This is a genomic window from Exiguobacterium sp. 17-1 (assembly GCF_023096305.1).
In the GTDB taxonomy this organism is placed as follows: Bacteria; Bacillota; Bacilli; order Exiguobacteriales; family Exiguobacteriaceae; genus Exiguobacterium_A; species Exiguobacterium_A sibiricum_A.
The window spans coordinates 115,111-221,158 of the sequence record NZ_JALIGJ010000006.1 but is presented as its reverse complement, the minus strand read 5'-3'; the positions used below and the strand labels follow the sequence as shown (position 1 = coordinate 221,158).

The 106,048-nt window shown below is 46.1% G+C and carries 102 protein-coding genes, 1 tRNA gene, 1 rRNA gene and 1 other annotated feature (1 of these 105 cut by a window edge); of the genes, 44 read left to right on the top strand and 60 right to left on the bottom strand.

Annotated elements, in window-relative coordinates:
• Positions 1 to 109, bottom strand: a 16S ribosomal RNA gene (locus MUN34_RS15020); the annotation flags it as partial.
• Between the two features lie 343 nt (positions 110 to 452).
• Positions 453 to 1,322 carry a nucleotidyltransferase-like protein gene (locus MUN34_RS15015; protein ID WP_247858212.1) on the bottom strand — a complete coding sequence of 290 codons (870 nt, stop codon included), beginning with the start codon at positions 1,320 to 1,322 and terminating at the stop codon, positions 453 to 455.
• A 134-nt stretch (positions 1,323 to 1,456) separates the two neighbouring features.
• Between MUN34_RS15015 and MUN34_RS15010 the strand changes: the two genes are divergently transcribed.
• Complete coding sequence (locus MUN34_RS15010; protein WP_012369565.1) at positions 1,457 to 1,819, top strand: DUF2614 family zinc ribbon-containing protein; 363 nt, start codon at positions 1,457 to 1,459, stop codon at positions 1,817 to 1,819.
• Between the two features lie 16 nt (positions 1,820 to 1,835).
• Here MUN34_RS15010 and perR read toward each other — a convergent pair whose 3' ends face one another.
• The gene (gene perR / locus MUN34_RS15005) at positions 1,836 to 2,258 is read right to left on the bottom strand and encodes a peroxide-responsive transcriptional repressor PerR (protein WP_251138800.1); all 423 of its coding nucleotides are present in this window, start codon (positions 2,256 to 2,258) and stop codon (positions 1,836 to 1,838) included.
• A 174-nt stretch (positions 2,259 to 2,432) separates the two neighbouring features.
• Here perR and MUN34_RS15000 point away from each other — a divergent pair, with 174 nt between their 5' ends.
• Positions 2,433 to 3,731, top strand: coding sequence for a glutamate-1-semialdehyde 2,1-aminomutase (locus tag MUN34_RS15000; protein ID WP_247858211.1), 1,299 nt, complete (start codon positions 2,433 to 2,435; stop codon positions 3,729 to 3,731).
• A gap of 54 nt (positions 3,732 to 3,785) precedes the next feature.
• Here MUN34_RS15000 and MUN34_RS14995 read toward each other — a convergent pair whose 3' ends face one another.
• The 4 genes from MUN34_RS14995 to mutY form a co-directional block, all read right to left on the bottom strand.
• Positions 3,786 to 5,576, bottom strand: a complete 1,791-nt coding sequence (locus MUN34_RS14995; protein ID WP_247858209.1) for an ABC transporter ATP-binding protein — start codon at positions 5,574 to 5,576, stop codon at positions 3,786 to 3,788.
• 42 nt (positions 5,577 to 5,618) lie between these two features.
• Positions 5,619 to 6,161: a nucleoside tri-diphosphate phosphatase gene (ntdP, locus tag MUN34_RS14990; RefSeq protein ID WP_012369561.1), complete on the bottom strand. Its 543-nt coding sequence runs from the start codon at positions 6,159 to 6,161 to the stop codon at positions 5,619 to 5,621.
• Positions 6,162 to 6,278: 117 nt separating this feature from the next.
• Positions 6,279 to 6,704 carry an SRPBCC family protein gene (locus MUN34_RS14985; protein WP_026829122.1) on the bottom strand — a complete coding sequence of 142 codons (426 nt, stop codon included), beginning with the start codon at positions 6,702 to 6,704 and terminating at the stop codon, positions 6,279 to 6,281.
• Complete coding sequence (gene mutY, locus MUN34_RS14980) at positions 6,704 to 7,720, bottom strand: A/G-specific adenine glycosylase (RefSeq protein WP_026829123.1); 1,017 nt, start codon at positions 7,718 to 7,720, stop codon at positions 6,704 to 6,706. Before mutY ends, MUN34_RS14985 begins: the two co-directional genes overlap by 1 nt.
• A 106-nt stretch (positions 7,721 to 7,826) precedes the next feature.
• Between mutY and MUN34_RS14975 the strand changes: the two genes are divergently transcribed.
• On the top strand, positions 7,827 to 8,810 hold the full coding sequence (locus MUN34_RS14975) for a metal-dependent hydrolase (RefSeq protein WP_247858207.1): 984 nt from the start codon (positions 7,827 to 7,829) through the stop codon (positions 8,808 to 8,810).
• A gap of 52 nt (positions 8,811 to 8,862) precedes the next feature.
• On the opposite strand, the gene MUN34_RS14970 is transcribed toward MUN34_RS14975, so the two are convergent.
• The 5 genes from MUN34_RS14970 to MUN34_RS14950 form a co-directional block, all read right to left on the bottom strand.
• Positions 8,863 to 9,147 (bottom strand): YfhJ family protein, encoded by a 285-nt coding sequence (locus MUN34_RS14970; protein ID WP_026829125.1) that lies wholly within the window; start codon positions 9,145 to 9,147, stop codon positions 8,863 to 8,865.
• A gap of 2 nt (positions 9,148 to 9,149) precedes the next feature.
• A complete protein-coding gene (locus MUN34_RS14965) occupies positions 9,150 to 9,464 on the bottom strand; it encodes a DUF1811 family protein (RefSeq protein ID WP_026829126.1) in 315 nt (104 codons plus the stop codon).
• A 59-nt stretch (positions 9,465 to 9,523) separates the two neighbouring features.
• On the bottom strand, positions 9,524 to 11,584 hold the full coding sequence (locus tag MUN34_RS14960; protein WP_247858206.1) for an ABC transporter ATP-binding protein: 2,061 nt from the start codon (positions 11,582 to 11,584) through the stop codon (positions 9,524 to 9,526).
• 17 nt (positions 11,585 to 11,601) lie between these two features.
• A complete protein-coding gene (locus tag MUN34_RS14955; protein WP_026829128.1) occupies positions 11,602 to 13,329 on the bottom strand; it encodes an ABC transporter ATP-binding protein in 1,728 nt (575 codons plus the stop codon).
• Positions 13,330 to 13,675: 346 nt separating this feature from the next.
• Complete coding sequence (locus tag MUN34_RS14950; RefSeq protein ID WP_247858205.1) at positions 13,676 to 14,497, bottom strand: RecX family transcriptional regulator; 822 nt, start codon at positions 14,495 to 14,497, stop codon at positions 13,676 to 13,678.
• Between the two features lie 116 nt (positions 14,498 to 14,613).
• Here MUN34_RS14950 and MUN34_RS14945 point away from each other — a divergent pair, with 116 nt between their 5' ends.
• From MUN34_RS14945 to MUN34_RS14915, 7 genes are all read left to right on the top strand, one after another.
• Positions 14,614 to 15,522: a TIGR01777 family oxidoreductase gene (locus MUN34_RS14945; protein ID WP_247858204.1), complete on the top strand. Its 909-nt coding sequence runs from the start codon at positions 14,614 to 14,616 to the stop codon at positions 15,520 to 15,522.
• A 15-nt stretch (positions 15,523 to 15,537) separates the two neighbouring features.
• Positions 15,538 to 16,683 carry an amidohydrolase gene (locus MUN34_RS14940; RefSeq protein ID WP_026829131.1) on the top strand — a complete coding sequence of 382 codons (1,146 nt, stop codon included), beginning with the start codon at positions 15,538 to 15,540 and terminating at the stop codon, positions 16,681 to 16,683.
• A gap of 258 nt (positions 16,684 to 16,941) precedes the next feature.
• The gene (locus tag MUN34_RS14935) at positions 16,942 to 17,499 is read left to right on the top strand and encodes a GNAT family N-acetyltransferase (protein WP_114596802.1); all 558 of its coding nucleotides are present in this window, start codon (positions 16,942 to 16,944) and stop codon (positions 17,497 to 17,499) included.
• A gap of 135 nt (positions 17,500 to 17,634) precedes the next feature.
• A complete protein-coding gene (locus tag MUN34_RS14930; RefSeq protein ID WP_026829133.1) occupies positions 17,635 to 18,321 on the top strand; it encodes a response regulator transcription factor in 687 nt (228 codons plus the stop codon).
• The gene (locus tag MUN34_RS14925; protein WP_051525166.1) at positions 18,318 to 19,712 is read left to right on the top strand and encodes a sensor histidine kinase; all 1,395 of its coding nucleotides are present in this window, start codon (positions 18,318 to 18,320) and stop codon (positions 19,710 to 19,712) included. The genes MUN34_RS14930 and MUN34_RS14925 overlap by 4 nt, the downstream gene beginning before the upstream one ends.
• On the top strand, positions 19,693 to 20,358 hold the full coding sequence (locus MUN34_RS14920; RefSeq protein WP_247858203.1) for a TVP38/TMEM64 family protein: 666 nt from the start codon (positions 19,693 to 19,695) through the stop codon (positions 20,356 to 20,358). Before MUN34_RS14925 ends, MUN34_RS14920 begins: the two co-directional genes overlap by 20 nt.
• Positions 20,359 to 20,411: 53 nt before the next feature.
• Entirely contained in the window at positions 20,412 to 21,293 is an 882-nt protein-coding gene (locus MUN34_RS14915) for an aldo/keto reductase (protein WP_247858202.1), read from the top strand.
• Positions 21,294 to 21,387: 94 nt separating this feature from the next.
• Here MUN34_RS14915 and rlmD read toward each other — a convergent pair whose 3' ends face one another.
• Both rlmD and MUN34_RS14905 read right to left on the bottom strand, forming a co-directional pair.
• Positions 21,388 to 22,773, bottom strand: coding sequence for a 23S rRNA (uracil(1939)-C(5))-methyltransferase RlmD (gene rlmD, locus MUN34_RS14910; RefSeq protein WP_026829137.1), 1,386 nt, complete (start codon positions 22,771 to 22,773; stop codon positions 21,388 to 21,390).
• A 37-nt stretch (positions 22,774 to 22,810) separates the two neighbouring features.
• The gene (locus MUN34_RS14905; protein ID WP_012369544.1) at positions 22,811 to 23,023 is read right to left on the bottom strand and encodes an SE1561 family protein; all 213 of its coding nucleotides are present in this window, start codon (positions 23,021 to 23,023) and stop codon (positions 22,811 to 22,813) included.
• An 87-nt stretch (positions 23,024 to 23,110) separates the two neighbouring features.
• On the opposite strand from MUN34_RS14905, the gene yfkAB reads away from it, so the two are divergent.
• The 3 genes from yfkAB to MUN34_RS14890 all read left to right on the top strand — a co-directional run bounded on the left by yfkAB (position 23,111) and on the right by MUN34_RS14890 (position 25,720).
• Positions 23,111 to 24,223 carry a radical SAM/CxCxxxxC motif protein YfkAB gene (gene yfkAB / locus MUN34_RS14900; protein WP_247858201.1) on the top strand — a complete coding sequence of 371 codons (1,113 nt, stop codon included), beginning with the start codon at positions 23,111 to 23,113 and terminating at the stop codon, positions 24,221 to 24,223.
• A gap of 80 nt (positions 24,224 to 24,303) precedes the next feature.
• Positions 24,304 to 24,495, top strand: a complete 192-nt coding sequence (locus tag MUN34_RS14895) for a hypothetical protein (RefSeq protein WP_247858200.1) — start codon at positions 24,304 to 24,306, stop codon at positions 24,493 to 24,495.
• Positions 24,404 to 25,720 carry an MFS transporter gene (locus MUN34_RS14890; RefSeq protein WP_348772924.1) on the top strand — a complete coding sequence of 439 codons (1,317 nt, stop codon included), beginning with the start codon at positions 24,404 to 24,406 and terminating at the stop codon, positions 25,718 to 25,720. Before MUN34_RS14895 ends, MUN34_RS14890 begins: the two co-directional genes overlap by 92 nt.
• 39 nt (positions 25,721 to 25,759) lie before the next feature.
• On the opposite strand, the gene MUN34_RS14885 is transcribed toward MUN34_RS14890, so the two are convergent.
• Together MUN34_RS14885 and MUN34_RS14880 are read right to left on the bottom strand one after the other, a co-directional pair.
• A complete protein-coding gene (locus tag MUN34_RS14885) occupies positions 25,760 to 26,056 on the bottom strand; it encodes a hypothetical protein (RefSeq protein ID WP_247858199.1) in 297 nt (98 codons plus the stop codon).
• 153 nt (positions 26,057 to 26,209) lie between these two features.
• On the bottom strand, positions 26,210 to 27,139 hold the full coding sequence (locus MUN34_RS14880) for a DMT family transporter (protein ID WP_247858198.1): 930 nt from the start codon (positions 27,137 to 27,139) through the stop codon (positions 26,210 to 26,212).
• A gap of 187 nt (positions 27,140 to 27,326) precedes the next feature.
• On the opposite strand from MUN34_RS14880, the gene MUN34_RS14875 reads away from it, so the two are divergent.
• On the top strand, positions 27,327 to 29,276 hold the full coding sequence (locus MUN34_RS14875) for a heavy metal translocating P-type ATPase (protein ID WP_026829143.1): 1,950 nt from the start codon (positions 27,327 to 27,329) through the stop codon (positions 29,274 to 29,276).
• 83 nt (positions 29,277 to 29,359) lie between these two features.
• On the opposite strand, the gene MUN34_RS14870 is transcribed toward MUN34_RS14875, so the two are convergent.
• The 4 genes from MUN34_RS14870 to MUN34_RS14855 all read right to left on the bottom strand — a co-directional run bounded on the left by MUN34_RS14870 (position 29,360) and on the right by MUN34_RS14855 (position 32,819).
• Positions 29,360 to 30,268, bottom strand: a complete 909-nt coding sequence (locus tag MUN34_RS14870) for a YihY/virulence factor BrkB family protein (RefSeq protein WP_026829144.1) — start codon at positions 30,266 to 30,268, stop codon at positions 29,360 to 29,362.
• Positions 30,269 to 30,355: 87 nt separating this feature from the next.
• On the bottom strand, positions 30,356 to 30,781 hold the full coding sequence (locus MUN34_RS14865; RefSeq protein WP_034770017.1) for an NUDIX hydrolase: 426 nt from the start codon (positions 30,779 to 30,781) through the stop codon (positions 30,356 to 30,358).
• A 31-nt stretch (positions 30,782 to 30,812) separates the two neighbouring features.
• On the bottom strand, positions 30,813 to 31,724 hold the full coding sequence (locus MUN34_RS14860; protein ID WP_026829145.1) for a guanosine-inosine kinase: 912 nt from the start codon (positions 31,722 to 31,724) through the stop codon (positions 30,813 to 30,815).
• Positions 31,725 to 31,925: 201 nt separating this feature from the next.
• Positions 31,926 to 32,819, bottom strand: a complete 894-nt coding sequence (locus tag MUN34_RS14855) for a 1,4-dihydroxy-2-naphthoate polyprenyltransferase (RefSeq protein WP_034770019.1) — start codon at positions 32,817 to 32,819, stop codon at positions 31,926 to 31,928.
• Positions 32,820 to 32,979: 160 nt separating this feature from the next.
• On the opposite strand from MUN34_RS14855, the gene MUN34_RS14850 reads away from it, so the two are divergent.
• The 6 genes from MUN34_RS14850 to menC all read left to right on the top strand — a co-directional run bounded on the left by MUN34_RS14850 (position 32,980) and on the right by menC (position 40,133).
• Positions 32,980 to 34,359 carry an isochorismate synthase gene (locus MUN34_RS14850; RefSeq protein ID WP_247858197.1) on the top strand — a complete coding sequence of 460 codons (1,380 nt, stop codon included), beginning with the start codon at positions 32,980 to 32,982 and terminating at the stop codon, positions 34,357 to 34,359.
• A complete protein-coding gene (gene menD, locus MUN34_RS14845; protein WP_247858196.1) occupies positions 34,349 to 35,995 on the top strand; it encodes a 2-succinyl-5-enolpyruvyl-6-hydroxy-3-cyclohexene-1-carboxylic-acid synthase in 1,647 nt (548 codons plus the stop codon). Before MUN34_RS14850 ends, menD begins: the two co-directional genes overlap by 11 nt.
• Positions 35,992 to 36,771 (top strand): 2-succinyl-6-hydroxy-2,4-cyclohexadiene-1-carboxylate synthase, encoded by a 780-nt coding sequence (gene menH, locus MUN34_RS14840; protein WP_247858195.1) that lies wholly within the window; start codon positions 35,992 to 35,994, stop codon positions 36,769 to 36,771. Before menD ends, menH begins: the two co-directional genes overlap by 4 nt.
• 14 nt (positions 36,772 to 36,785) lie before the next feature.
• Entirely contained in the window at positions 36,786 to 37,610 is an 825-nt protein-coding gene (gene menB / locus MUN34_RS14835) for a 1,4-dihydroxy-2-naphthoyl-CoA synthase (RefSeq protein ID WP_247858194.1), read from the top strand.
• A gap of 73 nt (positions 37,611 to 37,683) precedes the next feature.
• Positions 37,684 to 39,057: an o-succinylbenzoate--CoA ligase gene (gene menE / locus MUN34_RS14830; protein WP_247858193.1), complete on the top strand. Its 1,374-nt coding sequence runs from the start codon at positions 37,684 to 37,686 to the stop codon at positions 39,055 to 39,057.
• Positions 39,054 to 40,133 carry an o-succinylbenzoate synthase gene (gene menC, locus MUN34_RS14825; RefSeq protein ID WP_247858192.1) on the top strand — a complete coding sequence of 360 codons (1,080 nt, stop codon included), beginning with the start codon at positions 39,054 to 39,056 and terminating at the stop codon, positions 40,131 to 40,133. Before menE ends, menC begins: the two co-directional genes overlap by 4 nt.
• 78 nt (positions 40,134 to 40,211) lie before the next feature.
• Here menC and map read toward each other — a convergent pair whose 3' ends face one another.
• From map to MUN34_RS14800, 5 genes are all read right to left on the bottom strand, one after another.
• Positions 40,212 to 40,958: a type I methionyl aminopeptidase gene (gene map, locus MUN34_RS14820; RefSeq protein WP_200868741.1), complete on the bottom strand. Its 747-nt coding sequence runs from the start codon at positions 40,956 to 40,958 to the stop codon at positions 40,212 to 40,214.
• Positions 40,959 to 40,972: 14 nt separating this feature from the next.
• The gene (locus MUN34_RS14815; RefSeq protein ID WP_026829154.1) at positions 40,973 to 42,163 is read right to left on the bottom strand and encodes an EAL-associated domain-containing protein; all 1,191 of its coding nucleotides are present in this window, start codon (positions 42,161 to 42,163) and stop codon (positions 40,973 to 40,975) included.
• A 73-nt stretch (positions 42,164 to 42,236) separates the two neighbouring features.
• Positions 42,237 to 42,503: a hypothetical protein gene (locus tag MUN34_RS14810; protein WP_026829155.1), complete on the bottom strand. Its 267-nt coding sequence runs from the start codon at positions 42,501 to 42,503 to the stop codon at positions 42,237 to 42,239.
• Positions 42,504 to 42,591: 88 nt separating this feature from the next.
• On the bottom strand, positions 42,592 to 44,193 hold the full coding sequence (gene cshA / locus MUN34_RS14805; protein WP_026829156.1) for a degradosome RNA helicase CshA: 1,602 nt from the start codon (positions 44,191 to 44,193) through the stop codon (positions 42,592 to 42,594).
• Between the two features lie 338 nt (positions 44,194 to 44,531).
• Positions 44,532 to 45,386: a S1-like domain-containing RNA-binding protein gene (locus MUN34_RS14800; RefSeq protein ID WP_026829157.1), complete on the bottom strand. Its 855-nt coding sequence runs from the start codon at positions 45,384 to 45,386 to the stop codon at positions 44,532 to 44,534.
• Between the two features lie 222 nt (positions 45,387 to 45,608).
• Here MUN34_RS14800 and MUN34_RS14795 point away from each other — a divergent pair, with 222 nt between their 5' ends.
• The 6 genes from MUN34_RS14795 (at position 45,609) to MUN34_RS14770 (ending at position 51,112) form a co-directional block, all read left to right on the top strand.
• On the top strand, positions 45,609 to 45,776 hold the full coding sequence (locus MUN34_RS14795) for a hypothetical protein (protein WP_012369521.1): 168 nt from the start codon (positions 45,609 to 45,611) through the stop codon (positions 45,774 to 45,776).
• 122 nt (positions 45,777 to 45,898) lie between these two features.
• Positions 45,899 to 46,204: a hypothetical protein gene (locus MUN34_RS14790; protein WP_247858191.1), complete on the top strand. Its 306-nt coding sequence runs from the start codon at positions 45,899 to 45,901 to the stop codon at positions 46,202 to 46,204.
• Positions 46,205 to 46,247: 43 nt separating this feature from the next.
• Positions 46,248 to 46,505: a hypothetical protein gene (locus MUN34_RS14785; RefSeq protein WP_012369519.1), complete on the top strand. Its 258-nt coding sequence runs from the start codon at positions 46,248 to 46,250 to the stop codon at positions 46,503 to 46,505.
• A gap of 76 nt (positions 46,506 to 46,581) precedes the next feature.
• On the top strand, positions 46,582 to 47,280 hold the full coding sequence (locus MUN34_RS14780) for a lysophospholipid acyltransferase family protein (protein WP_247858190.1): 699 nt from the start codon (positions 46,582 to 46,584) through the stop codon (positions 47,278 to 47,280).
• A 1-nt stretch (position 47,281) separates the two neighbouring features.
• Positions 47,282 to 49,183, top strand: coding sequence for an ABC-F family ATP-binding cassette domain-containing protein (locus MUN34_RS14775; protein WP_026829160.1), 1,902 nt, complete (start codon positions 47,282 to 47,284; stop codon positions 49,181 to 49,183).
• A 135-nt stretch (positions 49,184 to 49,318) separates the two neighbouring features.
• Positions 49,319 to 51,112 (top strand): GGDEF domain-containing protein, encoded by a 1,794-nt coding sequence (locus MUN34_RS14770; protein ID WP_247858189.1) that lies wholly within the window; start codon positions 49,319 to 49,321, stop codon positions 51,110 to 51,112.
• A 57-nt stretch (positions 51,113 to 51,169) separates the two neighbouring features.
• Here MUN34_RS14770 and MUN34_RS14765 read toward each other — a convergent pair whose 3' ends face one another.
• From MUN34_RS14765 to MUN34_RS14755, 3 genes are read right to left on the bottom strand one after another with little or no spacing between them, the layout of a single operon-like run.
• Positions 51,170 to 51,811 (bottom strand): hypothetical protein, encoded by a 642-nt coding sequence (locus tag MUN34_RS14765; RefSeq protein ID WP_026829162.1) that lies wholly within the window; start codon positions 51,809 to 51,811, stop codon positions 51,170 to 51,172.
• A complete protein-coding gene (locus tag MUN34_RS14760; RefSeq protein ID WP_131504209.1) occupies positions 51,808 to 52,983 on the bottom strand; it encodes a DEAD/DEAH box helicase in 1,176 nt (391 codons plus the stop codon). Before MUN34_RS14760 ends, MUN34_RS14765 begins: the two co-directional genes overlap by 4 nt.
• 28 nt (positions 52,984 to 53,011) lie before the next feature.
• On the bottom strand, positions 53,012 to 53,443 hold the full coding sequence (locus MUN34_RS14755) for a hypothetical protein (protein ID WP_026829164.1): 432 nt from the start codon (positions 53,441 to 53,443) through the stop codon (positions 53,012 to 53,014).
• A 347-nt stretch (positions 53,444 to 53,790) separates the two neighbouring features.
• On the opposite strand from MUN34_RS14755, the gene pflB reads away from it, so the two are divergent.
• From pflB to abc-f, 3 genes are all read left to right on the top strand, one after another.
• Positions 53,791 to 56,040, top strand: coding sequence for a formate C-acetyltransferase (gene pflB / locus MUN34_RS14750; RefSeq protein ID WP_247858188.1), 2,250 nt, complete (start codon positions 53,791 to 53,793; stop codon positions 56,038 to 56,040).
• A gap of 24 nt (positions 56,041 to 56,064) precedes the next feature.
• Entirely contained in the window at positions 56,065 to 56,787 is a 723-nt protein-coding gene (gene pflA, locus MUN34_RS14745; protein ID WP_247858213.1) for a pyruvate formate-lyase-activating protein, read from the top strand.
• A gap of 270 nt (positions 56,788 to 57,057) precedes the next feature.
• Positions 57,058 to 58,734 carry a ribosomal protection-like ABC-F family protein gene (abc-f, locus tag MUN34_RS14740; protein ID WP_247858187.1) on the top strand — a complete coding sequence of 559 codons (1,677 nt, stop codon included), beginning with the start codon at positions 57,058 to 57,060 and terminating at the stop codon, positions 58,732 to 58,734.
• 84 nt (positions 58,735 to 58,818) lie between these two features.
• On the opposite strand, the gene rsgA is transcribed toward abc-f, so the two are convergent.
• Complete coding sequence (rsgA, locus tag MUN34_RS14735) at positions 58,819 to 59,868, bottom strand: ribosome small subunit-dependent GTPase A (RefSeq protein ID WP_247858186.1); 1,050 nt, start codon at positions 59,866 to 59,868, stop codon at positions 58,819 to 58,821.
• A 272-nt stretch (positions 59,869 to 60,140) separates the two neighbouring features.
• On the opposite strand from rsgA, the gene MUN34_RS14730 reads away from it, so the two are divergent.
• The 5 genes from MUN34_RS14730 (at position 60,141) to MUN34_RS14710 (ending at position 63,631) form a co-directional block, all read left to right on the top strand.
• Positions 60,141 to 60,518, top strand: a complete 378-nt coding sequence (locus MUN34_RS14730) for a lmo0954 family membrane protein (protein WP_247858185.1) — start codon at positions 60,141 to 60,143, stop codon at positions 60,516 to 60,518.
• A gap of 62 nt (positions 60,519 to 60,580) precedes the next feature.
• Positions 60,581 to 61,204 (top strand): PspA/IM30 family protein, encoded by a 624-nt coding sequence (locus MUN34_RS14725; protein WP_247858184.1) that lies wholly within the window; start codon positions 60,581 to 60,583, stop codon positions 61,202 to 61,204.
• A 59-nt stretch (positions 61,205 to 61,263) separates the two neighbouring features.
• Positions 61,264 to 61,983: a cell wall-active antibiotics response protein LiaF gene (liaF, locus tag MUN34_RS14720; protein ID WP_012369506.1), complete on the top strand. Its 720-nt coding sequence runs from the start codon at positions 61,264 to 61,266 to the stop codon at positions 61,981 to 61,983.
• Entirely contained in the window at positions 61,980 to 63,005 is a 1,026-nt protein-coding gene (locus tag MUN34_RS14715; protein WP_026829171.1) for a sensor histidine kinase, read from the top strand. The genes liaF and MUN34_RS14715 overlap by 4 nt, the downstream gene beginning before the upstream one ends.
• Complete coding sequence (locus MUN34_RS14710; protein WP_026829172.1) at positions 63,002 to 63,631, top strand: response regulator transcription factor; 630 nt, start codon at positions 63,002 to 63,004, stop codon at positions 63,629 to 63,631. The genes MUN34_RS14715 and MUN34_RS14710 overlap by 4 nt, the downstream gene beginning before the upstream one ends.
• 93 nt (positions 63,632 to 63,724) lie before the next feature.
• On the opposite strand, the gene MUN34_RS14705 is transcribed toward MUN34_RS14710, so the two are convergent.
• From MUN34_RS14705 to MUN34_RS14655, 10 genes are all read right to left on the bottom strand, one after another.
• Positions 63,725 to 65,416, bottom strand: coding sequence for a b(o/a)3-type cytochrome-c oxidase subunit 1 (locus MUN34_RS14705; protein ID WP_034770022.1), 1,692 nt, complete (start codon positions 65,414 to 65,416; stop codon positions 63,725 to 63,727).
• On the bottom strand, positions 65,417 to 65,887 hold the full coding sequence (locus MUN34_RS14700) for a cytochrome c oxidase subunit II (RefSeq protein ID WP_131973613.1): 471 nt from the start codon (positions 65,885 to 65,887) through the stop codon (positions 65,417 to 65,419).
• Positions 65,888 to 66,213: 326 nt separating this feature from the next.
• A complete protein-coding gene (locus MUN34_RS14690; protein ID WP_247858183.1) occupies positions 66,214 to 66,921 on the bottom strand; it encodes a Crp/Fnr family transcriptional regulator in 708 nt (235 codons plus the stop codon).
• Between the two features lie 164 nt (positions 66,922 to 67,085).
• A complete protein-coding gene (locus MUN34_RS14685) occupies positions 67,086 to 68,228 on the bottom strand; it encodes a CDP-glycerol glycerophosphotransferase family protein (protein WP_026829176.1) in 1,143 nt (380 codons plus the stop codon).
• A gap of 54 nt (positions 68,229 to 68,282) precedes the next feature.
• Positions 68,283 to 68,675 carry a glycerol-3-phosphate cytidylyltransferase gene (gene tagD, locus MUN34_RS14680; protein ID WP_026829177.1) on the bottom strand — a complete coding sequence of 131 codons (393 nt, stop codon included), beginning with the start codon at positions 68,673 to 68,675 and terminating at the stop codon, positions 68,283 to 68,285.
• Entirely contained in the window at positions 68,672 to 69,889 is a 1,218-nt protein-coding gene (locus MUN34_RS14675; protein ID WP_247858182.1) for a CDP-glycerol glycerophosphotransferase family protein, read from the bottom strand. The genes tagD and MUN34_RS14675 overlap by 4 nt, the downstream gene beginning before the upstream one ends.
• A 68-nt stretch (positions 69,890 to 69,957) precedes the next feature.
• Entirely contained in the window at positions 69,958 to 71,340 is a 1,383-nt protein-coding gene (locus MUN34_RS14670; protein ID WP_026829179.1) for an aldehyde dehydrogenase, read from the bottom strand.
• Between the two features lie 101 nt (positions 71,341 to 71,441).
• Entirely contained in the window at positions 71,442 to 72,149 is a 708-nt protein-coding gene (deoD, locus tag MUN34_RS14665) for a purine-nucleoside phosphorylase (protein ID WP_026829180.1), read from the bottom strand.
• 26 nt (positions 72,150 to 72,175) lie between these two features.
• Positions 72,176 to 72,880, bottom strand: a complete 705-nt coding sequence (locus MUN34_RS14660; protein ID WP_026829181.1) for a response regulator transcription factor — start codon at positions 72,878 to 72,880, stop codon at positions 72,176 to 72,178.
• On the bottom strand, positions 72,880 to 74,637 hold the full coding sequence (locus MUN34_RS14655; protein WP_026829182.1) for a sensor histidine kinase: 1,758 nt from the start codon (positions 74,635 to 74,637) through the stop codon (positions 72,880 to 72,882). Before MUN34_RS14655 ends, MUN34_RS14660 begins: the two co-directional genes overlap by 1 nt.
• Before the next feature lie 208 nt (positions 74,638 to 74,845).
• Here MUN34_RS14655 and MUN34_RS14650 point away from each other — a divergent pair, with 208 nt between their 5' ends.
• Positions 74,846 to 76,138, top strand: a complete 1,293-nt coding sequence (locus tag MUN34_RS14650) for an NCS2 family permease (protein ID WP_026829183.1) — start codon at positions 74,846 to 74,848, stop codon at positions 76,136 to 76,138.
• 48 nt (positions 76,139 to 76,186) lie between these two features.
• Here MUN34_RS14650 and MUN34_RS14645 read toward each other — a convergent pair whose 3' ends face one another.
• On the bottom strand, positions 76,187 to 77,473 hold the full coding sequence (locus MUN34_RS14645) for an ABC transporter substrate-binding protein (RefSeq protein ID WP_114596851.1): 1,287 nt from the start codon (positions 77,471 to 77,473) through the stop codon (positions 76,187 to 76,189).
• Positions 77,474 to 77,661: 188 nt separating this feature from the next.
• On the opposite strand from MUN34_RS14645, the gene MUN34_RS14640 reads away from it, so the two are divergent.
• Positions 77,662 to 79,140, top strand: coding sequence for a potassium/proton antiporter (locus tag MUN34_RS14640; protein WP_026829185.1), 1,479 nt, complete (start codon positions 77,662 to 77,664; stop codon positions 79,138 to 79,140).
• Positions 79,141 to 79,171: 31 nt separating this feature from the next.
• Here the strand turns inward: MUN34_RS14640 and MUN34_RS14635 are convergent, their stop codons facing one another.
• The 5 genes from MUN34_RS14635 to MUN34_RS14615 all read right to left on the bottom strand — a co-directional run bounded on the left by MUN34_RS14635 (position 79,172) and on the right by MUN34_RS14615 (position 83,395).
• On the bottom strand, positions 79,172 to 79,765 hold the full coding sequence (locus MUN34_RS14635) for a DedA family protein (RefSeq protein ID WP_026829186.1): 594 nt from the start codon (positions 79,763 to 79,765) through the stop codon (positions 79,172 to 79,174).
• 17 nt (positions 79,766 to 79,782) lie between these two features.
• Positions 79,783 to 80,004, bottom strand: a complete 222-nt coding sequence (locus tag MUN34_RS14630; RefSeq protein ID WP_026829187.1) for a hypothetical protein — start codon at positions 80,002 to 80,004, stop codon at positions 79,783 to 79,785.
• 172 nt (positions 80,005 to 80,176) lie between these two features.
• Positions 80,177 to 81,151: an aspartate--ammonia ligase gene (gene asnA / locus MUN34_RS14625; protein WP_026829188.1), complete on the bottom strand. Its 975-nt coding sequence runs from the start codon at positions 81,149 to 81,151 to the stop codon at positions 80,177 to 80,179.
• Between the two features lie 67 nt (positions 81,152 to 81,218).
• Positions 81,219 to 81,478 (bottom strand) — a binding site (T-box leader).
• A gap of 142 nt (positions 81,479 to 81,620) precedes the next feature.
• Positions 81,621 to 82,508: a carbohydrate ABC transporter permease gene (locus MUN34_RS14620; RefSeq protein ID WP_034770025.1), complete on the bottom strand. Its 888-nt coding sequence runs from the start codon at positions 82,506 to 82,508 to the stop codon at positions 81,621 to 81,623.
• The gene (locus MUN34_RS14615) at positions 82,505 to 83,395 is read right to left on the bottom strand and encodes a carbohydrate ABC transporter permease (protein ID WP_026829190.1); all 891 of its coding nucleotides are present in this window, start codon (positions 83,393 to 83,395) and stop codon (positions 82,505 to 82,507) included. The genes MUN34_RS14620 and MUN34_RS14615 overlap by 4 nt, the downstream gene beginning before the upstream one ends.
• A gap of 167 nt (positions 83,396 to 83,562) precedes the next feature.
• Between MUN34_RS14615 and MUN34_RS14610 the strand changes: the two genes are divergently transcribed.
• Both MUN34_RS14610 and MUN34_RS14605 read left to right on the top strand, forming a co-directional pair.
• Positions 83,563 to 85,242, top strand: coding sequence for a formate--tetrahydrofolate ligase (locus MUN34_RS14610; protein ID WP_247858181.1), 1,680 nt, complete (start codon positions 83,563 to 83,565; stop codon positions 85,240 to 85,242).
• A gap of 10 nt (positions 85,243 to 85,252) precedes the next feature.
• The gene (locus tag MUN34_RS14605; RefSeq protein ID WP_247858180.1) at positions 85,253 to 86,224 is read left to right on the top strand and encodes an alpha/beta fold hydrolase; all 972 of its coding nucleotides are present in this window, start codon (positions 85,253 to 85,255) and stop codon (positions 86,222 to 86,224) included.
• Positions 86,225 to 86,342: 118 nt separating this feature from the next.
• Here MUN34_RS14605 and MUN34_RS14600 read toward each other — a convergent pair whose 3' ends face one another.
• Positions 86,343 to 86,762 (bottom strand): hypothetical protein, encoded by a 420-nt coding sequence (locus MUN34_RS14600; protein WP_026829193.1) that lies wholly within the window; start codon positions 86,760 to 86,762, stop codon positions 86,343 to 86,345.
• Entirely contained in the window at positions 86,759 to 87,304 is a 546-nt protein-coding gene (locus MUN34_RS14595; RefSeq protein ID WP_247858179.1) for an imm11 family protein, read from the bottom strand. The genes MUN34_RS14600 and MUN34_RS14595 overlap by 4 nt, the downstream gene beginning before the upstream one ends.
• 172 nt (positions 87,305 to 87,476) lie before the next feature.
• Between MUN34_RS14595 and MUN34_RS14590 the strand changes: the two genes are divergently transcribed.
• Positions 87,477 to 87,550: transfer RNA gene (locus tag MUN34_RS14590), tRNA-Gly, on the top strand.
• A gap of 171 nt (positions 87,551 to 87,721) precedes the next feature.
• Positions 87,722 to 88,531, top strand: coding sequence for an MBL fold metallo-hydrolase (locus MUN34_RS14585; protein ID WP_026829195.1), 810 nt, complete (start codon positions 87,722 to 87,724; stop codon positions 88,529 to 88,531).
• Between the two features lie 54 nt (positions 88,532 to 88,585).
• Here the strand turns inward: MUN34_RS14585 and argF are convergent, their stop codons facing one another.
• The 7 genes from argF to argC are packed head-to-tail and all read right to left on the bottom strand — an operon-like array spanning position 88,586 to position 97,733.
• Positions 88,586 to 89,524, bottom strand: a complete 939-nt coding sequence (argF, locus tag MUN34_RS14580) for an ornithine carbamoyltransferase (protein WP_247858178.1) — start codon at positions 89,522 to 89,524, stop codon at positions 88,586 to 88,588.
• Positions 89,521 to 92,553: a carbamoyl-phosphate synthase (glutamine-hydrolyzing) large subunit gene (gene carB, locus MUN34_RS14575; protein WP_247858177.1), complete on the bottom strand. Its 3,033-nt coding sequence runs from the start codon at positions 92,551 to 92,553 to the stop codon at positions 89,521 to 89,523. Before carB ends, argF begins: the two co-directional genes overlap by 4 nt.
• Positions 92,540 to 93,595 (bottom strand): carbamoyl phosphate synthase small subunit, encoded by a 1,056-nt coding sequence (locus MUN34_RS14570; RefSeq protein WP_247858176.1) that lies wholly within the window; start codon positions 93,593 to 93,595, stop codon positions 92,540 to 92,542. The genes carB and MUN34_RS14570 overlap by 14 nt, the downstream gene beginning before the upstream one ends.
• Entirely contained in the window at positions 93,592 to 94,734 is a 1,143-nt protein-coding gene (locus MUN34_RS14565) for an acetylornithine transaminase (protein ID WP_247858175.1), read from the bottom strand. Before MUN34_RS14565 ends, MUN34_RS14570 begins: the two co-directional genes overlap by 4 nt.
• Positions 94,700 to 95,473, bottom strand: coding sequence for an acetylglutamate kinase (argB, locus tag MUN34_RS14560; protein ID WP_026829200.1), 774 nt, complete (start codon positions 95,471 to 95,473; stop codon positions 94,700 to 94,702). The genes MUN34_RS14565 and argB overlap by 35 nt, the downstream gene beginning before the upstream one ends.
• Entirely contained in the window at positions 95,470 to 96,687 is a 1,218-nt protein-coding gene (gene argJ / locus MUN34_RS14555; protein ID WP_282104411.1) for a bifunctional glutamate N-acetyltransferase/amino-acid acetyltransferase ArgJ, read from the bottom strand. Before argJ ends, argB begins: the two co-directional genes overlap by 4 nt.
• Positions 96,688 to 96,701: 14 nt before the next feature.
• Complete coding sequence (argC, locus tag MUN34_RS14550; protein ID WP_026829202.1) at positions 96,702 to 97,733, bottom strand: N-acetyl-gamma-glutamyl-phosphate reductase; 1,032 nt, start codon at positions 97,731 to 97,733, stop codon at positions 96,702 to 96,704.
• A 486-nt stretch (positions 97,734 to 98,219) separates the two neighbouring features.
• Between argC and nhaC the strand changes: the two genes are divergently transcribed.
• Positions 98,220 to 99,593 carry a Na+/H+ antiporter NhaC gene (gene nhaC, locus MUN34_RS14545; protein WP_247858173.1) on the top strand — a complete coding sequence of 458 codons (1,374 nt, stop codon included), beginning with the start codon at positions 98,220 to 98,222 and terminating at the stop codon, positions 99,591 to 99,593.
• A gap of 259 nt (positions 99,594 to 99,852) precedes the next feature.
• The gene (locus MUN34_RS14540; RefSeq protein ID WP_026829204.1) at positions 99,853 to 100,062 is read left to right on the top strand and encodes a DUF3006 domain-containing protein; all 210 of its coding nucleotides are present in this window, start codon (positions 99,853 to 99,855) and stop codon (positions 100,060 to 100,062) included.
• A gap of 88 nt (positions 100,063 to 100,150) precedes the next feature.
• On the opposite strand, the gene MUN34_RS14535 is transcribed toward MUN34_RS14540, so the two are convergent.
• From MUN34_RS14535 to nfsA, 5 genes are all read right to left on the bottom strand, one after another.
• Positions 100,151 to 100,600 carry a hypothetical protein gene (locus MUN34_RS14535; protein WP_247858172.1) on the bottom strand — a complete coding sequence of 150 codons (450 nt, stop codon included), beginning with the start codon at positions 100,598 to 100,600 and terminating at the stop codon, positions 100,151 to 100,153.
• A gap of 4 nt (positions 100,601 to 100,604) precedes the next feature.
• Positions 100,605 to 101,150, bottom strand: coding sequence for a TlpA family protein disulfide reductase (locus tag MUN34_RS14530; protein ID WP_247858171.1), 546 nt, complete (start codon positions 101,148 to 101,150; stop codon positions 100,605 to 100,607).
• Between the two features lie 240 nt (positions 101,151 to 101,390).
• Positions 101,391 to 102,101, bottom strand: coding sequence for an SDR family oxidoreductase (locus MUN34_RS14525; RefSeq protein ID WP_026829207.1), 711 nt, complete (start codon positions 102,099 to 102,101; stop codon positions 101,391 to 101,393).
• Between the two features lie 79 nt (positions 102,102 to 102,180).
• Positions 102,181 to 103,404: an LCP family protein gene (locus MUN34_RS14520; RefSeq protein ID WP_026829208.1), complete on the bottom strand. Its 1,224-nt coding sequence runs from the start codon at positions 103,402 to 103,404 to the stop codon at positions 102,181 to 102,183.
• A 14-nt stretch (positions 103,405 to 103,418) separates the two neighbouring features.
• On the bottom strand, positions 103,419 to 104,165 hold the full coding sequence (gene nfsA, locus MUN34_RS14515) for an oxygen-insensitive NADPH nitroreductase (protein WP_026829209.1): 747 nt from the start codon (positions 104,163 to 104,165) through the stop codon (positions 103,419 to 103,421).
• A 186-nt stretch (positions 104,166 to 104,351) separates the two neighbouring features.
• Here nfsA and MUN34_RS14510 point away from each other — a divergent pair, with 186 nt between their 5' ends.
• The gene (locus MUN34_RS14510) at positions 104,352 to 105,263 is read left to right on the top strand and encodes a hypothetical protein (protein WP_026829210.1); all 912 of its coding nucleotides are present in this window, start codon (positions 104,352 to 104,354) and stop codon (positions 105,261 to 105,263) included.
• A 70-nt stretch (positions 105,264 to 105,333) separates the two neighbouring features.
• Here the strand turns inward: MUN34_RS14510 and MUN34_RS14505 are convergent, their stop codons facing one another.
• The gene (locus MUN34_RS14505) at positions 105,334 to 105,597 is read right to left on the bottom strand and encodes a hypothetical protein (protein ID WP_026829211.1); all 264 of its coding nucleotides are present in this window, start codon (positions 105,595 to 105,597) and stop codon (positions 105,334 to 105,336) included.
• A gap of 108 nt (positions 105,598 to 105,705) precedes the next feature.
• On the opposite strand from MUN34_RS14505, the gene MUN34_RS14500 reads away from it, so the two are divergent.
• On the top strand, positions 105,706 to 106,048 hold the 5' end (the start) of the coding sequence (locus tag MUN34_RS14500) for a GNAT family N-acetyltransferase (RefSeq protein ID WP_247858170.1). It continues 500 nt past the right edge of the window; only the first 343 of its 843 coding nucleotides appear in the window; it begins with the start codon at positions 105,706 to 105,708; its stop codon lies off the right edge, out of view.

The window sequence follows — 106,048 nt, the reverse complement described above, 5'->3', positions numbered from 1 at the left end:
ATTCCCTTCACTTCCCTCCGAAGAGTTCCGTGAGCTTCCTGCGCTCGACTTGCATGTATTAGGCACGCCGCCAGCGTTCGTCCTGAGCCAGGATCAAACTCTCCATAAAGTGTTTGACTTGCTCGTTTTTGTGACCGAAGTCACGTTGACGAAGCTTGCGCTTCATTCATTGTTTGTATCCGAAGATACGTTTTTTGCCTCATCGTTCAGTTTTCAAAGTTCGTCGTGTCGTTTTCAGCGACTTTAATAAGATATCACGGAATAACTTATTCGTCAACCGTTTTTTTTCTTGTTTTTTTCATCGCGTCAATGGCGTGTGCCTGTCGACATGTATTAATATACTATCTCGAGATAATAACGTCAATGCTTTTTCATCATTTTTCTTGTTATTATTTTTTCCTTCTATATATGCTAGTTCTATTTTTATTTTTAAAACAAAAAAAACCGGTCTATCAAACGACCGGTTCATATGTCACGAGTTCAACACCAAGTCCTTTTGTGCGTTGGTACGAAATCCTGACCAACCCTTTCCGAATGAAGAAATCAATCAAACTGCCTAAATCAACCTTCAATTCTGCCAAACGGCTTTCTTCCATCAACTCTTGCATCGTCCAAGGATAATTGTGTTCTCGCATGACTTCGAATAAGTATCTGCCACCGGACAACACTTTCGATTGCAATAAATGTTCTAGTCCGATCAGCGCTAAATGAATCCGTTGTTCTAATGTTTCTTCACTTAACAAGAGTTGTTCATATAATTTATAGACATCCGGATCGTCCAGTCGTGCCTGTTCCCAAACGACAACTTCCGGATGCGCTCCCTTTTCCAATACGGACAACCGGGCCAAATGATGTAGCGCATGATGAACGTGCGTATAGGCATCATAATAATTTCCGCGACTGAACAGATTCCTTCCGTCCTGAAAACGACGCAATAATTTTGCGAATGACAGCGACATTTGTAAACATCGTTCCGTTTCCGGGAAATTGAGAAGTTGTTTTTTCAAATCCGTTAAATAGTCATTTCGCTCAAAAATGATGGTCCCTTCCGACACCCAATGGACAGCACGGCGATTCGCATTTAAAATCAACCAGCGGGAAAGAACTTGTTCATGCACAAGATGTAATGAAACCCGCAATGTATCCAAACGATAGTGTTTCACTGTCCATTCGATAGAAGAGTCTCGGGTAATCACTAAAAGTAAAACATCAAATTGATCGGTCAAAGAGTCTCTCGGTTGCCTTTTCTCAACGGAGATGATTCCTTGCGTCTCCGGATAAGCTGCATATTCTGAATAGATCGTTCGTGTTGCTTGTTCCATTTCCTTCTCACCCTTCTCTACTCCATACTCGTTACTCTGATCATTCGTCCGTTACCATTTTCGACAAAAAATCAATCGTTCCTGCTTCTGACTCGATCCAACAATATGCTAGACTGACTACAGGGGGAATTCATGTGAAAAAACAACGTAAGAATAAAATAAACCGTGCCCGTAACTTGGCAATGTTCCTTGTGTTTGGTGGAATGCTTGTCATGTACGGCGGTCTTTTGTTAAAACAATTCGAAATCATCATGGTCATCCTAATGCTCGTCGGGTTTGTCATGGTCCTCGCCAGTACGGCGCTTTATTTCTTGATCGGACTCACTTCGACGAAAGCGGCCGTCGTCACCTGCCCAAACTGCGGCAAAGAAACGAAAGTCCTCGGGCGAGTTGATTTATGTATGCACTGTGACGAGCCTTTGACGATGGATCGTAACCTTGAAGGAAAAGAATTTGATGAAAAATACAATAAACACAGTAAACGAGCTCCCCGCTAAAAGGAAGCTCGTTTTTTTAATGCACGTTTGATTGACATTCGGGACAAGTCCCATAAACCTCAAGACGATGACGGTCTACTTTAAATCCTGTTAAATGCGCCGCAACTGTCTCGACGTCATCTAAGACAGGATAATTGAAGTCAACGATTTTCCCGCATCCTTCGCAAATCATATGGTAATGACGTGTCGTAACGAAATCAAAACGACTTGAAGCATCTCCATAATTCATCTCTTCTACGATTCCTTTTTCCCGGAAAACCCGTAGATTATTATAAACTGTCGCCACACTCATATTTGGAAAACGATGTTCGAGCGCACGATAAATTTCATCTGCCGTCGGATGGGTATGTCCCGTCGTTAAATATTCCAAAATCGCATGACGTTGTGGTGTCATCCGAACGCCTGATTCACGTAAAGAGCGTACTGCATCATCTAGCATTTCGTTCGCCACGTCATCCCCTCATTTCTATCTTTCATTGATTATTAGATTGTAATCTTTATAATTAGTCTACCTACATTCTCTCTGTCCGTCAACGGCTCTGCTCCACGTTTGACGGACATGATACAATCATATCGTGATATTTTTCACGTATCAATGATTGGAGGAATCATCATGTCAACTCATGCAAATCGCCCAACTTCCGAAGCATTATATGAAGTAGCACAACAATGTATCGTCGGAGGTGTGAACAGCCCATCCCGCTCTTATAAAGCAGTAGGAGGCGGTGCTCCCGTTTATATGGAGCGTGGAGAAGGAGCTTACTTCTATGATGTCGACGGCAATCGTTACATCGATTACTTAGCAGCTTACGGTCCGATCATCACCGGTCACGGTCATCCACATATTACGGAGGCGATCACGAACGCTTCAAAAAACGGCTTACTGTACGGGACACCCCATCGTCTGGAAATCGATTTTGCCCACAAACTCCAACAAGCGATTCCTTCTTTAGAAAAGGTTCGTTTCACAAACTCCGGAACGGAGGCCGTCATGACGACGATCCGCGTTGCCCGTGCCTATACAGGACGTGAACTTGTCGTTAAATTCAGCGGTTGCTACCATGGTCACTCAGACCTAATGCTGATTGCAGCCGGTAGCGGTCCTGCAACACTCGGTTCACCTGATTCGGCTGGTGTCACAAAAGCGACAGCCAAAGAAGTCATTACGACACCGTTCAACGATATCGAGTCTTACCGTCAAATCATGGCAGAATGGGGCGATCAAGTTGCCTGTGTTCTCGTCGAACCGATTGTCGGGAACTTCGGAATCGTCGAACCGCAACCCGGTTTCCTCGAAGCGATCAATGAAATCACCCACGAACATGGTGCGCTCGTCATCTACGATGAGGTCATCACTGCTTTCCGTTTCATGTACGGTAGTGCACAAGAACTTCTGAACATCCGCCCGGACATGACAGCGCTTGGGAAAATCATTGGTGGAGGTCTGCCGATTGGTGCATATGGCGGTCGCCAAGAAATCATGGAACATGTTGCACCACTTGGTCCTGCTTATCAAGCAGGTACGATGGCCGGAAATCCAGCTTCGATGGCAGCTGGAATCGCCTGCCTCGAGTTGTTGGAACAGCCTGGTGTGTACGAAGAATTCGACCGTCTCGGTGCAAAACTCGAACAAGGGATCCTAAAAGCCGCTGACACTCATGACATCACGATTACCATCAACCGTCTTAAAGGTGCATTGACGGTCTACTTCACGGACGAAACAGTCATCGACTATTTAGGTGCCGAACGTGCAGACAGTGAAATGTTCGGTCGTTTCTTCAAATTAATGCTCGAGCAAGGCATCAACCTCGCTCCTTCTAAATATGAAGCTTGGTTCTTGACGACGGCCCACACAGAAACAGACATTGACGAAACGATTGTTGCTGTCAACCGTGCTTTCGCCCAACTGTAAACAATTACTCTCTCTATATAAAAGGCTGTTCCGTTTTTTCGGAACAGCCTTTTATCATTCAACGAGCTCTAGGTTTTGAATCGCATACAGTTCAAAATAGGCGCCACGTTTTCGCATCAATTCTTCATGACGTCCCATTTCCGTGATCTGACCGTTTTCAATGACGACGATTTTATCAGCATCGGTGATGGTCGAGAGACGGTGGGCGACAGTAAACGTCGTCCGTCCTTTCGCGAGACGGGCAAGCGAATCTTGAATCATCGATTCACTTTCCAAATCAAGTGCACTCGTCGCTTCATCCAAAATCAAAATCGGTGGATTTTTGAGGAATACCCGGGCAATTGCCAGACGTTGTTTTTGTCCGCCAGATAATTTGACACCCCGTTCGCCGACCGGTGTTTTATAGCCGTCCGCCAAACGTTCGATGAACTCATGGGCATTGGCCGCTTTCGCTGCCGCGACCACCTCTTCATCCGTCGCCTCGGGATTTCCCATCTTAATGTTCATTTCGACCGATTCACTGAACAGAATCGATTCTTGCATGACCATACCGATTTGATCGCGAAGACCACGTAACTTCAAATCACGAATGTCGACGCCGTCAAGCGTGATTCGCCCTGATGACACGTCGTAAAAACGAGGAATCAGACTGACCAGCGTTGATTTCCCGCCGCCCGACATCCCAACGAAGGCAATCCGTTCTCCGGCCTGAACATCAAGCGTCAACCGGTCAATCGCCCGTTCACCGCCTTCTTCGTAGGAGAAGCTGATATTTTCAAACTGGACGTTCCCTTTGACAGTAACCGGATTTTTCGCATTGGCTTTTTCCGTAATGTCATACGGCTCATCCAGGAATTCAAACATCCGGTCCATCGAGGCAATCGACTGAGTCAGTGTCGTCGAAGAGTTCACGAGACGACCGAGCGGTGCGTACAGACGATCGATGTAAGCGATGAAGGCCACCATCGTCCCAAGTGATTCTTGACCGTTCAAGACAAGGAAGGCCGCTGCTCCGAAAATCAAAATCGGTGCAAAATCGGTAATCGTCGAAACGACGACGTACGTCCGGGCATTCCAGTTCGTTTGGCGTAATGCTGCCGTCAAGAAACCATCGTTTTGTTTCTTAAACGCCTTATTTTCATGGGGCTCAAGCGCAAAGCTGCGGATGACTGCCATTCCGTTGACCCGTTCCGTCAAGTGACCTTGCAGTTCAGCCAGTGCCGCGGACCGGTCACGCGTCAGACTGCGAAGCCGACCATAGAAAAATTTCACGGCAAGCGCATAAAACGGCAACGGAATGATGGCGACGAGTGTCAGCTTTGGATCAATCGTCCACATGATGGCAATCGCAATCAAAATCGTAATCATATCGAGCCACAAGTTCATTAAACCGGTCACGACAAAGTCTTTTGTTTGTTCGACATCATTAATGATCCGTGAGATGACCTCACCTGTTTTAGAATTCGAATAAAACCGAAGTGATAATTTCTGAACATGATCAAACAGTCGATTCCGGACATCAAATAAAATTTTCGAAGCGGACCACTGGGCAAGGTATTGCCGGATATACTCAAGCGGTGGTTTGACGACAAGAAAGACGAAGAATCCGGCTCCGATCAAATACGCCAACTCTTTACTGCGTTCCGCCAAAGGAACAGTGGTCGACTCGTCAAGAAGATTGTCAATAATGTACTTGTAAAGAAGCGGCAATCCTAACGGAATCGAGAATTTGATGATTCCGACGAACACCGTTAAGAGAATTTGTTTTTTATACGGTTTGACGAATTCCATGTACCGCCGGATGGAGCCCTTCTTTTTTAATTGCTTTTGTTTCGTTTTACCCATGTGTTTCCCTTCTTTCCACTAAAAAAAGACGATGGCGAACCATCATCTCCGATATCTTGTTTCGTATTCACGATACCACGTTTCCACGAAAGCTGGATTGAATGGACCCTTGCGACTGCGGATCCATTGAATCAAAATCTGAACGTTGTCCTTCAGAATACGATCAATCGCTTTCGGATAGTTCATCTCCCGGCGATGTTTCTCGTACTCGTCCTCATCCAAAATCATGTAAGACATGTCCGGATAGACTTTGATATCTAAATCATAATCAATGTACTTGACTGCTCGATCCTTTTCATCAAACGTCGAAGGTGACCCTAAGTTGCAGTAATAGTAGATTCCGTCTTCACGGATCATACAAATTACATTAAACCAGAGTTCTGTCGAAAAATAACAAATTGCGGGTTCTCGTGTCCGCCACTGACGACCATCCGATTCACTGACCATGATCCGGTCATTGAATCCAATCAATTCTTCTTCCGTCGATTTAAGCACGAGCGTTTCTTCCCAAACTCTGTGTAAGCTGCCGTTATGTTTGAAACTTTGAATCTCAATCTTGCTACTTTCTTTTGGGAATCGACTCATGTGCTACTCCTTTCTGAAGCTTTTTATTCAGTTTTTTCTATACTCTCGTGCTTATTATACCCATTTTCAGAACACATGAAAAACGAAAGGCTACTTTTTCAGGAAAATGACTGGTATTTAACTTGAAAAATGATGTAAAATCGCCTGTTTCCGTTGCTGAAACATCGGTTTCAGAATAAATCCATCCACCACCCATTTTGGTAAATACGACTTATAAACCAAGTCATCAATCATGTAGATGCCGTCCGACCGTTCTTCCACACGGTGAACATGACACCAGGCCGTAAAGGGAAACGGAACTTTGATACCGACATCCACAAACAAATCGCTTCCGACCATCGGAATGATCGAATCCCACTTCACAAAAATCGGCGGAAGACCGACCTTCAGCTGAATCGTATTGCCGGCATATGTCCGTGTATCTCCCGTCGTCTGCACTTTCGGGAACGTCGTCATTCCGGTTAAGGCTTTTGCATCACTTAAAAAGGACCAAGCTTGTTCCTTCGTCGCTGGCACTTTCGTTTCTGTATAAAAATGATCCATTAAAGTTCCTCCTTTAATAAACGATCAATTTTCATCTGGGCAACGGAAATCGGCTGTTTTTCATATGTCTGTTCATCCATCAGAACAGTTCCTTCCGGTTGTGTCGCAACACGATACACCGTAATGTCCCAAATCCGGTGTGAAAAGATATGTTTGATACTGCCGACACGGATTCCCAGCTGTTCTTCCGTCGATTCGACCAAAGGATATTGCCACATACCGGCTAAAAGTCCTGTATCCGGGCGTTGCATGACTGCGACTTGTCCATTTTCTTCATAGACAAGGGCGTCATACTGAATCGTCTGAGTTTTACCTTTTTTAGTTTTGACGGGAAGTTCTGCTTGAACGGACCGGTCGTAAGCAAAGCAGATATCATTGACCGGGCACAGTCCGCACATCGGTGATTTGGGTGTACAGACCATCGCGCCGAGTTCCATCAATCCTTGATTAAAACTTGACGGATCCGCATGATCAATCAGTTCGTGAACAGCCGCTTCAAAGACTTTTCGTGTTTTTGGTGCCGCAATGTCGTCATAAATTCCGAGGACCCGCGACAGTACACGCATGACATTCCCGTCAACAGCCGGTTCCGGATGACCGTAAGCAATCGAAAGAACAGCACCGGTCGTATAGGGACCGACCCCCCTTAAACTTTCAAACCGTTCTTTTTCGTCCGGTACGATTCCATCATATTTTTCAACAACTTCCTGAACTGCGATTTGAAGGTTCTTAACCCGGGAATAGTACCCTAAGCCTTCCCAATATTTTAAAACTTCACTTTGTTCGGCTGCTGCTAAATCCTGAGGGGTCGGAAAACGTTCCGTGAAGCGGTGGTAATAAGGAATTACCGTATCGACCCGCGTTTGTTGCAACATGATCTCACTGATCCAAATATGATAGGGATTTTTCGTTTCACGCCACGGCAACTGTCGTTGTTCACGTAAAAACCACTCGACCAATTCCGTTGTAAAATGCCGTTTATTAAAGTTTGTGAAATATTCTGTAACAAGAGTCAAAATATTACCTCTTTTCTATTTGATACGTTATAGTAAGTTCAATTAACCTTAAAATCAATTTACGTTTTTTATGATCCCGAATACTTTGATAAGGAGCGAATTCGCATTGGATACTGGAACGCATATCGGAATGGGACTTTGCCTCGCCGCCATTTCCACACTTGAACCGGATGTCGCTGCAAGCGCTACGCTGTTTGCGGCTGTTACGACGACGGCGTTGGTCGGTTCCCATGCTCCAGACTTTGATACTGTATTTAAATTTAAAGGTAACAGTGCCTACCTGAGACAACACCGTGGTAAATCCCACGGCTTAATCGCTTTAATTGCCTGGCCATTACTGCTGTCGATCGTCATCGGCGCCCTGTTTGGCGTTCCGCCTACTTCATTATGGCTGATGGCACAGATTGCTGTCGCCCTTCATGTCTTCGTCGATCTGTTTAATGCTTACGGCACGCAGGCGCTCCACCCCTTTAAGAAAACCTGGATTGGTTGGGGTGTCATCAATACGTTTGATCCCTATCTGTTTACGATGTATTACGGCGCGTTCGGCATTTGGTTATTGACCCGTGCAACAATTGTAATCTTCCCGATTTTGATTGCGATCGTCATCATTTATTACGCGGTGCAGTTCAAATTGCGAAACGATGCCCTGGCAACGGCAGCCCGTTATTATGGCGGTGCTCACAAACTGTTCATCTCACCCGGCATGAAATGGGATGAATGGCATGTCGCAGCACGTCTCCGGAATGAATATGCGGTTGTTAAAATCAATTCCGGTACCGTCGTGGAATGCGGCAATTTCCGGATCAAAAATGAACCGCATGGTGATGAACTGTATGACATCGTTAAAGAGAACGCTGATCTACAAGCTTTTCTTGAGTTCTCGAAAATTCATACGTACACCGTTTCCCGAAAAGACGGAATCGTTGAATACCGTTTCACGAATTTACGTTACTTCACGAAAGAAGTTTATCCGTTCGTTGCTGTCGTCCGGATTAATGCGACGTCGCGTCAAATCGTCAGCTCCTATACAGGATGGGTCTTCAGTGAACGGACGTTACAAAAAAAATTGGTCGTACCGGCTTTATAAAGAAAGGACTCGCCATGCTCGGAAGACACCCTTCCGAACCGCGAGTCCTTTTTTAATTGACTGACTGGTCGTCGCGCCCAATCATCAAATGCTTGAACTTCTCATTTGTTGTATTGAAACGGTGAAGCATCGGTCCATGTTGCTTGATTTGTTGCTGAACAAAACGAACAGCAACTGCTTCTCCTTGGTATTTTTCTCCCGCTCTTGCCAGTGTTGCTTCGAAATCTTCCCATAAGACTTCGACCCACGTCAAGGCCTCAAGCGGCGTCAGCGTTTCGTTGACTCCCTGCAATTCTTCCGCTAATCCTTTTAATGCTTCTGAACGATTTTGATCCATTGTCATATCTCCTCTTCCTGAATTAAAGCGAGCGGAATCGCCACTTCGTTGACAGTCCCCTCAAAATGCCCCCAGCCCATCACACCGTTGACGAAATGAAGTTCGAATCGTGCCTCTTCCCCGGCAATCCGGTAAAAACGACCCGTCTCAAACCGGCTAGCGTCAACTAAGTAACTTTGGGCGATTGCAATCTTGCGGATAATGACCTCGACTTCACTCATGTTGCCGTGTTGCTCCGCTTTACGTTTCTGCTCATTCAATTTCGTCACGAGCATCTCTAACTCATATTTTGATAACTGACTCATACGTGTCTCCATAAAAAAACTCCCCCTCTTCGTCATTAGTATATACGAAAAGAGGAAGAAAAATGATGGAGTTAGCTTGATTTCAGCTCGAGATTGCGTTTACTTTGCAACGCATACATTTTGGAATAGATTTTTTGTTTTTTGAGTAACTCATCATGCGTACCGCGTTCGGCAATCCGTCCCCGGTCGAGAACGATGATTTCGTCGGCGTCTTTGATTGTTGACAAGCGATGGGCGATAATGAATGTCGTTCGTCCTTTCGTCAACGTCAATAACGCGTCCTGAATCATGGCTTCCGTCTCAGAATCGACACTCGCTGTCGCCTCATCGAGGACTAAAATGGCCGGATCAAACGCCAGCGCCCGGGCAAAGCTGATCAACTGCCGTTCACCGGCAGATAAGGTCGCTCCTTTTTCGATGACCGGTTCGTCCAGCCCCTTAGGAAGGCGGTCAATGAATCGGTCTGCTCCTACAGCGACAATCGCTTCCCGAATCCGTTCTTCGGAAATCATTGGATTACCGAGCGTAATGTTCGATCGAATCGTTCCGGTGAATAAAAACGGATCCTGCAGGACGATGCCCATGTGGTCACGAACTGCCTGTTTCGGAAGCGATGTGACGTCTGTTCCATCAATCAATAATTGACCGGATGACGGATCATAAAAACGCATCAGCAGATTCATGATTGAACTTTTCCCGCTGCCCGTATGTCCGACGAGGGCGATTGTCGCCCCGGGACGGGCATCAATTTCGATTTCTTGCAGGACAGGGTGACCCGGGTCATAACTGAAGCCGACCTTCTTGAATTCCACGCGACCGGCGAAACGCGGTAACCGTCCTTTTCCGACATCTTCTCCTTTTTCGTCTAGCAGTTGGAACATCCGGTCTGCCGAAACGAGTGCTTGTTGCAGCGGCGACAGTTGATTCATGATTTGCGTCACCGGTTCAAAGAGACGGGAGACATAATCGATGTAGGCATATAAGATACCGAGCGACAAAAACGTCCCGTCGGTCAGACTTTTTCCGGCAACGACCCAAATTAACAAAGCAAGTGTCAGGTTTTTTAAGAAATACGATAAGTTATGCGACATTAAAGCATCGAGCCGTAATAACTTGGAACGGGTTTGATAGTTCTCTTCATTTTTCTGCTCAAATTCCGCCAATACTTCTTTTTCCCGCGCATACGCTTGAATGATCGGCATCGTTTGGATATTCTCGTTCAATTGACCATTCATATCAGCGACAAGCGACCGGACTTTGAAGTTATTTTCCGTCGCGAGCTTCTGGAACAACTGAATCCAAAAGTAGACGATCGGGATAATCAGCAACGAAACTAATCCCAAACGGACATCGAGGAAAAACATTGCTACTAAAATTCCTGCCATCGTAATCAGTCCTGAAAAGACCCGTGCCAACACACCCAAATACAAATCACGGATCGTTTCTGTATCGTTCGTCACACGACTGACAATCTTCCCGATCGGTGTCTGATCAAAATAGCGGACCGGCAACCGTTGTAAATGTGTAAAGACATCGAGCCGCATCCGTTTGACGATTTTATGTGCCGATCGCTGAAGCAGGATTTGTTGGACCCAGTTTAGACCGGCTGCGATTAACAGCAAGATGATATACATCAACGACAGCCAGCCGACTGCTTTTAAGTCAGAAGCATAAAAATCATACACTTGTCCTTGCGTCAGCTTTGCGACGCCCGGATAACGAAACGTCTCATCGCCACGCGTGACGGTCAACGTTCCATCGGTCACACTGCGTTCGCCACCGCTCACGACTTGTTTCGGTACAAAATAATAACCCTCTTTTGACTGGACAATCGAAATGGATTGAATGATAGCAGAAGACGGAACGTCCTGCTTCTTCGCAAACTGACGCCCGTCATACTCGACCCGTCCTCCATCTTTCACTTCAACCCAGTCCTTTTCAATCGCGACAATATGCTCATCGATGATGACTTTCGCAATATAAGGTCCGGTCAACTCCGCTCCGACTGCCAAAATCAATAGAAACAATCCTAGGAAAATCGCTTGTTTTTCATACATCGCATAACGGACAAGTGATCGAATCGTCGTTTTCCGACGAACAGGATCTAATACATATAATTCTTCTTCCTTCACGTTCGACACCTCCTACCTTACGTTTCTTCACTTTGCCGTTCGAACTGTTCGGCATACCATCCTTTATAGTCCATCAACTGTTCGTGCGTGCCCCGTTCCGTTACTTGACCGTCCTGCAGGACAAGGATTTCGTCCGCATGGGCAACAGCAGACAGACGGTGCGCGACAATCAATGTCGTAGCTTGCTCGCGATTGGTTCGAATCGCTTCAATGATGTGCGACTCGGTTTTCGCATCGACCGCGGATAACGAATCGTCGAGCAATAATAATTTTGGTTTTTTCAACATTGCCCGGGCGATCGAGAGCCGTTGTTTTTGTCCACCGGATAACGTGACACCACGTTCGCCGACCAACGTCTCAAGACCTTGATCGAGCATCGTGATATCTGTCGTGAACGAAGCGAGACGAATCGCTTCTTGCAGTTCGTCTTCCGTTGCCGTTCCGGCTCCGAAAAGGATGTTGTCCCGCACTGTTTTCGAGAATAAGAGATGTTCTTGTGAGACATAACCGGTCCAGCCACGGACCGTCTCCAGGGCGACATCTTCATACGGAATCCCGTTGACTTGCAGCATCTCGCGCCCAAGCGGATATTCGCGTAAAAACTGTCGTAACAACGTCGTTTTGCCGGCGCCGGTCGGACCGACGATCCCGATTGTCTTGCCTTGTTCGATTGTCACGTTAATATCGCGTAAGGCGGGCTGTTTCGTTCCCGGATACGTAAACGTCAAATCAGATAGGACAATCGTTTCTGGAATAGCAACATCTGCGACCGGTGTCGACGTAATCAACGGTTTGACCCGCATCGTCGCTTGTAGACGATCAAGACTCGCTGTTCCGCGCTGGATGACGTTGATCAATTCCCCGAAGGCATACATCGGCCAAATCAACATCCCGAGATAAATGTTGAAGGCGACGAGTTGTCCAAGCGTGATGTCGTTCGTGAAGACGAGATAGGTCCCAAACGATAAGCCGATCAAATAACTGATTCCGACGAGTAATTTGATAATCGGCTCGAATAAGACATCAATTTTGGCGACATGCATGTTTTTATCAAACACATCGCTCGTCACAGCATCAAATTTTTTGACATCGATGTCTTCCTGAACGAATGAGCGAATGACCCGCAGTCCGGAAATCGATTCCACGACTTGGTCATTCATCGTGCCAAACGCATCCTGTGCCGTCATGAACCGTCCATGAATCTGACTGCCGAGTTTATTCATTGCGTAAGCAAGAATCGGCATCGGCAACAATGCCGCAAGTGTCAGTTTCCAATCGATTGCTACTCCCATGACAACGAGTGTAATGGCCGTCATGTTTAACGAGTCGACGAGTGTCAAGACACCAAAACCGGCTGTCCGTTCCACTGCCTTCAAGTCATTGGTCGCAAGCGCCATCAAATCCCCGGTCCGATTGCGTTGGTAAAAAGTTGGCGTCAACTTTAATAAATGCGTAAAGAATTGGCTGCGCAACGTCCGTTCGAGTAAAAAGGCCGTTCCGAATAATTTCGCAAGCCACAAGTACGTCAGAATAAAGGACGTAATGGAAATAACGGTCAGACCTACCACATACTGAATCAAAGTCGTCCGGTCCATGGATCCGGAACGCAGTCCGTCAATCACTTTTCCGATCAACCATGGTGGTGTCAAGTCGATGAAGCCGGTCACAATCAGCAGTAACACGGCAATCAAATACGATTTTTTATGTTCCTTCAGAAACCAACTGAGTTGGCGAAATAATCGCACGATGGTTCCCCCCTTTGTCGTTCATAATGGTGTTACACGTTTCCAAGCACGCAAAAAAGGCAGACGGATTTCCGGAGCAGTCCGAGAATCAATCTGCCTTTCTAAAGACGATTTGAATCGACGATATGGTCTGCGTGCTCGGGGAACGGATTCCCTGTCAATCGCACACTGAATGTAGTGTTTATACGAGTTCGAGAGTCTCCGCCATATTCAGCTGTTTAATAAGTGCGTTTACAATTGGCTGTTTCATGTGACGGTTCCTCCTTTTCTTAATCTGTGCGTAGGATAGCATAATTATCGAACAATTGTCAATTTTGTGTCTAATCTTTTAAAATGAAGCGAAAACTTATATCCCGTCCGCTTCCTCCTGCTTGACCTGTTCGATCACTTCCGAAACGAGTGCATACGGAAATCCTTTTCGAACCAATGCTTGTTGTGTTTTTTGAACCCGGGCGAACGGTTCGAGATTCCGATACTTCGGATAATATTTTCGTGCCTGGTACAAAGCGGCAGATTCTTCTGTGTCCGCTTCGACCTCTTCGAACACTTGTTGAATCCCGAGCTTCGAGACCTCCGGTGAAAATCCGCGTTGCATCAGTGTTTGTTGCAGTTTCTGCTTTAGTTCCCGAACCGATCGGCGGGCCAGTTCTTTTTGTTTTTGCCGGAGAAACTTCAACACTTTTTCAAGCTCTTCTTCTTCTGTGAATTCTTCAAGGGCTTCGTCGATGTACTTTTTCGAAATCTTCAGCGCTTCTAAGTCCCGGCGGATTTTACCAGGTCCTTGCGGTGTCGTCGCCTTTTTTGTTGCTGTGTAGGCCAATGCGAACTGTTGATCATTCAAATACTTTTGGTCGGTCAATCGTTTGATGGCATGCTTGACGGCATGTTCCGGCGTCTCTTTTTCGATCAAATACGATTCCACTTCGCTCGTCGCACGCATCCGGTATGACAGATGATTGAGTGATAAGCGGTACGCTTTTTGTTGTTCTTCCGCCGTCAGCACTTCCTTGACGAAATCATCATCCAGCTCTTTATCCCGTTGCAGATTGTATTTGATTAGGATATCGGCATCGACGGCAAACGCATATTCTTCCTTACCTTCACGCTCAATGTAGATATTAAAGCGTTCCGTATTTTTTTTTTGGGTTGAAATCCGTGTGATTTTCAAGTCGGTTCCTCCTTTTTCATCTTCTCTTGCAACGATAACATGTTGAATGAGGTTTGAGTGAAATGGACAAACGGGAACATATGTACAAGTATTAATATAGAGAGGATGACTTATGTATGAAAATCGCGATTACAGGCGGAACCGGAATGATTGGACAGGCACTAACGAAACGATTACTTAATGAAGGCCATCAGATTGTCATTTTAACCCGTTCACCGAAGGCAACAGAAGGTGCTGTCTCCTACGTCGAATGGTTGACGGATACAGCGACACCCGAACAGGAATTGAATGATGTGAATGCCTTCATCCATTTAGCAGGTGCTTCCATCAATGAAGGGCGTTGGACGGAAGAACGGAAACGAGTGATTCTTGAAAGCCGGATTGATTCGACGAAAGAACTCGTCCGGATTATTCAGGCCCTCGATTCAAAACCGGATGTCGTCTTATCGGCTTCTGCCGTCGGAATTTACGGTCAGGACCGCCATCAAACGTTTACGGAAGAAACGACTATCCCCCCGACTGCTGACTTTCTCAGTCATGTCTGCGTCGCATGGGAAAATCTCGCTCAACCGATTGCCGACAGCGGTGTGCGTCTGGTCCACCCACGGATTGGCGTCGTCCTCAGTACAGAAGGCGGTGCTTATCCATTGATGCGCCTGCCGTATACATTATTCGGCGGCGGCACGATGGGCGACGGGAAACAATGGGTTTCCTGGGTCCATATCGACGATCTTGTCGAACTGTTCCTGTTCGCACTGACGACACCGTCTGTCAACGGTCCGCTCAACATTACAGCCCCTCATCCGGAAACGATGCGCCGGTTTGGTCAAACGATCGGAAAAGTGTTGCGCCGTCCGCACTGGTTGCCGGCTCCACGCTTCGCACTCGAGCTCGCTCTCGGAGAAAAAAGTGTCATCGTTCTCGAAGGTGCCCGTGTCATTCCAAAAAAAGCTCTCGAAAACGGCTACAAATTTCGGTATGCTGAACTAAAAGATGCACTGCAGAATCTCGAGCACACAAACTAATACAGGGGTTGAACAATGTTGGATGTTTTAATACGTAATGCACATATCTTTCCCATCACATCAGATAATTTTTATGGTGATATCCGAATCAAAGATGGAAAGATTCATGAAATCAATGAATTGCTGGATGCAGAAGACAACGAACGTGTCATCGAAGCGGAAGGTCGTTTCTTGCTTCCCGGTTTCATCGATGCCCACACCCATCTCGGTTTGTATGATGAAGGAACTGGTACAGTCGGAAACGATGCCAACGAAACCATTTTCGCGATGACGCCCCACTTGCGGGCAATTGACGGTGTGTATCCGCTCGATGAAGGATTCAAAGAAGCGATCGAACATGGTGTCACGACGGTGCAAGTCATGCCGGGCAGCATGAATATCATCGGTGGTGTCACGAGTGTCATCAAGACACACGGCCGGTTCATCGATGATATGATTTTACGGAAATATGCCGGATTAAAAATTGCGCTTGGAGAAAATCCAAAGCGTGTCCATAGTGCCGGTCGTGCCGGTGAATTGACACGAATGGGAATCATGGGCATGTTGCGGGAAGCCTTCCTTGAAGTGAAGATGCAACGGACAGCAGATACATTTGCGCACCGGATGATTGAACGGGTGCTCAAAAAAGAAATGCCGCTCCGTGTCCACGCCCACCGGGCCGACGATATTTTATCAGCGATTCGTTTTGCCGAAGAGTTTGATCTCGATGTCCGAATCGAACATTGTACAGAAGGTCATCTCGTTGCCAAAGAACTGCAACAATTACCGATCGAACATGTCACAGTTGGTCCGACATTTACACGAAAGTCAAAAATCGAACTTAAAAACAAAACGTGGGAAACATACCGTGTTCTGCATGAACATGATCTTGAAGTATCAATCACAACGGATCATCCATATACACCGGTTCAATATTTAAATTTATGTGCCGGTCTTGCCGCTCGTGAAGGACTGCCTGTCGATATCGCGCTTCGTGCCATCACGATTAATCCCGCCCGTTCGATTGGCGTTGCGGATCGTGTCGGTTCCATCGAAGTCGGAAAAGATGCCGATCTTGTCCTTTGGAGCCACTTCCCGCTTGACTACCTCGCAAAGCCTTTGATGACGATGATTGACGGAAAAGTAGTTTTTGAACATACCCATCTGACATCGATGTCTTAAAAAAAGCCTATGATTTTAACGGAAATCCGTTGAAAATCATAGGCTTTTTTCTTTATGAAAATGAGGCTTTTTCGTTTGCAGGAAATGTCTTATTTTCGTATGTTTTTTCACAAAAATTATTTTCTTGCTTTTTTAAAAAAAGAAGGTAATATTATCTTATCCGACAACTGAAGAAGGCATACCATGCGCGGTTCAAACGAGTCAGACAGGTAGCTTTCGACAATCATTCTAGCGGTCTTAAGAAGGAGGAATGGAAGTATGCTCAAGCAACGGGAGCTGAGCGACTGCGCTGATTTGTTCGAACTGATGCAGCATCAAGACGTATATCCGTACGTCCGCCAAAAAACACGGTACTTTGATGAATTTCTGTTTACTACAAAGCAGGCAATCGAAGAGGAAGAGCGCGGTGAGCTTGTCTCGCGCACAATCCTAGACGAATTTGACCAACCAATCGGTACAATCAGTTTACTCGATATCGAAGGACAGTATGGGTTTCTCGGTACATGGTTAGGTAAACCGTATCATGGGAAAGGTTACAACAATCTTGCAAAGGAAGCATTCTTTGCAGAACTATTTTTTGACCTCGAGTTTGAAAGTGTCTTCATGAAAATTCGTAAGACTAACATCCGTTCACAAAAAGCAGCGGAAAAACTGCCTTATGCTTTTTGTGCCGATGAATTACGACCAGCGTTACTCGAACAGCTGAACACCGGGGAAACTCAATTCACGTTGTACGAAGTCTCAAAATCAAGTTTTCAAATGTATATCCATGGCCGCGAATTCGAAACGGTCTACGAACAACAACTCGAAGCATAAGAGGCGCCTGCCTCTTGTGCTTTTTTGTTCGTACTTTTGATGCGGATCGAAAGCTTCAAATGGTATGATAATAAGGAAAATTCACCTGTCGGAAGAAGCCATCACCTCTTCCTATATGAAATGGAGTGATTACTGATGCCAGAACAATCCTTTAAAATACTTGTCGTAGATGACGAAGCACAAATGCGTGATCTGCTTGTCTCCAATCTTCAAAAAGAAAATTACCAGACGATGACAGCCTCGAACGGTCAAGAAGCGCTTGATCAAATGCAGCGTGATACATTCCATCTCGTCCTGCTTGATGTCATGATGCCGGAAATGGACGGTTTAACGGCTTGCATGCGGATTCGTGAATTCTCGAACGTCCCGATCATCATGTTGACGGCTCGTTCCGACGAACTCGACCGAATCCACGGTCTGAAAATCGGTGCCGATGACTATATCACAAAGCCGTTCAGTCCACGTGAACTGTTGGCCCGCATCGAAGCGACGCTACGCCGTTCCCATCGTTTTACAGTAGATCAGTCGGCGACACTGACAATCGGTAAACTGGAACTTGATACGGAAAGTCGCAGTGTCCATGTCAGCGGAAAACCAATCAGTCTGACACGCAAGGAATTCGACTTACTTCATTTGTTCGTTCAAAACAACGACAAAGTCTTTTCTCGCGAACAATTGCTTGATCAGATTTGGGGAGCGGACTACATCGGAAACCTACGGACAGTCGATACCCACATCAAAACACTTCGCCTGAAGCTCGGTGAAGCCGGCGGCTCAATCCAGACGGTCTGGGGCATCGGATATAAATTCGAGGAAGTATGATTAAGCGGTATACCATCCGCCGCCGGATTTGGATTACGATTTGGTTCACAAGCGTTTTTTCGGCCGTCTTATTCGTCTTATTGACATTTTATCTGTACGACCGGTTTTACCTGCAAACGCAGGAAGACTTGTTGCTCAACCGGGGTGAAAAACTGATTAACATTTATGAATCCGAGGGACTTTCCGGTGCCTTTTACGATGGAATGACGTATACGAATGAACTGACCGAATCCAAGGTTTTTTTCATCGACTTCCTGAAAAAAAATCCAGCTGGTCTCCGGTTCTTGACGAATGCGGATATCGAACAATTACGCAATGGTGAAACCGTCGTTTCAAGCCGGACCCACCCGATTGAAGGGACAGATATCTTAATGACCGGTTTCCCGATTATTGAGAACAATCGGCTTGTCGGCACACTGATTCTGTATTTGGAACTCGGTCAAATCAGTGAACCATTCCGCCCGCTTCGACTAATGATTTTCTTTATGATTGGTCTGATCGTGTTGAACCTTGTCATTTTTGGCCGTCAAATCATCGATACAATCATTCGTCCGCTGATCGATATGAAACGGGCTTCCACCGTCTATGCTCAAGGGGATTTTGCTTACCGGATTCCGATTCAATCCGATGATGAAATCGGTGAACTGGCAGAAACCTTAAACAAGATGGCGGAATCCCTCGGTGAAGTGGATGAACAGCGCAAGGAATTTTTGGCGAATGTCAGTCATGAATTACGTACACCCTTGTCCTATATCAGGGGTTATACGGAAATGATGCAAGACAAGGCACTCGATGAAAAAACACGGGATCAATATTATCAAATCATCGAGCGGGAGACAGAACGATTGCAACGCCTCGTAAATGACTTGCTTGATCTCGCCCAACTGGAGCGGGATTCGTATCCGATGACGAAGCAACCGCTTGTTTTCAGCCAAGTGCTGGAAGATGTTGTTTACCGGATGGAACCCATCGCAAAAGCCAAAGGAGTATCCATCGTCACCGACTTTGATCCAAGTCAAATCGTTCTTGGTGACAATGATCGCCTGGAGCAGGTCATCGGAAACCTGTTGGATAATGCGTTACGCTACACTCCCGCCTCGAAACATATTTATTTATCGACGAAAACAGACGGTGAACTGACGATTTGTTCAATCCGGGACGAAGGAGAAGGCATTCCGCCGGAACACTTGGAACGTTTGACGAAACGCTTTTACCGTGTTGATAAATCACGGACACGAAAAGATGGTGGAACAGGTCTTGGACTTGCCATCACGAAACACATCATCGACCGACACGACGGAACAATTTCCTTCGAATCTGTTCTCGGTCAAGGAACAACCGTCTTGATTACGTTACCGTTGTTACCGGACGATGAGGACGGATTCTCTTGATGTCATTTCTTTTGACCGTTATTTCGATCCGTTAACAGCATTGATTGGTTTAAGCTTGAAAGGACGTTTTATTATCGAAGCAACACTCCTTGATTGGTTACAGCAAGCGGATACGTTTGCTGTACCAATCAGTCTTTTAGTCAGTCTAGTCATCAGTTTGTTCGGTGTTGTGCCAAGCGCCTTCGTCACGGCAGCCAATTTACTTTATTTCGGATTTTGGGACGGGCTGTTTTTATCCTTTCTTGGCGAAGTCTTAGGTGCTGGAGTTTCCTTTTATATCTACCGTTATGGTTTCCGGCGTATCGAACCGCTGATTCAGTCCCCGTTCGTCTTGAAGTGGCTCGGTAGGTTAACGAAGCAAACTGGTTGGGATGCTTTTTGGACGATTCTTTTTTTACGGCTGTTGCCGTTCGCCCCTTCCGGTCTCGTCACGTTCTTAAGTGCGACCAGTGGTGTCTCGACACTCGTCTTTTTAACGGCCAGTACGATTGGGAAAGTTCCCGCACTGGTCATTGAAGCTTTTGCCGTCAATGAATTGATTGAACGGGATTCGATAATCCCGTGGTTGATTGCTGGACTGTTTTTGGTGTTTTATTTGATTTACCTTTATAAAAAACGGTTGCATCCATCGAGGGATATCGATTGATGCAACCGTTTTCTTCGTATAGTGTAGAGAAGTAAACAAAGGAGGAAAACAGTATGGAATTACGTTCATTTGGCAACACTGACATCCAAGTCTCCCCTCTCGGATTTGGTGCCGGTCACATCGGTTCCGATGATTTATCCGATCAGGAAGCAAGCTATGTCCTCCATCAAGCGTTAGATGCAGGCATCCGTTTATTTGATACTGCCCGCGGCTACGGCTTATCTGAACAACGGCTCGGCAACTTTTTAAAACAGCACCGCCATGATGTCGTATTGTCGACGAAGGTCGGGTATGATGTACCACGCACGCAAGACTGGACGTTCCAAGCTGTTGCCGGCGGAATTGATCAGGCCCTTTTGACGATGCAAACAGACTTTATCGATATCGTCCATTTACATTCCTGCAGTAAAGAGATACTGGCTCAAGATGATGTCATCGAGGCACTCGAGCGTGCGAAGCAGGCTGGAAAAGTCCGGCTGATTGCTTATTCAGGTGACCGGGAAGACCTTGACTACGCCATCACAACGGGACGGTTCGACAGTTTTCAAACGTCCGTTAATTTGTATGATCAACGGGCATTGAGCGATGCCATCCGGCTGATTCATCAGCAACAAAAAGGCATCATCGCCAAACGTCCGATTGCGAATGCCCCTTGGCGGTTCGCGTCACGGCCAACCGGTCAATACGTCGAACCTTACTGGGAACGGGCACAACAGCTCGAATTCCCGCTTGAAGAAGCCTCTTGGCTTGAAACCGCACTCCGGTTTACAGTCTTTGAGCCCGGCGTCACGAGTGCCATCATCGGGACAGCCAATCCGGATCATTTGGTACAAAATATCCGCTTGCTGGAACAAGGACCTTTACCAACAGAACGTGTCGCTGATCTCAAACGACGTTTTCAGGAACAGGATCAAAACTGGTTGCAACAAACTTAAAAAAAGAAATTCGGACGAAACAAAAGAGGAAAACGGCTATAGCCACTTTCCTCTTTTTCATATAGAAATCGTTTCTTATATCCGTTCGATCTGTTTAAAACTTTTTCTTTTTCTTTTTCTCTAGTACAACGATGGCTTCGACATGTGCCGTTTGCGGGAACATGTCGTACGGTTGGATGTAACTGACTTTGTAGCCGGCTTTCATCAAATGATCGCAGTCACGTGCCAACGTTTGTGGGTTACAGGAAACATAAATGATTTTTTTTGCTTTTGACGAAATCATTGCGTTCAATAATTGCGTATCACAACCTGAACGAGGCGGATCGACGATGAAGACGTCTGGAATCCATCCCTCTTTCACCCAGCGCGGAATCCAAGTTTCTGCTTTTCCGACTACGTATTGCGCGTGGTTAAATCCGTATTGCTTCATGTGTGCCGTTGCATCTTCGACTGCTTCCTCGACGATTTCCATTCCTCGGACTTCTTTTGCACCGCTTGCGATCCAAAGACCAATTGAGCCGACGCCTGCATAAGCATCAACGACACGTTCTTCACCCGTCAAGGCTGCCGCTTTGACGATCTCGCTGTACATCCGCTCCGCTTGTTCCGGATTCAACTGGAAGAAGGCACGTGGTGACAGTTGATACGTAAACTCACCCATCTGTTCCTCGATGCGTTCCACCCCACGTAAAACTTCCGTCTGTTCCCCAAAGACACGCGACGTCATTTTATCATTAATGTTCAAGGCGACTGAAATCACACCTGGAATATCATAAATATCTCGGGATAAGCCTTCAAGATCCTTAAAACCGTCTTTGAACGCGACTAACACGACTTGAATTTCACCTGTTTTGATGCCGGTCCGAACGACGATGTTTCGAATGACGCCATCTTGTTTAGCTGAATTATAGACCGGAACGTTGTAGTCATTTAAAATTTTCGTAACGGCTTTGTTGACACGTAACGTCTCTTTGTTTTGAACGATACACTCGTCGATCGCAACGAGACGATTCGAGTTTGCTGAATATAATCCACTGACGATTTGCGTGCCTTCTTTTCCGACGGCAAACTGTGACTTATTCCGGTACTCCCATTCTGCTGTACCGATTGTCGGACGGATGTCCGATTTCTCGACGTTCAACTTCGTCGATTTCGTAAAGGCGTTTCGGACCATATCTTCTTTATAACGAAGCTGTCCTTCGTAACTCATATGTTGGAGCTGGCATCCGCCGCACTGACTGTAAATCGGACATAATGGTGTCACACGGTCCGGTGAACGGACATCGCGCTTCAAGATTTTTGCATTCGCAAAATTGTTATGGATTTCCGTAATCTCGATCTGAGCGGTTTCTCCGACAAGCAGACCTGGAATGAATACGATTTGTCGTTCGAGTGTCGCGATTCCTTCTCCGTTGATCCCCATGCGTAAGCAGGTTACAGAACGAACCTCGCCTACCTGTAGTTTAATTTTAGTTGTCATCTGATCCATCCTTTCCATGATCCAAATCAAAAAGCGGTCATTTCGAACCGCTCTCTGATTCCTCATGTTCCTTCATATCTTTTGCGTAACGAAGCACCTTGGCTTTCAACTGATCCAAGGAGACGGCTAAACGTTCCAAATCCTCAATATCTGATGTTTCATCCAATGAATCAATCGTATGGCATAAAAGCTGCATTCTTGATTTTAGCACATTCATCTGTCCAAGTTTATCAGTTCTTGCTTTTCCCATTATTCTGACTTCCTTTCTTCTTCTTTATTCTATCGTCCATTTAGCATACGATACGTAGTGGAACTTTAAAAAGGAGGAACATGCACCATGTCACTAAAATCATCTATCACCATCCAAAATGATCCGTGGGAAGCCTATCGAGATATCGAACAGTACGGGAAAGCCCGACTGACGAATGTCGAAGTTACTACGACGACGCTTTGCAACATGCGTTGTGAACACTGCGCCGTCGGCTATATGTTGTCGAGCAGCGAAACACCTACCATCCCCGTCGAACTGCTCATCAAACGATTGGACGAAATCGAACACCTGCGTGCCTTCTCCATTACTGGCGGAGAACCGATGCTGTCGATGAAGTCGGTCCGGGAATATGTCGTGCCTTTACTTAAGTATGCCCACGAACGGGGAGCTAAAACCCAAATCAACTCAAATTTAACACTTCCCCTTTCCCGGTATGAGCTGATCATCCCTTATCTTGATGTCTTACATATTTCTCACAACTGGGGAACAGCGGACGACTTCATTGATGGTGGCTTCGCAATGATGGAACGTAAACCGTCACGTGAAGCACGGACGAAACTGTTTGAACAGATGAAGGAAAACGCCCGGATTTTGAACGCACGCGGCGTCCTCGTTTCAGCAGAAACGATGATTAACAAACGAACACTGCCACATCTAGAGGCCATCCATCAGGAAATCGTTGAGATGGGCTGTGTCCGACATGAAGTTCATCCCATGTACCCAGCAGATTTCGCCTCGATGATTGAGGCGGCAAGCCTCGACGAGATTCGCGATGGGATCCATCGTCTGCTTGATGTCCGGGATCCAAATGTTTGGATGTTATTCGGTACCTTGCCGTTTTATGCCTGCTCGATGAAAGAGGCAGATTTAGCGCTCCATCGCCGTCTGCGCCAGGAACCAAATGTTTCCGTCCGCAATGACCCTGACGGCCGGTCACGCCTAAATGTCAACATCTTTGACGGTGAGATCATCGTGACGGATTTCGGGGATGAATTGGCCTCACTCGGGACGATTCATGACACTTCCTTTAATGATGCGTATACGATGTGGCAAAAAACAGAACTTAATCAAAGTTTGTCCTGTCACTGCCCCGCCGTTCAATGCCTCGGTCCAAATGCGCTCGTCAAAAATGCCTATTATCCGGAAGTAGATTTCCTAAAGCAATCCAGCCGTCTCTGACCAGGTTTGAGTCTCTTTCAAAACGGGAAAAGTCTGTCACAAAGTTGACACACTTTCCTTGTTCGAAGGGGGTTTCAAAAATGGAATGGCTCGTCGGGATTGTCGCGATTATCGGCATGTTCAGTATGGTACTTGGAATCATGATGATTGGCATTCGGGCGTCTCATAGTATCGAACACGATGAAGTGTTCGACCAAACGGATTGGGACGAACATCTTTTGCATATGCCACGTCCAACACGGTTCGAACCAACTCAACAAAAAGAACAATAAGCATAACATGCCCCGGATGTACAGACGTGCACCCGGGGCATGTTATGCTTATATAAAAAAGGAAAGGCAGTTGTTTGTTTTGTCGCGTCGCTTTGCTTTAATTCTTTCGATTGTATTCATTTCGGGTTTCACCCAAGGATTACTCATCCCACTGCTTTCGATCTTGCTCGAACGTCAAGGAACACCCGCTTACATAAATGGACTAAGTGCTGCCGTGCTTTATATCGGTGTCATCGTCGCAGCACCCTTGATGGAAAAACCGTTGCGGCGTCATGGCTATGTGCCTGTCATCTCGTTTGGTCTTGCCTTAGTAGCTGTTGCCGTCTTTGCTTTTCCGCTTATCCCAAGCGTTCTTGCTTGGATGGTACTGCGATTCGTCGTCGGCTTTGGGGACCAGACCCTCCATTACGGTTCTCAAGTTTGGGTCACCTCCATTACACCGAACCATAAACTTGGCCGGACGATGTCACTGTATGGCATGGCATTCGGTCTTGGTTTTGCCCTTGGTCCACTCGCGGCACCACTCGTTGACTGGATCAGCTGGTTGCCCTTCGTCTTGACTGGGACACTGACTGTCCTCGTCTTAATCGCCTTAAGACGGGTACCAAACGAAAAACCGTCTGATGTCATGCCGGAAGAGCTTCAATCTGCGGCTTCCCGTTACCGGCTTGTCTTGACGAGCGCCTGGTTTACATTGTTACCCGGCTTCACCTATGGCTTTTTAGAAGCAACATTGAATGCCAGCTTTCCAGTATTCGCGACACGAAACGGCTACGAACTATCTCAAACGAGCAGTTTGATCACGACATTCGTCGTCAGCTCTTTATTGATGCAGTTACCCCTCGGACGTCTCGCCGATCATTTTGGAAAACGGCGGACGCTGATCACTGTCCTCAGCATCGGAGCTTTTTCGTTTTTGACGGCCTGTTTTTTGTTCCAAAGCTATGGCGCATTGTTTACGATTTTTGCAATCAGCGGTATGGCTCTCGGTTCGACGTATTCCTTAGGCGTCGCTTATATGACCGAACAGTTGCCAAATCATCTGTTGCCGACCGGGAACCTGCTTGCTGGGATTTCGTTTAGTCTCGGTTCGATTCTCGGCCCGATCTCCGGTAGTTTGTTCGTTATATTGCCGCCAGGATTCTACTTTATTTTATTCGTACTGGTTCTCGCGACACTCGCTTATCTGCTTTTTCGGTCAAAACCTGTATCCCGGTCGCTGTAAACAAGCAAAGACGGTCGTCCCATTGGAACGACCGTCTTTTTATTTCACGATTCCTTCTTGCCGAAAACTGTGCCAGAGCTTATCGTCGATTGCATACGGTTGTTCTTTTGCCCGTTTCAATTCTTCCGTCTCCAGCAAGACGACGACCTCTTGACCGTTGATTGACCAGACGGAGTCGTATCCTCTTTCTGCCTCAATGATTTCCACCCCGACATCTCCATGTGTCTCCTTAAGTTGTTGACTGACACAGGTGACGACAAACCGAGCAAACTCATCCCGCGGACGACGGTTGGCAATGATCTTTCGAACGATCTCATTCCGTTCCACTTCTCTCATCTCCTTTCGTTTTTTAGTTGCACTAGCCTTTATAGCAAGGCCGAATCGGTGGTTTTATGACCGTACAGAAAAAGCCGAACTAGTCGGCTCGGCAACAAACGATTAAAAATAACAGATTGATTGAGACTATTTTTGCACGATTCAGAATCTTCGTCAACTCCGCTTTTGAAACCAAATCGGAAGATAAGTTGAAACGAGAATCCCTGCGACGACAAACAACAGACCGATAAAGGCTTGCGGTGGAATGGATTCCCCGAGAATGAGCGCGGATAACGTTACGCCGAAAAGCGGGACAAAAAACATGAACAATGACACGCGGCTGACCGGGTTATATTTCATCAAAAGATTCCATAACGTAAATCCGGTCGCTGACAAAAACGCTAAATACACGAGCATCCAGACCGTTGTACTCGTGAAAGTAAACGGGAACCAGTCTCCATTCAAGACTGCTCCGACGATGAATAAGCCAATTGATCCAATGACCATAGCCCAACCGGTCATCGGTGCAACCGGGTAACTTGCCGAATATTCCTTAGCGATTAAATTTCCGAATGCGCCGGAAATCATGGCGAGGATCAGTAAGACTTCACCGCTCCCAAACGATACACCGGCTGATCCTTGCGGCCAGTTTGCTAAAATCACGCCTGTAAATCCTAAAAACAAGGCGAGCCCTTTGAAACGATTCAACCGGTCATCTTCATAACGGAAATGTGCGAGCAACATTTGAAAGAAAGAAGTCGACCCAGCAATGATTGACCCTTGGACGCCCGTTGATAAGGAAAGTCCGATATAAAAGAACACGTATTGAAGAAACGTCAAAAAGAAGCCGAGACGGCTGTAAGCGAGTGTTCGCTTCTTCAACGTAATCGGTTGTTTAAAAATCAGGACGCTGACAATCAGCAATAAGACGCCGGCGATAAAAAAGCGGTAACTGGCAAACAACAGCTGTTCCCCGTACTCCGTTGAAGTGATGGCAAGTAAAGCATAACTTTTTTTGATGAAGGGAAACGCACTTCCCCAAAGGAAGGTCGTCACTAATGCGAGCACAACCATACCAAATCGATCGGTCAATATTTTTTTCATTTTTGCTAATTCCTTTCCTGTTCCTTTTGACATAGACATGGTATAGTAGGTTTACAGATAATAATTATTATAATCTAGCGACAATGAAACTCATTATCATTGATGAGAAAACGTTGGTAATTAACATTCTCATTGTTTTAACATAATGATTTCTTTTCTCATTTAGACTTGAAAGGAGCTTTTCCATATGACTACCTCTACTACTACTGATGTCCATCAGCGTTCCGCTCTCCGTCATGCTTGGGAGGAACATCACGAATTGATTTTAGCACTCTTTAGCGGAATATTGATTTTAATTGCCTACACGCTCGAAAAGATCAACATTCCCGCTACAGGCTATGTCACGCTTTATCTCTCCGCTTATTTAATCGGAGGCTATGCGAAAGCAAAAGAAGGATTAACGGAAACGTATCATGACAAAACCTTGAATGTAGAATTATTGATGATTTTAGCAGCTATCGGTGCAGCGGCTATCGGCTACTGGATGGAAGGTGCCATCTTGATTTTCATCTTTGCTTTATCCGGCGCCCTTGAAACTTACACGATGAATAAAAACGAACGGGCATTACAAAGTTTAATGTCCTTACAGCCAGAAGAAGCCACGCGATTAAATACCGATGGCAAGCTTGAAGTCGTTGGTCTTGAGCAATTGGTCGTCGGAGAACTCGTCTATGTCCGCCCCGGTGAACGTATTCCTGTCGACGGAACCATCATCCGCGGTCAAGCTGCTATTGAAGAAGCTTCGATTACAGGCGAATCGATTCCCGTCGAAAAACATGTCGGGGATACCGTATATAATTCAACCGTCAATATGAATGGTGTGTTGACGATCGAGATGACAAAAGCCGCGGACGAGTCTCTGTTCCAAAAAATCATTCACATGGTTCAGAACGCTCAAAGCGAACAATCACCATCCGCACAATTCATCGAGCGGTTCGAAAGCCGTTACGTTAAAATCGTCTTACTCGTCGTCGCCTTGATGATGGTTGTCCCCCATTACTTAGTTGGTTGGACATTTGAAACGAGTATCTACCGGGCCATGATTTTGCTTGTCGTCGCTTCACCTTGTGCTTTGGTCGCTTCGATCACACCAGCTGCTTTGGCAGCAATCGCCGCTTCTGCCCGAAACGGTGTCTTATTTAAAGGTGGAGCACATATCGAGACACTTGGACAAGTCGATACAATCGTCTTTGATAAAACCGGGACATTAACGACCGGGAAACCCATCGTCACGGAAAGCCATTATGCTGATGGAATTGATGCATTCGCCGTCAAACAAGCTGTCGCATCAATTGAAGCACAATCAAATCATCCGCTGGCACAAGCGATTGTCACGCACTTAAAAACGGATATCATCGAACCATCCACTTTCAAGGATGTGACGGGCTACGGAATCGAGGCCACTGTTTCCGGTCAGACGTACCGGATTGGAAAATATGCGTTCCATGAAGGATTGACCGACCCTTTCCTATCGATGGAGCAAACTTTAAAAGAACAAGGAAATACGATGGTTTATGTCAGTAACGGTCAATCAATCATCGCTCTGTACGCATTACGGGATACGATTCGCCCTGAAGCTAAGACAGCTATCGCATCGTTAAATGCTCTTGGTATCACGACGATCATGTTGACAGGAGACAACCCTGTGACTGCCGCTGCGATTTCCAAGGAAGCCGGTCTGACGGACTACGTAGCCGAATGTCTCCCTGAAGACAAAGTACGTCATATCAAGCAGTACCAAACCGAAGGAAAAACAGTCGCCATGGTCGGAGACGGAATTAATGATGCTCCCGCCCTTGCGTTGGCTCATGTCGGTATCGCAATGGGCGAAGGAACAGATGCTGCCCTTGAAACAGCCGATGTCGTCTTGATGAAAAATGATTTAGGACGCCTGGCCTACGCCGTCAATAAAGCGCGTAAAATGAATCGTGTCGTCAAACAAAACATCACGCTCGCAATCGGTGTTATCCTGTTGTTAATCATTTCGAACTTCTCACAGTTCCTAATCATGCCTTTTGCAGTAGTCGGTCATGAAGGTTCTACAATCCTTGTCATTTTGAACGGATTACGCCTTCTACAAAAAGATACCTCAGCCTACAAGACTCCCGCTCCGTTTTCAAAACAAGCTGCAGCTTGATCCAATCAAAAAGCATCTACCGTCGGACTACCGACAGTAGATGCTTTTTAGTGTGGCTCATTCAAATGAGACGGAACTTGAAATCAACCAAACGTATTGGTTGGAATCGAGTCTAAATCCGCTTGCTCTTTCAATCGTTTTTCTTCCATTTTTTTCGGATCCGCTTTTTTCATGAAGCGTTCCCACGACGCATTCAGTTCAGACCCAAGTAAAATGATTAATCCTGTAAAATACAACCATAATAACACGATGACGACACTTCCAAGCGAACCGTATGTTTGATTATAGTTTGAGAAATTCGAGACGTAAAATCCAAATCCAACCGATAATAATTGCCATACGATGACACCAAAGACGGCTCCCGGGATAGCTTCTTTAAACGAAATCGGTCGTTTCGGTGCAACACGGTAGAAAATCGATAAAATCAGAATCAGCAAGACAGTTGAAATGACATATCGCAAGACCGTCAACAGAATTTTTTGCCCCATATCAATCGGTAGGACAAAGTTGGCTAAGTAACTGATAATCGGTCCACCTAAAACGTTCAGGACAATCAACAAGAGCATCCCAATTCCGAGCACAACGGTTAGAATCAAAGCGATTCCACGCGCTGCAACGAATCCGCGCGGTGAAAAATCACCATAGGCATGATTGGCTGTCGTAATCAGACGATCGACACCTTTTGAAGCCGACCAGATAGCTAAAATCGCCCCGATCGATAAGAGACCTCCTTGCGGTTCCTTGATGGCTTGGAAAATGACATCCGTAAACGTATTGACCGATCCACCCGGTGCCAAATCACGAATTTGAGATTCAAGTGTCTGTTGATCGATGTCAAAGAATGATAATACTGAAATAACAAAAATGATACCTGGGAAAATCGATAAGAACCAATAGTAAGCTAACGTTCCTGCGTAATCCGTAATGTTGTGATCAGACATCCGTTGCTTTAGATTAAGGGCTAATCCTTTTGGGTCACGTGTATGTGCCATCGTCATCTCTCCTTCACAAAAAAGAGGCAGTCTAGGACCACCTCACTGTCTTACTATACTTTTTCCCTGTTTAATCCAACTAAAACCTCAATTATCTTTTAGCTCGATATTATAGAAACGTTCCGTCATCTTCGTCAATTCCTGGACAAGCGCTGTCGGGCGAACCGGTAAATCCATCAATTCTTCGCGTTTGACCCACAACGGTGTATATCCCGATGACTGATCTTCGAACTCTTCTCCGGTTCCTGTTCCAAATATACCACCCGTCATTTTTGCCCAGTAATAAGGATTTTCCAATCCGTTAAAGTGAACGTTTGCGGCAACTCCTTCGAGTTCCACATCCACCCCAAGCTCTTCGTGGGCTTCCCGAATTGCGGTTTCTTCTAATGTCGCCCCGACTTCCCGTCCACCACCAGGAAACACATAATACGTCTCGCCCGGCTTATCCCGACGAATCAAGGCAACTTCGTCTGATTCATTGATTAAAATAATGGCACTTCTTTGAATCGGCATTGATCTTCATTCCTCCTCACAGTCTGAGGACTCAACGAATGGTCTCAAGCATTTCTGGAATCAGTCCATTTTCCGTGGATGCAATGACTTGTGCGGCAACCTTCATCCCAAGTTGAAGTGCCTCTTCTGCCTGCTTGGATTCCGTCAGTTCGGAAAGTACAGCAGAAAAGAAGGAATCGCCGGCACCTGTTGAGTCAACTACTTTCACTTTCTTCGTCCCGACGTGACCTGAAGTCGCTGTCCGGCGGTCCACATAGACAGCACCTAACTCACTCATCGTGACAACCGTAAAGGGTGCTCCTTTTTTCGCCAGTTCGTTGGCGACATGAATGGCGTCTTCTACCGTCACGATGGACAGGTCCGATAAAATCTCAGCTTCTTCACGGCTACAGATGAATCCAGTAAACCCTTGCAACAAATGGCGATTGCGCTCAATCACACTCAAATGTCCACAGACACCGTAAAGCGGCAACTCCATTTTGCGGCAGATATGAATCAACCGTTCGAGGACTGTCACCGACAAATCCAAATCGATTGCGACTGCGTCCACCCCGTCAAGCGCATAGACGGATTGACGAAGAATCGCTTCTTCGAGGAGTTTAGCATCCGGTTGTTTAGAAATCGACGTCTGTAGATCCCCTTCATTGTCCATGACTGCAAGCCACATGCCCATTCCATGGTCTTCGAGCATCTCTACATGATCGACGTTGGCTCCGTAGGATTTTAACTCTTCGAGTACCCCGACACCAATCTGATCGTTCGTAACCGTCGAGATAAAACGAACATCATTTCCGAGAACAGCGAGATTTTGTGCTACGTTCCGTCCTGTACCACCATTCGAGAAGGTGATATCCCCGACGTTTTTCGCATCCTTATGCAAGGGCGCAAACGAAGTTCCTTTTATGTCGACGAATACTTTTCCGATTACCGCAATTTTATTCATTCCTGTTCCACCTCTAAAAAAATTTCATGAACCTGAAGGATGTTATACGCGTTCTAGGCACATTGCTTCTATTATAGTAAAATTTCAAAACTGTTACAACCAATCAGACCCTTCATTGTTCCAACAAAAAAATCCCGACGAAGACAGTTTTATCTGTCCATCATTCGGGATTCCGTTCAAAAAAATCATTGTCATTTTCCATCACAGATTGGCGATTGTCAAACTGATTGCAAGCAATAATCCAAAGATCGTATTGACCTTCCCTGTCTGTGCCATACCCGGCATCAATTCCTGCGGCGGCAAATCATGCCAGAACAGTTTCACGGCTTTAATCATCAGTGGAATGCTTAAAAGAGCAAGCAGTGCCCACCATGTGACGTTAAAGGCTAGTACGGCAATCAACAGCGAAAGGACGGCAGCAGCAAAAAAGGCAATCAGCACATAGACTGCTTTTTGATGACCGACCAAACAGGCGATTGTCTTTCGTCCATTGACTTTGTCATTGTCGAGATCACGAATATTATTTGCGAGTAGAATCGATCCAATTAAAATCGCCACCGGAATCGAAATCGCGACCGCTTCTGTCGGCACATAACCGATCTGCAGATACGCGGAAATCGCAATGATGACATAGCCCATGAAAAAGCCGGCCACCACTTCACCGAACGGTGTGTACGCAATCGGCAACGGTCCACCTGTATAGATATAACCGACAAACATCGAAATGATTCCAATCAACAGCAACCACCAGGTTGTCTCTAGGCATAAATAAATACCGAGTAAAGCCGAAATTCCATACAGCGTCAAGGCAAATGCCAAAATCGTACCCGGCTTAAAACCGTCGCGGACAATCGATCCTCCGATGCCCACCGATTCTTCCGTATCGAGCCCCCGCTTGTAATCATAATATTCATTAAATAAGTTCGTCGCAATCTGAATCAGCATCGATGCGATCAACATGGCAAAAAACAGATCCATCCGTAACGATTCGATCCGTGGTGCCACGATAGCCGTTCCTACGACGACCGGCACAAAACTTGCCGTCAACGTATGCGGTCGTGTCATTCGCCAATATACAGCGATTGATTTATTCATATAATAAACCCCTTTCCTGTCTAAGTGTATCGGGTTTCGTTTTTTACTGTCAATGCTCAATCCAAGATAGCTTATTCCTTCTTTTTTTCAGATAAAAAGTTTACACTGAGAATAAGTGAAACGTATCACAGTATCTATAGACTAGGGGGCAATGAGCGGTATGGCTTACGCTCAACATGAGCTTAAACAATGTATTGAACGTGCTGTTGGTCATGCAAATGCATATCAACGGTCTATCATCGCCGCGTACTCGTGGAATGTCGAGACGCAAGACGTTAGCGCACTGTCATTCGGAACAGAAGAACGCTTTTATTTTACGACACCTGATCGATCCATGCGTGCCATCGGTTTTGGCATTACGCAACAACTAAAGACGGCAGGACACGATCGTTTCTTACGGATGCAGTCCATGTGGTCAAATTTGAATCGGGATCATGTCGGCACCGATTTATTTGCCTTTTGCGGCTTTTCTTTTTCTGAACTGAAACATACTGAATATCGTTGGTCTTCTTTTGGAGAAGCATCGATGACCATTCCCAAGTATCTTTACTTGGAACAAGATGGACGAATGACGGTAACGGTTTTTGCGTTCGTTGAACCGCAATCTAACGCAGAAAAGATTCTCAACCAGTTGGCTGTTGAATATGCAGAATTGCATACACCGAAGTCCACTCAATTCGTGACACGGATTCGTCTGACGCGTGACGGAAATGATGCTTTTGAAGCATCGTTTCATCAAGCGACACAACTCTTAAAAACGTCACTCAAAAAAATCGTCTTAGCCCGTGAGGTCGTCTATGAGCTGGATCAGCCAATTGACTTGGCCGGACTTGTCCAGGAACTCGAGTCTTCGCAGCCTGGCAGCTATATCTTCTTCTTTCAACCGACAACCGATGAAGCTTTCCTTGGTGCGACGCCGGAACGGTTGATTTTAAAATCCGGTCTTGAGCTCAAGACAGCCGCCGTTGCCGGATCTGCTCCTCGACACGCGATCGAGACGACAGATGCCGCACTGGGACAGTCGTTGTTACAAGATGACAAGAACCGTGTCGAACATGCGATTGTCGTCGATTCGATTGAAAATACACTTCAAGGACTCTCGACAGCGATTCACAAACCGGACGAACCGATGTTGCTGAAGAATCGCCATATCCAACATCTCTATACGCCGATCAACGCTACACTTTCACCTGAAGTCAGTCTTTTTCAGCTGATCGAGAAGCTTCACCCTACACCTGCTCTAGGGGGAGAACCCAAGGAGGCGGCCGTCGCTGCCATCCGCGAAATTGAAACGTTCGAACGTGGATGGTACGGTTCTCCCGTTGGTTGGATGGATGGACAGGAAAATGGTGAGTTCATCGTCGCCATCCGGTCCGGTTTGTTTACCGACCGCTCGGCTGTTCTTTATGCGGGATGCGGAATCGTTGAGGGGTCTGTTCTCCAAAGTGAACTGGAAGAAACCGATACGAAACTATCACCGATGTTACAGGCCTTGTCGCATCTTTGTACGATAGAAAAGGATGATATTTATGTTGACTAAATGGATGCATGCATTAATCGATAATTTAGTGAAAGGTGGAGTCCGGGATTTCGTCATCAGTCCCGGATCTCGTTCGACACCGCTTGCCATCGCTGCCTTCCTTCACCCGTTTAGCCGTACCCACGTCCTCGTCGACGAACGGTCGGCTAGTTTTTTTGCGCTAGGTTTAACACGGGCGGAAGATACCTTGCGTCCGGTCGCCTTGATTTGTACAAGCGGAACGGCAGCGACGAATTATTATTCTGCCGTTACGGAAGCAAATATCTTCGAACTGCCCTTAATCGTATTGACGGCGGATCGCCCCCATGAATTACGTGGTGTCGGTGCCCCCCAAGCGATTGATCAGGTCGGTCTATACGGGAAGCAGGTACGGCATGCCTTTGACCTGCCACTACCGGAAGAAACTGCCCTACCCTATGTACAACACGTAGCAGAACGTGCTGTCCTTCTTGCGCTCGTGGAACCTGCTGGTCCGGTCCATATCAATATTCCACTTCGGGAACCATTGATTCCGGAACTGGATTTATTGCAAACGGGTCAGCCGGTCGGACAACCGCATCAACCGGAAATAGAAAAACATACACAAAAATTCATTGAAATTTTATCAATTCCGCGTCTTTTGATTGTCATCGGACCTCAACTTTCTCTTGCAGATACACAAATCATCCTTGACTATGCAGACCGCGCGCGGATTCCGGTTTTAGCTGATCCATTGAGTCAAGGCCGCCGTTCTTCCAACGATACGGTTTTCGGCTATTATGATACCTGGTTAAAAGAAACGGCAATTCACGATGACATTCGACCGGATCATATTTTACGTTTCGGTGCGATGCCGACCTCAAAACCGTATCTTCTTTGGTCAAAAGGCATTCCGACGACAGTTGTTGGACATCCTGGAAATTGGCGTGATCCTCAGTTGCAGGCCCACTTTTTAAGTGGTCATCCGAGCCAACTGAAGACCGTTCCCGTCATCGCGCATGACATATCTTATCTCGAGACCCTTCAACGGGCAGAGCAAACCGTCCAGACCGTCTTTTCTTCTTTGGATGCAGACCAGCTGACGGAATACAACGTCGTCCGGGCATTAAATGATTTAACGGAAGGCAGTCTGTTTGTTTCGAACAGTATGCCGATTCGCGATCTCGATACTTTTTTACCGACGCGTACACCGCTACGTATCCTTGCCAATCGGGGTGCTAACGGCATCGACGGGATTCTTTCAAGTGCCCTCGGCGCAACCTACGAAGCAGACAATCGTTACCTGCTCGTCGGTGATCTTGCGTTTTTACATGATATCAATGGATTAATGATGGCGCGGACCGTCCCGATCACGATTCTTTTAGTAAATAACACGGGCGGCGGTATCTTTAGTTTTCTGCCGCAACAAAATCTTGATCCCGCTTTGTTTGAACCCTTGTTCGGAACGGCGCAAGACGTTGATTTCAGCCACTTGGCTGCCGGCTACGGGGTAGAATATGAGCGGATTTCATCGATTACGCAACTCAAGTCGACGCTGCAACAACAAGCAACTGTGACACGGGTCTTAGAAATCGTCACCAATCGTCCGGAGAACGTTCGCCTCCATCGTTTGATCTGGGAACAGACGAACCAAGCCTTGCAGGATACGTTCCGATGAAACTGCGGCATCAGGAATACCATGTCGAGATTACAGGAAACGGTCCGCCTTTATTACTGTTACACGGATTTACCGGGAGCAGTGCCACATGGGAACTGCTCAAAAGTCGGGTCCAGTCAGACTATACCGTCTATCGGATTGATTTGCTCGGACACGGTCGGACAGCTGCTGCTCCTTACCAACGGATGCGCCTGACGGAACAAGTAAAGGATTTACGGACCTTACTTGCGACACGCGATGAAGACTGGTCGGTTTTAGGCTATTCCATGGGCGGTCGGATTGCCCTTCTGCTCGCTGCGACATCGAAACAGGTGAAACAGACGATTGCCGTCAGTACGACACCGGGTATCCGATCGGCACATGAACGACGATTACGTCGTCAGACCGATCGCCGCCTCGCCAATCGCTTATTAACGGATGGTCTAACAGATTTCATCGATTATTGGGAATCGCTTCCGCTTTTTGCAAGTCAACGTCATCTGCCTGCTGAAGTAAAGGAGTCGATCCGCCGTGGACGACTGGCCCAATCACCGGAAGGACTGGCCGCTTCTTTGATCGCTCAAGGAACAGGCAATATGGCTCCGGTCTGGCACTTACTCGACCGGTCTTCGATTGACTGGATTGTCGGTACCGAGGACAGTAAATTTAAAAAAATCGCTGTCGAAGCGGCTCTACCAGAAAAAATTCATTTAATTGAGGGTGCATCACACGCCCCGCATATCGACCAACCGGAAAAGTTTGTTACAATAGTAGAGAAACTACTCTTAATTAATTAAATGGGGGAATTGAAATGAGATACGTTCCAGAATGGGCATCTGCCCGTAACTACGAAGACATCAAGTATGAAAAATGGAATGGGATCGCTAAAATCACGATTAACCGTCCCGAAGTCCGCAACGCTTTTCGTCCGAAGACCGTCCACGAACTGATTGACGCTTTTTCACGTGCACGTGACGATCAAAACGTCGGTGTCATCGTCTTGACTGGTGAAGGCGATCTTGCTTTCTGCTCAGGCGGCGACCAAAAAGTTCGCGGACACGGTGGATATGTCGGTGAGGATGAAATTCCACGCCTGAACGTTCTTGATTTACAACGCCTGATCCGTGTTATTCCAAAACCGGTCATCGCAATGGTTGCAGGATATGCAATTGGTGGCGGACATGTTCTTCACCTAGTCTGTGATTTAACGATTGCAGCGGACAATGCGAAATTCGGGCAAACAGGTCCTAAAGTCGGATCATTCGATGCTGGATACGGTTCTGGTTACCTCGCCCGCGTCGTCGGTCATAAAAAAGCACGCGAAATTTGGTACTTGTGCCGTCAATACGATGCCCAACAAGCGCTTGACATGGGTCTCGTCAATACGGTCGTGCCACTGGCTGACTTGGAGCAAGAAACCATCCAATGGTGTTCTGAAATCCTTCAGCATTCACCAACAGCACTTCGTTTCTTAAAAGCTGCATTTAATGCCGATTCAGATGGTCTTGCAGGTATCCAGCAACTTGCTGGTGATGCAACATTACTCTATTACACGACAGACGAAGCAAAAGAAGGACGCGACGCGTTTAAAGAAAAACGTGATCCTGACTTCGGACAGTTTCCACGTTTCCCATAATACAAAAAAGGTTCAATGTCGAAAGACGTTTGAACCTTTTTCTTATCATCATCCCGAAAGGAAGTGGTAATCCGTGTACCCTTGGATTTACACGCGTGCTAAAGAACAACCGGATGATCTTGCTCTCATCACGGACAGCGAACGTTTGACATGGTCCGTGCTCTACACAAAAGCACATGAACTGGCAAGTTCGTGGGCTCCGCTGTTTTCCCGCGGTGACCGCGTCGCTTTGTATGGTCCTTCCAGCAGCAGTTATATCATCGCTGTTCACGCAGCTCAGTTGCTTGAACTGACAATCGTTCCGATCAATATCCGTTTGAGTCAAACGGAAGTGGAGATGCAACTCAAACAAGCAGATGTCCGGTTCGTCATCTCGGATCGTCCGATCGATGCACCGGTCAAACGGCTTCCGTTTCAAGTGGTCAATCCGGCGCCCGATGTTCTCGTTCGGCATATGCCGAAACATTATATTCAGTCGATGTTATTTACGAGCGGAACGACCGGACGACCAAAAGCGGTGGAACAGACGATGCTCAATCACTTTTCGAGTGCCATGAATGCGGCCCGTCATACCGGTTCCTATCCGGATGACCGATTCCTTGTCGTTACACCGTTGTTTCATATGAGCGGTTTAGCTGTCGTCTACCGTTCCGTCATCTATGGTGTTCCACTCATCCTCGAACCTCATTTTTCACCGAATAAGACCATTACATGGATCAAGACAGAACATATCACACACATCTCTCTCGTCTCAGTCATGTTGGATCGCTTGCTTGAAGCCGGACTGCGCCGGTTTGATTTGCGTGTCGTCTTGACCGGCGGCGGCCCTGTCCCTTTACCGATTCTGACCCGTGCGTTAGACCGCGATATCCCCGTCATGCAAACGTATGGAATGACCGAGACCGCTTCCCAAGTCGCGACACTCCTGCCGGAAGAAGCGATTCGAAAAATTGGTTCTGCCGGTAAAGCCATTGCTCCGACAGAAATCCGCATCAACCGGTATCAGGAAATCGAAGTCAAAGGTCCGACTGTGATGAACGGTTATTTTGCCAATCCGGAGGCGACTGCAGCTGCCTTTACAGCGGACGGCTATTTGAAGACCGGGGATCTTGGACGAATCGATGCCGATGGTTATTTGTATGTGTTGGATCGAAGAAGCGATTTGATTATTTCCGGTGGTGAAAATATTTATCCGGCCGAAGTCGAAGCTGCCTTATTATCAATTTCAGGTATCACGGAAGCCGGTGTCGTCGGACGATTCGACTCGATTTGGGGGCAAGTACCGGTCGCTTTCATCGTCAGTACGCTGGGAGAGACCGTTGTCCGGGAAGAAATGGGACGTTTACTGGCCAAGTACAAATGTCCCGTCACCTATTTTTACCGCGATACGTTACCGCGTAACGCCAACGGCAAACTGATTCGGCGTCAACTGAAGGAGTCACTATGACGGCAATCACCCTTCGCAGCGCGGAACTGTTTGATGTATATCTGACGTTTCGTCAGCCGATGCAGACCGCCATCTCGACGTTGTCGAAACGCCGGACAACGATTCTTCGACTGACCGATCAAGAAGGTCGAATCGGCTATGGGGAAGGCGTCGCTTTTGAGACACCTTGGTACACGGCAGAAACACAAGACTCACTTCGTGCCCTGTCCCCGCTCCTGTACCGTTTGCTTGCCGCACAACCTTTATCGTCACCGGCTGACGTCAACACACGCTTTCAGCCGATCAAAGGCAATCAGATGGCAAAAGCGATGTTCGACGGAGCTGTTCATGAATTATTTGCGCAAGCCGAGCATAAATCCCTCGCAGCCTATTTGGGTGGTGATGAGACTCAGGCAATTCCATGCGGAAAAGCACTCGGACGCTCTTCGGCCGACCAAACGGTTGAAGCTGTAGGTCGGGCGTTGACTGATGGATTCGAGCGGATTAAACTAAAGCTCGCCCCAACAGATACAGCCATTCTCCAACAGGTTCGAAAGACTTTTCCGGACGCTCCTTTGATGTTTGATGCCAACGGAAGTTTTGATTTGTCTGATTTACCACTCCTTCAAGAGTGGGATACTTTTTCCCTGCTGATGATGGAACAACTATTTTCTGCTGACGATTGGTTAAGTCACCAGCATGCTGCCTCATTACTCAAGACACCGCTTTGTCTCGATGAATCCATCCAGACGACGCAGGATGCCTTACTGATGCGAACACTGCAGGCTGGTCAAATCATCAACATCAAGCCAGCGCGTCTCGGCGGTTTGACAGCAGCGCTCGATGTGCGAAGCATGAAACCATCGTACTGGTTGGGCGGAATGTTTGAGAGCGGAATTGGACGGCGCCAAACGTTGGCATTCGCCACTTTACCGGATCTCGCTTATCCGATTGATATGTCTGGAACCGATCAGTATTTCATTGAAGATCTACTCGAACAGGACTACATCGTCGAAAACGGATCCATCCGGTATGCGGAACATCCGGTTTCCCGGGAACGCCTCGAAAGGCTGACCGTCTCAACAAAAATTCTCTAAGAAAACAGGAGTATCAAATCCCGCTAGAATCAGGGACTTGATACTCCTGTTTGTTTTAATCGATTTACGAAGCCTGAATCAATCGACTTTCGTTAAGATTTCGTATCCATCTTTTAAGACGATGACACTATGTTCAAATTGAGAAACCAAACTTTTATTTGGTGTGTATAATGTCCAACCATCCTTCTCGTCTTCCATACAAAATTCGTCGCCTGTTGAGATGAACGTTTCAACAGCAATGACTTGTCCTTCTTTTAACAAGTCGTTCTCCTCACGGCTGAAGTAGTTCGAAATCGACTCCGGCTCGCCGTGCAATGTCTTTCCTAAACCATGTCCTGCTAAGTTCCGGATGACGGTAAACCCGCTCTTGCGTGTCTCCGCATAAATCGCTTTCCCGATTTGATTCACCTTTGTCCCGGCTTTAACTTTTTCCAATCCTTTTTCAAGGGCAGTCAACGAGACTTCAACCAGTCGGACATCTTCCGGACGACGGGCTTGTCCTGCGATGACCGTTTTACCCGTGTCGGAGTAGTAACCATTCTTCACGGCCGAGACGTCGACATTCACGATATCTCCCTCTTGGATGACATAGGCACCGGGAATACCGTGTGCGGCCACTTCATTCACACTGATACAAGTTGCCCCCGGAAAATCATACATGACGATCGGTGCGGATTCCGCCCCTTGTTCTTTCAAGATACGTGCCCCGATATCGTCTAGTTCCTTCGTCGTAATCCCTGGTTTAACGGCATTTGCCATCTCATCGCGTGCAATGGCGACAATCCGTCCGATTTCACGTAATGCATCGTAATCATAATCTAACATCATTCATTTCCTCCTCATTCACTCAATCGTTCTTGATATAAATAGTCTGCTGAAATATCAGCAAATAAGAACATCCCATTATTCAGCGGCATACTGAAGGTCCGCGTCTGTTCCCCTGAACTGAAGTCGACGTAACGGTCAGATAAGTATCCGGTATGCCGTCGTTCCATTGCGACCGTCGTTCGGATGAAATACGGTCGGAAACTCCAATTGTACCCCTTGTAAAACGAATAGCGTTTCCAGTCACCGCTTTTTTTGCTGATATTTGATGACTGCTGGAAGCCGTTCGCATCCGTGATATAAAAACGGATGAACTCCGGCTCCATTTTTTTCGCAAGCATCAACAGCCACTCGTCGATGTCTTCCTCCGGTCGAACTGACTGACAGTACTCATTGAATCGAACGGTCCAATCCTGTTCGAGCTGAAACAGCCGGTTCATCTGTTCCCGGTCATACTTATAAAACATCGGGACCTCATGTAGCAGGATTTCCATTCCGGGACACGTCGTTACCCAGTCCGGTGTTGTTTCACCGAGCAGGTTTCCCATATAGTAACGCCCGCCGTGCTGCCAGGCATAACGCAACTGACCAAGATGGCTGATATTTTTGTACAATAACGGTGCCCCGAGTTGATCACAGAGATGTTCCATCGTCTGCAATAAATGCGGGTAGCTGGCCGACACTGTTTTTTTCTCAATCATCGATGCCAAATCGACAATCAACATGTCCGGCGACATCGAAAAGACTCGTTCAAGACTGGTCGCTTCCGCCCGGTCGAGTGCAACTTTCAAACCGGAATTTTGATAATAGGCAACGATTCTCCCGAGTCGATCAAAATCGTCGACTTGAACATCCGTTAATGTGACGTATAACCGGTCTTCCGGAAAATCGATTTGTGCATCCCGCAAGATGCTTAAAAAATCTTCACCGCCGTTCTCAAACAACCAGGCCGGTCGACAGCGGATCAAAACAAACGAATGTGCATCCATCGGTACTTTTTGAAAGGCATGTCGAATGACATGACTCATCACTTCGAGTTGATACTCAATGGGTACATCGTCTTCTTGAAAAAATGGTTTTAATGGTTCTCCCCGGAAGTGGGATTGAATTTCATACCCTTCTACTTTAAAAGGTGCCGCTCCGACAATCGGCTGAAACCAAGCTTCAATTTGTTCGGGATGAACAATGACATCTAAGGCATCCATTCTTCTGCCCCCCTTTTCTCTTGTTCCATCTTATCAAAAAAAGAACCTCTCTGTAATCAGAGAGGTCCCGTCTTTAAAATAAGGTCGTATCTTTTCTGATTGCGATGTAAAGATAAACACCAAATGTCGCTGTAAGATAAATGATGCTGAGGACTCCGTATTGAATACCGGTTGCTCCGCCCTTGCCAATCGCCAAGACAAGAAAGATAATTCCGCCAAATAACAAAGTTGCCAAAGGAATATAACGGAAATGCCCTTTTGTCGTCTGTTCACTAATTCGTTTCGTCGCGACGACTAGTCCAATCAGACAAATGAATGCTATAGCGTAAATAGTATACACAAAATTCCGCCCTCTCTATATTGTTCATTTTAGCACGAGATTTCATAAAAAAGAACCGACTTGTCTGTGACAAATCGGTTCAAACTTCTTACTTTTCAAAACGTGGTTTACGTCCGCCACGGTTGCGATCACTTTCACTGCGGTTACGGCCAGCGTATCCACCTTCACGACGATCTGAAGAAGAAGATGTGCTGCTACGGTTTCCTTCAGAAGGACGACCGCCTTCACGGCGCTCCCCACCACGTGGGTTACTGCCACGGTATCCGCCACTGCTACGGTTAGAAGAAGAACCAGAGCCTGATCCACCTTTGTTACCGTAAGGACGACGGTTACCGCCACCGTTACCACCACCGCTACCAAAACGTTTAACACGAATTGGTTCGATTGACGAAATTTGAACTGGCGTTGCATCCGGCTCTTTCGTTAATCCTTTAAGCGCTGCTGAAATCAATTCAACTGCTTCATACTCTTCAAGAAGTTCTTGAGCGAGTGTTGTATACTCTTGTGAGTTTTTCGCTTCTACACGTTTGATTAACTCTTGTGCAGCAAGTTTCAAGTTACCTTCTAGGATTTCATCAAGTGTTGGTGCATGACGACGCGACATTTTTTTGTTTGTAACACGTTCAATCGTTTTGATCTGACCGAATTCACGTGGTGTAACAAAAGTAATCGCTGATCCTGTTTTACCAGCACGACCTGTACGGCCGATACGGTGAACATAGCTTTCTGGGTCTTGCGGGACATCAAAGTTATAAACGTGTGTAACGCCTGTAATATCAAGACCACGTGCCGCTACGTCTGTAGCTACAAGGATATCGATTGTTCCTTTTTTGAAACGACGGATAACTTGGTCACGTTTTGCTTGTGTTAAGTCACCGTGTAAACCGTCAGCCGTGTATCCACGTTGGACAAGTCCTTCTGTCATCTCATCAACACGTTTTTTCGTACGACCGAAGATGATTGATAGTTCCGGAGAATCCGTATCAATCAAGCGGCAAAGCACGTCGAATTTTTGGTTTTCTTTTAATTCGATGAATGATTGATCGATGTTTTCGACAGTCATTTCTTTTGCTTTTACTTTGATGTGAGTCGGAGTCGTCATGAAACGATCTGCGATTTTACGAATCTGCGGCGGCATTGTCGCAGAGAATAAAAGTGTTTGACGAGTCGGTGGAAGTGTACCTAAGATTTTTTCGATATCTTCCACGAAGCCCATGTTCAACATTTCATCTGCCTCATCCAAGATAACTGTTTGGACGTGGTCGAGGTTTAATGTTTTACGGTTCATGTGGTCCATTAGACGACCAGGTGTCGCGACGACGATTTGCGGGTTCTTACGAAGCGCACGAATCTGACGGTCGATTTGCTGACCACCGTATACTGGCAAGGCATGAACACGTTTCACTTCACCAATGCGGTTTAATTCTTCTGCAACCTGAATCGCAAGCTCACGAGTTGGTGCAAGGATCAATGCTTGGATATGGCGCGATTTTGCGTCAAGACGCTCGATCGTTGGAATACCGAATGCAGCTGTTTTCCCTGTTCCTGTTTGTGCTTGACCGATTAAGTCAACGCCGCTAAGACCGACTGGAATTGTTTCTGCCTGGATTGGAGTTGCTTCTTCAAAGCCCATTTTTAGGACACCTTTGATAAGTGCCTCACTAAGATTTAATTCACGAAATGTTGTCAATGCTAAATACTCTCCTTTGTCATATGAAAAGCGTCTGCCACTAAACAGACGCTACCGTAACGAATACAATCGACTACCTATTATAGCAGAACCTCTTCCTTAAAGATAGGGGCTATTTCTGCATATAATAATGTTTAGGGAAGTCACCATCATAATCGTTGCCATAAGGGCGAGGGAAAGGCATGATGCCCGGACCGTACAACGCTCGAATTCGCGCCGCTTGCCCCCACTAGTGATGGGGTTTTATTTGGAAATGGTCGCCGGTAAGTACCAGCCGCAACCACCAAAATGATGAATTCCTAACTATTTATTCGAAACGTAGGCTTAAGTTGGTCAACTTATTTCGTTAACCGAATACCCGTTTCATGTTTTTCTATTTTTTTGTCTTTCAACAATCGACCTAAAGCACGTTTGAAGGCAGCCTTACTTAGGCCAAATACCTCATCAATCGTCTCAGGAGGTGTCTTATCACCATACGTCATCTGACCATCATGTTCAAGCAGATGATTCATGATCAAATCCGCATCGATGTCGATTGCCTCGTGAGCACGTGGTCTTGCTGAAAGTAATACTGTACCATCTGGCTTCACATTTGTCACCCGTAATTTCATAACTTCTCCAAGTCGGGGCCACCGTTCCATCTCTTGTTCATGGAGAAAACCAATCGTTTGTTCATTGACCCAAACGTTTACACCAGGGTCCCGTTGAGCAAAGACGAGCCCTTCAACATCCATGTTATTCCACTCTTCCGGTGCTGGTTTTGCCTGTAAGTTGAAATAGGCATAGGGAGCCGGATCTCCAAGCAAACGAAGTTTTTGATCGTGCTTCAGGCGGATGTAAAGCTGATCTCCTTCTTCCGGCCAAAATGTCCGGCGCTGTGGCAAATCATCGAGTGATACTAACACGTCTTTTTGAATGCCGATGTTTGCGAACACTCCTGTATTATAACGTGTCCCGTTGATCGTTGTTTTGACGTAATCTTCAAATGACGCTTCTGGAATCGTCATCGAAGAGGCGAGTCGCCCTTCGTTGTCTTGGTAAAGGAAGACCTCTACTTCTTCATCGAGTTCCAGTTTTTTCGTTTGTTCATTATTATGAAGTAAGATGTCTTCTTCCCCGTTACTCAAGAAAACACCAAAATCTGCTTCCCGTTCTACTTTTAATGTGACAACCTGTCCTGCGCGTAATGCCATGAGTGGTCATCTCCCTTCTGTTGTTTCCATCATTTTTCCCGGTTTGTTCGTATCACCTATCATACTATACTCTTTTTCATCCCCTCTCTGACATGAAGCAAAAGTGAACAAATATGACATTTTTGTGAACGGTTCTGATTTGAGTGATTTTTTTGAAAAAAAGAGATATGATAAAACAATAGGAAAAAGAAGGTTTAGTTTAGTTAAATATGGGGGAAAAACATGTTTCATAACATTCAATCGCGTTCTTTCGCAAGACGCTTCACAAAAACATTGGTATTTGCTTTTTTCGCATTCCTCGCAACGATCGGAATCGTTTTTGCAGAAGGCTCGAACAGTACAGACCTGTCTCCGAAGACACCTGCACTCCAACATATCGATACTCCGTAAAATCTACACCAAGCGTGTGGATTTTTTATTTTTCCCGAAGTTTTACAGGGCGATACAGGAAATCATGGTTTCGTCACGAATTCCTTAAAAGATGTATATCATCTAAACAAGGAGGGCATGTCATGTGGTTTTATCTTTTCACGACGTTTACGGGTCTCATCAGTACATATTTGAGTTATACGACCGGCTATTATACAGATTCAATCGGTGTATTTGTTTTTACACTCGCCATTTGCTTATCGCTCTCTTCCTTCAGACAGCTCATTCGGACATCTCACCAGTCCTATCATGAATACGTGCAACACCGTCGAGTCAAAAAACAGTATGAACGTATGAAAAAGCGGGAACAATCGTATCAATTATCTTACGATCAACGGGAATCAATTCCACCACTTGCATTATCAGCGACAGAACAGCATGATAAATAAAGAACCGATTTAACTTCGTATTACTAGGAGGAACTGAGTCATTATGAATGAAATTCCCTTATCCAACGGTTGGACCCTTCGTTACTCGCCTGTCATCGACCTGTGGTTAAAAGAAGACGGCGTCTTGCTTGTCGATCACGAAGATAAGGTCCGACTGACATTAATCCTCGACGAGGAATCGATGGAAATCAAACAGATTGATAATACTAACGCTTCTTTCTCGATTGATCCGACGACCCGTCGCTTGACGTTTGAACTTGGAGAGACCGAAGAAGAGTCTGAACCTCGTTATTGGGAATGATGACGAAGACTGGGTGCGATACCCGGTCTTTTTTTGTACAATAATAACGAAAGAAGAAAAGGAGACTGATGCCACTATGTTACGTACAATCATCTGGTTCATTTTTTTTGGACTGGTTCTACCCCTTACATTACCGTTTCTCCCCGGGGCAAAACGTCGAACGCATGCCGCACGGTACGCGTACACACAAAAAGTTGCTTACGCCTGGGCAAATTCATTACTCCGTCTTGCCGGAGTCAAAGTCCGGATGACCGGTCAGGAACACATTCCGGCCGATCAACCGGTTGTCTTTATCGCCAATCATCAAGGTAATTTTGATGTTCCGATTCTTCTCGGAAAAATTGATAAACCAAAGGCCTTCATCTCAAAAATTGAAGTCAATAAGATTCCCATCGTCAATGTCTGGATGAATCTGATGGGATGTGTCATGATTGACCGCAAAGATCGACGGCAGTCGTTAAAGGCCATCCGGGCTGGAATCGAAACGATTAAAGATGGGCAGTCGATGATTATTTTCCCGGAAGGTACACGTTCTAAGGGCGGTCCTGTCGCCGAGTTCAAGGCGGGGAGTTTTACGCTGGCCACATCAAGTGGTGCACTTGTCGTTCCGATTGCGATTTCGGGCAGTTATCGTGTCATGGAGGAAACCGGACGTATTCGCCCGGCGACTGTTGACGTCACGATTCTAAAGCCGATTGATCCTAAATCAATGTCGCAAAAGGAATTAGTCGTTCTCGTCGAACAACAAATCAAGGAAATTGTAGAAGGAGTCTGACATGTTACTTAAAGTTGATCAACTAAAAAAAGAATTTGCCGATAAAATCGTATTCGAAGACGTGACGTTTTCCGTCAGTCCCGGTGACCGGATCGGAATCATCGGTGTCAATGGTACCGGAAAATCAACGTTACTGCATATATTAGCCGGGCAAGAAACGCCGGACTCGGGTGAGCTGCAACATCCGAATGACTACCGAATCCGTCTACTGTCCCAGTCAACGGATTATCCGGAAGATCAAACGGTCATGCAAGTCTTGTTGTCCGGTAATACACCAACCATCAACGCACTTCGTCACTACGAGGTCGCACGATTGGCGCTTGAGCAAGACCCGAGCAATGAAACGTTATTGACACGGTTCATCAGTGCACAAACAGAAATTGATGCTGCCAATGCCTGGGATACAGAATCCCGCCTCAAAATGATTTTAAACAAACTCGGTATCACGAATCTTGAAGCAACTATCGGTTCGTTGTCAGGCGGACAACGAAAACGTGTCGGACTAGCTGAAGCGTTGCTCGACGAAGCTGATCTTCTACTACTCGATGAGCCCACAAACGAACTCGATGCCGAGACGATTACTTGGCTTGAATCACAAATCAAAGAATATCGCGGGGCGATTTTACTGATCACCCATGATCGCTACTTCTTGAACCGTGTCACGAACCATATGATGGAGATCGCAAATGGAACAGCCTACTTTTATGTCGGTAATTATGAATCGTTCTTGGAAAAGCGTGCGGAACGCCGGGAACGGACAGCCTCTATGGAGGAAAAACGTCAAAATATACTGCGGCGGGAACTCGCCTGGTTACGACGCGGGGCGAAAGCACGGACAACGAAACAAAAAGCACGGATTCAACGCGTCGATGCCTTGCAAGAACTTTCTTACGAAGAAGACGAAGCATCACTCGAAGTTCAGGTCGGTTCAACACGACTCGGTAAAAAAGTCATCGAGGCGGTTGATGTCCGGCATCAGTTTGGCGACCGGACGTTGTTCAGTGACTTCAATTGGCTATTCGGTCGTAAGGAACGATACGGAATCGTCGGCCGAAACGGGAGCGGCAAGTCCACTTTATTATCCATCCTCGCCAAGCGTCTAGAACCGACGGGCGGTGACATTATTCACGGCGAAACCGTAAAAGTCGGATTCTACGGTCAGTTCGCAGAATTCAGTCACCCTAACCGGCGCGTCATTGAAGAAGTCGAACGGATCGCCCAAGTCATCACGACGTTAGACGGTCAAGAAATCACAGCAGGTCAGATGCTTGAACAATTTCTGTTTAAACCAGAAGCACAATATAAACCGATTGGTAAATTATCCGGTGGTGAAAAACGACGGTTAAAACTGCTCACAATCCTGATGGATGAACCAAATGTCCTCTTCCTTGACGAGCCGACCAACGACCTGGATACGGAAACGTTATCCGTTTTAGAAGATTACCTTGATTCGTTCCCCGGAACGGTCATCACGGTCAGTCATGATCGCTATTTCCTCGACCGTGTCGTGAACCGGTTATTGGCATTCGAAAACGGCGATATCGTGTCTTATTATGGTCAATATACCGATTATTTGGAGCAACGGGAACTCCCGTCTACGACTATCGAAACTACGCCTGTCATCAAAGACGCTGCCCCTGTGGAGATACCGCCTGCCGAAGCACCTAAGAAATTAAGTTATCAAGAACAACTCGACTGGAAAACGATTGAGTCTCAAATTGAAGAAGCTGAACTTCAGGCCGAATCTCTTGAACAAAAGCTGGCTTCCTCCGGGAGCGATTTAGGTCAGGTTAACGACCTCTACCAGCAAATCGGACAAGCGAAAGCAAAAGTCGATCAGTTGATGGAATACTGGACTTACCTGTCCGAAAAAGTTGAAGCGTACGAAAGCTATAAAAAGTAATCTTGTTTTCTTATGAATCGTATCCTTTCGTCAACACGACGGACGGATACGGTTTATTTTTTTGAATCACATGAACCGGACAAAAGCAGTGTATGATGAGAAAAAGATAAACAACTCATGTGAGGAGGCAATTTCATGCAACGATCTCCCTATTTCATAAAATGGTTTCCACCCTTACTGATTATTTCCACAGTATTGATGGTAATTTCCTCTGCAAACAAATCGATTCCGAATCTTATCGTTGAGCAAGTCCTACTGTATCTGTCGTTGGCGTTGATTGCCTTTTTTATATTGGTCGCCTATAAACAAGAACAGCTTCTCATCGTTCCAAGACGCAATTTTTGGCTGCTTGCTCTTGGTTCTTTATGTCTATCGGCCATCGGTTCCATTTTAGAAACCATTCATCTGTTCAGCTCGAGCGAAAGTTTTTCCGGACTCTACAGCCTGGTCTTGTTTTCCTTATCACATTACTTATTTTTATATGCTATTTTTTACCGGATTGCTTCTAAAAAAAGTTTTGGTCAACACCTTTTAGCTTTTATGGATGCCCTCATTTTAGTCATTTTTTTCGCACTAATTGCTTATCATATTCTAAATGAACTGATCGATCCCGCAGTCAATCCGTTCCCGTATTCGCTTGTTGTCATCGTCAATACGTCACTCGGTCTGTTTGTTTTCTTTTATTTTTTCTTTATCCAAGACACCCATTGGGTATCACGGACAACTTTACTTCTGCTCTTTTTATCAATTTTCATTCGTGGCCTTTATGAAATATCGTCCGTCTACTTTCCGGCGTTCACGATGCAGTATCTGATTTTCTCACCGATTCTTATCCGTCTGGCCCAAAGTGCGGCCATCCTTTGGCACATTGATCATATCTATGAAGGGACTAACAAGTCGTCTATCGTCCAACGCTCCTGGCTCCCACTGTTATCTTTGCCGTTGTTTCTTCATTATTTCGTCGACGAGGATGGACAAAAACGGGACGTTTTTGTCATCTTGTTGTTATTGATTGTCCGTCAAATCTTCATCACACGGCAACATACATCCATCGTCCATCAGTTGGATACCCGGAATGAACAGTTAGCAATACGGGTTGAGCGGCGAACAGAACAAATTAAAGCCAGCGAACAGCAAGTCATCCCATTGTTCCTCGGACACCCTGACCCCATCGTTCGTTTTAATCAGCATCAAGAACCCATTTTTGCGAATCGGGCTGCTCAACGAATTTTTGGTCTCTCCGCCATGACAATCAACCATTTGACTGACGAATTGCAACATGTTCAGACTGTCTTGCAGACAGGAACGAACCATTATCAAAATGAAGCGAATCAACAATTTGAATTGATTCTGATTCCGATCAAGATTTCTGATACTGCCGTTGGTCACTTCTTAATCCTGCATGATGTGACCGAACGCATGGCACGTCAACAGCAAATCGAATACCACGCTTATCATGACGGTTTAACGCACATCGGCAATCGTCGTTCTTTAGAGAAAACATTCAGTGAAAAAATACCGCCCTTGAATTATTTAGCTTTGATCGACCTGGACGGCTTCAAACAAATTAATGATACCTACGGTCATGAAGCTGGAGACTATATCTTGATAGAAGTAGCGCAACGCCTTGCGAACGAATTATCTGCTGACGAATCGGTTTACCGGCTTGGCGGGGATGAATTTGCTTTACTGACTTCGGCGAAAGATGAAGTTTCATTAAGACGACGCTGTAAAGTTTTCTTGAATGATCTGTCGAAACCTTATCAGTACCACGGACAACGGTTACGTGTATCTGCCAGCGTCGGCGTCGCACGCCACGATCTGGAATCCGATTTAGAACAATGGCTCAAACAGGCTGATTTAGCAATGTATCGTGTGAAACATCAAGGTAAAAATGGAATTGGGATTTATCGTTCCGAGATTGAATGAGTGTACCAGTCCAAAAAAAACGGCCCTTCCGAATGATTACGGAAAGGCCGGTTTTGATTATTCTGGACGTGGTGCGATGTTTCCTTCTTCGATATCGAGTAATAAATCAATCAACTCGGCACAAAATTCGGGATATTGGCGTAACAAGGCATCTTCTCCCACTTCGTCCACGAAATCAGCTAAAAGGATCCGGACTTCTGGAACTAATGCTTTGGCGACTTTCATGTAAGCAATCGCAAAACGCCATTTCCCCGAGATATAAAGAAGTTTACCGACCAACAAATCACCGGGCTCGACTTCAATTTCTGCTAAATCCGTCTGATACGTCTGTTTTGACATGATGTCGACGACCCGCTCTTCCTCAACAACAAACAGGGAGGGAACCGGATCCGCCAAACCTCTCAGCGCCCGATACAGACTTGGTGACATGTCTTCCTTGACCTGTTCTAAAAAGCGGCCGTGAGGCGTTTTCCCTTGTTCATCCGTTTCATAGAAAATCGCCCAATCGACGAATAAATCACGGAACAGTTCGGCGTCTTTCAAATACCAACGTCCTTCTGTTGCGATTTCTTCGATGAATGCCACCCAGTCTGTACTTCTAGCCGTTGCGGCCTCTTGATACATCGTCTTAAGTGCCGTATTCATCTCTGCTTCCGATACAGTCGTCGGAAAAGGGATTATCTTTCGCTCACTTTTCATCGTGTCGGTCCTTTCCGGTGTGGGTTCGCCGGTCGTTTGATTGTTTCGGGTTCCGTGTGTTCCCGTTTCGGAATCACTTCGCCACGATAGATTTCCATCTCTTCCATTTCCACACCCATTTGTTTAGTCAGTGTCTTCAGGTGTTTCAAATCGTGATCCGTGACGAGGGCAAGGACCATACCGGATGCATTCCCGCGTCCTGTCCGTCCTGAACGGTGAACGAAATCGTCAAATGACTCAGGTAAATCATAATGGACGACATGGGTGACCGCTTCGATGTCGAGTCCACGGGCTGCGAGGCCCGTCGTCACGAGCAATGGGAACTCGCCCCGTTTATATGAACGGAGTGTCTCCATCCGTTCCCGTTTTCCTTTTTCGGCGTCAAGAATTCGGTATTTTAATGAGAACTTACTGAGTTCGCCGTTTAATGGTCCAAGGAATGAGCGGTTATTGATGAACGTCAATACTTTCGCTCCCTGCATGTTCGCCAGGCGACGTAAGTATTCCGGTTTAAGACGGCGTGACATTTCGATGTAACCGAATTTCACTTGTGTACTCATCACACGTTCTACTTTAATCCGTGCAGGCTCGTTCGCAAATAATGTTTTTCCCCACTCTGCCGTTCGTTCCGGCAATGTCGCCGAGATGAAGGCCAGCTGACGATCACGAAGTGCACTGTTGGCAATTCGTGTTGCCGAGGCGCTCATGCCGCTCTCATAAATTTGATCGGCTTCATCTAAAACAATCAGTTTTACTTTATGCATCTTCATTTTTTTAGAATCAATCAGTTCGACGAGTCGTCCCGGTGTACCGACGATGATTTGCGGTTTTTTCTTCAATCGTTCATGCTGGCGTTTGAGTTCGACGCCACCAATGAAGGCACCTGATTTAATGCCGCTTCCTTGCGAAAACAGTTGAATGACTTGATGGATTTGCATGACCAGCTCACGTGTCGGTGCTGTAATCACGACTTGGATATGCGGTTCATTTTCATCAATCAATTCTAATGCCGGGATGACATATGCTAATGTTTTCCCAGTCCCGGTCGGTGCTTCGACCAAAACATCTTTTCTTTCGCGTAATAATGGAATTGCCTGTTCTTGAACCGGCATCATTTTTTCGAAGCGGGCGCGCTCCCATGCTTCTGTAATAAAAGGCTTCATAAAGTCCATAACGTGTATTCTCCTACTCTCTTCTGCATCATTCTGTGACATATTCAAATTGATCGGTCGTTTCGTCACGCAGACCACGTAACGTTTGTGTGTATTCGTTTCCTGCGTCGATGAGCCGGATGTGATATACCACTTCCTGGTCATTCTTTATTTCTTCCGTCAAAATATCAAACCCTTGAATGACCCGGTCTTGAAGTTCATCCGCCAGTTTCGGAAACTGACTGAGCACCGGGTAATCGGATCGGACATCACTCGGGCGACGAATCAGCTTCGCCAAGTATTTTTCTTTATATCCGATGAAGTCTTCAAAATCAAAGTCATCTTCAAAACGAATCCAAAATCCATCTTCCTCAAACTCCGTAATCATTCCTGTTCTCGGTGTTCCTTCAGTCGATACTTTTAACGTCACCCAATCACCTGTTCTATAATCGGCACGGTCTTCCAACAGCAAAAAATCCATTTTATGCACCTCCACGGTCTATATTCCCTTTTTCATTGTCAACGATACGTCATAAAAATACAAGATAACCCGGTGTGACTTTTATCACGATTCGAACTGTCTTGTTCAGATGAGCATCAAAATAGTGATACAGATTTTAAAATATGGCTGTATTTCAACCTTTTTCTGTTTTTTGAGCATGTTCCAATCACTGGTACACATTTGACGAATCCCTTCTATACCAACGTTTTTCAAGTCTCTTACGCTTTCACCGGGATGTAAAACTCTTCCCTTCTAATGTTTGTTACACTATTCACATAAGGGATATATCTTGGACTGTTCACCTTACAAACAAAGGAGTGTTCGTAATGTTACTTGAAAAAACACCAGCATGGCAACAATTCGAAACAGGAACGTGGAACGATCAGATTGACGTAGCAGATTTCATCCGTCGAAACCGGACAGAATATCGAGGGGATGATCAGTTTCTCGCAGGACCAACAGTTGCTACGGAAACACTGTGGCAACAAATCATGAGTTTGACAAGCGAAGAGCGGACACGCGGTGGTGTATATGCCGTTGACGCTGCGACACCATCAACGATCCTGTCACACGGCCCCGGATACCTCGATCGTGACTTAGAAAAAGTCGTCGGTCTCCAAACGGATGAACCGTTCAAACGCTCGATTCATCCGAACGGCGGAATCCGGATGGTTAACGATGCGCTCGAGGCCTATGGTTTTAAGGCAGATCCTGTTGTGACACGGACGTTCAGTGAATACCGGAAAACACATAATCAAGGCGTGTTCGATGCCTATACTCCCGAAATGCGTGCCGCCCGAAAAGCAGGTATCATCACCGGTCTTCCAGATGCATATGGACGTGGTCGGATCATCGGTGATTACCGTCGCGTTGCGTTATACGGAACAGCGTACTTGATTGAGCAACGGAAACAAGACTTACAGAACCGTGGCGGCTTTTTATCCGAATCGATGATCCGGGACCGTGAGGAAATGAATGAGCAAATTCGTGCATTGCAGGAACTGACCGAACTCGGCAATCGTTATGATTGTGACCTATCCCGTCCTGCTGAAACCGCACAAGAGGCGTTCCAGTGGGTTTACCTCGCTTATCTTGCTGCCATCAAAGAACAAAATGGGGCTGCGATGTCACTTGGCCGCGTCTCAACGTTCCTCGATATTTATATCGAACGTGATTTGCAGACCGGACATTTGACGGAACAAACAGCACAGGAACTGGTCGATCATTTTGTCATGAAACTGCGAATCGTCAAATTCTTGCGTACCCCGGACTACAATGATTTATTCTCCGGTGATCCGACCTGGGTCACGGAATCCATCGGCGGGATGAGTGAGGACGGCCGCTCCAACGTCACGAAAAGTTCGTTCCGCTTCCTGCAGACACTCGTCAATCTCGGTCCGGCTCCAGAACCGAATCTGACGGTCCTTTGGTCCACACAACTACCGCGCGGCTTTAAAGAATTTTGTGCCAAGATGTCGATTATGTCCAGTTCGATCCAGTATGAAAATGATGATTTGATGTTGCCGATTTACGGCGACGACTACGGCATCGCGTGCTGTGTTTCCGCCATGAAAATCGGAAAACAGATGCAATTTTTCGGAGCACGGGCGAACTTGGCAAAAGCACTCCTCTATACGTTAAACGGCGGCATGGATGAAAAACTTAAAATTCAAGTCGCTCCAAAAACCGATTTGATTTTAGATGACGTCTTGGATTATGAAACGGTCATGGCCGCGTACGACCGTCAACTCGACTGGTTGGCGGAACTCTATGTCAATACGTTGAACGTCATCCATTTCATGCATGATAAATACAGTTACGAACGGATTGAAATGGCGTTGCATGATCCAGAAATCTTACGGACGATGGCTTGCGGTATCGCCGGACTGTCCGTCGTCGCCGACAGTCTGTCTGCCATTCGTTATGCTAAAGTTTCCCCGATTCGTGATGCAGATGGAATCGCCGTTGATTTTAAAATCGAAGGTGACTTCCCGAAATTCGGAAATAATGATCAACGGGTTGATCAGATGGCGGTTGATCTCGTCAAACTGTTTATGGAAAAAATCCGGAAACATCCGACGTACCGCGATGCTTTACCGACTCAATCCGTCTTGACGATTACTTCAAATGTCGTCTACGGCAAAAAAACCGGCAATACGCCAGATGGACGACGGGCTGGTGAACCATTCGCACCGGGAGCCAACCCGATGCATGGTCGGGATACGAAGGGGGCCGTCGCTGCGTTGACTTCCGTCGGGAAATTACCGTATGAACATGCCCTTGACGGCATTTCCTACACGTTCTCCATCGTCCCGAAAGCACTGGGGAAAGATGAATCGACACGAATTCGAAATACAGTCGGACTGCTTGACGGCTATATGGGCGGAACTACTTCAAAAGGACATCACTTAAACGTCAATGTCTTCGACCGGGAAACATTGCTCGATGCGATGGAACATCCGGAACTCTATCCACAATTGACGATCCGCGTTTCCGGTTACGCCGTCAACTTCATCAAGTTGACCCGCGAACAGCAAATCGACGTCATCAACCGGACGTTCCACGGTGCACTTTAACTGAAAGAAAGGACTGAAATGGCTATGACATACGGAACGATTCATTCTGTTGAATCCTGCGGCACGGTCGACGGACCGGGTATTCGCTTCATCGTCTTCACGCAAGGCTGTCCTTTACGTTGCCAATACTGCCACAATGCGGATACGTGGGAATTCGGATGTGGTCGTTCCGTCTCGGCAACGGAAATCATTGAAGAAGCGGAAAGTTACCGATCATTTTTCGAAGCGACAGGCGGTGGTATCACATTTTCCGGCGGAGAACCGCTTGCCCAACCGGAATTTTTGGAAGCCGCACTTCGGGAAGCAAAACAAAAAGGCTTGCATACCGTCATCGATACAGCCGGTTCGGTCGTCCCGAAAAATATTGACCGGATTCTCGACTATACGGATCTTGTTTTACTTGATATTAAACATATCGATGACGCCACCTGCCGGATTCTGACCGGACGCAGTAATGCCAATACACTTGCCTTTGCCAAACGGTTGGCGGAGCGAAACATTCCCGTCTGGATCCGCCACGTCCTCGTGCCCGGTTTGACGATGACGGAGACGTTCCTTCGACAGACGGGCGAATTCATCCGGACACTCGGGAATGTCGAACGGGTCGAAGTCCTTCCTTATCATCAGCTTGGCGTCTACAAATGGGAAGCGCTTGGTCTCGACTATCCATTGGCGGATGTTCTGCCGCCGAGTCCGGAAGAAGCAACGACTGCTCAAGCATTACTCGATTCTTACTTGTCTTGCTGACGACAAGTTGCTACACTGAACACATAGTCTATGAATAGGAGGTACAATACCGAAATGAAGCATTCACTCGCTACTGTCTAATGATGAAAGAATTCATCACTTTCGCAATGAGTTGCGGATGACTGACGCTACGAGTCTGCTCATTTTCGGTATTTCCCTCATCAGGAAGATACCTTCTTTGATCTGCACTCCTGCACACCATCCGCTCGCTTTCGGATGGTGTGTTTTCATTTCATCTGTATCGAAATGAACTCCTAAGGAGCTGAGAATATGCCTACTGAAATCTTATCGATTCACGATTTACACGTTGAGCTTCCGCAACAGACGTTGTTCCAACACATCTCGTTTTCCGTTCATCCGGGTGAGCATGTCGCCTTGGTCGGTGCCAATGGCGTCGGGAAGACCACGTTATTACAAATCATCCTCCAACAGATCAAGCCGACGTCCGGCGATATCTTCCGTGCCTATACAAACGCCGGTCATGTCGCCCAACACCTCTCTTCTGATGAACCGGCACTTCGCCTGGTCGAGCAAGCCGATCAAGTTCGTTATCAGGCACGGGAACAAACACTCCACTCGCCATCCATCGAAGCGTACCAAGTCGCTTTGGATGTTGATGCTTTTTCACTCGAAGCGGACGCAGCACGTGCATTAAAAGAAGTTCAACTGCCTGAATACGTCTGGTCTCACCCCTTTGACACACTCAGCGGAGGCGAACAGACCCGCATCCAACTCGCCTGTCTGTTGGTCCAACAACCAGATTTCATTCTGCTAGACGAGCCGACCAATCACTTGGATGCCGACACATTGGATTGGTTGATTGAATGGATGCACCAGACACCCATCGCGATTCTTTACGTGTCACATGAACGTGCCTTCATCGATGCAACGGCCGATGCCGTCATTGAGCTGACACCGAGTCTCGCAACACGTTATAAAGGCAACTATCAAACGTATCGCCAGCAAAAAGAACAGGAACGCCTGACCCAAGAACGCGAATATGAAAAACAGGAAAAAACACGCAAAGAACTGAAGCGGATGATCCATCAATACCAAAACTGGCATCAACAAGCTGTCGCCCATGCAAGCGAACGCGATCCATACGCCAAGAAAAAGGCAACCAAACAAGCGAAAAAGTTCAAAGCAAAAGAAAAACAGCTCGAACAGGTCCTGGATCAACGGGTTGCCAAACCAGAAGCGGCACCGTCCGTTCATGTCGCGTTTGAAGCCGCATCCTTTGCAGCAAAGCAGTTGCTTTCATTGGACGCCGTTTCCTTTTCTTACGCGAGTCTCCCACTATTGAAACAGCTGACCTTCTCCATCCAGCAAGGAGACCGGATTGCCGTCATCGGTCGGAACGGTTCCGGAAAAACGACGTTGCTCCGTCTGATTCAAGGTGAACTGAATCCGACTCAAGGAACAATCATACGTCATCCGTCCCTGACGACCGGTTATTTTTCTCAGGCGCTTTCGAATTTACCGACTTCCGGTTCTCTGTTGGACGCTTTGATGGAAGAGACAACGATTTCCGAGACCGATGCGCGGACGCTGCTCGCTTGTTTTCTATTTCGGCGTGACCGGGTCTATCAACCAATTGACGCAGCGAGCATGGGCGAGCGATGCCGGATCGCCTTCTTACGCCTCTATTTTTCCGGTGCCCGTCTGTTGATTTTGGATGAACCGACCAACTACTTGGATTTAACGACCCGCGAACAAATCGAGGCGGCTCTCGATGTCTTTCCGGGTGAACTGTTGTTCGTTTCGCACGATCGTTACTTCAATGACCGACTCTCGAACCGGACAATCGCGTTAGATCAAGAAGCTGTCGTCCATCCTGTCGGAACGAAACTACTCCGGGAACAACAACCAAGTGACATTCAAGCGATTCAGAACGATTTAAGACGTCTCGATGAATTGACGGGAACTGTTCATTTTGATCAGGATTAAATCCTTTACCTTTTTTTAACAAAACGAACGACGCCTCTCTGTTTAATCAGAAGGGCGTCGTTCGTTTTGTGATGTTAAATTAAATCATCGTTTTTGATACTTCAGTTTCGTTCGGGCCTGTGCCTGCTTGTGGATCTTCTTCCACTTCTCTTTTTCGGCTGCTTGTAAGGCGACATTTTGTTTTCGTTCCGCATAGGCGACTTCACGTTTCAGTTTCAGGAAGCTGTCCCACCGTTCGTGCGACAAGCTTTCGTTCGCCAAAGCGGCTTGAACCGCACAGCCTGGCTCTTCGCCGTGCTGGCAGTCACGGAAACGGCAGGACTCTGCCAACGTCTCGATGTCTGAAAACGTCGATGCCAATCCCTCGGTTCCATCCCATAATCCGAGTTCACGCATACCCGGTGTATCGACGAGTAACAAGCCACTCGACAACCGTTTTAATTCCCGGTGTGTCGTCGTATGCCGTCCGCGCTCATCGTCCTCCCGAACGCCACCCGTTTCCATCAGCTGTTCTCCTGCCAAAGCATTAACGAGTGTTGATTTCCCGACACCGGACGATCCGACCAACACAATCGTCTCATTTGGTTGCAAAGCGTCTTTTAAGTCGTCCACCCCGTCACCCGTCAATGAATCCACAGCGAAATACGGTGTCCCAAAGGCGACTGCTTCTATCTCCGACAGGAACTCGTCGACCGAATCGGCTAAACTTTTTTTCGTCAAGACGATAAGTGGCGTGACCCCGGCTTCCCAGGCAACCGTCAAATACCGCTCCAGTCGGCGAACGTTAAAATCATGTCCAAATGCCATGACGAGTAATGCGACGTCGACATTCACGCAGATGATTTGTTCCTCAGTTTCCGTTCCGGCTGCTTTCCTGGAAAATTGCGTAGTCCGCGGCAAAACACGTTCAATCCGTCCCTTACCTGCTTCACGGTCCGTTTGAATCACCCAGTCCCCGACTGCCGGCAGTTCGGCTTTCGTCAAGGCTTCAAACCGCAACTTTCCGGATAACTCACTTAATGTTTCTCCGTCAGCTGTCATCACACGGAATTGCTTTTGAAAGGCTGCCGTGATACGACCTAACTGTTCATTTATTCCGACTTCATGTGCCGGTATTTTACCCCATTCGTTCAATTGGTTTCCTCCTCTGATTTTAAGGGAGGGAAACCCCTCCCTGTGTTCCGATATGGTTTTCTGTTACGTAGCTGATTGCATACATAAAAACACCACTCCTCTCGTTTCTGTTAGTCGAATTTTACCATATTATACGGACCGGACCTAGCGAAGCTATGGAAGTCAGACCTTCATACTCCGCCTCAAGTCGGAGACAATTACGGTCCGAAGGGCGTCGTGCCTCCCTGCTTCTTCCCTTAAGATAAGAGTATCAAGAAAAAGGAGGCTTCATCATGAAGCAATCAAAAGGAAAACAGGTCTTGATGGCACTTGCCGGTCTCGCCCTTCTCGCTGTCGTCATCGGTACATTACCGCACATGATCGGACTCGGGCTCGGTGCGCTCCTCGCATTTTATGCCATCAGTAAGTTTGTCCAAACATCAAAAGTTTTCGCGAAAATCGGATTCGGATTACTCGCTGCACTCGGAATCGGTCTTGCCTTGTCGAACATTTGGGCTGTCGTCGGAATCGCTGCTGCACTGGCACTTTACATCGGATACATGCGCATGAAAATGCAACGCGTCGATTTAAATCAATTGTTTGCCCGCCGTCGTCCAACCACTTCGACCCACTTTGAAGCCGATTGGAAAGACCTCGATCAAAAACGCTGATACGCAGACAGTACATCACTGCCAAACATTTTGCTGATCCAACATCCAAGGAGGAATTTTTCATGAAAAATGTATTTGATCAATTAAACGAGTTTGCGAACCAAATGATGACAGAAGTTAAAAAAGCGGCCGACCAAGGGGAAGCGCCTGCCAAGAAGTTGGTCCGCCACATTCGGACGACTGAGTCGGATTTAAAAGAAATTGATCGTTTACTTGAACGTCAGCGGACGTTGCTTGTCGAACTGACGCATAAACAAGATGAAGCAAAAGAGTTGGCAGACAAACGCTTTAAGCAGGTCGAAATCGCCAAAGAAGCGAACGAACAAGAACTTGCGGAACGGGCGGCGATCGAGTCGAAACATTACGGGGAACAGTTCCGTTTCTTTGAAGAACTGATCTTCGAAACGAAACGTGAGCTCAATCAGCTCGAACGGGAAGCACTGGAATTAAAACTGAAGCTGGAAGATTTACAAAACAAACGGTATGAATGGATGATGCGCGAAAACGTCTCGAATTTAAAATCGAAGATGAACCAGGTGCTAGAACGCGAACCAAATGCTACTATTAAACAAGAACAACATCCATTTACAACAGACGAACCTGAACCGAAGGAAGAGGAAGCTCCGATTGCAGAAGATGATATCGATGCCCGGATTGCCGATCTCGAACGTCGTTTCCAAAAATAAGTATTCGGACGAAGGAGGCATTCTTGCCTCCCTTTGTCATGTCAGGAAGGAGATTGCCCGTGCGACGATTAAGTACAAAACAACTAGTCGGCTACGTGTCGATCCTGTTTGCTCTCGGATTATTTTATGATTTGATGACAGGTGCGGGAAACGTGTTATTCGGAGTTCTTTTCCCTTTCCTCTTGTACTATGTCGGGATTCATTTCCGAAAAAGAAATCATGAAAAACTGGCTATCCTGTTTTATATCGTTGGTACAATCATCTTAGCCGGTGTCGTCCTCAGTTCAGCAGCGATTGGATTTGTCATCGCCGGCATCTTGCTGTATCTCGGAATCATTCTCGTCACACGTCACTCTGTCCGGGAATTTTTCTTCTCAAAAATTTCACCGAGTCTTTACGAAGAGGAAGGCATTAAGATTCAACCGGCCTACTCGTTTGCGACACAACAAGAACTGCCCTATGTCTTAAAAGATTTGAGTGAACAATTCATCGTTCGTGATCTCGAAATCGACTTGACACATGCCTATGTTCCGGAAGGCGAGACACTGATCGTTGTCAGTGGTGTCGTCGGCGATGTCCGGATCTTGTTACCGTCCGGTTACGACTACACACTCGACACATCGATCGGTTTCGGGAGCGTCAAGACAGATGTCCGCCGTATTCCTACTTTCTTCAACCGCCGAATCCAGTACCGTGCCCCCGAATATGACGAGGCTGTCCGAAAAGTCCGGATTCATGTCATGCTCGGCATCGGGAACGTGGAGGTGACCTCGATATGAAACGTGATCAATTTCCGCTTGGTGTCATCGCACTCCAGGTCATGACCGGTTTTTTAACGGCTGTGATGACGACGTTATTATTTTTAAGTACACGCCAGGTCAATTGGCATGTACTTTTCGTCCGTCAACAGGACTTTCCTGTTTTTCTGCTTGTCATCGGTTTATCTCTTTTATTACCGTTAGCAGTTGGCAGTATCCACTATTTCTTTTTACGGCGTGATTTCAAGAGAGTTACGACGGCCATCATCGAACTGGAACAAGGAAAAGAAGTGACGATTGTCAACGGTCCCTATTTCCATACGCTGACGCGTCTGTCCCGTATCGGGAAACGGATTGATGAACAGGTCGAAACCGTTCAAAAAATCAGTACCCGTCCCCAACATATCGAACAAGTCCGTGTCCAGGCCATCACGGAGGAACGAAAACGGCTTGCCCGTGATTTACACGACTCTGTTTCCCAGCAGCTGTATGCCATCTCGATGATGACGACAGCAGCGAAACAGACGATTCTGACGCAACCGGAAACAGCTGCCAAACAAATTGATTTGGTCGAAACGATGGCCCAGACGGCACAGTCAGAAATGCGTTCCCTTTTGTTACAGTTACGACCGGTGGAACTAGAAGGTATGACCCTTCAGCAAGGTCTGACTCAATTGTTAGAAGAATTATCAAGAAAGCAGTCAACCGAGTTGAGTTGGAAGCTTGAAGCCATCGAATTACCCCGCCCGATTGAAAACGAATTGTTCCGGATTGTCCAAGAAGGGCTGACCAATGCTTTGCGTCATGCCAAAGCTTCACATATGGACATTGAACTTCGTCAATTCAATGACACAGTCATCTTAAGCATGAATGATGACGGTGTCGGTTTTATCGTCGATGAAAAAAAACTCGCTTCTTACGGCATCAACTCGATGCGGGAACGAACAGCCGAGATGGGTGGAACGATTCGTCTCGTCAGTGTTCCGGGACAAGGAACGCAAATTGAAGTAAAATTAAGAAAAGATCGGATGGTGCAAGTATGATACGTGTGTTATTAGTCGATGATCACGAAATGGTCCGTGCGGGTGTTTCTGCTTTTTTGTCCACTCAAGCAGATATCGAGGTCGTAGCAGAAGCATCAGATGGACAAGCAGGTGCTGAGCTTGCATTGAAACATCGTCCGGATGTCGTTTTAATGGATTTAGTCATGGAGCCGGTCGATGGGGTTGAAGGAACACGTTTGATTCGAAAAGAATGGCCAGATGCCAAGATTTTAGTCGTCACCAGCTTTTTAGATGATGAAAAAGTCTATCCTGTCATCGAGGCCGGTGCAATGAGTTACGTCTTAAAAACAGCAAGTGCCTTTGAGATTGCGGAAGCGATTCGAAAAACAGCAAGCGGTCAATCCGTCATGGCGGCGCAAGTCACCGGTAAAATGATGGAACGTTTAAGAAAACCAACGAGCCATCTCCATGATGATTTGACAGAACGTGAACAGGAAGTCTTGCAACTGATGGCACGTGGAATGGCGAACCAGGAAATTGCCGATGAGCTGTTCATCTCTTTGAAGACTGTCAAAACTCACGTTTCGAACATCTTGTCGAAGCTTGATGTCGTTGACCGTACACAAGCTGTCGTTTATGCGTTTAAACACAACATCGTTAAGTAATCTTCAGTATTCTTCTATACTTACAATTGCTCTCATACTCAATGAAAATGACCGGGTTCCTCCTGTATCTCAGAGGAACCCGGTCTCGTTCTGTCACCACAATTTCCAGCCTGGTGCTCCAGGCGGCGCATTCTCAATCATATGCCAAATTGGAACTGTATAGGCAAATGCAATTAACGCAAACGTCACGAAAATCCAAAGCTTCCAATTCTCGAAGAACAGTGGAGTTTGCATCGCTGCTTCTTCTGTTTCGGCAACAGGGAACTCTTCCATCCCTTTCGGTGCCCGGAAAGCGAGCTGGAACATCGCAAATAAGAACAGCAGAATCGAAAGGAATAAAATCGTTCCGCCGATTGCCATCGCCACGTGGTACGGAATCCAGTCTGCGACAAGAGAATCCTTGAAGTAAGCCGCAGGGCCGGTCCGTCTCGGATTACCGAGCAGTCCTGAGATGTGCATCGCTGTCGACATAAACAGCATACCAATCGTCCATAACATCGTTTGAACCAGTCCGATCCGGTTGAGTTGTTTCGTCAACGTCCGCCCTCTGAGCAACGGAACCAGCCAGTAAGCCGTTCCAAAAAACGTTAAGGCAACGGCAGCTCCGACCGTGATATGAAAATGACCGGTCACCCACAGTGTGTTATGGACAACAATGTTTAATTGATGCGACGCATTGATGACTCCACCTGCTCCCGCCGGAATGAAAAATAACATTCCGACAAACGGTGCTAAAAAGCGGACATCCCGGTAAGGCATCTTCTTGATCCATCCGAACAGTCCGGTTGCGCCTTGACGTCGTCCTGCCAATTCAAACGTCGCAAACATCGAGAAAGCTGTCATCAAGGATGGAATGATGACAAGAAACGTGAGGACGACCTGAATGTATTTCCAAAAGGCTGAGATACCCGGTTCGAGCAATTGATGATGAAATCCGACCGGGAAAGAAAACAGTAAGAATAATAAAAATGACATCCGGGCTAATGCATCTGAAAAAATCTTCCCTCCGACGATTTTCGGAATCACAGTGTACCAGACGATATATGCCGGTAACAGCCAAAAATACACAAGCGGATGACCAAAGTACCAAAAGAGCGTCCGTGACAACTCAATCCCGACTTTATCCGTCCACCCGAGTGACAACGGTAAGAGTTGAAACAAAATCGTAGCAGCGACACCGAGTGTCGCGACGACCCATAACAATACCGTCATGATGCTCATGTATGCTTGAAGCGGTGGATGAACGCCATTGTGTTCCCGTTTATAATCCGCGTACATCCGGAACATCGCACCGGAAGAAATCCACGTCCCGACAACAAAGATGACGAGTCCGATATAGAAGACCGGGTGAGCTTTCAATGGTGCATAAAAGGTATATAAAACAGAGGCTTCCCCTGCGAGGACCATCCATGTGACGAGGACGACACCAAGCATCATAAACCAAAATCCGACCCAACCAAGCCGTCTTGGAAATTCTTCGAAACGGCCAAACGATTGTCCTAAAAAAGAAAATAGTAAGCCAAAAATAAATAATGTCGTAAATACAATCGCCAGCATCAACCCGTGGGCCGTCAATAATTCATAATAACCAACGCCTGCAATTTCCGGAATCACACCTGTCCGGACGAGTGTCTGCAGTAACCCGCATAACCCGCCAATCAACAAGGCGACGAGCGAAAAGCTGACATGGGCAAAAGCCAGTTTTGCTTCCTTTAGTCCAATGGCCGTCGCCGGCATTCCCCGCTCCATCTCAAACTCTTTTAATTTTCTCGAAATGGCATTCATTTACTCCACCACCTTAATTTTTGTTGACATCATATGGTGCCCGCTTCCGCAATATTCATTACAGACAATCAAATACTCTCCGGCTTTTTTAAAGGTATATTCGATCGAATTGATATGACCGGGTACGACCATCATGTTGACGTTCGTCTTCACGATTTCAAAACCATGAACGACATCTTTTGACGTCACGAGAAAATCCACAGTTGCCCCTTTTTTGATTACCATATCTTGCGGAGTGAACTGAAACGCTTGCGACACCATGACTGCTTCATAGCGGTTGTCGTCAATTTTTTTTAATCCAGGTTTATCAAATGGTTTGGTCTGATCCACTTGTGTCGGATCAATTAATGTAGCGTCAGACGGCGGTTGATTGCCGGATGCAAAAGCAGAGATACCTATGATGACTAAAAAAACAGCTAACATCACACAACCAAACCCCAACCAAATTTTCTCCAAGCGATGAATGTGCATTGTCTTTCCTCCTTATCTGGAACTAAATAATAGAAAAATCGATCCCCACATCCCGATGATGACGGAAGCGACGATAAAGACGGCGACGATGGTTCCTGATAAATTCGGCTCTGGTTTACTGCTCATGATGCTCGACTCCCTTCTCATTTCAACTTGATGCCCTGTCTTTATTCTAGAAAAGTCGGATTGTTCGAGACCGTGATAAATGTCACACCATTTGTGACGATTTCGCGCTTTCTCTTCTAAAAACACACATAAAGTTCACATGTTAGGAAGAAAGCCAAAAAAATCCCCTTGTCTCAAGGACAAGAGGATTCGTTTCGCTTTTAGATTCGGCAGACCCCTACCGGACATCCTTCACAATGGCATAAATCTCTCAAATAGTTAGCATCATGGACAATGATTTTAGTCGTCGTTGATGAAATGACCTTCTCTTTTTTCCATTGGGAAAACATGCGATTGACTGTTTCACGTGGTGCTCCGATCAACTGACCGAGTTCGCTGTCGGATGGTCGTTTAGATATGACGTAGTCTTGCCCGACTTGTTTCCCATGCATGGCAATCAAGCGCAGTAAGGTTGAAGCAAGCGCGCCTTGTTTCCCAAACAGTAACAGGTCACGCAGTTTCGTCTCGGACTGTTTGCGCATCAAGGCTTGCCAACGCATAATTTCTAAGGCAAATACACCATCCTGCTTCATCAATTCTTCCAGCTTACTTTTCGAAATGACACCAAGTACACTGTCTTCCATCGTTTCAACGCTATAAGAACTTGGAAATGCTTCTCCGACGTCAAACTCACCGAACAAATCACCCTTAAAGTATAAAAACATCATCAGGGGACTGCCTTTTTTCGTCAGTTTAGACAGTTTGACACCGCCTTGCTTCACATAAAACAACTTATCGTTTAACTCACCTTCCCAACAAACGATGGATTCCTTTTTAAACGTCACCTCTGTCATGAAGTCTTCCAGTATCATTCGTGTCTCTGCCGATAAGACAAACGTATTTGCTTCTGTTGTTCCGCAAGCAAGCATTTCGCATTCTCCTTTCCTTGATTCCTTCTGACCCTAGTATAGAACATCACACGTCAAAAAAACGTTTTTTCAAAAGATTGTCAAACATTGTTCATGTTTTCACAAAATATTTTAAATAAAAAACAATCCTAGTTTCATTTAAAAACTTAGATTGTTTTTTTACCTCAACGCACTTTCCGGTAGTAATGATCAACAATACGACGTGTCGCTTGTCCTGGTTGTTCCGTATACCAGACCGTTTTGAATTTTTTCATCGCCGTTCGACTTTCTTCCAGAGCTGCTTCCGAATTAATCCAGTTCAACATCACGTCAAATTGATTCGTGTAGATAACCGGTAGCGGGTTCGGATAGGAATCGATGATACCCGGAATTTGCCGGTACGTATCAATATCAGGTGTGTAAAGAAGAGTCGGAATGTCGAGCAGACAACTTTCAAAAGGAATCGAGGAATAGTCGGTGATCAATACATCAGTGATGAGTAAGTAATCATTGATTGAATATTCGTCCGTAACGAAGTGCACATCTGTTTTTTGATGCGTGAACATGGAGCGGACCGTCGGATGTAATTTGACGAGAATCGTCCAGCCTTGCTCGGTCAATTGTTCGAGTTGGCGGACGGTCTGTCCTTCCATTCCATTATATTCCCGGTAAGTCGGTGCATATAATATTATACGCCGCTCCTTTTTGACGTAGGCAGCGCAAAGTTGTTTTTTAATATGTTGATGTTGTTCGTCGAACCAATAATCCGTCCGGGGCATTCCAAATGTTTTGAAGACTGTCCGTGGAAGATCATGCGGCGCCATGAATTGTCCTGCACATGCATCTCCCGGTACGATGAAGTCCCCATAACGTCGATACACCCGTTTGAAACGTCGCAGGACATGTTTCGGGACCATTAAACTCTTCGAGGACGTCAAACCGAATTTTTTTAACGTCCCTGCAGCATGCCATAACTGGATCCGTTTTGTTCCTTTGCGAATCGGGGCGACACTATATTCGCCGATGTAGTTATCGATGAAATGATGCTTCGATGTCGCGAGCAGATACGCCAGTCGGATAAAACGCAGTCTGCGATAGGGCAAGGCATATTCTGCCGACCATGCTTCCGGATATTTTACAAATTTTTTATCATAAATCAAATACCGTTTTTCGTTCGGAAATTCCGTCAGGAGCGCATCATTGATCGGTTTCACATTATCACCGTAAGTGACCCAAAAGAGCGTTACTGGTCTCACAGGTAACAAACAGAAGATCCGATAGAAAATCCGAAAAAGCAGCAAATAGATTTGCACGATACTCTCTCTCACGTTATTCCCCCCTTCCATGAAGAAAGACCGCACGCAGGGTGTGGTCTTGTTTGTTCACGAACCGTTTCCTAACTCCGTTTTGATTTGGCTTGTCGAAATACCTTCCGTCCGACTGAGATAAACGACTTCACAATATTCTTTCAAGAAATCGAATTCGCCGGCCCAGTCATCCCCCATGACAAATGTATCAATTTGATGTTCTTGTACATCCGTGACTTTCTGATCCCAATTGTTTTCCGCGATAACTTCGTCAACGTAGCGAATCGATTCCAAAATCAATTTACGGTTTTCGAAGCTGTGATACGATTCTTTGTGTTTCAATCGATTGAACTCGTCCGTCGAAATCGCAACGACTAAATAATCGCCCATTTCCTTTGCGCGTTTGAGGATGTTGATGTGACCCCAATGTAGTAAATCAAATGTGCCGTACGTGATGACTTTTTTCATGATGATTCTCCTTTATGCTGATTGCTGGCGGGTTGCAGTATACGTTGATAGGCTTTTAAAGACGCTGTTCCGTCATCCCACTGACAAAATTTCTTTTCAAATGCGGCAAACGCCGGACCATATCGATCGCTCCATTCGTGCAATCGGTCAATCTCTTCAAATAGCCGTGATTGTTGTAAAACGAACGGTCCGGGTGCTTCCTGTTCAAAGTCAAAATAAAATCCGCGCAATTGGTCCCGGTAATGTTCTAAATCATACGTATAAAAAATCATCGGTCGTTTCAAATGCGCATAGTCAAACATGACGGAAGAATAATCCGTAATCATGGCATCCGCCGCGATATACAAATCTGAAATATCCGGGTAACCCGAAGCGTTATGAATAGAGGGATAAGCCGTCGTATCCACTTGATCTGCGACTAAATAATGCATCCGGATGAGTAACGTATATTCAGCACCAAACCGTTTTTCAAACTGTTCCAACGAAAAAGGCAACTTAAAGGAATAAGACCCCTGTACCACATATTCATTGTCTCGCCATGTCGGCGCATATAGAATGATTTTTTTGGTCCGATCGATCTGATACCGGGAATAGACCCGTTCAAGAATTTCCGGATGGCGTTCCGTCTGGTAAAACACATCATTACGCGGATAACCGATTTCAAGCATTTCACCTGAAAAATCAAAGGCCCGCCGAAATATCCGACTTGAATAGGCGTTCGGTGAAATCAATACATCCCACTTGGATGCTTCACGCGCAAAGTCACGTTTATAGCGTTCTGTCGTCGTATTAGCCATCTGCACATCATCCATGTCGAGTGCTAACTTCTTTAACGGCGTTCCATGCCACGTTTGTAAATAGATGGTTCCTTTTCGTTTGAACAACCAAGAGGGAAGCCTGCTGTTAGAAATCCAGACACGCGATGTAGCGAGCAGATAAATCCAGCGAATGGTCATTCGATCTACTGTCTGAACCGTCGGGTCATGTAATACACTTTGCCGATCTTTACTGAAAATCAACTCAAGTTCCGGATGTTCTTGTTTTAGCGTTTCATAAATAGCACGTGGATTGTCACTGTATTGTTTCCCTAAAAAGCTTTCAAAAAGGAAGCGATTTTGGTGAACCGGCAAACAAGCAAACAACCGCATCACAAGATGCAATCCCGTTTCGATCAATTTGGTTTTCTTGATCCACTGACGTAATTGACGTTTCAAAATTGTACTCCTTAATTTAACAAAAAATTTACTTTTTATAGAACTTCATATAAATCAAACCTCAACCATCATAACAAAAAGCGCATCCATTTGGAATCAGTATTTGAACGCATATAACGGAAAGGTAAATCAAACTTCGTCGTGTTGTGCACAAGACCTTTTCGATGGCTGAACGTTTCAAAGCTGTATTTGCCATGATATCCGCCGATACCACTGGCGCCAACGCCACCAAACGGTAAATTATGCTGTGCGACATGCATGAGTGTATCATTCACACAACCGCCGCCAAAGGAAATCCGGTTCAGGACACGTTCCTTGACGAAATCGTTCTCTGTGAACAAATAAAGTGCAAGCGGTTTGTCACGGTCTGTGACAAATGTGATGACATCTTCGATTTCATCATATACAAGAACCGGCAAAATCGGACCGAATATTTCTTCTTGCATCAATTTTGAATCAAGTGGAACGTTCGTCATGACGGTCGGAGCCATTTTTCTTGTTTCCGGGTCAACTTGTCCGCCGAATTCAATGTCTCCCTGATCGAGATAGCCTGTTAAGCGTTCCAAGTGACTATCGGATACAATTTTGACGTATGATCCAACTCCTACACCGTTCCCATACTGTGAAAATGCCTCTTCTTCGATATAACGCAGGAATGTTTCTTGGACGTCCCGATGAACGAAAACATAGTCCGGTGCGATACATGTCTGTCCGGCGTTTAACCATTTCCCCCAGGCAATCCGCTTCGCTGCGAGTCTTAAATCTGCATCCTTGTGGACAATCGTCGGAGACTTGCCCCCGAGTTCAAGGGTGACCGGTGTCAGGTGTTTCGCTGCTGCTTGATGAACGATTTTTCCAACGCGTGTCGAGCCGGTAAAGAAGATATAATCAAACTTCTCTTCCAACACTGCTGCACTCACTTCCGCATCGCCTTCAATCACTACACCAAAACGTTCATGGAAGGCTGTCTCAAAAACTTCACGCAACACACGCGAGACGTTTGGCGTTAATTCCGAAGGTTTTAAAACGACGGTATTTCCTGCTGCAATCGCTCCTACGACAGGTGCAAGGGCAAGTTGGAAAGGATAATTCCAAGGTGCAATGACAAGCACGTTTCCGTACGGCTCGAAACGGATTTCGCTTTTCGATCCGAAATGCAACAATGGCGTCCCGACACGGCGCGGCTTTGCAAGACGGCGCAATTGTTTTTCCATCCGATTGATTTCGCCGTAGACAAAACCGATTTCTGTCGTAAAGGCGTCTTGACGTCCTTTATTCAAGTCTGCTTTCAATGCATCATAAATGGCTGCTTCATGCGTTTCAATCGCTTGTTTCAAGAACGTCAACATACTTAAACGAAAAGCAATGCTTCTTGTTGCGCCTGTCTTGTAAAAAGTCCGTTGTACCTCGACCTGACGTGCTACATCTAATCCCGTTGTCGTCAATCCCATCCGTAAATCCCCCTTGTGAGCTCATTCATTTCTTACTTCTCATTCTACCATAGCTGTCAGGGCAAATAAAAAAAGCGGAGAGTGTTTTCTCCGCCTTCCGTTTACAGCTGAATCGCTGTCTCTAGTGCTACTTTCATCATATCGTTAAACGTCGTTTGACGTTCTTCCGATGTCGTCTCTTCGCCCGTCAACAAATGATCGGAAATCGTCAAGATCGTCAGCGCATTGACTTTATGTTTTGCAGCAAGTGTATAGAGGCCTGCCGCTTCCATCTCGATTGCCAGGCAACCAAAGTCCGCCCATTTTTTGAAGTGATGGAAATCATCTTGATAAAATTGATCGGTCGTGAAGATTTGACCGACTTTTGCATCGATGCCGTGCTCTTTCGCTGTCATATAAGCTTTGTGCAATAAGTCAAACGATGCTGTCGGCGCATAATCCAGTCCGTTGAACCGAACTCGGTTTTGTGCCATATCATGTGACGCACTCATCGCGATGACGACGTCGCGGACTTTGACATCCGGCGTGATCCCGCCGGCAGTACCGACTCGAATCAGATTTTTAGCTCCGTATGATTGGATCAATTCGTTTGCATAAATCGACATCGACGGGACACCCATCCCTGTTCCTTGAACAGAAACTTTTTTGCCTTTATACGTTCCTGTAAAACCATACATTCCGCGAACTTCGTTATACAAAACGACGTCCTCTAAAAATGTATCGGCAATATATTTTGCACGAAGCGGATCTCCTGGAAGTAATACGGTTTCTGCAATCTGACCTTCTGTTGCGTTAATGTGTACGCTCATGTACGATTCCTCCTCTTAAATAGTGACTAAACCGACAACAACTCTCGGAACTCATTCGGAGTCATTCCGAATTGCTTTTTAAAGACTTTCCGAAAATATTTATCATCATGGTATCCGACTTCAAGCGCAATCTCGTAGATGCGAGCATCCGTCTCACCCAACAATTCCTTTGCCCGATTTAAACGGATCGTTTGAATGTAATCCGAAAGATTAACCGAAAAACGTTGTTTAAATCGTCTTGAAATATATTCCCGACTTAAGTAAAAGCGTTCACTCATGAGTTGAAGCGTTAGTTCTTCCGCATAATGTGTCGCGATGTACTTTGCAATCTGATCAATCGCTTCTCCTTGTTCTGGAGCAGGACCTATCAATTCCATCGCACGGGCGACGGCATCATTTAAAATATCAGGATCGATCGGCTTGAGTAAGTAATCAAACGATTGATGCAAAATTGCACGACGCATATACGTATAATCATCATACCCTGTCAATACAATCGTGACGACCTTTGGATGATGATTTTTTGTCCATTCGAGTAAACTTAACCCGTCAAGTCCGGGCATTTCAACATCTGTTAACATCAAATCGATTTTTTCCTGTTCCAAAAAACGTTTGGCAGTGACTCCATCATCCGCTTCAAAGATGTTGTCTACCTGCCATGTATCCCACTCTCCGAGCAATTTCACGGCATCACGTACATGTTTTTCGTCGTCTACGATCAATACATTCATCACAGTTCCTCCTGTTCAACGGGAATTCGAATGACGATTCTAAAACCACCTTCAATTGGAGACTGCAGGATCATGCTGGCTTCCTCTCCATAAAAGATCAATAGACGTTCGTAGATATTGTGTAGACCGATGCCGGACGTTTGACGATCTTCCGGCCGGCGATGCATGCGCATGGTTTGATCAATACTTTCCAGTTCTGTTGATTCCATGACTGCCCCGCTATTTTCCACTTGGATGATCAGTTGATCCCCATCGCTTCTGACTTTATAAGCGAGATAATTTTCGGTTGCATCCACCTGCTGATTAAACGCATGCTTAAAATAATTTTCAGCAAAAGGTTGTAAAATCATCTTTGGAACTTCAATCGAATTCATATGCCACGGTACATCGACAATATAACGGAACCGATCCGGAAAACGTTGCTGTTGAAGACGCATGTAGGATTGGAGATGATCCACTTCCTGCTTCAACGTCACGATCGTCTGCTCATTGTTCATGGAATAACGCATCATCTGCGAAAGTCCTGTAATCGAACGATATGCGATTTTCCGGTCGCCTTGTAACGTCGTCGTCCCGATGGATTGCAGGGCATTAAATAAAAAATGCGGATTCAATTGAGATTGTAAGGCACGCAATTCATTCGTCCGATTTTCAAGTGCCAAACGGTATTCCCGTTTGATCAGCCGGTCGATTCGTTGAATCATTCGTTGGAACTGTCGATTCAGTAATCCTATTTCATCATTGGTCGTCGCAACGAATTGGGCTGATAAATCACCTTGTTCGACACGCCATACGTTTGCTGTCAGTTGTTTGATTGGTTTTGTGATTTCAAGTGCTACGAGACTTGCTGCAATAATCATCAAGACCAACGAGACAATCCCGATCAAAATTAAAATCAGGGCCGTTTCATTAGCACCTTTGACGACAGAAGCGTATGGAGTCGTCTTGACCAATGTAACGGGAACACCTTGTGTTTTCGTTTTGGCATAGACGATGAATGAGTCACCGACACGCATGCTTCCACTTTTACCTGTCAATCGGTCATTCGTGACCGGAAGTTCTTTTCCCGTTTTCGCAATCAGTTGATTTCCATTCAACAGCCAAAGCGATTCACCGGGGAAATTTTCGAACAGCTTTAATTGTTGTTCAAAGACACTCGTCGGAATATCGACAGAAAGAAACCCGAGCGGTTCATCCGTTTCCACACGATTGATCCGGTAACGGAAGCTGACAATCTGTTTATCATCCAAAATCATCGTATGTGTATTATAGGCAGCAATCGGATGTGCCGGATCAATCAGCCAGCCGTTTTCCTGCTTCATCAAACGAAAGTAATCGGTCTCCTGCAGCCAATCAAATTTCCCCCGGCTTGATGTCTTCATGTTGTAAACCGAGTACTCTGAGTTGCCTTTTAAGATAACGAAGTGAAGTTGCTCAATGTCTTGCCTGGATAAAAAGAGTCCGAGCAGCGCCCGTGAAATCACACCTTCCGATTCACTGAGCTCGGCATCCGCTCCGACGTTCATAATATTGAGCAATGAGCGATTGGCATACAAACTCGTCGGTAACCGTCTTACATCTTCCATATAATGACTGATTTGGTTACTTCCTCTTTTCAAAGCGTTCAAGCTTGAACGTTCCGCCTGCTCCACGTTTTGGTTGCGTACATAGAGATAAGAAGCTGATGTAGCAAGCGTCGTCGGAATCAGAATTGCTAAGACGACAAGTCGGATCAAACGTGTTCGGATGCTCTTCATCGCCGTCTCCTCCATCCTTTTTCTTCTAATAATTAGTATAGCATAGCTGTATCCGCTTACATGCGTGACTTTTATTTGTTTACATCCGTTGTGATTTCATTCAAATTATATTTCTAAAAAAACAACACTTGATTCCGAATGAATATTGATATATCATCGTTAATGTTCGTTTTTAACAAACTTTTGAGATTAAGGTGGTCTTTGACTCATGTTTAAACTTTCAGCACACGATACAACGGTCAAACGTGAAATTCAAGCTGGTTTTATCACGTTCATCACAATGGCTTATATTCTTTTCGTCAACCCAACTATTTTGTCCGAGGCAGGGATTCCACAAGATCAAGCTTTCTCGGCAACGATCATTGCTACGCTGATCGGAACGTTATTAATGGGATTCTATGCCAACCTACCGATTGCCGTAGCACCAGGAATGGGATTAAACGCTTATTTCACGTATACACTTGTCATCGGTGAAAAAATTCCATACCAAACGGCTTTATCAGTTGTCTTCGTCGCCGGTATCATTTTTCTTTTGTTGTCGCTGTCCCCTTTGCGGACTAAGTTGATTGAAGTCATTCCGACTACACTTAAATTAGCAATCACTGGAGGAATCGGTTTGTTCATCGCTTCCCTCGGTTTGAAGATGTCCGGTATCCTTGTGGCAGATCCGGCTACCTTGATTACAATCGGCTCTTTAACGTCACCGGAAGCTCTAATCACATTAGTTGGCTTACTGGCAGCTGCTATTCTGACGGTTAAGCGCGTTCCGGGCGGACTGTTGTACGCTATGATTTTATCCGGATTGCTCGCTTTCTTGACCGGTGAGTTGACGTTCTCGAAAACTTTGATTGCTTTACCGACTTTACCGGAAGGCATTGTTGTCGCGAATCCGCTCACTGCCGTTCAAGATGTCATTCAATATGGACTTTTCAGTGGTGTTCTTTCGTTTGTGCTCGTCACGATGTTTGATACGACCGGAACGATGGTCGCAGTCGGCGAACAGGCTGGACTGATCGAAGAAGACGGATCACTTAAAAACAGTGAACGTGCCCTGTTATCTGATTCAACGGCGATGATTGCCGGAGCTATGTTTGGAACAAGTCCGACAACGGCCTATGTCGAATCGGCTTCCGGTGTCGCAGCGGGTGGACGAACCGGCTTGACCTCTGTCACGGTCGGAATCTTGTTTGCGCTGTCAGCAGTGTTTGGTCCAATCGTTCAATCGATCTCGAGTGTTCCTGCTATTACCGCACCGGCCTTACTTCTTGTAGGTGCCCTGATGTTGCAAAACATCAAACAAATCGAGTGGGAAAATTTCAGCGAAGCCTTTACCGCGTTCATGGTGATCATCATCATGCCGCTATCCGGCAGTATCGCAACAGGTATCGCGTTTGGATTCATCATCTACCCGATCATGAAGGCCGTTCAAAAACAACGTGTTCACTTTTTGATTTATCTGTTTGCCGTTCTATTTTTCATTCAATTGTTTTTCCTTCATTAAAAAAAGCGTGTTGCTTCCAATTTTTGTTGGAAGCAACACGCTTTTTTATTATTTCTTCATTTTTTCCCATGTCTTCGTAAAGTCCTGTAACATCTCTTCCGATGTTTTTTGTTTTCCTACGTATGCCTGCATGATGGCACCAAATTCATTGACAGCACCGTCCGGGTATTTAAACCAGTTCCACGAGATGGTTTTATCTTCTTTAGAGTACTTGATGATATCGTCAGCAAGTGGTCCAAGATCGGCTGCTTCGATTGATTTGAAGGCCGGGATGAATTTAAATTTGTTGACCATGTAATCTTTTCCTGTATCAGATGTCGCCATCCACTCGAGGAATTTTTTACCTTCTTCTTTGTTTTTTGAATTTTTGTTAACAACCCAGTTGTTCGGTACACCAACCGGAAGACGGTCCATTTTTTCTTTATCGTCATTGATCGGCATCGGAATGAAGCCCATCTCGATATCCGGATTGACATCTGTAATCAATTGTTGCGCCCAGTTTCCTTGTTGAATCATTGCTGTTTTCCCTTCAGCAAACTGAGAAACTTGTGTATTGTAATCCGTCGTCAACGGATTTTTGTTTCCGTATTCGATCGTCAAATCAAACAAGTTCATGAATTCTTTGAATTGTTTGTTGTCTTCGAACTTTCCTTTTCCAGAGTTCAAATCGGCAATGAACTGATCCGGATCATCCTGTTGCGCCATCGGGATATTCATCAAGTGGTTTCCAAGGATCCACCACTCGCCGTATCCGATTGAGAATGGCGTGACACCATCCGCTTTCAGTTTTTTAGATGCTTCCGTTAATTCTGTTAAGGTTTTTGGTAACTCTGTAATACCGGCTTTCTTAAAGATTTCTTTATTGTAGATAAAACCATAACCTTCCAGGTTCATCGGCATACCATAAAGTTTCCCGTCAATCGTCATTGGTTCTTTCGAGAGGTCTGTTAAATCACTGACCCATTTTTCATCTGAAAGATCTTCCAATTTGTCTTGCCACGTTTTTGCTTCTGTAAATCCACCGTTGTTAAAGACATCCGGTTCATTCCCTGAAGCAAACTGTGATTTTAAGGCCGCGCCGTAATCCGATCCGCCACCGACCGTTTGAACAACGACTTTTACGCCCGTTTCTTTTTCATAGGCCTTCGCCATCTTTTCCATGTCTTTTGCGATTTCAGCTTTAAATTGGAATACGTTGAGGGTCTTCCCGTCCTTAGAAGAGCCACTGTCCTTTGAGTCATCACTATTGAGTGTTCCACCGCCACCACATGCTGCAAGTGCTACGACCATTGCGGTCGTCATAACTGGTAGTGCTGCCCATTTACGTTTACGCATTCGGATACCTCCCTGATTTTCGAGTTGATAATCGTGCTACGCTTTTACAATAAATGAAAACGCTTGCAATAAAAACGGATAATTTTGTCCGGTGCGGTGGAAAATATTGAACAATCGTTATCCGATTAAAAAAGTCGGGATTAGTGTATGATGAAAGTAGATACTACTTCACGAAGGAGTTTGATGCAATGTCCCTACAATTCACGATTTTATTGATTGGTTTATTGTTATTCACGGCAGTCTGGACGACGAAATTATCCAGTCGCCTTAACATTCCCGCTCTCTTGATTTTCATCGCACTTGGTATGATTGCCGGTAGTGATATTACCGGTTTCATTCGATTCGATGATGCGGAGCTGGCACAATTGCTTGGTACCGTCGCTTTAATTGTCATCTTATTCGAAGGGGGACTTCAGACCGCCTGGAAAGAAGTCAAAACGGAGCTTGCGCCTTCCCTTTCACTTGCGACGTTTGGTGTCTTCATCGCAACGACGATCGTCGCTGTCGCCTCCCACTACATTCTCGGCTTCAGCTGGGCCAATGCCTTCTTATTAGGAGCCATCGTCGGGTCGACGGACGCTGCCGCGATTTTTTCAGTGCTCAGCGGACAATCCGTCCGGCGAAAAGTCGGGTCGACGTTAGAACTCGAATCCGGAACAAACGATCCGATGGCTGTTTTTCTGACCGTTTTCTTCCTTGAATTCGTTACGAATCCAAAGGACGCTTCACTGGTTTCCGGTTTAACGTCTCTTGTCTGGGAAATGATGATTGGATTATTGCTTGGTCTGTTCATCGGCTGGATTGCCTCGACGTTACTCAATCGGATTGACCTCAGTTCATCCAGTTTTTATCCGATTCTGTTGATGTCTTTTGCTTTTCTTTCATTTGGTATTGCCGACACCGTTCATGCCAGTGGGTTCTTAGCTGTTTACGTGACGGCTATTTATATTAGCAATCATGAGTTGGTCTACCGCCAGACGCTCGTCCGTTTCACGATGAGCATGGCACACTTGGCGCAAATCGGAATGTTCATTGTGCTCGGATTACTCGTGTTCCCGAAACAGCTGCTTGATCCGCAGGTGATCCTATCATCGATTGCCCTCGCTTTGATTTTAATCTTTATCGCTCGTCCAGTTTCGGTCTGGCTCAGTCTCCTTCCTTTTAAATATTCTTGGCAGGAAAAAGTGTTTGTCTCTTTTGCCGGTTTAAAAGGAGCCGTTCCGATCATTCTCGCAACCTATCCACTCGTTGCCGGAATCGACAATGCCGGAATAATCTTCAACATCGTCTTTTTCACTGTTCTTTTATCCACGTTGATCCAAGGGAGTATGTTGACCTTCCTGGCGGACCGGCTTCATTTAAACGAAACAGGTTCATCCACGATTCAAACGGTCATTGAGTTCATGTCGATTGGTAAACCCAATGCTGAAATCATTGAATTGACGATTCCTAACTCTCATCCGTTTGTCGGGAAAGCCATCTCGGACATTGATCTGCCGCAGGAATTTTTAATCACGGCCATCATTCGGGACGATCAAATCGTGACGCCACGGGGCGATACGATTTTTGAAGGCCGGGATCAATTGCTTCTATTAACACCAAAACATCGTATTAAAACGCTTAAACGTTTTTTATTCCCGCAAAAAGAAATGACAAAAAAGAGCTGACACCGCTGTCAGCTCTTTTTTGTCATTTCTCTTAACGCTTTGATTTAAAGCGGCGATACAAAATGTATCCGATGATTCCGACGACGATAATACCGAGAATCCACCATAACTCCTGTTCGAGTCCTTTCAACATGGACTCTGCCCGCTCCACTCCAAACTTTTCTCCCAACCACACATAGAAGAATGACACCGGGAATAACCCAATGCTTGAGGCCAGTAAGTAACGTTTGAAAGACAAATTGAATAAACCACACGGAATGGAAACGACAGAACGAACAACCGGGAAAAATCGGCCAAACAATGCTGACCAGGAACCGTATTTCGATACGATCCGTTCTCCTTGAACGATTTCCCGTTCCTTAATCATTAACCATTTTCCGTAGCGAATCAAAATTGGACGTCCGGCATAACGACCGAGAAAATAAAATAACGTCGCCCCCATCAGACTGCCGAGGAAACCAATCAAGACGGCTGCAGTCCATCCAATCGTTCCGTTCGAAACATAGAGACCGAGTACCGGCAAACCGACTTCAGCCGGAATTAATTCCGTCCCGAGCCCCAGAATCATAATTCCTAAAAACAGCCAGAGATTCGACTCTCCGGCTGAGAACAACCATTCTAACATCCAACCACTCCTCTAATTCAGCCTCGTGCAGGACGAAGAAGATAATAAATGATGACGACGAGCGTCGTCCAGACTCCTGTAAAGATCCCGATGATTCCGACGATAAAGAAGCCAAGTGCCATCATTGATCCCGTGCGTTTGTAATCGCGCCACATCGTCCGTAATCCTTTAATGTTAAACCAAAGGAAAGCTACGAAAAGTACGGCAAACACTAATCCTGTAATGAGTATCGCTGACATGTCTTCACCTCTCTCTTATTAGTTCATATGCCCATTATAACTTGTTTTCACACGTCTTTCCTCAGTCTGAGGTCGGATGAACTTATTTTAACGCATAAAAAACATCCTGCTGGCCATGAATTCATGGCCAGCAGGACGTTTTGAATTATATCTATCAGTACATCACTCGTTCTTACAGCAGGTGCACACCTTGCTCACGGTACGACACGCGTGTTTCTTCCGACCAGACCGATGCTTGAACTTCACCGATATGACGTTTCTTCAAGAGGAACATCGCCATCCGGGATTGTCCGATTCCTCCACCAATCGTCAGCGGAAGTTTCTCTTCCAATACACCCTGATGGAACGGGAAATCAAGTTTCGCATGTTCGCCTGTTGTTTCGATCTGTGCCAGTAACGTCTCCCGATCAACACGGATACCCATCGACGAAAGTTCGAACGCCCCGATTTCCGGATGGTGGACTAAAATATCACCGTTGAGCGTCCAGTCATCATAGTCAGCCGCTCGACCATCATGTTTTTCTCCGGATGCCAGCGCACCGCCGATCTGCATCAAGAAGACTGCACCATACTCTTTCGTCACTTCCGTCTCCCGCTCTTTTGTCGAAAGACTCGGGTACGCATCTTCAAGATCTTGTGTCGTCATGAAATGGATCGTCTCCGGCAAAATCGCTTCGATCGCGAGCTTCTCTTCGACTTCACGTTCCACTTGACGAATTGATTCATAAATCGCACGAACCGTCGTTTGCAGATAGTCAATCGTCCGCTCTTCTTTTGTGATGACCCGTTCCCAGTCCCACTGATCGACATGAATCGAATGGGTTTCATCCAATACTTCATCACGACGGATGGCATGCATTAATGTGTATAAGCCTTCGCCTTTTGAGAATCCGTACGTGTGGAGTGCTTGGCGTTTCCACTTCGCAAGAGATTGAACGATTTCGAGTTCTGCCTGATGGTCAATCGCATCAAAGCGGATGACGCGTTCGATTCCGTTTAGATGATCGTTGACTCCGAGTGTGCTTTCGACGAATAATGGCGCTTCGACGCGTGTTAATCCAAGTTGTGCTGAGAATTGCTCCTCGAAGCGTTTTTTTACGAGTGTGATGGCTTCCTGTGTCTGTTTCATCGATACGAGTGTTGTCATGGTAATCTTCCTCCTCAATTGTGTGTTTGAAAAAGAAGCCATAAAAAAGAGCCCTTCTCTCCCAAGAATATGGGACGAAAGACTCGGTTCCGCGGTACCACCCATGTTAACAGCTCAGCTGCTCACTCAAAAGACTGATGATCAATTATCATCTCAATCTTCGGCCATATGATAACGGACAGGCAACTCCGGCTACGCCTACTGACTTCAGTGTTCGGGTAGCGACTCCGGGATGTTCTTCGCAACTTGTTTCCGACTGGGCTCTCACCGTCCCCAGCTCGCTAATTCGGTATTACAAGATGTTACTCTTCCCTTCAACGTCGTTGTTACAATTGAATTGAGAACATCGTACACCATCCGGCAAGCATTTGAAAAGTCCTTTTTTCAAAAAAAAATAAAATAATCTGACTAATCAGATTAGCTAATCCGAAGAAAAACGTTCCCGCAGAAGCGAGAACGCGCTTACAATTTATTTGATTGAACCACTCGTAATTCCTTGAATAATTTGTTTTTGCATCGCGAAGAAGAAGAGTAACAGCGGAATAATTCCGAGGATCAGCCCCGGCAGTGCCAAGTCCCACTGCTTCGTATACTGACCGAAGAAATAGAACGTCGCGAGCGGAATCGTCCGCAGTTCGACATCACGCAACATGAGTGATGGCAACAAGAAATCATTCCAAATCCACAGTGTGTTCAAGATGACAATCGTCACCGTAATCGGTTTAAGCAATGGGAACACGATCCGCCAAAAGACTCCCCACTGCGAACAACCGTCAATGATGGCTGCCTCTTCAATCTCTTCCGGGATCGACTTCATGAATCCGTGATACAAGAAAATTGATAACCCGGAACCAAAACCAAGATACATCAAAATCAGACCCCAATAACTGTTTTGCAGACCGAGGTCACCCGACAACTTCGATAACGGAATCATAATCGATTGGAACGGGATGATCATCGCCGCGACAAATAAGAAAAAGATGATTGTCGATAACCGACTTTTCGTCCGAACGAGTTTCCATGCAGCCATCGAACAAAAAATGACAATAATCGCATTTGCACCAACGGTAATGATGACAGAGTTCAGAAAAACTTTTCCGAAATTCATCGCTTCCCAGGCATCTGTATAGTTCGAGGTGATCCATTCTTTCGGAAGCCCCGATGTATTCGTAAAGATGTCACCCTGTGTCTTAAATGAATTTGAAACCACATAATAAAATGGAATCATGTACAGTAAACCCATTAATAGTGCGGCAATCTCCACGGTTCCAAGACGCACGGAATAACGACCACGCTTTTTCGGTGCCGGTTTCTCCGGCGTCAGTTCCGGTTTCGGTAAAGGTTGTGCGGTACTCATGCTTCCACCTCCCGTTTTTTCGTCAAATAGACTTGGGTGACCGTGATCGCGGCAACGACGACAAAGAAGATGATCGCTTTAGCAGAACCGAGACCCAGATTGTTATTTGTAAACGATTCTTTATAGATGTTCAGCGCAAGCATTTCTGTCGATTTGAACGGACCACCATTTGTCAGCGATAAGTTCGTATCGAATAATTTAAAGGACCAAGAAATCGTCAAGAACAGGCAAATCGTGACGGATGGCATAATCAGCGGAATCGTAATATTCCGCAACGTGGATAATCGATTGGCCCCATCAATTTTTGCTGCTTCAATCAGCTCCTGCGGGACATTTTGCAGGGCAGCGATGTAAATAACCATGATATATCCTCCGCCTTGCCAGATTGAGACGATGACAATGCCCCAAAAACCGGTTCGGGCATCACCAAGCCAAGGGAGTTCGAATAAACTCCATCCTGTCAGTTCACCAATCGACGCAAATCCTTTAACATAAATAAACTGCCAAACGAATCCGAGAATCAATCCACCAATCAAGTTTGGCATGAAGAAAATCGTCCGTAAGAAGTTTCGTGTCCGAATATTTTGCGTGAGTAAAAACGCTAAGATGAATCCGACTAAATTCGTTAAAATCACGGCAACGACGGTATATTTCGTCGTCAGCCAAAAGGACTGCTGAAACTGTTCATCCACTGTAAAGAGACGGACATAGTTGTCAAATCCAATCCAATTTAATTCGCCGGTAATCCCGTTCCAGTCCGTGAATGAATACATGACACCATTAAAAAAAGGTACGAGAACAATCACTGCGAACACCAAAAAGACGGGTCCGACAAACATCCAAAATTCAAGTCCGCGCTTTACTTTTTTCTTATTGCTTACTGCCATTGCTCATCCCTCCTCTATCCCTAGCCTACGCAACTTTCCATAAAATGAAAACGCAACCATTTGACACATTGGGTGGAATATATTGAACGATTATTTGGCGTGTCTGTTTCAGATGAGCTACTATTAAGGAAATATAGAGAAATTCATCTTGAGAGGAAGATTACGCCATGGAAAAAACCATTCGTTCTGATTTAGAAATTGCCCAACAAACAATTCTACGACCGATCTCCGAAATCGCTGAACATATCGGATTGACCGATGCGGATTATGATACGTACGGAAAATACAAAGCGAAGTTGACGGACGGACTAGCTGAACGATTGGCGACGAATACGGACGGGAAACTGATTCTTGTCACGGCGATTAATCCGACGGCTGCCGGAGAAGGAAAATCGACAGTAACGGTCGGACTTGGTCAAGCGCTGCACCGCCTCAATCATAAAACGATGATCTGTTTACGCGAACCGTCTCTCGGACCGACGATGGGATTAAAAGGCGGAGCGTGCGGTGGTGGTTACAGTCAAGTCTTGCCGATGGAAGAGATTAATCTTCATTTTACGGGCGACATGCATGCCATCACATCAGCTCACAATACAATCAGTGCTCTGCTCGATAATCATCTCCATCAAGGGAACGACTTACGGATCGATCCGCGTCGCGTTACGTGGAAACGTGTCCTTGACCTCAATGACCGGGCCTTACGACAAATTACAATTGGACTCGGTGGACCGGCTCATGGTGTTCCGCGTCAAGATGGATTTGATATTACGGTCGCTTCGGAAATCATGGCCGTTCTCTGTCTCGCCGATTCCATTACCGATTTAGAAGAACGGATCAGCCGGATTGTTCTCGCGTATTCGTACGATCAACAACCGATTACAGTTCAGGATATCGAAGCTTCTGGTGCTGCGACATTACTTTTAAAAGAAGCCTTCCGTCCAAACCTCGTCCAAACGGTCGAAGGTACGCCGGCTTTGATCCATGGTGGACCGTTCGCCAATATTGCCCACGGCTGTAACTCGCTGATTGCGACACGTACAGCCTTGAAGCTGAGTGATTATGTCGTCACGGAAGCCGGATTCGGAGCAGATCTCGGAGCTGAAAAATTCTTTAACATTAAATCCCGGATCGGTAATCTGCATCCGGATGCGGTTGTCATCGTTGCGACCGTACGTGCGTTAAAAATGCACGGTGGCGTTGCAAAAAATCAGTTGGCGGAAGAAAATTTATCCGCTTTGGTCGAAGGATTGGCTTTGCTCGAGAAGCACGTCGAGACAATGGATTTGTTCGGCGTGCCGGCCGTTGTCGCCTTGAACCGTTTCTCGAGTGATACCGATACAGAGCGCGATACGGTGCTCGAATGGTGTCGTGAACGTAATATCCGTGTCGCTGAAAGTGAAGTATTCAGCCAAGGCGGGGCCGGTGGAGAAGTACTGGCCGAACAGGTATTTGAAGCTTTGAAAGAAGAAAGTCAATTTACTCCGCTTTATCCGTCTGAACTGCCGCTGACACAAAAAATCGAACGGATTGCCAAACGGGTCTATGGCGCAGCAGATGTCCACTTTGAAGAAAAGGCATTACGCGAGCTTGAGCGCTGCACCGAGAACGGACTGGGCCATTTACCGATTTGTATGGCGAAAACGCCTTTCTCGTTAACAGATGATCCAAGCAAATACGGACGTGTCGAAGGATTTACGATTACTGTCCGCGAAATCAAACCATCCATCGGTGCGGGGTTCATCGTCGCCTTGACCGGGAATGTATTAACCATGCCGGGTTTACCGAAAACACCGGCTGCCAATAAGATGGGAATTTCTGAAGACGGAACCATATACGGACTTTCTTAATCAGGGAAGGATGATAGATGTGACAATCGACCATACACACTGGATCGCATCAGACGGCTACACGACGACGATGCATCTGCTAGAAGCTAACGCTCCAAAAGGAATCGTCATTGTTTTTCATGGAATGATGGAGCACGGTGCGCGCTATCAAGAGTTTGCCGAGTTCCTTTATGCCCATCATTACCACACGGTCATTCCGGATTTACGCTGTTTCGGTACACGTGCGCAACAACTGGACTCGCTCGGACATCTGGAGCCGGAATACGGTTTTGCGCAGTTGATGCAGGATGCTGAAGAACTGGTTTACGATATCAAGGACCGTTATCCGGATTTACCGGTTTTCGTGTTTGGTCACAGCTTCGGTTCACTCATTTCAAGACGCCTTGGCCAAACGCTTGGACATGAGTTAGCAGGCGTCATTGCAAGCGGTCCTCCGACGGACAGTGGATTACTCGGAACCGTCAGTCAAAAAATTGTCGGACGACTCATTGAACAAACTTCTTCTGAGCACCCGGCAGAAGCACTCAGCAAGCTCATTTTTGGTCGGTATAACTTACGTTTCTTCCCGGCACTCTCACCGAATGCCTGGTTATCCTCCGACCCTCAATCGGTCTTACGTTACGATGAAGATCCTTTGTCAGGACAAACCGTGACACTCGGCTTTTTTCACGAGTTACTGGCGGCGACCAAATCCGTCAATTCACTGGCTCACCTGTACCAACATCCGCGTCACTTACCCTTGCTGCTGATAGCCGGAGAAGATGATCCGGTTGCTTTTGACGGCAAAGGAATCCACACCCTGTTTGATGCCTATAACCGTGTTCGTGTTGAAGGGGTCCAACTCACGGTCTACCGCGGATTGCGGCATGAGTTATTCCACGAGTTTGAGCGGATTCGTGTTTTTGCGGATATCGCGGGTTGGCTGAACAAGCAAGTCGGATCACATTCTCTTTCCTCCATGCGTAAACAAGGACATCAATAATTATTAAAAGAGGCTGGGACATAACTGGATGATTTTATAGAAAAAGGCCTTCGAAACGAAAAACGTTTCGAAGGCCTTTTCATTTCTAAAGCCGAATTATGTCTCAGCCTCTTTTCAATCAATGAATCCAGTTCAACGATAAAATCATCGCTTCGATTTCTTCTAATTCCAATGACTCACGATCTGCAGAATACGTTAATAGAACAAGTCGTTCTCCGTCTGAGTATGCATAAATCCGGATAAAGACGTCTTCTTCTTTTCCGTCTACAGCAAGAAGTGCTTCTTTAGAAGAATTCCGACGTGCTTCAAGTGGTCCAGTCAGCTCAATTCCAAATTCTTCCACCAATAAGTTGATTTCCTGTTCTGCCGCTTCAAAAGGTGTCAGTTCTTCTGTGTCCGACTCGTAGATGGATAACTGTAACGTTCCCATCGCGTTTTCTTCCGTCGAATAAAAACTGACGAATGTTTCCTCTTCTTGATATTCAAACGTTTTTGGATATTGCAGTGTAATCCAATTATCGACCGTGTACTGTTTCATATGATTTCCTCCATTCGATTTATCTCGTCAAAATGTATGCCTGTCACGGCTAGTTGTTGGAAACACCGCGCTAGCGTATCCGAGAGGAAAATACGTTCCGTACGTTCATCCCGCAAGATGTGGTGGGGACCAAGCGATGTACTGATGATTCGCTCCGTCATGAAGTAGACTTGTTTTTTCCGAAGAGTGCGGAAAATCTCCGTCTTATGTAGATGTTCCACCCGTCTTACCGCTAGAATATTGATGAGATAGTAATTGATGAGTCCCGTTCGCGTCTTCAGTTGGACACGAAGACATTGGACGGAAAACGGTGTCAGCCGCTCCAATATCTGTTTCATCCGTTCAGATACTAATGGGATCCTCAATTCGTTCGGAAGCACGTCCGGTAGCATATCTGCATCCTGTTCGATTGAAAAGGCAAGTAAGCTTGCGTTAAGAAACCACTCTCCTGTCGTGAAGCGATAACGATCGATTTGATGGTGACATGTCGCCATCCATCCTTTTCCCATCAGCTGTTCGCTCCAAACTCGAACTTTGTTCACCAGTCATTCGCTCCTCTTTCCATCCTCAGCCACTCACTCTCGTTACAGGAAGCTCATGTAAACGATTTAGCTCTTATTATTGTACACATAAAATCTAAAGAATTACCTTTTTTCATAAAAGTTATGGAAATAAACGCTTTGCTATGCTACTATATTTCATGTAGCAACTTTTGCGGGTGTAGTTTAGTGGTAAAACCTCAGCCTTCCAAGCTGATGATGAGAGTTCGATTCTCTTCACCCGCTCCAATTTATGACATAACATAGGTCAACGACACATAGGTCAACGACTTTTATGCCCTCGAGGGCGGACGGCTTGCAGCTTGCAAGCCGTCTTTTTGTTTTCTCCAGGATACATTTTGCCTGCTTTCGGGTATAGTTCGATATAAAACGTTACAACAAGAAAAGAGGAGGACTGTCATGATTCAAATGAAGATGCCCGGTGTCACGGTCTACCAAAGTACATTAATGAAAACGACCTCGACCTTGATTGAGACACCCGACTGTCTGATTGTCGTTGATCCGGGTTGGTTACCGGATGAAATCGCAACGGTCCGCCGCGATGTGGAAATCATCCGACACGACCGTCCTCTTTATATCGTTTATACCCATGCTCATTTTGATCATATATTAGGTGCCTATGCCTTCAAAGATGCGATCGCGATTGCGTCTCGCCGCTTTGTGGATGTGGACCGGATGGCAGCACTGGAAGAAGTCCAAAATTTTAATGACGAATACTATATCGAGTCCCCTGTCCTTTTTCCGAATATTACACATGTCATCGAAGAATCAGAAACGACGTTGACAATCGGTAAAACTAAATTGATTTTTTTCCTGACTCCCGGTCATGAATCCACCCATTTATCGTTTGTGGTGATGCCGCTCCATATCCTCGTCTGTGGGGACTATGCCTCCGACGTCGAAATTCCTTTAATTGAACACGACTCGGGTGAATATTTAACGACACTCGAATTACTTGAGTCGTTCATTTATGAGTATGAAGTAAAGCTGCTTATTCCAGGACACGGTCATATTTGTGATGTTCGCACGGAAATGATTGAGCGCCTTCATTTGAGTTACGACTACATCTTGGCCTTACGTGCACATAAGGAGTCGGACTGGTCTCCCTCGTGGCAACGAACGTCCTTCATGGGGCGGTTGCATGAAAAAAATAAACGGCAGATTATAAAAGAGCAAACCGAACAACTCGCCCGGCGTCAATACGATTAAAACAAAAAGACAGACTGTTCGTTCCAGATAAGGAACACAGCCTGTCTTTTTGTTTCAGTTCATTACTCCGATTAATTCAATCATCAATGCCTTTTGCGCGTGGAGTCGATTTTCTGCCTGATCAAATACAAGCGAGTGACTGCCGTCAATGACTTCTGCCGTCACTTCTTCCCCGCGGTGCGCCGGAAGACAGTGCAGGAAAATCACATCGTCAGCGGCTGACATCAACAACGTTTGATCGACTTGATATCCTTGGAACGCTTTTAGTCGATCTGCTGACTCTTCTTCTTGTCCCATACTCGCAAATACATCACTGTAAATGACATCCGCTCCCGCAACTGCTTGAACAGGATCTGTATATTGTTCGATCCGGCCGCCTGACTCTTGTGCCAGTACTTTCGCTTGATCAATAATCGTTTGATCCGGTGCGTAAGCCGCTGGACTACAAATCCGAACTGTCATTCCACTTAACGCCCCTCCTAAAAGCAGCGAGTGTGCCATGTTATTTCCATCCCCGACATAAGCGAGTATCTTCCCTTGACGTTGACCAAAATGTTCTTCAATCGTCAGTAAATCTGCTAATACCTGGCAAGGATGATGAAGATCTGTCAATCCGTTGATAATCGGAATCGTCCCGTGTGCCGCTAATGTCTCGACCGTTTCATGTGCAAATGTCCGGATCATCAAAGCGTCGACATAACGGCTCATGACTTGAATCGTATCGCTGAGGGACTCTCCGCGACCGATTTGCATATCCGATCCATTTAAGACGACCGGGTGTCCACCCAATTCGACGACACCGACTTCAAAAGAAATCCGCGTACGCGTCGATGCTTTTTCAAACAGCAAAGCGACTTTTTTTCCTGCAAGTGTTTGATCATAAGTCGCAGGAGATGCTTTGACGGCCTTCGCCAGTTCTAACAGATCGGTCAGTCCTTCCGCTGTCAATTCTTCCAGTGTCAGCAAATGTTTTAATCGTTGTGTTGTCGTCATTGGATCGGCTCCTTTTGTGTCGTCCATTCGGCTAATGGTTTCACGGTACACATCGGTATCGCTTGGACGGATTCAAAATAGTTGGCAAGATGTTCTTCAGTAATGACAATCGCCCCTTGAGCAAGTGCTTTTTCCCGTTGTGTCCGTTCTGTTTCTACTTTTGAAAAGAATACAAGACACATATCAAACTCGGTATCTGGCTCCAGTTCAACTCCGTCTGACCACATGTGTGTTCCCGCTCCACAGATACGATGTGTGCGTTTCGACATCACGGCTTTGGTCATCTGATCAAAGACGAACCGCTCTTTGGCAAATCCTGCTTCCGTCCACTGTAACGTTTCCCCGGTCGAACGCATGACAGGACCTGTCATCGGATCGACCCCACGCAACTTCAGTGTCGAGAAAACCGGAGTCTTGACTGCATGGAACGGTAATGTCAACCGTGTGGTCGGCAAGGCCTCAACCTGCTTCCCGATCGCTGCTTGAACAGCCCACTCAAGCAACGGTTGCCCCGTCACCTTCGAGACGATCGGCAACGTACGTGACGCCCGCGGATTAATCTCGAGAACATAGACGGTTTGATTTTTTACGACGAACTGGATGTTAAAGGCACCTTGGTAATCCAGGTGTTGACCAATGGTTTGCGCAATCCGTTCGATTTCATCCTGTAAGATTGCCGGGGCTGAAACAGGTGGCAAAATCATTGTGGAGTCGCCAGAATGAACACCGGCTGCTTCAATTTGTTCCATGATGATCGGCACGTAAGTCGTCGTCTTATCTGAAATACAATCGACTTCGAACTCTTGTCCTTCGATGTACGCATCCACCAAAATCGGAAACGCTATTTCCGGCAATAATTTCTCTAAATCGGTTGCCGTTGTTAAGCGATGCATCCCTTTTCCGCCAATGACGTACGACGGACGGATCATCAATGGATAACCCAGTTCCTTGACGATTGCCGTCAATTCATCGAAATTTGAAACTTCCTGGCCCGGTATGCGGTCAATCTGTAACCGATCCAAAAATTGATAAAAACGATCACGGTCTTCCATCTCGTCGATCGTGTCTGCCGTCGTTCCTAACAGCTGATATCCTAATTGTTCGAGTTCCGCCGCCAGCGTAATGGCTGTCTGTCCACCAAACTGGACAAGCACCTGCCGGCATTGTTCTGCTTCTAGTACGTGAACAACATCTTCAATCGTCAGCGGTTCGACGTAAAGACGGTCCGCGACTTCAAAGTCGGTTGAGACGGTTTCCGGATTATTGTTAATCATGATCGTCTCATAACCGGCTTTCTGTAAAGCACGAACAGCATGAACCGAACAATAATCGAATTCGATTCCCTGTCCGATCCGAATCGGTCCGGCGCCGAGAACGGCAACTTTTTTCCGGCTGGACGGAGTCACTTCCGTCCGGCCGGACCAACTACCGTAAAAGTACGGTGTCAGACTTGAAAATTCTGCTCCACAGGTATCGATCATTTGAAAACTCGGCTGAATCAAAAAAGCACTCCGTTGTTGTTGCACGACTTCCAATGGGACGCCGACAATCTGCGCAATCTGCTGGTCTGTAAACCCAAAACGTTTTGCTTGTTGAAGCGACTCTTTTGATTCCAGATCCAACGTTTCCTGCGTCATGACCAACGTCTCGAGTGTCGTGATGAACAACGACTGAATCTGTGTTTTTTCAGCTAACTCCTGGTGCGTTGTCGCTTTTCGGTCGAGTAATGCCAACATCGCTAGCAACCGACGGTCCGTGATTTGGCTGACTTCCTGCCATAATACATCCGTCCCAGCCTGTTTCATCCAATTTGGATATAAAGGGGATTGTTCGATTCCGGCACCCCGCCATGCTTTTTGTAACGCTTCCTCGAGTGTCTTGCCCATTGCCATGCTCTCCCCAGTTGCTTTCATTTGGGTACCAAGCGTCCGGTCACTTCCTGGAAAAAGATCGAACGGGAAACAAGGAACTTTAGCTGTGACATAATCCAGGACCGGCTCGAAACTGGCCATCGTTTCTTTCGTCACCGGATTGATGCAGTCATCAAGACGCTCACCGAGTGCAAGACGAGTCGCTAATTTCGCAATCGGATAACCCGTTGCTTTTGAAGCTAAAGCCGAAGACCGACTGACCCGAGGATTTACCTCAATGACATAGTAGGTCTGTTCTGTCGGATGGATTGCAAATTGGATATTACAGCCACCAATGACACCGAGCGCCGAGACGATTTCCCGCGATGCCGTCCGTAAGATTTGATTCATTTGATCAGATATCGATTGGATCGGTGCGAAGACGACAGAATCTCCCGTGTGCACGCCGACCGGGTCGATATTTTCCATGTTGCAGACGATAATTGTCGTATCAAAAGCATCCCGCATCACTTCGTACTCGACTTCTTTATAACCCGCGATGCTGGCTTCGACGAGACATTGTGAAATCGGACTGGCCTGGAGTCCATTCGCTGCAAGTTTGCGGGCATCTGCTTTCGTTTGAGCAATGCCGCCTCCGGTTCCTCCGAGGGTAAAGGCTGGACGGACAACCAGCGGGACCCCTGCTTGTTCCATGAAACCTTCCAGTTCTTCCAATGTTTCGATTGTTTGACTGATCGGGAGTGGTTGATTCAGTTCGAGCATCCGTTGTTTAAAGCGTTCGCGGTCTTCCCCGTCCCGAATGGTTTCAAGTGATGTCCCAAGCAGTTCGACGTGATACTCTTCGAGTACTCCCGCCTCTTCGAGCGATAAAGCAAGATTCAAAGCGGTTTGTCCGCCAACCGTCGCTAATAAATGGGTCGGGCGCTCACGTTTGATAATGGCAGTCGCTTTTTCAAGCGTCATTGCTTCGATATAGATATGATCCGCTGTTGAAGGATCCGTCATGATTGTAGCCGGATTCGAATTCATCAACATGACCTCGCATCCCGCTTCCCGAAGTGTTTGACATGCCTGTGTACCCGAGTAATCAAATTCTGCTGCTTGACCAATCACGATTGGGCCTGATCCGATGACCAGGACTTTTTTAAGTTCCTGCATATGCTACCTCCTGCTCTAAGATGCTCGTGACGAATTGATCGAATATCACCATCGCTTCCAGTGGACCGGGATGGGCTTCCGGATGAAACTGAACTGTCAAAATAGGGTGTATCGGATGAAACAGCCCTTCAATCGAACCATCGTTGATGTGCTCATACGCGACATCCAATTCGGATTTTTGGACACTGTCCGCTTGGACGACATAACCATGGTTTTGTGATGTCATGAAGACACGTCCGGTCTTTACCTGACGGACAGGATGATTGGCTCCACGGTGACCATGATGTTGCTTTTCGATTTGACACCCAAATGCTTTAGCAATCAGTTGATGCCCCATACAGATGCCGAGCGTCGGATAAGTGAGCGCCAGTTCCTTGATTTCAGGAATCAAATGATCGAGCTGACTCGGATTTCCCGGTCCATTCGAGAAAAGTAAACCATCGGGCTTCAATCCGTCGATGACCAACTTCGGCGTATCAAAAGGAACGACCGTCACTTTCATCCGACGTGCTTGTAACGCCTCAATCATCGATTTTTTAACTCCGTAGTCGAGACAGACTATATGTCCGGCTTCGTGATTGGTTTGGTGTGTCACCGGCTTTTTCGTCGAGACGGCCGCAATCAAGTTCGACTGTTCCTGAACAGGTGAAGCACCGTTTGTGACAGTACCGATTTGATCACCATGATTACGCAAATGGTGAACCAGTGCCCGCGTATCGACTTGAGTCAAAACCGGTACATCCGATGCTGCCAACCAATCAGCCAAGTCTGACCGTAATCCGTTGTTTGCCAACGTCTGAACGACTACGCCGGATACTTGAATCTGACGACTTTCTGAATCCTGCTCTGAAATTCCATATTGTCCAATGAGCGGATAGGTAAAAACAATGATTTGTCCCCGATAGGAAGGATCGGTCAGCACTTCTTGATAACCGGTCATTCCTGTAAAAAATACGACTTCTCCTTGAACGGACGAAGTCCCTATGAACTCACCGGGATATACTTGTCCATCCGCTAATTTTAATGCACCTAACCCTTTCACATCATGACCTCCTGTTGACATACTGACTTGATTTTTTCGACAGCCAAATCGAGCTCCTGTTCGGTAACGAACAAAGAGGGTAACAATCGAATGACGTTCGGTCCTGCGCTGACGACGAGCATTCCGGATTGTTGTAATGCCGTGATGAGCGGTGAAACCGGTTCATGAAATTCAATCCCAATCATCAGTCCTCGTCCGCGGATGTCCCGAACCATCGTCTTCGGCAATTGATTCAGTTGTTGTATCAAATAAAGTCCTTTTAGTTGAACTTGTTTCATTTGTTCGTTGTCTAACAACAAATCCAGTGTCGCTTCCGCCGCCGCCATCGCCAATGGATTCCCTCCGAATGTCGATCCGTGCGTACCCGGTGTGAAAATCGCTGTTGCTTCCGGTGTCGTGATGATGGCTCCGACCGGGAAGCCACTTCCGAGACCTTTTGCCACGGTAATGATGTCCGGCTTTAACGGCGTCTGTTCAAAAGCAAACCGCGATCCGGTGCGTCCGATACCTGTCTGCACTTCATCGATGACTACCTTGACATCAAACTTCCGTGCCTGTTCCATCAATTTCGCTAACCAGACATCCTCCGCTACGATCACTCCGCCTTCTCCTTGGATGACTTCAAGCCAAACGGCAGCAGTTTGGTCCGTAATCATTTCAAGACTGTCGAAATCATTAAAAATCAGATGCTTAAAATCAGGAACCATCTCTCCAAACCCAGTTTTAATCTTGTCTTGACCCGTTGCTCCCATCATGGCGAAGGTTCTCCCGTGAAAGGACTGACTAAACGTCAGGATTTCTTTTTTTTGCGTCCATTTCCGGATTAGCTTAAATGCCCCTTCATTTGCTTCTGCCCCACTATTACAAAAGAAGACATGGCTCAAATGACTATTTTCCGTCAACATCGCCGCTACTCGTTCCTGTTTACTGCTGATAAATAAATTGGACGTATGCCATAATTTTTGGAGTTGTTCTTGTAATGCTTGTTCCACATGCGGATGACGATGACCGGTGTTACAGACGGCAATTCCCATCGTGAAATCCAAGTAGGTTTTGCCCGTCGTATCCTGGACGAACGATCCATTTCCTTCGACTAATTCGATATCATGACGTAAATACGTCGGTAGTAAAGCACTCATTGGTTTCCTCCTTGATCCATGTCCCCTGGTTCGTCACGTCGTGTCCGGAACGAATCTTGACCTGATGTATTCCTTGTCGGACCGCTTCGATGACTGCTTCGACCTTGGGAATCATTCCACCATTGATTTCCGTCGATTCGATTCCTGCTTCCAGTTCTGCAACCGTCACCTCTGCCTGAAACGTTCCATTCAGCCGGACACCGGATACATCTGTCAACAATTCGAATTCATCAACAGCGAGTCCCTCAGCTAATGCAATCGCACACGTGTCTCCATTACAATTCAATGTTCCGTTCGTCCCTGTAATCAATGAGGTAACGACGGGGATGAATCCCGATCCCATCAATGTAGTAAACAACTTCGGATTAATCTGTGTCACTTGTCCGACTGCTCCGAACGCCGGTTGATGCTCCCCACGGATACTGGCTCCGTCAATTCCGGTCAAACCAATTGCCGGCAGTCCATTTCCATTCAGGGTATAGACGATTTTTGATTGTACTTCTCCTCCAAGCACCCGTTCCGCTCCCAACAGAACCTGTTCCGTCGTCATCCGGATACCGTTTTTGAATTCGGCTTTAATGTTCATTTGCTGACAGTAGGCTGATAAGGCCGGACCACCACCATGGAGGATGATCAATTCATTTTTTGCTGCAATCCATTGGTTCCATTCTTCGTAATAGCGTGGATCCAATTGTTCGAAGACACTTCCGCCCAGTTTGATTAATTTACGTTTCGTCATGTCCGGTAACTCGCATTGATTTTGATATAGTCATACGTCAAGTCACAACCAAAAGCATAACCACTGGCAGGTCCTTGATTTAAATGTACTTCGATTTCAACAACCTCTTGTGCGAGTTCTCGCGACGCTAACGATTCATCAAATAAAATCGGCATACTGTGACGCAGGACCCACTGGGAGCCGATCCGGATATCAATTTGTCCGACATCAATCGGCTCATCGATACTGCCGACGGCTGCGATGATTCGTCCCCAGTTCGCATCTTCTCCAAAAATCGCTGTTTTCACGAGTGAAGATCCTACGATCTGTTTGGCAATTTTCCGGGCAATCCATTCATTTGCCGTACCATGAACGTTGACTTCAATCAGCTTCGTCGCCCCTTCACCGTCACGTGCAATTTGTTTCGCCAAGTCTTGGCATACTTCCTCAACTGCTTGTTGGAATTGTGCCAGTTCGTCTGTTCCCGGTTGGAGTGACTGTGATTGTGCGGCCCCGCTCGCAAGAATCATCACCATATCATTCGTCGAGCTGTCACCATCGACGGTGATACAGTTAAACGTCCGGTTGACTGCAGATTTCAAGGTATCCTGTAATAACGGAGAAGGAATTGAGGCATCGGTCGTTAAAAATCCAAGCATCGTTGCCATATTCGGATGAATCATGCCCGAACCCTTCGCAACCCCGCAGACCGAAACCAGTTCTCCATTTAACCAGACTTGGCGCCCGGCTGTTTTCGTACCTGTATCGGTCGTTAAAATAGCCAGTGCAAAATCGTCAGCTTTCTCTTCGCCTTTGTCCGGCTGCAACTGTTCGACCCCTTGAAGTAACGTATCGATAGCGAGCGGCTGTCCGATGATACCGGTCGAAGCGATGACGACGTGTTCCTGAGCCAATTGAAACTGATCGGCAACAGCTTGTTGCGAAGCATAGGCATGTTCGAGTCCGAGTTGCCCTGTACAGGCATTGGCATTCCCGCTGTTGACTAAAACGGCATGGACTTTTCCGCCTGATGTTGCCATCGCCTGTTTCGTCACCGTAATCGGTGCTGCCTGGACCTGATTGGTCGTGTAGACCGCTGCGGCATCGGCACCCGCTTCACATAACAAAAGCGCTAAATCTTTCCGTTTGCGTCTGAGTCCGACATGTATTCCTGTCGCCTTAAATCCTTTTGGTGTTGTCACGGTTAATGGTGATGTCAGTTGTATATTTAACATAGTCATGATCCCCTCTATATAAAGAATGGCTGTTGTGTCAGACCTAGTGTTTCTGGATATCCACTAATCAAATTGGCATTTTGGACCGCTTGTCCCGCTGCGCCTTTTTGCATGTTATCAAGGACGGATACGACCGTCAGTCTTCCTGTACGTGTATCCAGGTAAACCGAAAGATCACAATAGTTGCTTCCGGCTGCCGATTTGATTTCCGGATCGGCTTGTCCGACGCGGATAAATGGTTCTTCTTTATATTTTTCACTGAACCATGTTCGCCACTGCGTTTCCGTTTTTTCGACGAGGGGTTGTAACGTCATCGTCGCCATGATCCCGCGATTGAGCGGTACTAGATAAGTCGCGAGAGACACAGTGATTTTGTGTCCGGTAATCTCTTCAGCAATGGATTCAATTTCCGGAATATGTTGATGTTGATTCATTTTGTACAATCTGACATTTTCACTCGACCGGACATGGTGTGTTTGTTCCGTCAACGTTTTTCCTGCACCTGATAATCCAGAGCTTGCATGAATGATGATTTGCGACGGATCAATTACGTGTTCTTCTAATAACGGTAGTAAGCCAAGTAAGATGGCCGTTGCATAACAACCCGGATTGGCAATCAAACGACTGTCCTTAATCTGATCCCGCTTCCATTCCGTCAGTCCGTAGGTTGCTTTTTTTTGAAGGTCCGAATCGACTCCTTCATGGGGATACCATTTTTCGTACAATGCTTTTTCAAGACGTAAGTCTCCACTCAAGTCGATGACTGTTCCTTTCCAGTCATGTAACTGTTTTAGATATTTCGTAGAAATTCCGCTTGGCGTTGCCAAAAATAAAAGATCGGTTTCAACTGCTTCAATCTGTTCCAATGAGAAAGCTGTCAGTACCGGAAACTGTTTTTTATTCATAAAACTGTATAACTGATTCATTTCCTGATCGGTCTGCGAATCGCTGATCAATGAGACGATTTCCAAATGAGGATGTAATTCAATCAGTCGTATCAGCTCAATCGCAGCATATCCGGTCGCACCTACAATCGTACATTTCATCGTCGAAACCCCTTTGCCCTTAAATGATAACTCGATTTAAACATATGTATATTCATACTGTCAAATGTATTTTTATTTATTTTTAGCATATAAAAAAAGGATTTGATCAATGACATCTCAATAGATGTGACTGATCAAATCCTTTTTTATCAAAAATCAAGTTATCTTTTTTCCGCTTTCTGAGCGACCATGTGATCAATTCCATAAACACTGGCTCCCATTAATGCAACGACCACGACAAAAATTGCAGTAAACATATGTATTCCCTCCTGTTCACAAAATCGACATCTCTTATTTCCTATTGTGCAAGATTTCCGATAAAAAAGAAAGCGTTTACGACAAAAAGTCGTCACATTTTTATATATTCCGATCAAATTCAGATAGTTGACGAATGAATTCATATCCGTTAACATAACAACTGTTCTTTACTTTCGCACGTAAAAGCAAACAAGCATAAACGCAACATAGAATTAAGGAGGTGGAAGCATGCGTATATCCTTTCGTGAATCCGCAGCTGTCCTAGGAGTTAGTATCATTGTATTATTATCTGTCATATTCGGTGCCAAAGCCGAACCGCATCTCGCTATATTATCCAGTCTGATTTTTGTCGTAGCTTATGCCGCTTTTCGTGGTTTTGAGTACGAACAACTGGAACAACATATGATCAATGGAATTCGTGAAGCGATCAAACCGATCTTGATTATGTTACTTGTCGGTATGACGATTGCTGTCTGGATGATGAGCGGAGCTGTTCCGACACTCCTCCACTACGGACTTGAAACACTTTCTGCAACATGGTTTGCACCAAGTGCTTTAATCATTACGATGATTGTTTCTACGTTTACAGGGAGTTCGTTTACAACAATCGGTACGGTCGGTGTTGCTTTGATGGGAATTGCAGTGGCGCTTGGCGTTGATCCTGCTCTTGCCGCCGGTGCCATCATCAGCGGTGCCTGTTTCGGAGATAAGATGTCTCCGTTATCAGACACAACGAATTTCGCACCCGGAATCGTCAATGTCTCTGTCTTTGATCATATCCGTTTTATGATGGGAACGACAGTACCCGCCATTACGATTACTTTCATTCTGTTCTTCATCTTCGGACAGGGAAATGGTGCAATCGATTCGCAAACCATCGGGTCCACGCAACAAGAGTTAGCGCGTCTGTTCAATCTTTCACCATGGACACTATTGTCACCTTTACTGGTGATGATCCTTGCATTACGCAAAACTCCTGTCGTTCCGACTTTGATTGCCGGAGTTATGAGCGGTCTGTTGTTGACGGGATTAACACAGGGCAACTGGAACATCGGACAATGGATGAGCGTCATTCAAAATGGTCTGAAAATCGAAACAGACAATAATACGGTCGCGAGCATCGTCAGCAAAGGTGGTCTCCAGTCGATGATGTGGTCCGTCTCGCTTGTCATGCTTGCTCTGGCTTTCGGGGGCGTCCTTCGTGGAATTGGCGTCATCGATGTCATCATTGAAAAAACGGTTTCAAAATTAAAACGAGATGGCAGCATTATCTCATCGGCTGCTCTCGCTTCGATTGGGGTCAATTTCATGGCAGGTGAACAGTACTTGTCGATTTTGTTGCCCGGACAAGCGTTCAAAAAGATTTTTGAAGATCGTTCGATTGATCTGCGCTTCCTCTCACGAGCCCTGGAAGACGGGGGAACTCTTGTGAATCCGTTGATTCCCTGGGGAGTGTCCGGTGCCTTCTTCGCATCAACGCTCGGTGTTCCTGTCACCGCATATGTGCCATTTGCCTTTTTCTTATTGCTTTCACCTTTCTTCACCTTTGTTTTTGCATTTACTCGTCCCACTAAAAAAGTTGCCGAAAATCTGGTGGCTTAAATCATACCTTTCATCGGGCAGAACTGATTTTTCAGTTCTGCTTTTTTTATCGGGAAATGATTTAAAAATATATTCATGTTCATTTTGTTTGACAAATATTGTACAGAATTCAGCAATTGCAAATAAATATGTGTAAAGTCAAAAGGAAATGGGAATATACCAAACATAAGATTAAAAAATTACAGCGAATTATAAAAAGAGAAACTTGCACCTGACCCTGAGGATGCGTTCGATGTAATTTTGTAGGAGGAGTTCGATTATGATCAAACGTGGCACACTGGAACGGCTTGATGGCAAATATGCTGTTCTTCTCTGGGAGAACGGTTCAAGTTTCATCCCCCGTCGCTATTTGCCTACTGAAGCAAGGCTTGGTGACACAATATTATTCGACGGATCAAATTACTCAATTGATGCAACAAGCTCTACCCAGTCTTCCTTTCAAACGTTTTCGTTTCGGCAAATGGGTTGACTCTTAAAAAGCCATCTGACCGCTTAAAATGACTAACAGACACATTGTCTCGAATAGTCGTTTCTTGCGACAGATGGCTTTTGTACGTTCAACGGATATGGAGCGTCTGTTCAGCACAGTTTGGACAGGATGTTCGTGTGATCTCATCTAGAGAAAGTCGAACCAACACCGAGTTGTCTTGTTCACACCGATGGATTGGTTCAATGATGGACGACCTCAAAAACAAGGCACACCAAAATCGTGTTGAGATTTGTTGACATGTCGGACACTGAAATACATCATATTGATGCGGTACCCATCCGTCCTCAATCTCATCGATGTGGGCGTGGTACGTTCGAATCAAATCTGCCCGAATCCGGTCATCAATTTTTTGACGACTGACGAGCGGCTCTTGGTACGGTGGAACGAATAAAAAAGGTAATGCTGATGCGTAATTTTCCATGCCGTATGTCAACACGGACGGAAATCCTTTCCATTCTTCTTGCTGGCCGATTTCGATGACTTGGCGATACGTACACACCGCACAATATAACTCCATCCGGTTATCCTCCGATCTTCCGCACCATCTCTTTCAACATTTCTTCCGTGACTGGTCCTACATGCTTCCCGACAATCGTCCCTTTTTCGTCAATAATATAAGTAGCTGGCATCGCCACTAGTTGATACGTTTTCTCTGATTGTCCTTTTGTATCGTAAAGTACTGAGTACGTAATAGGTGTTTTTTTCAAAAACTGCTCCACGTCACTCAATCGTCTTTCTGCAGTCGTCACATTGATCCCATACACCGGAATCGATGTTGACTTGGCGAAAGCATTCAATTCCGGTATTTCCTGCTGACATGGAGGACACCAGGTGGCCCAAAAATTGATGACGATGAGTTGATTCGTCAAATCAGACAACTGAATCAATTGACCGTCTTGTTCTATTTCGAGGTCAGGCGCTTTCATTCCTGTTTCGAGCCCACCTTCTGCTTGTTGTTTCGCTTGGATTTGTTGTTGGTTTTGTTTGGTCTGGTACGCGCTATAACTCGTATAGGCAATCCCTGAAATGATTATTGCCGCCACCAGGTACATTACATATTTTTTCACTGATTTCGTCACTCCTCTATGTATCCAGTGTAGCAGAATCGTCCGCTTGAATTGTGACAAAAAAGGTAGACTGACGCTGTCTTATTGTTACCTCTGACCGATCTCATATCGTTTTCCCGTACAAAAAAAAACAGGAGCTGGATATTCTCCAACTCCTGTCTCCTGATGAAGACCGGCTTTCGAATCCGTCCGGTCTTTTTTTAAGATCCTACACATTCAATGCATTATTATATCGTTCGATTAATTATAACGCGGTAATTGTTTTTTCACTTGGCGGTTGTCCTTGACGCTTCCAACGGCTTCATCTCCACCAAGCGCTTCATTTAACGATGTTTTACCTTCTTTAACTTCCAGGCGGCGGTTGAAGACGGATCGATTGTCAAGAGCAGCGACCAGGATTGACGCAACATCCGTTTCGGAAATCGTCGCTTCCTTAACATCCTTTAAGTCTTCATCTGCTTCAATTAATCCGCGCCCTTCGCCGTCAACGACGTTAACCGGACAAATGATGGTGTACGTGAGTCCGCTATGTTCAATCTGTTCTTCCGCTGCATTTTTAGCAGCATAAAACGGATACATTTCTTTTTTGAACTGATTTGGACGATCCGCACCATAGGCACTGAGGAGGACAAAATGACGAACACGCGCCTTTTTCGCAGCATCAATCGTTTTTAAAGCAACCGTCCGGTCGAGTAACTCGACTTCAGTCGGTTCGCCGTCAACACCAGCCGTCGCTGCACAAATGACAGCATCTTGACCGGCAACACCCTGTTCGATGACCTTTTCGAGTTCTGTTTCGATATCGACATAGTGCGCCTTGACACCAAGTTTCTCAAATCGTTCCACCAGGTGTTGATGACGGACGATGACCGTAACTTGATGACCTTTTGCGAGCGACTTGACGACACGAGCTCCGATTGTACCTGATGCACCTACAACTAATACTTTCATATGATAGGTCCCTCCTCGATAGATTAGTCACCTTTACTAATTTCCACTGTTCGAGAAAGAACAAACCCGTTTTGAAAAATTAATCGTTTTTTAGTGTCCCGTAAAACGTCGTATCGAGCTTCGCACGTAATTCCTTCAGTTCTTTTTCCTTCGGGAAATCGTAGAAGATACCATTCATCCGCTCACTGACACCTTCCACTTCAAGGTGTTCCCGTTCCGAAAGCAAAGCAAGTGACAAACCGGCTGCCATCATTTGACGGACACTGACATCTAAATTCATTTCTTCCTTCATATAACGGTTCGCTCCGGGAATACTGGACCAGCCCGTCGGTTTCATCAAATGCGTCGCCACTGCTTGAATGACTTCCGATTGACGATTCGCCCGTGCTACGTCCGTATCCGTTTTACGATGACGGGAATAGGCTAATGCCATCGCCCCGTCCATATGATATTCTTTTCCCTTTTGGAATGAATACTGATTGGCTTTGCCACTCGCATCTTGTTCCGAGAATGTTCCCGTCGAGACTAAATCGACTCCTCCGATTTCATCAATCAATCCGATGAAGCTGTCAAACGAAATGACAATCTTACTGTCGATGTCTTGATCCAGAAGTCCACTGACCGCACTACTCGTACAGTCTTCGCCACCGTAAGCGAACGCATGAGTAATTTTATCTTTTTTCCCGTTTTCACAATCAATCGGTGTATACGTATCCCGAGGAATCGACGTCAATTGAATCGTCCGCGAGAGCGGTACGAATTGCATGACGGACAGTGAATCCGACCTCGAACCACGCAGTGATTCTCCCGGTCGCGCGTCACTCCCGATCAGAAGAAACGTAAACGGTTGTGATCCAAAGATGATGGCCGCAATCACGACAAGTAATAAGAAACCAATCAGCTTTGATTTGAATCGACGTTTCTTTTTTGGAACCGGCTGTTTTTTCAACCGCTGATCAGATCCAGCCTCACGCGCCGGTTCTTTAGTTCTGCTGCTTCTTGACGCACGGCGTTGGCTAAAACGATTCAAGGCTAAACTGACTAATCGCGTTCCCGAACGCAGGATGGTTCCGGCGCCCGATTTCATGCGTTTTGTATTGGATGCTTTTTCAGGAGCAGCCTCCTGCGCGCGTGACCATCCCAACGGTTCGTCTAAATACCGCTGACTGGCAGACAGTTCGTTTTCATGAGGTGGATCCACGGATTCCCGTGAGGCTTTTTCCTGCTCCATTTTTTCTGATTCACGCAGCTCTTCCTGACGTCTGCGTTCTAGACGAGAACGTCCCGAATGAAATTCTTCCATAGGTTACCTCCGTATCAATCTCGAGCTAAATGTTTTTCCTGTAAAAAGTCACGCATATACGTCCGTTTCGGCTCCTTCATCGAAGCAGCCATCTGATAGACCCAGCCTTCCGTCCGGCGTCCATCCGTCCGTTCTCCGTAGTACGCAGACGTTTCATTCTCATACTGTGACAACAATTGGCGCATCGTGTCGTCATTAGTATACGTATTCCGGTGGAAGACCGCATCCATCGGAAGGCGGGGTTTTTTCCCCGGCTGTTGATCGGGAATTCCTACTGCGACTCCAAATAATGGAACGACGTGGTTCGGCAACGCAAGCAGTTCACTCACTTTGACCGCATCATTTCGTAGCGAACCGATGTAGACGGTCCCGTATCCTAATGATTCTGCTGCAATGACTAGGTTTTGAGCAGCTAAACCGGCATCGACCGCGCCGACAATCAACGCTTCCGTCGTTTCGACCGTCCGCTCGACGGAACCGGATGCAATTTCTGCTGCCAGGATATGTTTATGATAATCGATACAAAAAACGAAAAAGTAACTGTTCTCCGCGACATATGATTGACCGCTCGCCACGTCTACTAACTGTTGTTTCAGCCCTTCGTCTTCGACGCCGATGATGGCATAGGCCTGCTGATAAGAAGATGTAGAAGCCGACTGCGCAGAACGAACGAGCGTCTCAATTGTCTCTTGATTTAATTGATGGGGCTTGAATTTACGGATAGACCGGTGGTTAAGTAACTGTTCGATTGTTTCATTCATGAATAATCGCTCCCTTTTGGTTAATGATTCTCTTAACGATAGGCAAACATTTAAGTAAGTGCAAATGTTAGATATCCATGTTCACAAACAATCGTCTGTTATTTCCGCCCACTGTCGGTTACTTCTTAAAAAAATCGGGAAAAGGATAAAACTAATGTTGTGTCTTTTTGGCGAAGGAGGGCGATCATGAGAATTCGTAAGCTCCGTCTTTTACTTGAACAATATGGCGATACGACCCTTCGCGACATCATCGTAGAAATCTATCGCCAGCTTCCCAAACAAGTCATCGAAGAAAAAGACCTTGATTTGATGTTATCCCAGTTTGCTAAGTATAAAGGACTACAAAAAGAACACGACCAACCGACCGTTGAACAAACCATCGAGCAAACGGAACAATTCATCCAACTTGCTTATGATTTACACTATTTGGAGCCAAATGAGCTCGTCTCCATACGCGAACAAAAAAACTGGTATGTGACTGCGAAACGCCTGCTAAAACACTTACGGCATTATATCGGTCGAAAAAATGGAACACGGGTTGCTTTTGAGGAATTCTTTTTTTTACTCTCCTCAGCTGCTGGAGAAGAACCGCTTTTCTTAAGTAATGATCCCTTCCGGCTGATTAAAGTCACGCAAGTGGAATTGTTCGAAGAACTGGTCGGTTATTACAAACTTGATGCATCAGACCAGTCTTGGATGCAACGTGCCATCTATACCGCCGTCAAGGTGCCCATCGATGTCGACACGGAGCGAAGTGACCTCTTCCTCGCCGTCCTCACACATTGCACGAATGTGAGTGAACGGGAATCCTATGTCGCATTGCTGAACACACATGCGAAGAAACTCCAGATGAAAGTCCGGATTGACGCGGATGTTCTCGTGTTATATCAAGAGATACGTTTTGCTGAACTGCATGCCTTAATCGCCTTACGCGAACTCGAACGTGCTGAAGCAATGCTGTTTACGGAATATATCCCTTATTTTTCACATCGTTCGACACCCTTCCGGTATTATCTGGATTTGCTTGAACAAGCCGGATTAAATGACGAACATGACCGAATCGAACGGGTCGGGCGACGGAAACACATTCATTTTTAAAGTAAAAAAAATCCATTAAAAAAGACGAAACGTTCTTCGGCAAGCCCCGAGAACCTATCGTCTTTTTCCTTTAATCTGTAGCATTCACGATTCCTAATCCGACTGTTGCAAGTAAAGCAATGCAGGCGAATAAAAAAGCCATGTCATTCGGTGAGTCGAACCCATCATAGGTCGGCTCTTTTTGATCCGTGATAATCTCATCCATCGTCCCATAGCTGCCGTACGTAGTGGATTCCCGGACTGTTGCATCTTTTTTTTCGATTTCCTGTGCTTGAACAGGATTCATGCCGATCAAGATCCAAAAAAGACCTAACGCCATCAGCAGTTTCGCCATCTCATCACCGCCTAATTATTTACCTTTAATTTCAATAAAAACCATTTATATACCATTAATTTGTTATAATTCACGTACTGGCTTTCATTTTTCTGAAAGGACGTGCACGTGTTGAACATTTTATCGTATGATCAGTTATCTCACCCACAACGCCGTTTGGTCCATCGTTTACTCCGAACCAATCCGTCTCCCCCTTCGTCATTTTCCTATCCGCCGACCGAACACCGTCAATGGACGATTTGGAATGAAGAGTGTGTGCAGGCTACGCTCGGATTTCATGTTTTTGAACATTGTGTTCAGCTCTTAAATGCTTCCTATACCGATTTACAGGCATTCCAGCGCCTCGCACACTATGTCCATTCCGAGGCACTTTCGTTTTCGCCCCGTCACATCGACGTCCAAATCATACCGCCTTACGACTTTGGTTTTGTCACGACCTGGAACGCTTTAG

What these genes read in the sequence shown, in the direction of transcription:
- deoD (WP_026829180.1), bottom strand. Translation starts at nt 72,149, where the DNA reads ATGAGCGTACACATTAACGCAACAGAAGGTCAGATTGCAGAAACCGTA.
- MUN34_RS14605 (WP_247858180.1), top strand. Translation starts at nt 85,253, where the DNA reads ATGATAGATGTGACAATCGACCATACACACTGGATCGCATCAGACGGC.
- MUN34_RS14650 (WP_026829183.1), top strand. Translation starts at nt 74,846, where the DNA reads ATGTTTAAACTTTCAGCACACGATACAACGGTCAAACGTGAAATTCAA.
- nhaC (WP_247858173.1), top strand. Translation starts at nt 98,220, where the DNA reads ATGCGTATATCCTTTCGTGAATCCGCAGCTGTCCTAGGAGTTAGTATC.
- MUN34_RS14815 (WP_026829154.1), bottom strand. Translation starts at nt 42,163, where the DNA reads ATGGATGCCTTAGATGTCATTGTTCATCCCGAACAAATTGAAGCTTGG.
- MUN34_RS14660 (WP_026829181.1), bottom strand. Translation starts at nt 72,880, where the DNA reads ATGAATGTATTGATCGTAGACGACGAAAAACATGTACGTGATGCCGTG.
- argJ (WP_282104411.1), bottom strand. Translation starts at nt 96,687, where the DNA reads ATGTTAAATATACAACTGACATCACCATTAACCGTGACAACACCAAAA.
- MUN34_RS14670 (WP_026829179.1), bottom strand. Translation starts at nt 71,340, where the DNA reads ATGGGATTGACGACAACGGGATTAGATGTAGCACGTCAGGTCGAGGTA.
- yfkAB (WP_247858201.1), top strand. Translation starts at nt 23,111, where the DNA reads ATGTCACTAAAATCATCTATCACCATCCAAAATGATCCGTGGGAAGCC.
- MUN34_RS14565 (WP_247858175.1), bottom strand. Translation starts at nt 94,734, where the DNA reads ATGAGTGCTTTACTACCGACGTATTTACGTCATGATATCGAATTAGTC.
- MUN34_RS14925 (WP_051525166.1), top strand. Translation starts at nt 18,318, where the DNA reads ATGATTAAGCGGTATACCATCCGCCGCCGGATTTGGATTACGATTTGG.
- MUN34_RS14765 (WP_026829162.1), bottom strand. Translation starts at nt 51,811, where the DNA reads ATGAAAAGTGAGCGAAAGATAATCCCTTTTCCGACGACTGTATCGGAA.
- MUN34_RS14970 (WP_026829125.1), bottom strand. Translation starts at nt 9,147, where the DNA reads ATGGATCAAAATCGTTCAGAAGCATTAAAAGGATTAGCGGAAGAATTG.
- MUN34_RS14965 (WP_026829126.1), bottom strand. Translation starts at nt 9,464, where the DNA reads ATGGAGACACGTATGAGTCAGTTATCAAAATATGAGTTAGAGATGCTC.
- MUN34_RS14755 (WP_026829164.1), bottom strand. Translation starts at nt 53,443, where the DNA reads ATGGATTTTTTGCTGTTGGAAGACCGTGCCGATTATAGAACAGGTGAT.
- MUN34_RS14535 (WP_247858172.1), bottom strand. Translation starts at nt 100,600, where the DNA reads ATGGAGTTATATTGTGCGGTGTGTACGTATCGCCAAGTCATCGAAATC.
- carB (WP_247858177.1), bottom strand. Translation starts at nt 92,553, where the DNA reads ATGCAGGAACTTAAAAAAGTCCTGGTCATCGGATCAGGCCCAATCGTG.
- rlmD (WP_026829137.1), bottom strand. Translation starts at nt 22,773, where the DNA reads ATGACAACTAAAATTAAACTACAGGTAGGCGAGGTTCGTTCTGTAACC.
- MUN34_RS14655 (WP_026829182.1), bottom strand. Translation starts at nt 74,637, where the DNA reads ATGAAGAGCATCCGAACACGTTTGATCCGACTTGTCGTCTTAGCAATT.
- perR (WP_251138800.1), bottom strand. Translation starts at nt 2,258, where the DNA reads ATGCTAGATGATGCAGTACGCTCTTTACGTGAATCAGGCGTTCGGATG.
- MUN34_RS14775 (WP_026829160.1), top strand. Translation starts at nt 47,282, where the DNA reads ATGTTACTTAAAGTTGATCAACTAAAAAAAGAATTTGCCGATAAAATC.
- MUN34_RS14890 (WP_348772924.1), top strand. Translation starts at nt 24,404, where the DNA reads ATGAAGTGTTCGACCAAACGGATTGGGACGAACATCTTTTGCATATGC.
- MUN34_RS14865 (WP_034770017.1), bottom strand. Translation starts at nt 30,781, where the DNA reads ATGCCGATTCAAAGAAGTGCCATTATTTTAATCAATGAATCAGACGAA.
- argF (WP_247858178.1), bottom strand. Translation starts at nt 89,524, where the DNA reads ATGACGACAACACAACGATTAAAACATTTGCTGACACTGGAAGAATTG.
- MUN34_RS14985 (WP_026829122.1), bottom strand. Translation starts at nt 6,704, where the DNA reads ATGGATCATTTTTATACAGAAACGAAAGTGCCAGCGACGAAGGAACAA.
- MUN34_RS14525 (WP_026829207.1), bottom strand. Translation starts at nt 102,101, where the DNA reads ATGAAAGTATTAGTTGTAGGTGCATCAGGTACAATCGGAGCTCGTGTC.
- MUN34_RS14855 (WP_034770019.1), bottom strand. Translation starts at nt 32,819, where the DNA reads ATGAATAAATCAATCGCTGTATATTGGCGAATGACACGACCGCATACG.
- MUN34_RS14860 (WP_026829145.1), bottom strand. Translation starts at nt 31,724, where the DNA reads ATGAATAAAATTGCGGTAATCGGAAAAGTATTCGTCGACATAAAAGGA.
- MUN34_RS14700 (WP_131973613.1), bottom strand. Translation starts at nt 65,887, where the DNA reads ATGCACATTCATCGCTTGGAGAAAATTTGGTTGGGGTTTGGTTGTGTG.
- pflA (WP_247858213.1), top strand. Translation starts at nt 56,065, where the DNA reads ATGACATACGGAACGATTCATTCTGTTGAATCCTGCGGCACGGTCGAC.
- MUN34_RS14710 (WP_026829172.1), top strand. Translation starts at nt 63,002, where the DNA reads ATGATACGTGTGTTATTAGTCGATGATCACGAAATGGTCCGTGCGGGT.
- argB (WP_026829200.1), bottom strand. Translation starts at nt 95,473, where the DNA reads ATGACGAAACGTAAATTAATCAAACTGGGCGGAAGTGTCTTCGAACAA.
- MUN34_RS14935 (WP_114596802.1), top strand. Translation starts at nt 16,942, where the DNA reads ATGCTCAAGCAACGGGAGCTGAGCGACTGCGCTGATTTGTTCGAACTG.
- menB (WP_247858194.1), top strand. Translation starts at nt 36,786, where the DNA reads ATGAGATACGTTCCAGAATGGGCATCTGCCCGTAACTACGAAGACATC.
- MUN34_RS14730 (WP_247858185.1), top strand. Translation starts at nt 60,141, where the DNA reads ATGAAGCAATCAAAAGGAAAACAGGTCTTGATGGCACTTGCCGGTCTC.
- MUN34_RS14795 (WP_012369521.1), top strand. Translation starts at nt 45,609, where the DNA reads ATGTTTCATAACATTCAATCGCGTTCTTTCGCAAGACGCTTCACAAAA.
- MUN34_RS14690 (WP_247858183.1), bottom strand. Translation starts at nt 66,921, where the DNA reads ATGCTTGCTTGCGGAACAACAGAAGCAAATACGTTTGTCTTATCGGCA.
- pflB (WP_247858188.1), top strand. Translation starts at nt 53,791, where the DNA reads ATGTTACTTGAAAAAACACCAGCATGGCAACAATTCGAAACAGGAACG.
- tagD (WP_026829177.1), bottom strand. Translation starts at nt 68,675, where the DNA reads ATGAAAAAAGTCATCACGTACGGCACATTTGATTTACTACATTGGGGT.
- MUN34_RS14505 (WP_026829211.1), bottom strand. Translation starts at nt 105,597, where the DNA reads ATGGCGAAACTGCTGATGGCGTTAGGTCTTTTTTGGATCTTGATCGGC.
- MUN34_RS14520 (WP_026829208.1), bottom strand. Translation starts at nt 103,404, where the DNA reads ATGGAAGAATTTCATTCGGGACGTTCTCGTCTAGAACGCAGACGTCAG.
- MUN34_RS14635 (WP_026829186.1), bottom strand. Translation starts at nt 79,765, where the DNA reads ATGTTAGAATGGTTGTTCTCAGCCGGAGAGTCGAATCTCTGGCTGTTT.
- MUN34_RS14715 (WP_026829171.1), top strand. Translation starts at nt 61,980, where the DNA reads ATGAAACGTGATCAATTTCCGCTTGGTGTCATCGCACTCCAGGTCATG.
- MUN34_RS14620 (WP_034770025.1), bottom strand. Translation starts at nt 82,508, where the DNA reads ATGAGTACCGCACAACCTTTACCGAAACCGGAACTGACGCCGGAGAAA.
- asnA (WP_026829188.1), bottom strand. Translation starts at nt 81,151, where the DNA reads ATGACAACACTCGTATCGATGAAACAGACACAGGAAGCCATCACACTC.
- MUN34_RS14930 (WP_026829133.1), top strand. Translation starts at nt 17,635, where the DNA reads ATGCCAGAACAATCCTTTAAAATACTTGTCGTAGATGACGAAGCACAA.
- MUN34_RS14915 (WP_247858202.1), top strand. Translation starts at nt 20,412, where the DNA reads ATGGAATTACGTTCATTTGGCAACACTGACATCCAAGTCTCCCCTCTC.
- MUN34_RS14510 (WP_026829210.1), top strand. Translation starts at nt 104,352, where the DNA reads ATGAGAATTCGTAAGCTCCGTCTTTTACTTGAACAATATGGCGATACG.
- MUN34_RS14640 (WP_026829185.1), top strand. Translation starts at nt 77,662, where the DNA reads ATGTCCCTACAATTCACGATTTTATTGATTGGTTTATTGTTATTCACG.
- MUN34_RS14895 (WP_247858200.1), top strand. Translation starts at nt 24,304, where the DNA reads ATGGAATGGCTCGTCGGGATTGTCGCGATTATCGGCATGTTCAGTATG.
- MUN34_RS14615 (WP_026829190.1), bottom strand. Translation starts at nt 83,395, where the DNA reads ATGGCAGTAAGCAATAAGAAAAAAGTAAAGCGCGGACTTGAATTTTGG.
- MUN34_RS14610 (WP_247858181.1), top strand. Translation starts at nt 83,563, where the DNA reads ATGGAAAAAACCATTCGTTCTGATTTAGAAATTGCCCAACAAACAATT.
- MUN34_RS14885 (WP_247858199.1), bottom strand. Translation starts at nt 26,056, where the DNA reads ATGAGAGAAGTGGAACGGAATGAGATCGTTCGAAAGATCATTGCCAAC.
- MUN34_RS14645 (WP_114596851.1), bottom strand. Translation starts at nt 77,473, where the DNA reads ATGCGTAAACGTAAATGGGCAGCACTACCAGTTATGACGACCGCAATG.
- MUN34_RS14785 (WP_012369519.1), top strand. Translation starts at nt 46,248, where the DNA reads ATGAATGAAATTCCCTTATCCAACGGTTGGACCCTTCGTTACTCGCCT.
- MUN34_RS14800 (WP_026829157.1), bottom strand. Translation starts at nt 45,386, where the DNA reads ATGGCATTACGCGCAGGACAGGTTGTCACATTAAAAGTAGAACGGGAA.
- MUN34_RS14905 (WP_012369544.1), bottom strand. Translation starts at nt 23,023, where the DNA reads ATGGGAAAAGCAAGAACTGATAAACTTGGACAGATGAATGTGCTAAAA.
- argC (WP_026829202.1), bottom strand. Translation starts at nt 97,733, where the DNA reads ATGAAATGTACGATTGTAGGTGCGACCGGATATGCTGCGATTGAGCTG.
- MUN34_RS14725 (WP_247858184.1), top strand. Translation starts at nt 60,581, where the DNA reads ATGAAAAATGTATTTGATCAATTAAACGAGTTTGCGAACCAAATGATG.
- MUN34_RS14875 (WP_026829143.1), top strand. Translation starts at nt 27,327, where the DNA reads ATGACTACCTCTACTACTACTGATGTCCATCAGCGTTCCGCTCTCCGT.
- nfsA (WP_026829209.1), bottom strand. Translation starts at nt 104,165, where the DNA reads ATGAATGAAACAATCGAACAGTTACTTAACCACCGGTCTATCCGTAAA.
- MUN34_RS14540 (WP_026829204.1), top strand. Translation starts at nt 99,853, where the DNA reads ATGATCAAACGTGGCACACTGGAACGGCTTGATGGCAAATATGCTGTT.
- menH (WP_247858195.1), top strand. Translation starts at nt 35,992, where the DNA reads ATGAAACTGCGGCATCAGGAATACCATGTCGAGATTACAGGAAACGGT.
- MUN34_RS14630 (WP_026829187.1), bottom strand. Translation starts at nt 80,004, where the DNA reads ATGTCAGCGATACTCATTACAGGATTAGTGTTTGCCGTACTTTTCGTA.
- MUN34_RS15000 (WP_247858211.1), top strand. Translation starts at nt 2,433, where the DNA reads ATGTCAACTCATGCAAATCGCCCAACTTCCGAAGCATTATATGAAGTA.
- MUN34_RS14995 (WP_247858209.1), bottom strand. Translation starts at nt 5,576, where the DNA reads ATGGGTAAAACGAAACAAAAGCAATTAAAAAAGAAGGGCTCCATCCGG.
- MUN34_RS14920 (WP_247858203.1), top strand. Translation starts at nt 19,693, where the DNA reads ATGAGGACGGATTCTCTTGATGTCATTTCTTTTGACCGTTATTTCGAT.
- MUN34_RS14850 (WP_247858197.1), top strand. Translation starts at nt 32,980, where the DNA reads ATGGCTTACGCTCAACATGAGCTTAAACAATGTATTGAACGTGCTGTT.
- MUN34_RS14940 (WP_026829131.1), top strand. Translation starts at nt 15,538, where the DNA reads ATGTTGGATGTTTTAATACGTAATGCACATATCTTTCCCATCACATCA.
- MUN34_RS14790 (WP_247858191.1), top strand. Translation starts at nt 45,899, where the DNA reads ATGTGGTTTTATCTTTTCACGACGTTTACGGGTCTCATCAGTACATAT.
- map (WP_200868741.1), bottom strand. Translation starts at nt 40,958, where the DNA reads ATGTTAGATTATGATTACGATGCATTACGTGAAATCGGACGGATTGTC.
- MUN34_RS15015 (WP_247858212.1), bottom strand. Translation starts at nt 1,322, where the DNA reads ATGGAACAAGCAACACGAACGATCTATTCAGAATATGCAGCTTATCCG.
- menD (WP_247858196.1), top strand. Translation starts at nt 34,349, where the DNA reads ATGTTGACTAAATGGATGCATGCATTAATCGATAATTTAGTGAAAGGT.
- menC (WP_247858192.1), top strand. Translation starts at nt 39,054, where the DNA reads ATGACGGCAATCACCCTTCGCAGCGCGGAACTGTTTGATGTATATCTG.
- MUN34_RS14705 (WP_034770022.1), bottom strand. Translation starts at nt 65,416, where the DNA reads ATGAATGCCATTTCGAGAAAATTAAAAGAGTTTGAGATGGAGCGGGGA.
- MUN34_RS14760 (WP_131504209.1), bottom strand. Translation starts at nt 52,983, where the DNA reads ATGGACTTTATGAAGCCTTTTATTACAGAAGCATGGGAGCGCGCCCGC.
- MUN34_RS14880 (WP_247858198.1), bottom strand. Translation starts at nt 27,139, where the DNA reads ATGAAAAAAATATTGACCGATCGATTTGGTATGGTTGTGCTCGCATTA.
- MUN34_RS14870 (WP_026829144.1), bottom strand. Translation starts at nt 30,268, where the DNA reads ATGGCACATACACGTGACCCAAAAGGATTAGCCCTTAATCTAAAGCAA.
- ntdP (WP_012369561.1), bottom strand. Translation starts at nt 6,161, where the DNA reads ATGAGTCGATTCCCAAAAGAAAGTAGCAAGATTGAGATTCAAAGTTTC.
- MUN34_RS14585 (WP_026829195.1), top strand. Translation starts at nt 87,722, where the DNA reads ATGATTCAAATGAAGATGCCCGGTGTCACGGTCTACCAAAGTACATTA.
- MUN34_RS14770 (WP_247858189.1), top strand. Translation starts at nt 49,319, where the DNA reads ATGCAACGATCTCCCTATTTCATAAAATGGTTTCCACCCTTACTGATT.
- MUN34_RS14600 (WP_026829193.1), bottom strand. Translation starts at nt 86,762, where the DNA reads ATGAAACAGTACACGGTCGATAATTGGATTACACTGCAATATCCAAAA.
- MUN34_RS14945 (WP_247858204.1), top strand. Translation starts at nt 14,614, where the DNA reads ATGAAAATCGCGATTACAGGCGGAACCGGAATGATTGGACAGGCACTA.
- abc-f (WP_247858187.1), top strand. Translation starts at nt 57,058, where the DNA reads ATGCCTACTGAAATCTTATCGATTCACGATTTACACGTTGAGCTTCCG.
- MUN34_RS14780 (WP_247858190.1), top strand. Translation starts at nt 46,582, where the DNA reads ATGTTACGTACAATCATCTGGTTCATTTTTTTTGGACTGGTTCTACCC.